The sequence below is a fragment of the Methylomonas rapida genome, assembly GCF_024360925.2.
GTDB classification, from domain to species: domain Bacteria; phylum Pseudomonadota; class Gammaproteobacteria; order Methylococcales; family Methylomonadaceae; genus Methylomonas; species Methylomonas rapida.
Genome location: NZ_CP113517.1, coordinates 4,161,906 through 4,277,248 on the forward strand (window position 1 = coordinate 4,161,906; position 115,343 = coordinate 4,277,248).

At 47.6% G+C, this 115,343-nt stretch carries 92 protein-coding genes, 1 tRNA gene and 1 pseudogene (2 of these 94 cut by a window edge); 47 read left to right on the forward strand and 47 right to left on the reverse strand.

All coding sequences use genetic code 11. From position 1 onward, the window contains the following. The 4 genes in view from NM686_RS19730 to NM686_RS19745 are tightly spaced (at most 55 nt apart) and all read right to left on the reverse strand, a layout consistent with a single transcriptional unit that may run on beyond the window. A protein-coding gene (locus NM686_RS19730) for a complex I subunit 4 family protein (RefSeq protein ID WP_255189527.1) crosses the window boundary here: on the reverse strand, positions 1–212 show its start. 1,321 nt of this gene lie to the left of the window's left edge; the window shows 212 of its 1,533 coding nt (coding positions 1–212); the start codon lies at positions 210–212; its stop codon lies beyond the left edge, outside the window. Further along, positions 209–1,783 (reverse strand): proton-conducting transporter transmembrane domain-containing protein, encoded by a 1,575-nt coding sequence (locus tag NM686_RS19735; protein ID WP_255189528.1) that lies wholly within the window; start codon positions 1,781–1,783, stop codon positions 209–211. Before NM686_RS19735 ends, NM686_RS19730 begins: the two co-directional genes overlap by 4 nt. Then, complete coding sequence (locus NM686_RS19740; protein WP_255189529.1) at positions 1,780–4,992, reverse strand: DUF2309 domain-containing protein; 3,213 nt, start codon at positions 4,990–4,992, stop codon at positions 1,780–1,782. The genes NM686_RS19735 and NM686_RS19740 overlap by 4 nt, the downstream gene beginning before the upstream one ends. Positions 4,993–5,047: 55 nt before the next feature. Beyond that, positions 5,048–6,520: a complex I subunit 4 family protein gene (locus tag NM686_RS19745; RefSeq protein WP_255189530.1), complete on the reverse strand. Its 1,473-nt coding sequence runs from the start codon at positions 6,518–6,520 to the stop codon at positions 5,048–5,050. A 190-nt stretch (positions 6,521–6,710) separates the two neighbouring features. Between NM686_RS19745 and NM686_RS19750 the strand changes: the two genes are divergently transcribed. Genes NM686_RS19750 through NM686_RS19785 form a run of 8 tightly spaced genes read left to right on the forward strand, consistent with a single transcriptional unit; the run spans position 6,711 to position 17,375 of the window. After that, positions 6,711–7,463, forward strand: coding sequence for an oxygen-binding di-iron domain-containing protein (locus NM686_RS19750; RefSeq protein WP_255189531.1), 753 nt, complete (start codon positions 6,711–6,713; stop codon positions 7,461–7,463). Further along, positions 7,464–9,614 (forward strand): putative bifunctional diguanylate cyclase/phosphodiesterase, encoded by a 2,151-nt coding sequence (locus NM686_RS19755; protein ID WP_255189532.1) that lies wholly within the window; start codon positions 7,464–7,466, stop codon positions 9,612–9,614. Between the two features lie 4 nt (positions 9,615–9,618). Further along, complete coding sequence (gene rlmH / locus NM686_RS19760; protein ID WP_255189533.1) at positions 9,619–10,083, forward strand: 23S rRNA (pseudouridine(1915)-N(3))-methyltransferase RlmH; 465 nt, start codon at positions 9,619–9,621, stop codon at positions 10,081–10,083. A 4-nt stretch (positions 10,084–10,087) separates the two neighbouring features. Continuing rightward, positions 10,088–10,663, forward strand: coding sequence for a Maf family protein (locus tag NM686_RS19765; protein ID WP_255189534.1), 576 nt, complete (start codon positions 10,088–10,090; stop codon positions 10,661–10,663). Beyond that, the gene (gene rng, locus NM686_RS19770; protein WP_255189535.1) at positions 10,660–12,114 is read left to right on the forward strand and encodes a ribonuclease G; all 1,455 of its coding nucleotides are present in this window, start codon (positions 10,660–10,662) and stop codon (positions 12,112–12,114) included. The genes NM686_RS19765 and rng overlap by 4 nt, the downstream gene beginning before the upstream one ends. A gap of 12 nt (positions 12,115–12,126) precedes the next feature. After that, positions 12,127–15,921, forward strand: coding sequence for a YhdP family protein (locus tag NM686_RS19775; RefSeq protein WP_255189536.1), 3,795 nt, complete (start codon positions 12,127–12,129; stop codon positions 15,919–15,921). 51 nt (positions 15,922–15,972) lie between these two features. Continuing rightward, positions 15,973–16,791: a carbon-nitrogen hydrolase family protein gene (locus NM686_RS19780; RefSeq protein ID WP_255189537.1), complete on the forward strand. Its 819-nt coding sequence runs from the start codon at positions 15,973–15,975 to the stop codon at positions 16,789–16,791. A gap of 5 nt (positions 16,792–16,796) precedes the next feature. Next, positions 16,797–17,375 (forward strand): hypothetical protein, encoded by a 579-nt coding sequence (locus NM686_RS19785; protein WP_255189538.1) that lies wholly within the window; start codon positions 16,797–16,799, stop codon positions 17,373–17,375. Between the two features lie 10 nt (positions 17,376–17,385). Here the strand turns inward: NM686_RS19785 and moaC are convergent, their stop codons facing one another. Beyond that, positions 17,386–17,868 (reverse strand): cyclic pyranopterin monophosphate synthase MoaC, encoded by a 483-nt coding sequence (gene moaC, locus NM686_RS19790; RefSeq protein ID WP_255189539.1) that lies wholly within the window; start codon positions 17,866–17,868, stop codon positions 17,386–17,388. A gap of 49 nt (positions 17,869–17,917) precedes the next feature. Between moaC and NM686_RS19795 the strand changes: the two genes are divergently transcribed. The 3 genes from NM686_RS19795 to NM686_RS19805 all read left to right on the forward strand — a co-directional run bounded on the left by NM686_RS19795 (position 17,918) and on the right by NM686_RS19805 (position 18,865). After that, positions 17,918–18,151: a MoaD/ThiS family protein gene (locus NM686_RS19795; protein WP_255189540.1), complete on the forward strand. Its 234-nt coding sequence runs from the start codon at positions 17,918–17,920 to the stop codon at positions 18,149–18,151. Position 18,152: 1 nt separating this feature from the next. Then, positions 18,153–18,611 (forward strand): molybdenum cofactor biosynthesis protein MoaE, encoded by a 459-nt coding sequence (locus NM686_RS19800; protein ID WP_255189541.1) that lies wholly within the window; start codon positions 18,153–18,155, stop codon positions 18,609–18,611. A gap of 178 nt (positions 18,612–18,789) precedes the next feature. Continuing rightward, positions 18,790–18,865 (forward strand) — tRNA-Lys (locus tag NM686_RS19805). Positions 18,866–18,922: 57 nt separating this feature from the next. On the opposite strand, the gene NM686_RS19810 is transcribed toward NM686_RS19805, so the two are convergent. From NM686_RS19810 to NM686_RS19860, 11 genes are all read right to left on the reverse strand, one after another. Further along, positions 18,923–20,035: a phage integrase gene (locus tag NM686_RS19810; RefSeq protein WP_255189542.1), complete on the reverse strand. Its 1,113-nt coding sequence runs from the start codon at positions 20,033–20,035 to the stop codon at positions 18,923–18,925. A gap of 18 nt (positions 20,036–20,053) precedes the next feature. Beyond that, positions 20,054–21,367 (reverse strand): hypothetical protein, encoded by a 1,314-nt coding sequence (locus NM686_RS19815; RefSeq protein ID WP_255189543.1) that lies wholly within the window; start codon positions 21,365–21,367, stop codon positions 20,054–20,056. A gap of 482 nt (positions 21,368–21,849) precedes the next feature. After that, positions 21,850–23,223: a zonular occludens toxin domain-containing protein gene (locus tag NM686_RS19820; RefSeq protein ID WP_255189544.1), complete on the reverse strand. Its 1,374-nt coding sequence runs from the start codon at positions 23,221–23,223 to the stop codon at positions 21,850–21,852. Positions 23,224–23,225: 2 nt separating this feature from the next. Further along, on the reverse strand, positions 23,226–23,558 hold the full coding sequence (locus tag NM686_RS19825) for a DUF5455 family protein (RefSeq protein ID WP_255189545.1): 333 nt from the start codon (positions 23,556–23,558) through the stop codon (positions 23,226–23,228). Next, positions 23,558–25,003 carry a hypothetical protein gene (locus NM686_RS19830; protein ID WP_269021958.1) on the reverse strand — a complete coding sequence of 482 codons (1,446 nt, stop codon included), beginning with the start codon at positions 25,001–25,003 and terminating at the stop codon, positions 23,558–23,560. Before NM686_RS19830 ends, NM686_RS19825 begins: the two co-directional genes overlap by 1 nt. 21 nt (positions 25,004–25,024) lie before the next feature. Further along, positions 25,025–25,246, reverse strand: coding sequence for a major coat protein (locus tag NM686_RS19835; protein ID WP_255189547.1), 222 nt, complete (start codon positions 25,244–25,246; stop codon positions 25,025–25,027). A gap of 12 nt (positions 25,247–25,258) precedes the next feature. After that, entirely contained in the window at positions 25,259–25,384 is a 126-nt protein-coding gene (locus NM686_RS19840; RefSeq protein WP_255189548.1) for a hypothetical protein, read from the reverse strand. Between the two features lie 151 nt (positions 25,385–25,535). Then, the gene (locus NM686_RS19845; RefSeq protein WP_255189549.1) at positions 25,536–25,925 is read right to left on the reverse strand and encodes a hypothetical protein; all 390 of its coding nucleotides are present in this window, start codon (positions 25,923–25,925) and stop codon (positions 25,536–25,538) included. 418 nt (positions 25,926–26,343) lie between these two features. Further along, on the reverse strand, positions 26,344–26,646 hold the full coding sequence (locus NM686_RS19850) for a hypothetical protein (protein WP_255189550.1): 303 nt from the start codon (positions 26,644–26,646) through the stop codon (positions 26,344–26,346). 24 nt (positions 26,647–26,670) lie between these two features. Next, positions 26,671–27,321: a hypothetical protein gene (locus NM686_RS19855; RefSeq protein ID WP_255189551.1), complete on the reverse strand. Its 651-nt coding sequence runs from the start codon at positions 27,319–27,321 to the stop codon at positions 26,671–26,673. Positions 27,322–27,331: 10 nt separating this feature from the next. Further along, positions 27,332–27,550: a hypothetical protein gene (locus NM686_RS19860; protein ID WP_255189552.1), complete on the reverse strand. Its 219-nt coding sequence runs from the start codon at positions 27,548–27,550 to the stop codon at positions 27,332–27,334. Between the two features lie 114 nt (positions 27,551–27,664). On the opposite strand from NM686_RS19860, the gene NM686_RS19865 reads away from it, so the two are divergent. Then, a complete protein-coding gene (locus NM686_RS19865) occupies positions 27,665–27,931 on the forward strand; it encodes a helix-turn-helix domain-containing protein (RefSeq protein WP_255189553.1) in 267 nt (88 codons plus the stop codon). A gap of 19 nt (positions 27,932–27,950) precedes the next feature. Beyond that, positions 27,951–28,376 (forward strand): hypothetical protein, encoded by a 426-nt coding sequence (locus NM686_RS19870; RefSeq protein ID WP_255189554.1) that lies wholly within the window; start codon positions 27,951–27,953, stop codon positions 28,374–28,376. A 251-nt stretch (positions 28,377–28,627) separates the two neighbouring features. Here NM686_RS19870 and NM686_RS19875 read toward each other — a convergent pair whose 3' ends face one another. Further along, positions 28,628–29,689 carry a tyrosine-type recombinase/integrase gene (locus tag NM686_RS19875; protein ID WP_255189555.1) on the reverse strand — a complete coding sequence of 354 codons (1,062 nt, stop codon included), beginning with the start codon at positions 29,687–29,689 and terminating at the stop codon, positions 28,628–28,630. Between the two features lie 519 nt (positions 29,690–30,208). Continuing rightward, on the reverse strand, positions 30,209–32,134 hold the full coding sequence (locus NM686_RS19880) for a hypothetical protein (protein ID WP_255189556.1): 1,926 nt from the start codon (positions 32,132–32,134) through the stop codon (positions 30,209–30,211). A 383-nt stretch (positions 32,135–32,517) separates the two neighbouring features. On the opposite strand from NM686_RS19880, the gene NM686_RS19885 reads away from it, so the two are divergent. From NM686_RS19885 to NM686_RS19910, 6 genes are all read left to right on the forward strand, one after another. After that, entirely contained in the window at positions 32,518–32,877 is a 360-nt protein-coding gene (locus tag NM686_RS19885; RefSeq protein ID WP_255189557.1) for a DUF3482 domain-containing protein, read from the forward strand. A gap of 98 nt (positions 32,878–32,975) precedes the next feature. Then, positions 32,976–33,944, forward strand: coding sequence for a DUF932 domain-containing protein (locus NM686_RS19890; RefSeq protein ID WP_255189558.1), 969 nt, complete (start codon positions 32,976–32,978; stop codon positions 33,942–33,944). A 147-nt stretch (positions 33,945–34,091) separates the two neighbouring features. Continuing rightward, complete coding sequence (locus NM686_RS19895) at positions 34,092–35,102, forward strand: YqaJ viral recombinase family nuclease (protein ID WP_255189559.1); 1,011 nt, start codon at positions 34,092–34,094, stop codon at positions 35,100–35,102. A 99-nt stretch (positions 35,103–35,201) separates the two neighbouring features. Next, entirely contained in the window at positions 35,202–36,149 is a 948-nt protein-coding gene (locus tag NM686_RS19900; RefSeq protein WP_255189560.1) for a recombination directionality factor, read from the forward strand. 125 nt (positions 36,150–36,274) lie between these two features. Beyond that, complete coding sequence (radC, locus tag NM686_RS19905; protein WP_255189561.1) at positions 36,275–36,748, forward strand: RadC family protein; 474 nt, start codon at positions 36,275–36,277, stop codon at positions 36,746–36,748. A gap of 388 nt (positions 36,749–37,136) precedes the next feature. Beyond that, positions 37,137–37,490, forward strand: coding sequence for a hypothetical protein (locus NM686_RS19910; protein WP_255189562.1), 354 nt, complete (start codon positions 37,137–37,139; stop codon positions 37,488–37,490). Positions 37,491–37,836: 346 nt separating this feature from the next. Here the strand turns inward: NM686_RS19910 and NM686_RS19915 are convergent, their stop codons facing one another. The 3 genes from NM686_RS19915 to NM686_RS19925 are packed head-to-tail and all read right to left on the reverse strand — an operon-like array spanning position 37,837 to position 39,750. Then, positions 37,837–38,730, reverse strand: coding sequence for an alpha/beta hydrolase family esterase (locus NM686_RS19915; protein ID WP_255189563.1), 894 nt, complete (start codon positions 38,728–38,730; stop codon positions 37,837–37,839). A 45-nt stretch (positions 38,731–38,775) separates the two neighbouring features. Beyond that, positions 38,776–39,381 (reverse strand): hypothetical protein, encoded by a 606-nt coding sequence (locus tag NM686_RS19920; RefSeq protein ID WP_255189564.1) that lies wholly within the window; start codon positions 39,379–39,381, stop codon positions 38,776–38,778. 42 nt (positions 39,382–39,423) lie between these two features. Then, a complete protein-coding gene (locus NM686_RS19925) occupies positions 39,424–39,750 on the reverse strand; it encodes an EthD family reductase (RefSeq protein WP_255189565.1) in 327 nt (108 codons plus the stop codon). 118 nt (positions 39,751–39,868) lie between these two features. On the opposite strand from NM686_RS19925, the gene NM686_RS19930 reads away from it, so the two are divergent. Further along, on the forward strand, positions 39,869–40,744 hold the full coding sequence (locus NM686_RS19930) for a LysR family transcriptional regulator (protein ID WP_269021965.1): 876 nt from the start codon (positions 39,869–39,871) through the stop codon (positions 40,742–40,744). Between the two features lie 351 nt (positions 40,745–41,095). After that, the gene (locus NM686_RS19935) at positions 41,096–42,346 is read left to right on the forward strand and encodes an ISL3 family transposase (protein WP_255187011.1); all 1,251 of its coding nucleotides are present in this window, start codon (positions 41,096–41,098) and stop codon (positions 42,344–42,346) included. A 284-nt stretch (positions 42,347–42,630) separates the two neighbouring features. Here NM686_RS19935 and NM686_RS19940 read toward each other — a convergent pair whose 3' ends face one another. Then, entirely contained in the window at positions 42,631–43,290 is a 660-nt protein-coding gene (locus NM686_RS19940) for an SOS response-associated peptidase (protein ID WP_255189567.1), read from the reverse strand. 56 nt (positions 43,291–43,346) lie between these two features. Then, complete coding sequence (locus NM686_RS19945; protein ID WP_269021967.1) at positions 43,347–43,655, reverse strand: hypothetical protein; 309 nt, start codon at positions 43,653–43,655, stop codon at positions 43,347–43,349. Between the two features lie 293 nt (positions 43,656–43,948). On the opposite strand from NM686_RS19945, the gene NM686_RS19950 reads away from it, so the two are divergent. Next, positions 43,949–44,317: a hypothetical protein gene (locus NM686_RS19950; RefSeq protein ID WP_255189569.1), complete on the forward strand. Its 369-nt coding sequence runs from the start codon at positions 43,949–43,951 to the stop codon at positions 44,315–44,317. Positions 44,318–44,806: 489 nt separating this feature from the next. On the opposite strand, the gene NM686_RS19955 is transcribed toward NM686_RS19950, so the two are convergent. Continuing rightward, positions 44,807–46,395, reverse strand: a protein-coding gene (locus NM686_RS19955) for an IS3 family transposase (RefSeq protein ID WP_168033312.1) whose coding sequence is annotated in 2 segments (ribosomal slippage) — positions 44,807–45,924 and positions 45,924–46,395 — 1,590 coding nt in all. Because the reading frame shifts where the segments join, the coding sequence is not laid out codon by codon here. A 66-nt stretch (positions 46,396–46,461) separates the two neighbouring features. Between NM686_RS19955 and NM686_RS19960 the strand changes: the two genes are divergently transcribed. Together NM686_RS19960 and NM686_RS19965 are read left to right on the forward strand one after the other, a co-directional pair. After that, a complete protein-coding gene (locus NM686_RS19960) occupies positions 46,462–46,713 on the forward strand; it encodes a hypothetical protein (RefSeq protein WP_255189570.1) in 252 nt (83 codons plus the stop codon). Positions 46,714–46,715: 2 nt separating this feature from the next. Then, positions 46,716–47,468 carry a DUF5131 family protein gene (locus NM686_RS19965; RefSeq protein WP_255189571.1) on the forward strand — a complete coding sequence of 251 codons (753 nt, stop codon included), beginning with the start codon at positions 46,716–46,718 and terminating at the stop codon, positions 47,466–47,468. Here NM686_RS19965 and NM686_RS19970 read toward each other — a convergent pair. The 5 genes from NM686_RS19970 to NM686_RS19990 all read right to left on the reverse strand — a co-directional run bounded on the left by NM686_RS19970 (position 47,455) and on the right by NM686_RS19990 (position 55,159). Next, positions 47,455–48,330, reverse strand: coding sequence for a three-Cys-motif partner protein TcmP (locus tag NM686_RS19970; RefSeq protein ID WP_255189572.1), 876 nt, complete (start codon positions 48,328–48,330; stop codon positions 47,455–47,457). The two genes, NM686_RS19965 and NM686_RS19970, sit on opposite strands and share 14 nt — an antisense overlap. A 37-nt stretch (positions 48,331–48,367) precedes the next feature. Then, positions 48,368–49,240, reverse strand: a complete 873-nt coding sequence (locus NM686_RS19975) for a restriction endonuclease (RefSeq protein WP_255189573.1) — start codon at positions 49,238–49,240, stop codon at positions 48,368–48,370. 103 nt (positions 49,241–49,343) lie between these two features. Continuing rightward, positions 49,344–50,396 (reverse strand): virulence RhuM family protein, encoded by a 1,053-nt coding sequence (locus NM686_RS19980; RefSeq protein WP_255189574.1) that lies wholly within the window; start codon positions 50,394–50,396, stop codon positions 49,344–49,346. Next, positions 50,393–52,408: a site-specific DNA-methyltransferase gene (locus NM686_RS19985; RefSeq protein WP_255189575.1), complete on the reverse strand. Its 2,016-nt coding sequence runs from the start codon at positions 52,406–52,408 to the stop codon at positions 50,393–50,395. The genes NM686_RS19980 and NM686_RS19985 overlap by 4 nt, the downstream gene beginning before the upstream one ends. Before the next feature lie 24 nt (positions 52,409–52,432). After that, the gene (locus NM686_RS19990; protein ID WP_255189576.1) at positions 52,433–55,159 is read right to left on the reverse strand and encodes a DEAD/DEAH box helicase family protein; all 2,727 of its coding nucleotides are present in this window, start codon (positions 55,157–55,159) and stop codon (positions 52,433–52,435) included. Between the two features lie 245 nt (positions 55,160–55,404). Here NM686_RS19990 and NM686_RS19995 point away from each other — a divergent pair. Then, positions 55,405–56,993 (forward strand): IS3 family transposase gene (locus NM686_RS19995; RefSeq protein WP_168033312.1). Its coding sequence is split into 2 segments (ribosomal slippage): positions 55,405–55,876 and positions 55,876–56,993, totalling 1,590 coding nucleotides; the frame shifts between segments, so codons are not numbered across the junction. 106 nt (positions 56,994–57,099) lie between these two features. On the opposite strand, the gene NM686_RS20000 is transcribed toward NM686_RS19995, so the two are convergent. The 5 genes from NM686_RS20000 to NM686_RS20020 all read right to left on the reverse strand — a co-directional run bounded on the left by NM686_RS20000 (position 57,100) and on the right by NM686_RS20020 (position 64,686). Beyond that, positions 57,100–58,215 carry a YagK/YfjJ domain-containing protein gene (locus tag NM686_RS20000; RefSeq protein WP_255189578.1) on the reverse strand — a complete coding sequence of 372 codons (1,116 nt, stop codon included), beginning with the start codon at positions 58,213–58,215 and terminating at the stop codon, positions 57,100–57,102. 604 nt (positions 58,216–58,819) lie between these two features. Beyond that, the gene (locus tag NM686_RS20005) at positions 58,820–60,097 is read right to left on the reverse strand and encodes an AAA family ATPase (protein ID WP_255189579.1); all 1,278 of its coding nucleotides are present in this window, start codon (positions 60,095–60,097) and stop codon (positions 58,820–58,822) included. Positions 60,098–60,550: 453 nt separating this feature from the next. Then, the gene (locus tag NM686_RS20010) at positions 60,551–61,756 is read right to left on the reverse strand and encodes a tyrosine-type recombinase/integrase (RefSeq protein ID WP_255189580.1); all 1,206 of its coding nucleotides are present in this window, start codon (positions 61,754–61,756) and stop codon (positions 60,551–60,553) included. A gap of 66 nt (positions 61,757–61,822) precedes the next feature. Continuing rightward, positions 61,823–62,959: a tyrosine-type recombinase/integrase gene (locus NM686_RS20015; protein ID WP_269021972.1), complete on the reverse strand. Its 1,137-nt coding sequence runs from the start codon at positions 62,957–62,959 to the stop codon at positions 61,823–61,825. A gap of 254 nt (positions 62,960–63,213) precedes the next feature. After that, on the reverse strand, positions 63,214–64,686 hold the full coding sequence (locus NM686_RS20020) for an AAA family ATPase (RefSeq protein ID WP_255189582.1): 1,473 nt from the start codon (positions 64,684–64,686) through the stop codon (positions 63,214–63,216). A gap of 1,078 nt (positions 64,687–65,764) precedes the next feature. On the opposite strand from NM686_RS20020, the gene NM686_RS20025 reads away from it, so the two are divergent. Beyond that, positions 65,765–67,009: a hypothetical protein gene (locus NM686_RS20025; protein ID WP_269021974.1), complete on the forward strand. Its 1,245-nt coding sequence runs from the start codon at positions 65,765–65,767 to the stop codon at positions 67,007–67,009. A 201-nt stretch (positions 67,010–67,210) separates the two neighbouring features. On the opposite strand, the gene NM686_RS20030 is transcribed toward NM686_RS20025, so the two are convergent. The 6 genes from NM686_RS20030 to NM686_RS20055 all read right to left on the reverse strand — a co-directional run bounded on the left by NM686_RS20030 (position 67,211) and on the right by NM686_RS20055 (position 72,379). Next, a complete protein-coding gene (locus NM686_RS20030; protein ID WP_255189584.1) occupies positions 67,211–67,888 on the reverse strand; it encodes a hypothetical protein in 678 nt (225 codons plus the stop codon). A 345-nt stretch (positions 67,889–68,233) separates the two neighbouring features. Further along, complete coding sequence (locus NM686_RS20035; RefSeq protein ID WP_269023013.1) at positions 68,234–68,854, reverse strand: metallophosphoesterase family protein; 621 nt, start codon at positions 68,852–68,854, stop codon at positions 68,234–68,236. A gap of 24 nt (positions 68,855–68,878) precedes the next feature. Further along, positions 68,879–69,385, reverse strand: coding sequence for a hypothetical protein (locus NM686_RS20040; RefSeq protein WP_255189586.1), 507 nt, complete (start codon positions 69,383–69,385; stop codon positions 68,879–68,881). A gap of 15 nt (positions 69,386–69,400) precedes the next feature. Continuing rightward, positions 69,401–69,883: a hypothetical protein gene (locus NM686_RS20045; RefSeq protein ID WP_255189587.1), complete on the reverse strand. Its 483-nt coding sequence runs from the start codon at positions 69,881–69,883 to the stop codon at positions 69,401–69,403. Continuing rightward, positions 69,877–70,602 (reverse strand): AAA family ATPase, encoded by a 726-nt coding sequence (locus NM686_RS20050; protein WP_255189588.1) that lies wholly within the window; start codon positions 70,600–70,602, stop codon positions 69,877–69,879. Before NM686_RS20050 ends, NM686_RS20045 begins: the two co-directional genes overlap by 7 nt. A 442-nt stretch (positions 70,603–71,044) precedes the next feature. Further along, positions 71,045–72,379: an IS1380 family transposase gene (locus NM686_RS20055; protein WP_255188233.1), complete on the reverse strand. Its 1,335-nt coding sequence runs from the start codon at positions 72,377–72,379 to the stop codon at positions 71,045–71,047. A 294-nt stretch (positions 72,380–72,673) separates the two neighbouring features. Here NM686_RS20055 and NM686_RS20060 point away from each other — a divergent pair, with 294 nt between their 5' ends. After that, positions 72,674–72,970 carry a hypothetical protein gene (locus NM686_RS20060; protein WP_269021977.1) on the forward strand — a complete coding sequence of 99 codons (297 nt, stop codon included), beginning with the start codon at positions 72,674–72,676 and terminating at the stop codon, positions 72,968–72,970. A gap of 15 nt (positions 72,971–72,985) precedes the next feature. Here NM686_RS20060 and NM686_RS20065 read toward each other — a convergent pair whose 3' ends face one another. After that, the gene (locus NM686_RS20065; protein ID WP_255187011.1) at positions 72,986–74,236 is read right to left on the reverse strand and encodes an ISL3 family transposase; all 1,251 of its coding nucleotides are present in this window, start codon (positions 74,234–74,236) and stop codon (positions 72,986–72,988) included. Between the two features lie 44 nt (positions 74,237–74,280). Here NM686_RS20065 and NM686_RS20070 point away from each other — a divergent pair, with 44 nt between their 5' ends. From NM686_RS20070 to brxL, 18 genes and pseudogenes are all read left to right on the forward strand, one after another. Further along, positions 74,281–74,457: a hypothetical protein gene (locus tag NM686_RS20070; protein WP_255189590.1), complete on the forward strand. Its 177-nt coding sequence runs from the start codon at positions 74,281–74,283 to the stop codon at positions 74,455–74,457. A gap of 92 nt (positions 74,458–74,549) precedes the next feature. Beyond that, positions 74,550–75,884 (forward strand): IS1380 family transposase, encoded by a 1,335-nt coding sequence (locus NM686_RS20075; RefSeq protein ID WP_255188233.1) that lies wholly within the window; start codon positions 74,550–74,552, stop codon positions 75,882–75,884. A 183-nt stretch (positions 75,885–76,067) separates the two neighbouring features. Beyond that, on the forward strand, positions 76,068–76,826 hold the full coding sequence (locus tag NM686_RS20080; RefSeq protein ID WP_255189591.1) for a hypothetical protein: 759 nt from the start codon (positions 76,068–76,070) through the stop codon (positions 76,824–76,826). Positions 76,827–76,951: 125 nt separating this feature from the next. Further along, positions 76,952–77,605, forward strand: a complete 654-nt coding sequence (locus tag NM686_RS20085; RefSeq protein ID WP_255189592.1) for a 3'-5' exonuclease — start codon at positions 76,952–76,954, stop codon at positions 77,603–77,605. A gap of 159 nt (positions 77,606–77,764) precedes the next feature. Further along, positions 77,765–78,667 (forward strand): WYL domain-containing protein, encoded by a 903-nt coding sequence (locus NM686_RS20090; protein ID WP_255189593.1) that lies wholly within the window; start codon positions 77,765–77,767, stop codon positions 78,665–78,667. Continuing rightward, positions 78,664–79,281: pseudogene (locus NM686_RS20095) on the forward strand (DUF1819 family protein). The gene NM686_RS20090 and the pseudogene NM686_RS20095 overlap by 4 nt, the downstream one beginning before the upstream one ends. After that, positions 79,278–79,859 carry a DUF1788 domain-containing protein gene (locus NM686_RS20100; RefSeq protein ID WP_255189594.1) on the forward strand — a complete coding sequence of 194 codons (582 nt, stop codon included), beginning with the start codon at positions 79,278–79,280 and terminating at the stop codon, positions 79,857–79,859. Before NM686_RS20095 ends, NM686_RS20100 begins: the two are co-directional and overlap by 4 nt. 18 nt (positions 79,860–79,877) lie before the next feature. Next, positions 79,878–83,507, forward strand: a complete 3,630-nt coding sequence (gene brxC / locus NM686_RS20105; protein WP_255189595.1) for a BREX system P-loop protein BrxC — start codon at positions 79,878–79,880, stop codon at positions 83,505–83,507. Positions 83,508–83,516: 9 nt separating this feature from the next. Beyond that, positions 83,517–84,662, forward strand: a complete 1,146-nt coding sequence (locus NM686_RS20110; RefSeq protein WP_255189596.1) for an exonuclease SbcCD subunit D — start codon at positions 83,517–83,519, stop codon at positions 84,660–84,662. Next, the gene (locus NM686_RS20115) at positions 84,659–87,721 is read left to right on the forward strand and encodes an AAA family ATPase (protein WP_255189597.1); all 3,063 of its coding nucleotides are present in this window, start codon (positions 84,659–84,661) and stop codon (positions 87,719–87,721) included. Before NM686_RS20110 ends, NM686_RS20115 begins: the two co-directional genes overlap by 4 nt. A gap of 30 nt (positions 87,722–87,751) precedes the next feature. Next, positions 87,752–89,269 (forward strand): BREX-1 system adenine-specific DNA-methyltransferase PglX, encoded by a 1,518-nt coding sequence (gene pglX / locus NM686_RS20120; RefSeq protein WP_255189598.1) that lies wholly within the window; start codon positions 87,752–87,754, stop codon positions 89,267–89,269. A 58-nt stretch (positions 89,270–89,327) separates the two neighbouring features. Continuing rightward, a complete protein-coding gene (locus tag NM686_RS20125; RefSeq protein ID WP_255187011.1) occupies positions 89,328–90,578 on the forward strand; it encodes an ISL3 family transposase in 1,251 nt (416 codons plus the stop codon). Further along, positions 90,571–92,730, forward strand: coding sequence for a BREX-1 system adenine-specific DNA-methyltransferase PglX (gene pglX / locus NM686_RS20130; RefSeq protein ID WP_255189600.1), 2,160 nt, complete (start codon positions 90,571–90,573; stop codon positions 92,728–92,730). The genes NM686_RS20125 and pglX (NM686_RS20130) overlap by 8 nt, the downstream gene beginning before the upstream one ends. Continuing rightward, positions 92,730–93,785, forward strand: coding sequence for an ATP-binding protein (locus NM686_RS20135; RefSeq protein WP_255189601.1), 1,056 nt, complete (start codon positions 92,730–92,732; stop codon positions 93,783–93,785). Before pglX (NM686_RS20130) ends, NM686_RS20135 begins: the two co-directional genes overlap by 1 nt. Beyond that, positions 93,782–94,606: a DUF4435 domain-containing protein gene (locus NM686_RS20140; RefSeq protein WP_255189602.1), complete on the forward strand. Its 825-nt coding sequence runs from the start codon at positions 93,782–93,784 to the stop codon at positions 94,604–94,606. Before NM686_RS20135 ends, NM686_RS20140 begins: the two co-directional genes overlap by 4 nt. Positions 94,607–94,653: 47 nt before the next feature. After that, positions 94,654–95,691 (forward strand): Fic family protein, encoded by a 1,038-nt coding sequence (locus tag NM686_RS20145; RefSeq protein ID WP_255189603.1) that lies wholly within the window; start codon positions 94,654–94,656, stop codon positions 95,689–95,691. Further along, the gene (pglZ, locus tag NM686_RS20150) at positions 95,691–98,303 is read left to right on the forward strand and encodes a BREX-1 system phosphatase PglZ type A (protein ID WP_255189604.1); all 2,613 of its coding nucleotides are present in this window, start codon (positions 95,691–95,693) and stop codon (positions 98,301–98,303) included. Before NM686_RS20145 ends, pglZ begins: the two co-directional genes overlap by 1 nt. A gap of 11 nt (positions 98,304–98,314) precedes the next feature. Further along, positions 98,315–100,408 (forward strand): protease Lon-related BREX system protein BrxL, encoded by a 2,094-nt coding sequence (gene brxL, locus NM686_RS20155; protein WP_255189605.1) that lies wholly within the window; start codon positions 98,315–98,317, stop codon positions 100,406–100,408. 164 nt (positions 100,409–100,572) lie between these two features. On the opposite strand, the gene NM686_RS20160 is transcribed toward brxL, so the two are convergent. Then, a complete protein-coding gene (locus NM686_RS20160; protein WP_255187011.1) occupies positions 100,573–101,823 on the reverse strand; it encodes an ISL3 family transposase in 1,251 nt (416 codons plus the stop codon). 283 nt (positions 101,824–102,106) lie between these two features. On the opposite strand from NM686_RS20160, the gene NM686_RS20165 reads away from it, so the two are divergent. Then, complete coding sequence (locus NM686_RS20165; protein WP_255189606.1) at positions 102,107–104,881, forward strand: hypothetical protein; 2,775 nt, start codon at positions 102,107–102,109, stop codon at positions 104,879–104,881. 223 nt (positions 104,882–105,104) lie between these two features. Here the strand turns inward: NM686_RS20165 and NM686_RS20170 are convergent, their stop codons facing one another. Next, positions 105,105–106,439 carry an IS1380 family transposase gene (locus NM686_RS20170; protein ID WP_255188233.1) on the reverse strand — a complete coding sequence of 445 codons (1,335 nt, stop codon included), beginning with the start codon at positions 106,437–106,439 and terminating at the stop codon, positions 105,105–105,107. Positions 106,440–107,453: 1,014 nt separating this feature from the next. Then, positions 107,454–108,704 (reverse strand): ISL3 family transposase, encoded by a 1,251-nt coding sequence (locus NM686_RS20175; RefSeq protein ID WP_255187011.1) that lies wholly within the window; start codon positions 108,702–108,704, stop codon positions 107,454–107,456. Positions 108,705–108,934: 230 nt separating this feature from the next. On the opposite strand from NM686_RS20175, the gene NM686_RS20180 reads away from it, so the two are divergent. Then, positions 108,935–110,158, forward strand: a complete 1,224-nt coding sequence (locus NM686_RS20180) for a 5'-methylthioadenosine/S-adenosylhomocysteine nucleosidase family protein (protein ID WP_255189610.1) — start codon at positions 108,935–108,937, stop codon at positions 110,156–110,158. A 97-nt stretch (positions 110,159–110,255) separates the two neighbouring features. Here NM686_RS20180 and NM686_RS20185 read toward each other — a convergent pair whose 3' ends face one another. The 3 genes in view from NM686_RS20185 to NM686_RS20195 are tightly spaced (each overlapping or abutting the next) and all read right to left on the reverse strand, a layout consistent with a single transcriptional unit that may run on beyond the window. Next, positions 110,256–111,383, reverse strand: coding sequence for a DUF2220 family protein (locus NM686_RS20185; RefSeq protein WP_255189611.1), 1,128 nt, complete (start codon positions 111,381–111,383; stop codon positions 110,256–110,258). Continuing rightward, positions 111,380–115,000: an ATP-binding protein gene (locus NM686_RS20190; RefSeq protein ID WP_255189612.1), complete on the reverse strand. Its 3,621-nt coding sequence runs from the start codon at positions 114,998–115,000 to the stop codon at positions 111,380–111,382. Before NM686_RS20190 ends, NM686_RS20185 begins: the two co-directional genes overlap by 4 nt. Continuing rightward, on the reverse strand, positions 114,997–115,343 hold the 3' portion of the coding sequence (locus NM686_RS20195) for a DUF4194 domain-containing protein (protein ID WP_255189613.1). The gene runs 337 nt beyond the window's last position; the window shows 347 of its 684 coding nt (coding positions 338–684); its start codon lies beyond the right edge, outside the window; the stop codon is at positions 114,997–114,999. The genes NM686_RS20190 and NM686_RS20195 overlap by 4 nt, the downstream gene beginning before the upstream one ends.

The following is a 115,343-nucleotide window of genomic DNA, read 5'->3' on the forward strand; positions in this document are numbered from 1 at the left end:
TCCGCCAGATGGATGCCAGGGGTTTCCGCATCAAAGATTCGCAGCAAATACAGGCTCAACACCACATTGACCGTGGCACCCCAGACAGCGGTCCGCAACATATACTCGGCACGCACCCACAACACCGCCGCCATCGTCAGCAGCGGCACTACCGTCAGCGCCGTCAGCAACGGGAACAAACTCACCGCCGACCAGGACACGAGATTGGTCATGATGCATACCCCAGCGCCACCATCAGCGTGATCAGCACGAACAAGGCCAGATAGCGCGGACTCAGCAACATGCGCTCAAATCGATTGGCCGCCCGCCCGAGCCGGCGCCCCAAATGTATCGAATGTTTGCCAATACCCCGTAAAATGAAATGGTATTCAAACCAGCTCATCAGCGCGGCACTCCATTGCGCCAGCTTGCCGGCCAGGCCACTGCCCTGGGCAAAACTGTCTTCCTCGCTTTCCAAATTCGCGCCCATGCGTCTTTCTTCCCATTGCGCCAGCGAGGAAATCGCCTTGATCGCCGGTGCCGGCACGCCCAGCAGCGGATCGATGAATTTTTCGTCTATCGTGCGCATGTCGCTGGCCAGGCGCTGGATCGGTTTCAACAATAGCCAGTCCACGGCCGGCTCCAACCAGCCACGCTGCAACGACACTAAAAATGCCCAGCGGCATCGCGCCAGGGCCGGCACGACCGGTTTAACCGGCTCGCCATGGGTCACGTGCAAAATCGACGGTGCCGTCAGCAGCAAATAACAGCGCACTACGGCATGGGCGCACAGATGCCAGGCCGCCAAGGTCCAAAATCCCAGGCCGCATTCGACGAACATCAAGCCCAACTGCGCGGAAATCGCAAAGACATGCGAGCTTTTGATGTCGGTCTGGCTCAACCCGACCCAATGGCTGTAGACCGTCGTCAATGCGCCGATCACGACCAAAACCGTCATCGCCAGCGGCGCCTGTTCGAACAAGGTCTGTAATTGAATCAGCAAAAACACCCCGGCATGTATCATCACGCCGCCGTAAAACACCGCGCTGGACGGCGTCGGCCCTTCCATTGCCCGCGCCAGCCAAGGCGTGAATGGAATTTGCGCCGATTTGGCAAACGCAGCCACGGCAAAACTCAGCGCAAGCAGCGTGGCGTCGCCGCGCGCCAAATCGCCGGCCGTCGCATTGATGAGTTGCCAATCCGAGCTTTCCAGCCAAACCAAGCTCAAGCCCATGCCCAGCAAGAAACCGCCATCGCCGACGCGATTGGTGACAAATGCGCGGGTGGCGTTATGCGCCGCGACGGGCCTGTCATAGGCATAGGCGATCAGGCAATAGGAACAAAGCCCCGCCACTTCCCAACCGACGAAAGTAAACAACGCGTTGCCGGACAGCACCAACAGCAACATCGCCGCGGCAAACAGATTCAAGCAGAAAAAGAAGCGGTGAAACCCGGCTTCACGATGCAAGTAATTGACGGAAAAACTCATCACGATGAATAGCAGCAGCGTAAACAGCGTCGCCAACAACAAATTGAACCCCGCCGCCTTCAGGCTGAATGAAATATGCAAGCCGCCCATACCGAGCCAATCGCCATAATTGAACACCTCGCCGCTCTGGCCAAACTGAGTGCCGATTGATAGCGTCACCGCCGCAAGCGCCGTCAGCGCCATCGAGGTCAGCGTAATGCGCGCCGTGGTTTTCTCGCCGTCGACGCCGTTCGTCACGCCGGCGAAATGGAGCACACCAACCGAGACCGCGGCCAAGAAGGGCAATAAAGGCAACAACACGATCCAGGCATTCATCCGTTCACACCTCCCGCCACGTTGACCTGCTGGATCAGCATCGGCGCTACCGGTCCCGTTTCATCGCGGTAACAATCCTTGGAATTCTCTCGCTCCGGCACGGCTTCTGCCGGCGCATGCCAGGGTACAAAACCGATACCTCGCTCGAACAGGAAAATATCGCCGCTCTCGGGGTCCTGTGCAGAAAGATGCACCCAGCCGCCGCCTATAAGTTCCCGCAGCCCCTCTTGCTTGGCATAAATATTCTCCAAAACCTTGGTTTTGGCTTCGACGACGATTTGCAGCCGCATCGGTTCGTGAATCTCCACCATTTGCAAGGGCAAGCCGGTGCGCAAATCGCTGCCAGCGCCTTCCATCACGCCGAACAGGCCGGTGACGTTATGCGGAATCTTGGTGCCGCAACCCAAGCGTTCGTTGTTGACGCTGGAAAAGTAATATTCCAGATTGATGCCGGCGCCAACCGGGCCAGCGGTCAATAAAATGTTTTCCAAAATCGTGCCGTCGGCGTCCTGAGTTGGATCATAGGAAATCAAAAACAAGCGGCGATCGAAAAACGCGCCTTGCGTCGCCGCGCGCCGACCGATGTACGCTGCCGCATTGGTGGCATGCCCGAATTCCGGCCGTACTTGACTCAAGTCCATTGCCCGATTTTCGACAGCGCGAATCGCGGCCTTACCCGATCTTGGTTTGGAACCGGCGAAACGGCGGCACCGCTCCTGGGCTGCCAGGCCGTCGGCCTCAAGTACACAAGCTTGGACGCGGACAAAGTCGTCCCGCCGAGCAGAAGGAATTTGCTCCGTATCGAACCAGGTCACGATGTCACTGCAGGTATCGTGCTGAGCGCCGACGAACCAAGTGTCGTCTGGAATCGAAATGCCGCGTTCGGCCAGCAACCGCCGTACTTCCGGGCGGTTGGCCATGGCCGCGAAAACCCTGGCATTGGGCCCGCCCTGACGGCCGCCGCAGGCGCCACAATCATGGGCGGCTTCGTGCGGATTGTTCTGGCTGGTAGAGCCATGCCCCATCAGCGCGACGATGGGGGCAAAACCATAGGTCAAACCAGTGGTTCGCAGGAATTGCGCAACCCTATCGGCTTGTTCCTGGTCGGTAAATCCAAGTTTTGGCGCTTGCACCATTGCAGATGTCGCATCGTCCGCGACAAAATGCAATTGCGTCGCCACCTTCGGAACCAATAATCGCTGCCAACCCAATTCCAGATGCCGCTGACCGGTCGGCCACAGCGTTTTTCCGAGCAAACGCAGCAAATTGACCGGCGCGAAGACATACAGCAACGGGTAGGCCAACACCAAACTGGCGCGCAGATTTTGATACAACTGATAGGCCAAGCCGTGAGTCATATGCAAGCCCTTGGCGTGTGCAACCAGCTGCTGTGCTTGCCCTGGTCGGATCACTTCGTCGATCCGATGCGCGGGCTTGACCACCACCGGACACAGCGGTGTCACGTCATGCGCATCCAAAGGCTTATAGTTCATCGCCACCCCAAAGAAACCCGCGGCTCCCAAGGTTTCGATGGCGGGATTCAATTCTTCCAGATGGCGGCGAAAACTTTCTTCGCGCTCGTCCATGCAAAAAAAGATTTGGGCCCGCGGCCGGGTATCGCGCCGAGCCCAGCGCCCGCGCCGGCGATTGGCATGCAAGGTTCGTAATAATACCTGCCGATAATGACGCTCATAAGCTTCCAGCCAGACTTCGCCGCGCTGTCTTTCGTTGAATCCATCGATAAGTCGCAATAGATCGAGCAATTGCGCTTTGCTCAATTGTGCCAGCTCGGCTGTGCTGAGTTGCAGCCAGTCACATACTTTTAATAAGCGCCAGCCCTGATCATAAACGCTGAGTTTGTCGGGTTGAATGGCCAAGGGCGATTGGCGCCAGGTCCAAATGCGCTCGGCCAGCATGGACCAATCTTGGCTCTCCCGGCAGTTACTGCCCAACAAGGTTTGCGCTGCTTGCGCCAAATATTCCGGCAACTCACCGTTGAATAACGCCTGCCTGACCACGAATTCAGCACCGTGTTTGCCGAAATATGCCTGCAGCTTGTCCAAGCGCGGTTCACAATGCCAATGCTTACGGCAAAGGTCGTAGAGATAGGCGCGATCGAGAACGAGGCGTATCGCCAGATAATCCGCCAACTCGGGTTTCGCGGCATTATGCGTTCGATAGTCCGGATGGGTTTGTCGCCAATTGATCAAACCGGACCATCCCGGCAGTTCCAGCGCTAACCGCTGCAAATAACCGGACCAACGATCCTGCGGTATGGCCATGGCCTGCAATTGCTGGAGAATCGCATCGACGGCATTGTCAGGCAATGCCGATACCAGCTCTTCCCAACATGCCAATTCTTGAAAAATCGGCTGCGCATCCTGCGAGGCCTGTTGCCGCCAAACGTGGTACAAGCCTGAATCCTGCTGCGCCAATCGCCAGGCCGCGAGGCCTTCGTCCAGCAAGGAGGCGCAAATCCGGATGAGCTGCGGCCGCACGTTGTCCAGAATATCGATGCCGCACAAAGCCTGCAGCAAGCCGCGCAAGGTCAACTTATCGCCGACCTGGACAAATAATGCCTCGATGTCAGCGTTTATCCGTTGACGCATGAGCCGCGCGTCATCGCCGACCGAGCCCTCGTTTTTGCTCGACAACCAGCGCTCGGCCTGCTCGCCGCTCAAATCCAACAATTGTTCCGGATGCAAATCGGGCGTCTCGAGTTCAAGCTTTTGCAGCAATATGTCCCATAAGGCTCCCCATGTCTCGCCATTGGCCGTGCGTTGCTGCAGAACACCCAACTCGTCCACTTGCCAATGCCACTGCGCCGGACTGATAACGGATAAATTGCCTAACAACCCCAACCGGTAGAGTTGTAACGCCGTGACGCATTTGTCGCCCACTCGACAAACCGGCGGCCTGGCCGACAATTGAAATTGCCGCTCCAGTACGCTGTCGATGTCGTCGTCATCGATGCGACCCTGGCGATAAAGGTCGCGGAATCGCGCGGCCGGCCAGTAACAGTCTATGCCGGTCAATGCGGAAAATTCGGCCAGGGCCTGTTCGAACGGCAAATGCTCAAAACCATGCAAGGTATTGTGATGCACGAAATCGTGAATGGGCGCCTGGCCCGGCAGCACATGATCCAGGTGCCGTATCGCCTCGACGATACCGTGCCGCAACGCGTCGTAAGTCGCTGAAACCGATTGCATACTCAAACCGTCACATCCCGCACGCAGCCAAAAACAACCATGGAGATCACTGGCTTCATGGCAGCCTCTCCCCGATCACGCGCAGCATGCGTCCCACGGTGGACGTCGACAATTCGATCAACGGCGCCGGGATTAAACCGAAAAAAACGATAGCCGTCACCAATACGCCGGAAGCCATCAGCTCGACGGGTTTCAAATCGGCAATGTGCCGCATCTGCGGCTTCACCGGCCCGGTAAACAACAAGCCTATGGTGCGCATCGCGTAGGCGGCGCTGATCAGGATGCTGAGGCTGAAAAACACCATCAAACCGCCCCATTGCTGAAAGCCGCCGATCAGGGTATGCAATTCGGCGATGAACCCCACCGAACCGGGCAAGCCCATGGCCGCCAGCAAGGTCAAGGTGGTAAACGCGGCAAAACGCGGCATCACTTGCACCAGCGAACTGTAATCCTGAATGTTGCGAGTATGGGTGCGTTCGTAAAGCAGACCGACCAGCAAAAACAAGGCGCCGGCGATCAAACCATGCGCGCTCATTTGCAAAATCGCGCCAGTAAATCCTGTCTGGTTCAGCGAGGCGATGCCCAACAGCACCACGCCCATGTGACTCAGGGAGGAATAAGCCACCATGGCCTTCAAATCGCGTTGCCGCCAGGCCAAAAGGCCGCCGTAAATCATGCCGAACAGGGCCAGAAACACCAGAACGGGTTGCAGCATTTGTGCGGCGACCGGCAACATCACCACCGTGCGCAATAAACCATAGGCGCCCATCTTCAACAAAATGCCGGACAGCAGGATACTGATGGGACTGGGCGCTTCCACATGCGCCAGCGGCAACCAGCCATGCAGCGGAAATATCGGCATCTTGACGCCGAAACCCAGCAAAAAGCCCAGCAACACCAGCACCTGTTCCGTTTTGGGCATGTTTTGCGCCACCTGCCCCATCGACACCATCAAGGAGCCTTGGTGCTCCAAATCGTACTGGCTGACCGCCAACAGGCTCAGCAACATGAATACCGAGCCGCCCATCGTGTACAACACGAAATTCAGACTGGCGGCATGACGGCGCTTGCCCCCCCAGCGATCGATCAGAAAGAACAGCGGAATCAGCGTCACTTCCCAGAAGATATAAAACAAGGCCCAATCCTGCGCCATGAACACGCCAAGCATGCCGAATTCCAGCAACAAGATGCAGATGTGATAGCCCTTGGCGCCGTCCGTGACGCTCAATGAAGCCAGCAAGGCAATCGAGGTCAATAAGGTCGCCAACACCAACATCGGCAACGACAAGCCATCGATGCCCAGCGCATAGGCGCTACCCAGCTTGGGGTTGAGCGGAAAGAATTCGCTGAACTGCATCGTGCTATTGCCGGCATCGAAGCCCGCCAACAGTCCACACGCTAGCAAAAACGCGCACAGCGCCGCCAGGTTGCTGATCGCGCGGATCAGCCCCATGCGTTTAGCGGACACCGGAACCAGAAGCAAAGCGCCTAGCGCCGGGGTCCATAGCAGCGAACTCAAAATTGCCATTGCGTATGAAAACTCGTCAAATTAGCGTACATTCTAAAGGCATTTGGTTGAAATAGGCCAATCCGGACAAAAATGGTTTATTTAAACCAAACATCTTGCATTAGCATTTCCGCCACACTGGTGAGTTTGATTTCGCAAAGCCGCTGGCTTCGTGTACCCTAGCCCGCCACAAATTGGAGTAACGCAAAAAATGCGTAATAACATCACTTTATTCAACAGCGATCAGCATCGCTATATCCTGTTAAACGAAAGCGAACCGGGAGAAGAAGACGGCATTCCGTCCAATCAATACCTGATTCTGCACAATGGCAAGGGCACCCTGCTGGACCCAGGCGGCTTCGGCGTGATGCCTCAAGTCTTGAACGAGATGCTGCAATATTTGAATCCCGAGGACATCGAGGCCATCGTCCTGTCGCACCAGGACCCCGACATCGTCGGCGGCCTGAACAGCTGGATGCAGCTGACGCCAGCGCGCATCTACGCGTCGCGCATCTGGCTGCGTTTTTTGCCGCATTACGGCATTTCCGGCATGCAACGCTTCATCGGCGTAGCCGACCAGGGCGAACACATCACGCTGGATTCAGGCCTAAGCCTGCAATTCGTGCCCGCGCATTTTTTGCATTCGCCCGGACAAATCAATGCCTACGACCCCTTGTCGAAAATCTTGTTTAGCGGCGATGTCGGCGCGGCGATGGTACCCACCGACGAGTGCGAGGTGTTCGTCAGTGATTTTCAACGCCACTTGCCGTTTACCGAGGGCTTTCACAAACGCTACATGGCATCGAATCGCGCCTTGCGCTATTGGGTGCAACAGGTCAGAAAGCTGGATGTAGACATCATCGCCCCGCAACATGGACCTCTGTATCGCGGTCAAGCCAAGGAGGATTTCTTGAATTGGCTGTATGACCTTGCCTGCGGCAGTGATTTGCTGGATGTCGAATAAATGAATTATCCGCACAAAAAGCCATCGCAGATCAAGGCACTGTATATTCACAGCATTCGCACCCTGACCGAATTGCTGGAAGCGCAAAATCGTACCCAGAGTTTCGACCGCGGCGTAATCGATCTGGCGATACGCGAAGTGGAGAAGCTGGCCGAGAGCTTGCCGGCTTTATTCGATAACAACGATGCCAAGACCTTGACGGTCCAGCACGCCCAACGCTGCCGGACCGTGGCGGCCAGCCTGTCATTGCTGAATCGGCAGCAAACCAAGGAAGCACAGAAAAATCGCGGCTTGCTGAGTTCGTTGATCATGGAAACGCACGAACTGCTGCAGCGCATGGAATTGACGTTGATCGACAAAAGCCTGTTCGAGCGGCAGTCCGCGGTGCTGGAAAACATCATCCTGTCCCATGAAAAGGTCACACAGTGGAAGGAATTCGTGCAAGACATCCTGCTGGAATTTCATGGTTTTTTTCCCTTCAACTTCTTCACCATCGCGTTTACCGGCGAATCCGGCATCCACATTTATATCTACTATCTGGGCCATTACTGTGAAAACACCAAGGAACGGGTACGCAAGCGCCTGGCGGAAAATTTGCTGGCGGAATTGAGCATATCCCCCGATTCGCTGATCGAACTGGAAGAATTCGTCATAACCGACATCAAGCAGCAACGCGGTTTCGATGAAATCGAAACCATCACCGTCGCGGTACCCGACGAAAAAATAGGCGTCGGCGGGATTCTGGGCGTCAGCTATGCGTCGGGTTATCCCTTGACGGTGCAGGAACAAAGCATCATCCGCTCATTGCTGTCGGTGATGGTAATGGTGGTCGGCTCCAGCAAGACGCTGTCGCGCTCGCTGCAGGAATTGGCCTATTACGCCGAACACGACCCCTTGACCGGTTTGCACAACCGCCGCTATTTCAATGAAATCCTGGAATACGAAATCGAACGCGCGACCCGCCACAACGATCGCTTTTCGCTACTGTCTCTGGATCTGGATAATTTCAAGAGCGTCAACGACAGCTTTGGCCACATGACCGGCGACCAGGTCCTGATGCATCTGGCGCAACTACTGAAAAAACAGCTACGCAAGGGGGACGTCGTCGTTCGCCTTGGCGGCGACGAATTTGCCGTGCTGCTGCCCGGCACGGATAGCGAAAGCGCCCTGCTGGTCGCCGAATCACTACGGGCAGCGGTACACGATTACGATTTCGTTCTGGAAGGACTGCAACACCGCCATATCAATATCACCACCTCGATCGGCGTGGCCACCTTTCCGAACGACGCGCCGGTAATCACCGATTTGCTGAGCGGGGTTGATTTGGCCCTGTATCAGGCCAAGAGCGTCGGCAAAAATTTCGTCTGCCCGCTGCAAACTCTGGAAACATCCCTGGCCCAAAACAAAAAATTGCTGGGCTTGTCCGAAGTACTGAAAAAAGCCCTGAAAGAAGAGCGCATCGTGCCGTATTTTCAACCCATCATGGCTTGTCAAAGCGGCGAATTGCACGCCTATGAGGCACTGGCTCGCCTGACCACCGAAACCGGCGAGATCATTTCCGCGGGCATGTTCATCGATGCGGCCGACAAGTACGGCATCAACCTGAACCTCGACCACATCATGCTGCGCAAGGTCACCGCCTTCATGGCCAATCACCAGGCGGCCACCGGGACGATGCCCACGGTATTCGTGAATTTGACGCCACAGGAAATCCAGCGCCGCGACATTTTGCAATATGCGGAAAACCTTTGCCTGCAATACGGCATTCCGCCGGCCAAATTGGTGTTCGAAGTCACCGAGCGCGAGGCCATCGGCGATTTGTCGAACATGCGCAAATTCTTGAGCAAATTGCGTGAAAAAGGCTTTGCCTTTGCATTGGACGATTTTGGCAGCGGCTACAATTCTTTCCATTATCTGCGTGAATTGCATTTCGAGTACGTCAAAATCGATGGCGCCTTCATTTCCAACATCCTGAATTCCAAGGTCGACAGTATTTTGATCGAAAACCTCAATCACCTTTGCCAGCAACTGGGCATGAAAACATTGGCCGAGTTTGTCGAATCCGAAGAAATCATGCTGAAATTACAGGCAATGGGCATAGACTATGCTCAGGGTTTCCATCTCGGCCTGCCGCGCGCCAATTTTCTTTAGCATCATGCAAATTCATTTGATCGCCGTAGGCAACAAGATGCCGGACTGGGTGCAGCAGGGCTATAATGACTATGCCAAACGCCTGCCGCGCGAATGCGAATTGGTGCTGCGGGAAATCGCCCCCGACAAACGCCGAGGCGGCGACATCGCCCGCATCACCAAGGAAGAAGGCGAGCGCATGCTGGCGGCGCTACCGCCGCGCGCGCATATCGTCACGCTGGACATTCCCGGCAAGCCCTGGACCACCGAGGATTTGGCCAAGGCGCTCAAGCGCTGGCTAGGCAACGGCCAGCCGGTGGCTTTGATGGCCGGCGGCCCGGAAGGTTTGTCGCAGGCGGTCAAAGAAAGCGCGCAAGAATCGTGGAGTCTGTCTCCCCTGACCTTTCCCCATCCCTTGGTGCGCGTGATCGTGGCGGAACAAATCTACCGCGCCTGGAGTCTTTTGAATAATCATCCTTACCACCGTTAGCCGCATGTCCCCACAAATCGTTCTGGCCTCCGCCTCACCCCGCCGCAGTGAATTGCTGAAACAAATCGGCATTCGCCATTTGGTCAAAGCGGTCGATATCGACGAAAGCCCGTGGCCCCACGAATCACCGCTGGCCTATGTGGAGCGTGTCGCGAATGAAAAATCGGCGGCCTGCCGGGCTTTATTGCAAAACGAGTTACCGGTCTTGGCCGCCGACACTAGCGTAGTCTGTGACGGTAACATCCTGGGCAAGCCTGAGAACAAACAGCATGCCATCGACATGCTGAACCAACTTTCCGGCCGGACTCATCAAGTTTATAGCGCGGTGTCGCTGCGTGGCGATCATCACTGGCAGGCCGTCAGCGTCAGCGAAGTCACCTTCAGGCACTTGCGCGACGATGAAATTCTGGCCTACTGGCAGACCGGCGAGCCGCTCGACAAGGCGGGCGCCTATGCCATTCAGGGTTTGGCCAGCATTTTCATCGAATCGATTACCGGCAGTTTTTCCGGGGTAATGGGTTTGCCGCTGTTTGAAACCGCACAACTATTAGCCAAGCAAGGGATTAAAATCATCGCATGAGTGAAGAAATTTTGATTAACGTCACCCCGCCCGAGACACGGGTCGCGGTGATCGAAAACGGCGTGTTGCAGGAACTGATCATCGAGCGCGTGCGGCAAAAGGGCCTGGTGGGCAACATATACAAAGGCGAAGTTTGCCGGGTTTTGCCGGGCATGCAGGCCGCATTCATCGACATCGGGCTGGAAAAAGCCGCGTTTTTGCATTTATCGGACTTCAATAGCCAGGAACTGGAAGGCGGTTCCGACAATATCGAGCATTATCTGAAAGAAGGGCAGAAAATCGTCGTGCAAGTCACAAAGGACCCGCTCGGCAATAAAGGCGCGCGTCTGACCACCGATATTTCGATCCCGTCCCGTTATCAGGTCTACATGCCTTACGCCAGCAACTCCGGGGTATCGCAGCGCATCGAATGCGAGGAAGAACGCATCCGTCTTCGAGCCTGCATCGAAAGCTATCTGCAAAAACACACGGTACCCGGCGGCTTCATCGCCCGCACCGCGGCGGAATGCGTCGAAGAAGTCATTCTGTATTCCGACATGACCTTTTTGCACAAATTGTGGGAATCGATCCTGGAAAAAAGCCGCAAAGCCAAGGTCAAAACCTTGATACACGAGGACTTGCCGCTCAGCATCCGCACCTTGCGCGACTTATACAAGGAAGGCATCGAAAAAGTCCGCGTCGACTCCAAGGAAACCTTTTTGCGCCTGGTCGAGTTTGCCGAGACTTTCGTCCCCGAAGTGGTGCCGGTCATCGAGCATTATTCCGGCGAACGTCCGGTGTTCGACATCTATAACGTCGAGGACGAAATCAGCAAGGCGCTGGACCGCAAAGTGAAACTCAAATCCGGCGGCCACCTGGTATTCGATCAAACCGAATCGATGACGACGGTGGACGTCAACACCGGCGGCTACGTCGGCGGGCGCAATCTGGAAGAGACCATTTTCAAGACCAACCTGGAAGCGGCGCAAACCATATCCCGCCAGCTCAGACTGCGAAACCTTGGCGGCATCATCATCATCGATTTCATCGACATGCAGAGCGATGACCACAAAAAGCAAGTGCTGGCGGCGCTGCAACGCAATCTGGAAAAGGACCACGCCAAAACCAAGATTACCGAAGTTTCCGCGCTGGGCCTGGTGGAAATGACGCGCAAGCGCACCCGCGAGAGCCTGGAACATATTTTGTGCGAACCCTGCTCCACGTGCGGCGGTCGTGGCGTGCTGAAAACCGCGGAATCGATTTGCCTGGAAATCTTCCGCGAAATCATCCGCGTGGTGCGCCAATACAGCGTGCAGCAAATTTTGGTGTTGGCATCGGAACAGGTCGTCGAAATGCTGCTGGATGAAGAAGCCGACATGCTGGCCGAACTGGAAGTTTTTTTGAAAGTAGCCATTAAGATTCGGGCCGAAGCAGAATACAATCAGGAGCATTACGACGTCGTCCTGCTGTAGGTACTGCATTTTGTGATTGGACATATTACCCGGGCTACCCGCCATCTGCTGTTTTGGTCGCTGATTTCGGCCGCCTTTCTGCTGAGCGCTGCGCGGATTTTTTTAGCCGGCTTGGACGAATATCAGCTCGAACTCGAAGATAAAATCCGCCAAGCCACCGACGTTCCCTTTAAGATCGGGCACTTGGAAGCAGGCTTGCGCGGTTTCAACCCCGAGATCATACTGCGCGACATCCGCATCGAAGCCGAAGATCCGCAAAACAAGCCGGATTTGCAACTCCGGGAAATTCGGCTAGGCCTTGATTTCTGGCATTTACTGCTCTCCTGGGACCTGATGTCCGCCAGCCGGGTAACGCTGGTCGGCGCCAATGTCCACCTGACCCGCAAGGAAGACGGCAGTCTGGCGATCAAAGGCCTGCACGCCAGCGACGAGCAACCGCTCTGGTTGTTGCGCGGCCAACAGTACGAGATTCTCGACAGCCAAATTACATGGCAAGACCTCAAGCGCCATGGCCAGAAAGTTCATCTCGACCGCTTCGATGTGGTCCTGAAAAATCATTTTTCCGATCGAAGCCACGAGATACATTTGGTCAGCAGCCTGCCAAAGCAATATGGCGATTCATTTCGTATTTCCGCCCTCGTCAAGGGCGACATATTCAAAGCCGACGATATCGAAGGGCAGTTGTATATCGAAGGCACCGATCTGCAAGCGGCAACGTTGATCACCGGCGACTTGCCCCTGGGCCTGGATTTACGCTCCGGCGCTGGCGACATCAAAGTCTGGAGCGCCTGGAAACATTCCAGCCCCTATCAAATCGACGGCTACATTCAAGCGCAACAAATTGACATCAGCAAAAATCAAGGCAAACCCATCCACATGGATACTTTCCAGGCCAGTTTTGCCTGGAGCGAAGACGATGGCCGCTGGCGCCTTGCCGGTTATGACGTCAATATCTTTACCCAGCGCCAGCGCTGGCCCGATGGCGCCTTTTATCTGCAACAAGATACCGAGGGCAATCTGTCCGCTCTGATCAGGCAACTCGATCTGCCGGCGGCCATGCTCCTGGCACCTCTGATCGTCCCGACCGGACACGATCATGCCGAGTGGTTGAAACTGAATCCCACCGGCCGCCTGCGCGATGTCAGCCTCTTTGTCAGCCATGATCTGCAAAGCTACGCCGTTAGCGGTAGATTTGACGACCTGGGCACCGATCATTATGCCGCCATCCCTAAATTACGCCACTTGAGCGGACAACTCAGTGTCACCGACCAGTACGGCCAGATCATTTTCGACAGCCACGATGTGGCCGCTGACGTCGATGGTCTATTCAGAAACACTGTCAGCATAAAGCTTTTGCAAGGTACGCTTCACTGGTGGCAAGACGCCGAGGCCTGGCAGGTTTATAGCCATAATCTGGCCATAGACAGCCTGGACTTTCAAACCCTCAGCTCGCTGAACCTGCTCATTCCCAAGACCTCAGCCTCACCGGTGCTGGACATGCGTACCCACTTTGGCGGCTTCGAGGACATCAGCCAAGTCAAGAAGTATTTACCGGCCAAACTGATGGATGAGGACGCCGTCGCTTGGCTGGACGATGCCTTCATCAAAGGCAGGATCCGTCAGGGCGAAATGTGCATTCAGGGCGCGCTGGATCAATTTCCGTTTGTCACCGGACAGGGACGTTTCGAAACCGTGTTTACGATCGAAAACGGGGAAGTGCAATTCAACGAAGACTGGCCGCATTTGCATGATTTATATGCCGATGTGCAGTTTCTGGGCGAGGACTTGCAAGTCGCGATTAGCGAAGGCCGCAGCGAAAAGGTCGATATTGATCAAGCCGTGGTGACGATACCGGCGCTGGCCGACAGTGAGCATGTGTATGTGTGGGGGAAAGTGCGGGCCCAGATCATGGATGGCTTGGCATTTTTGCAGCAGTCGCCGCTGCGTCCACAAATAGAACCCGTTGCCAAAGTGCTCGACGGCGATGGCGAAACCCAAATCGACCTGGATCTGAAAATCCCGTACGCGGAAACCGTCCCGGTCAAAGTCAAGGTCGACGCGGAACTGAAGGGTGCGCAATTGACGTTAAAACCCATCAATCTGAAAGTCGACGGCATCAAAGGCATCTTGAACTTCACCGAAGACCGCATTGCCAGCGGCCCGCTCGAAGCACGCACCCTCGGCTACCCCATTCAAGGCAGATTGAGCAGCGATGAGCAGACGACCTACCTCGGCATAAACGGTAGCACCAGCTTTGAACGATTGAAAAAGCAATTTGCCTTTTTGCCGAATGACGTCGCCAGCGGCTCATTTTCGTATCAAGCCAGACTCGCCCTGCCCTACGCGGCGGAACAACCCGGCCAGCTCAACATTACCACCGATTTGAAGGGGGTTGCGATCAAGGCCGAGAACGGCCTGGCAAAAACCAGCGACGAAGAGATGCCGTTAAGACTGAATTTTCAGCTCGACGCTGGCAACCTGCTACCGCTACAGCTGCATTATGGCAAGCAGCTACAGGCGGAATTGCTGATCGACAAAAAGCGTGAAAGCCTGTTCTCAGGGCATCTGGTTTTGGGTCAGGGTCAAGCTTCCCGCTATGGCAAAGAAGGTCTGAAAGTCGACATCAGGCAAGCGACATTCGACCTGTCCCAAGCCCTGAGCAGCTTTGGCAACCCCGAGCAATCCAGATTTCCGCAAATCAGGGAAATCGCCATCGATACGCCGCAGTTGATTTGGCAAGGCCAGTCGCTGGGCGCCTTCACTGGCCGCTTGCAACACCAGGACCAGGCGTGGCAAGGCGAACTCAATAGCGCCATGGCTAAAGGCGCCTTCCATATTCCCAATCAATTAGGTGGCAATAACCGCATCTTGCTGGACATGGATTACTTGAATCTGTCAGAGTTGAGCAACTTCCATCTGGATGCCGCGGAAAACGCCGTTACCGAGTTGCCGCTGATAGACATCAACAGCCGGCAGTTACTATGGCGTACTGTCGACTTAGGTGAGTTGAGACTACAAACCGAACGTCTAGGCAACGGCATACATTTCAAGAAAATCCAATTGCATAACGGCAGCAGTAAAATCGATGTAACGGCCGATTGGCTGAAGCTGGATAGCGGTACCGCCACGCAGGTCAAAGGGAGCCTGGACATGGAGAATTTCGGCAAGTTTCTCTCGCGATTGGGCTATACCGACGACATCAAGGAGACTTCCGCCAACATCAGTTTCAAAGGCGGTTGGCACGGCGGCCCGCATCAGTTCGCGATGGATAGACTAAACGGTTTCCTGCAACTCGATCTGAAAGATGGCCGCATTTCCAGCATAGAACCGGGCTTTGGCCGCTTGCTGGGGTTGATTGCGATGGAACAATGGGTTAAACGCTTGAGCCTGGATTTCAGCGACGTCTATCGTCAAGGTTTGGCTTTTGACGAGATCAAGGGGCATTTCAAAATCAAGAATGGCCTGGCCTTTACCGACGATCTGACGATAGATGCCGTGGCCGCCACCTTCACCATCGCAGGCTTTACCAACCTGGTCGACAAGACCATAGATCAACGGGTCGCGGTAGTACCCAAGAGTTCCGATGCCTTGCCCATTGCTGGTACAATCGTGGATGGTATCGCCAGCATCATCACCCAAGTCGTCACCGATGATTATAAAGAAGGTTACTTTTTCGGCTCCAAATACAAATTATCGGGCAACTGGGGCAATGTCGAAGTCACCCCCCTGCACGACGAAGACGGCTTACTGAACAAAACCTGGCGCGGCCTGACCGATTTCGGCTGGCTGGATTCCATCACCGAGTAAAAACACAGAAATTTTGGCTCTACCTAAAAAATAATAAGCAAAGGACAATCTATGACAATCTGCGCTGCGATTCAAATGGCGTCCGGGCCGCAAGTCAACGCCAATCTGCTCGAAGCCGAAAAGCTCATCGCCGAAGCCGCCAAAGCCGGCGCCAAGCTGGTGGCCCTGCCAGAAAATTTTGCCATCATGGGCATGAACGAATACGACAAAGTCGCTGTGCGGGAGAAGGATGGAGAAGGTCCGATTCAAGACTTTTTGTCCTCATTAGCCAAAAAATATGGCGTTTGGGTCATTGGCGGCACCCTGCCGATGATCGCCACGGCCGACAACAAAGTCCGCGCCAGTTGCCTGGTGTACGACGACCAGGGACAACGCCTGGCGCGCTACGACAAGGTTCATCTATTCGACGTCAGCGTGCCGGATTCGACCGAAGAATACCGCGAGTCCGACTCAGTCGAAGCAGGCTCCAAGCCAGTCGTGATAGACAGCCCCTTTGGCCGCATCGGCATCGCCGTTTGCTATGATTTACGCTTTCCGGAATTCTTCCGCCCCATGGCCCGAAAAGGCCTGGATATCCTGGTCATCCCTTCGGCGTTCACCGCCAAAACCGGCGCCGCGCATTGGGAAGTTTTATTGCGCGCCCGCGCCATCGAAAACCTGTGTTACGTGATAGCTCCCAATCAAGGTGGATTCCATGTCAACGGCCGCCAAACCTATGGCCACAGCATGATTGTCGATCCCTGGGGCGTCGTGCTGGACTGCTATAAGACCGGCCCCGGTTTCGTCAGCGCGGATATCGACAAAGCCCGACTGGAAAAAACCCGCACCGCTTTCCCTGCACTTGAACATCGCCGCATTTTCTGCGAGTAAGCATTATGTTGAAACACATGGTTTATGGTCTGCCCGTGCTGTTGCTTATGGGTTGCGCCGACACCTCCGACCGTTATCGCGATACTCACCAACTGGAATTACCGCCCGAGCTGCCGATCGATCATACCCACTCGCAGGCAGCCGTTGGCATGGACGATCTAAAACCCAAATCATCGGCGCTAGCAAACTTAATCGCTTTCGAGGACGATGGCAGCAAGCCCTTGCTGACACTGAAAACCCGACCCGACCGAGCTTGGGACATGGTGGCTGTAGCACTGAAAATCAGCAACATCGAAGTGCTGGACAAAAACCGCGAAGAAAATCGTATCCAAGTGCGTTACGATCCAGACACCGCCGGCAAGGAAGAAAGCTTGCTCGACATATTCGCCAGCGATAATTACGCCGAAGCCGAATACCTCATCACGCTACAAGAAGATATCCTCGGCATTCGAGTCAATGCGGCGCTCGCCAAACCCGACGAACTCGAATACGGCGACGATGCCTCGGCTGAATTGTTGCGATTTCTGCATAAAGTCATCGATGAAAAAATCATCAATCGAGAACCGAATAAAAGCGAGGAGTAATATCTTCGCTCTAGCCTAGCCGCCAATGGCCCGACTTGCCGCCAGATTTTTCCAGCAACCGCACCCCTTGGATCACCATGCCGCGGTCAACGGCTTTGCACATGTCGTAAATGGTCAGCAACGCGATTTGAGTCGCCATCAAGGCTTCCATCTCGACTCCCGTCTGTCCATTGGTTTTAACAGTAGTCAAGCAATGCACTCGATTAGCCTCTGGCTGCGGTTGCAATTGAATGTCGACATGCGTAATCGGCAACGGATGGCACAATGGAATCAAGTCCGCGGTTTTTTTGCTGGCCATGATGCCGGCAATCCTGGCTATGCCCAACACATCGCCTTTCTTATGATTGCCTGCCATAATCAGGGCCAGTGTATCCGGCAGCATCTCGATAAATCCTTCGCAGATCGCTGCGCGCTGGGTGACCGCTTTGTCGCCGACGTCCACCATATGGGCTTCACCGGCGCTGTTGAAATGACTGAGAGCTGAGTTGGACATATTCCGCACTGTGGGTAGAAATTTTCATTGTATTATCGGGGGAATGATCATGTCGATTAAAGTCCGCTATTTCGCCAGCCTGAAAGAGCTTGTCGGCCGTAGCGAAGACAAGCTACTGGTTTCCGCGCCACTGTCGGCTCGTGCCGCATGGCAACAGCTCAATCCGGAATTGAATATGCCCGATGCGGTATTGGCGGCGGTAAATATGAGCTATATCGAGCTAGATAGCGAAGTCAGGGATGGTGACGAACTAGCGTTTTTCCCGCCAGTCACCGGAGGCTGACATGGATATCAGATTATGCGAAGCGCCTTTTGATCCCTGGCAATCATTACAGGAACATCAAATCAAACAAAAGCCGCTGCAGGGCAAATATGGCGCAACCAGCGTTTTCGTCGGCACCATGCGCGATTTCAACCAAGGCGATGACGTGCGGCGCATGTATCTGGACCATTATCCAGGCATGACCGAAAAACAACTGCAGAAAATTGTAGACCAAACGCAAGCCCAATGGCGCTTACTGGATTACCTGATAATACACCGCGTCGGCGAGGTAAGGCCAAACGAGGCTCTGGTATTGGTAGCCGTTTGGTCTACCCACCGTGGCGACGCCTTCGACGCCAGCCGCTTCATCATGGAAAACCTAAAAAGCCAAGCCCCGTTTTGGAAAAAAGAAATCCTGGCCTCCGGCCAACAACGCTGGGTGGAAAAAAATACCGATGGCTACCAAGTTCATCATGGCTAGCTTGAGCCCTGCTAAAGGCTCAAGCTTCCGCCGCGCATAGCTACAACGTGCCAAAACCTACTTTATTTTTACCCTTTGATCCAACCAAAGTTATCGGCTTTGCAATTGGAGATCAATTCGGCTCAGAAAAAACATTTGCATTTTGCAAAAACTCATATATAATGAGCATTCAATTGACGGGTCGTTAGCTCAGCCGGTAGAGCACCGCACTTTTAATGCGATGGTCGTGCGTTCGAATCGCACACGACCCACCATCAATTAGTTATAAATCAAGCGTTTACGGTTTAACCGTTTACGCTTTTTTTATGTCTTTAGCTTTCCTTTCCTTTTTCTTTCCACTTATTATCTATATCCATTCCCGAAAGGGGATTAAAGGAACGAGCAGATTCAAGAAAATTTGGCGCAAGATGAGCATATCTCATCGTAACATTCAGACTTGAATGACCAAGTAACTGTTGAAGAGTTCGAATATTGCCACCATTCATGATGAAATGAGAGGCAAAGGTATGCCGAAGAACATGAGCAAGCTGTCCAGGTGGACAAGTTAAGGAAGCACGCTTGAAGGCAGACCGGAAAGCACCATAACAAGATGCAATGGTATTAGTGCGAAGGTATCGATAAACACTTTCATAAATTCCCACATCAACAGGAATGAAGCGAAATTGACCATTTTTTGTATCCGGAAAATAAAAGCCTTTGTTTCTAACATGATCAATCTTTAAGCCTTCAGCTTCAGACCAACGCGCCCCAGTGGCCAAAGAAATGGAAACCACGTAAAAAAGGCTTGAATTCTTAGATTGATGAACCGAATCGAAAAGACGAGAAATTTCATCTTTAGTGAGGTAACGTAGTTCAGTTTGCTTTTCCTTGAACTTGCGAACATCCTCAAAAGGACATTCATAACTGATAACAGATAGCCGCTTCAATTCACGATAAAGCGCCTTGAGCGTAGACAATTCCCTGTTAAGAGTGGCCACGTTGATTCCGGATTGAAGGCGATCTTGACGGTATCTTGAGAACAAAGAAACATCAAAATTTCGCGCAATCGGGTCATTAAGAACTTCAGCGATCTTGAGCAATCGATTTTTTGTATCGATGGAGCTTTTTAGCGTTTGGCCATGCAAGTCATACCAAAGATTGACCAGATCGGAAAAACGTCGATTATCGCTTATCGGCTCAAATCGACCTGAAAGAAGATTTTTCTCAAAAAAAGCCGCTTCAGCCTTAGAGTCAAAAAGCCGGATAACTCGACGACCTTTTACACCATCAGGACGAATATCGACTTTCCATTTATTACCGTCTTTTTTTGGCATAGTCATTAATAAATAAATCAAATTGTTTATATTTAGAACTTTTCCAAACACGAACAAAAACACGCCCTTTCCCAGAACAGCGATAGCCAGTCTTTCCAGAACGAAAAGCAAGAAAGTAAGCAACCATAACTAAGCCGCTTTACCAATTATCCGCCGCATAGCAAGGCCCTTTTCGACGTTCTCCCTAAGATCAGACTCAGAAAGACCACGGGAAATGTAATAGCTAACGATTTGAGGGTAAAAATTAAGCCGTTTTAACTGGCCCATGACTTGCTTGGTATCCATTCCGGAACGAGCACAAAGGGTAATCATGTTCCCAATCAAAAGACTGATATTCTTGGCTATCGGATCGATTGATTCCTTTTTTTTTCGGCATATCTGCAAACCATCGGCAGGCACATAAAAAACGGGGTCTTGCATGAATAGTTGCCAAACTGGATGAAGAATTGAATCGCGGGAAAAATGCGAGTCTCTATCTTTACGCCCATTGTCAAGATTGTAACGAGTCAACCTCATGCCATAACGCCAAATATCGGTGAGATGTTCAGCCACGGCTTCCCAAGATTCCAGGGTTTTATCCATACCTTGACCGATTTCACGGATAACTTGATGATGGAAACGGAGTTCAAGACGACGAACGCGCTTGTTTTTATCGTATGTACCCAAAGAAAATACTTCCCATTCTTTTTGAAAGTAATCCTTCTTATCGCGTTTGACGATTTCAAGCGATTTATCGTACATGCAGACTTGAAAAGCAGACGCCCGACCAATCAGATAATTCTTTTCAACACCTGAACCGCCATAAGAAGCAACCGCTTCAGAAATATCACTCAAGTCGATTTCTGATATTGAATCGAATGTTCTAATGGTTCTGGAATAGGTCGATAGATGATCGAGAAAATCAACAGGAAACGTAAACCCCTGATAATCAAGCGCCAAATGGACAGCACAGCCACGAGGCTTGGCATCATGGAGAAAGGCATTAGAAAAACCGTATTGACCGTGCAAACGCTGCCATATTTTTTTGACAGAGCGTTGACTAATGAAATGGGGGGAAAGCTCAATTTTTAGATGCTGGCCAGGAGAATCAAGTTTTTCATAATACGAGCCAAACAGGATAACAACACCCTCTTGATTGTTCTGAAGCTTGTAACGATAACGCGCGGCTTTACCCATTTTGGACAAATGCCAACAAATAGCCCCGGGACCTGGTTGACCCAAATAAATCAAGTCTTCCTTATTTTGAAGGTGAGTTTCTAACTTGTGAATCAAGCCCTCGTCAGGCACACCATGAAAAAGCTGTCTAATCGTATCAACGAAACAACCAACAATCTGGACATCCGAAAGATCAGTAAAGCCCAAATCATTGAAAAAAATTTTGCCTTGCGCGTCTTCGACGCCCTTAGACAAAGAATCAACAGAAAAACGACTAGAAAACTTCATAACAACACCTAACGACCTATTTTTGGATTTTGTCTGTAACGTGATACAAGGACGTTCACGGATTTTTTTAGATTCGCCCTGAACCGTGGCGCTCGGGACTGGCCTGAACGGCCCTACGGGCAATAAAACCCCTGAATGATGCGCTTAGCGCGCCCTTTTTAGATTTGGCTTGTTAATATGTGGAAAATTCAGGCGGGAAAGCGTGGGCATGGATAAGCTATGGACGGCGCGAGAGTCAATGACCACCGGGAAAAAACCCGATACAGGAAAACAAGAAAGCCGCTTGCCAAGACCAACACCGCCGCCCACAGCTTACCCACACCCACCCCGCCAGTTTTTCCACGATATTAACAAGCCGCCATAACAATTTCGCTTAAACGATCATCCGGTTTATTTTGATACGTTCAGGCCAGCCCCGAGCGCCACGGTTCAGGGCGAAATCATGTTTTTAAGTGGAAAGGAACGGAGCTACTTGTAATCGACTACCCCGACGAAACAAAAGAAGGCACAACGGAAGCAGCCGGAGAAGGCGACGTAATAGCAGGAACAGGAGTGGGCTTAGATTGAGGCGGAAAAGGCACAGTTGATTCAACGACCGGCCTTGGCCAAGCGGAAGCGGGATAAGTTCCACCACTGGTTATAATGTCCAGCCCATAAGGCCGCAACGCAAGAGCACAACCAAAAGCCTTTAATTCATCCAGCTTGAAACGCTCGACTAATTGTTGCCCATCATAAAATTCAACCAGGCCTGATATAACAAGATCACCATTACGGTCTTTTCCGGTAATCAAAGCCGCGAGCCTAGGGCGAAAACGAGTTACCAGATTTTCAACGAAAGCAGCACCACCGCCACCCACCGAAACGAAATTCGATTTTTCAGGCGATTTCTTTTCTTCAGGAGGAACCGGAGAAGGTGAAACAGACGCAACGTTTTTAACAACATCTTTCGACCCAGGTAAATTGAAGTCACCAAAGCCAATACGCCAGACCAAGAAACCGACCAAGAATACCGACATCAAAACGATTTTGACCTTTGCACCATCGGCTGTATGTACCTTTTTTCTTGCCATTTCATCATCCTCTTCAGATATAGTTTGAATATTATTTATGTCATCTATTTGCGCCTGCAAACGATCAATATAAACACGTTTGGTTAAATAACATGGCGGCAAATAAGTATAAATAGCCCGCATATCAACAACACGTTTACCTAAGATTTCATTACCATCATTAAAACGCTGGTTAGTATCATACCCATTATAAATATCGGTTCCCCGATAACGCCATTGCTCAACTCTAGAATCATTGAAATTCATCCCATAGTAAACATCGTAAAGATGAAATTTAGGCATATAGCCATCAAGAAATATAAATTCGAGAAAAGGCCCCAAGTAAGGTATCTTGCGACGATCAGAACGCGAAGCCTGTACAAGATAATCACAAAGAGTATTTTTAATTTGCTTATCAATTAACTCATGATCTTGAGTTAAAAGTATTAAATCCCAATGGTCTTTTCTAGATAATAAAAGCCATTCAATAATTTCTTTTCTACCCTTTTCTTTCCAAGATCGACTATTAAGCCATAAGGCCAATTCATCCAAAACAATTAAACCGTTTTTATCCTCATTTTTATATTTCGGGTCATAAGCAGGAGGTAAAGCCAAAAAATCCTCATAACGAGGACGATCAGGAAGACGATAAGCAATTGAGTTATTATCTTCAGGTAAGAGATTTTCTAAATATAAATCGAGATTAGTAGCAACTGGACAACCGCGAGAAAGATATTCCCGCATTTTGGCAACAGCACAAAGGCTTTTACCTTCCCCACGAACACCTTGGATAATCCAGCCCGGCATGATTAAACCGCCTTAGATTTAATTTTCAATACGTCATACCCAATTTTAGTCAACCAAGACCAAACACGAGCCGAAAGAATAGCCAAAAGACAAGGCACAGCATTGGACGGCATGACCCAACCCCAAACATCGAGAGCCAAAGAAGGAATAGTCTGATAAATACCTTGAACTATAGAAAACATAGAGGATAAATAAAGCGTTAATACTGTAATAATTCCCGCAATAATAAAACCTAAAGCAATAATAGCCGGACCATATTTATAGAGTATTTGATAAATAGCCGAACCAATAATACCTTGAAAAAACCAACGTAAAGCATTAAATAAAGCAGGCATTAGAACCTCACAATTGATTTAGAAATCATATTTAAAATAATCCAAGCCGACCAAACAGAAAAAAACCAAGCCAATATTTCACGCAAAGGCGCTAATTTTTCACAAGGCTCGAATATAAATTCTTTACCAAAAATAGTCGTATTGATACCACCAGAACAAGAAGAATCAGAAGGCAACAAAGAAGAAAAAGCAGAACTTAGACTATATTGATTCGCAAGAGAATAAGCAGGATTTGATTGATTAACAAAAGCCTCAAAAGAAGCACGATCTTGATTCAATTTATCATCTAACCCGTCAAATTCTATATCTGATTTATCATAATCAGATTCATCACCTATAAATTCAGAAACTTTATCAAATAATTCATTTAATTTATCTGAAATAGATTTAGTATTATCAGCTGTATCAAGAGTGTTTTTCTCGACTTTTGAAAGATCAATTTTAGGCTGTAGTTTATTTAAAGACATAACCGCAAAAGCATCACCAGGATGATTGCTTTTTATGGTTTGAGAACCATCAGGATTAGTAATAGTTTCACGTGTAACAGGCGGAACCCCATCTATATTCGGCTGAATAATTTCAGTTTCTTTTACAGTTCCATCTTGCTGAGTTTCAATTTGTTTAGTTGTTTCTATTTGAGGCTGATTAGAAACACAAAAATACTTAGTTCCAGAGGTATAGCAAGTTTGACCAGGTTGAGGAGAGTCTTCTTGCCTTAAGCAAACAAACGAACCATTTTCAAAAAGACATTTAAAAGGCTGATCATCAGAAGCACAAAGAGGTTGTGAACCACCAGGCGTCACAGTACAAAACTTATTTTCTTCATCAGATGGAAGAGGTTTAACGCAGGTTTTACCATAGCCTTGACCTATATCAACCAATTCAAAACCTTCAGCACATTGGGAAACTGGACAAGTAGCAGGATAAATTACAGAAGAACCGTCTTCACATTGAATAGACGGACAACCGGCAATAGAAAATTGGCCACCATCCGAATTTAAACAAACAGATGGAGAACCATCAATCATTTCAGAACATTTGGGAATAAAATCATTAACATTTACACCCAAAGAAGTGCAACTAGGAATTGGAACAGAACAAGTACCATCAGAAAGACGTGAAGAACCAGAAGGACAAACATCAACACACTGATTTAAGTAAACTTCTTTACCAGTAGGACATGAACAAATTCCATTTATATCGCGAGTTTGGCCAGAAACAGAACATTGAATATAACCAGCAAGGCAGTAGGCATAATAATTACCACCACATATATAACGATTATACCAACCATTAATACACATGCTTGCGCCGCTAGATTCACCAGTTTTAACAGAGCAACCAGCAGCAGCAAAAGCTTGTGAGTCAGAAGAATACCAAGTTGTACCAGCAAAAGAATTGCCAGCCATGACCAGCAAATAGAAAAATACTAAATACCGAATCATGGCCAGCAAAGCCCCTAGTTATTAAGTGGCAGAAGAAGCAGCACGCTTGAACATGCGCAAGATGATGAAAGCAACCGTGATAGGAATAGCCGCCGTCCAGGCCAAATCAACCAAGTCAAGAGCATCAGCTGAAAGATTGGTAAAGGCAGTTTCAGCCGCAGCTGGCAAAGCAGCAGAAGCAGCACTTACACCAGCCAAAGAACCAGCGACAACCAAGCCGCCATTTTTCAAAGAGTTTTTCATAAAATCACCTTTTTAACGTGGTGGAAAAATTGCCTTGGCAGCCATTTTAAAAGCCGCCAAGAGATAACCGGCTTTAAATCCTGTACTGAAAGCAACAATTAAGTAACCTATCAATTCTTGAAAATCAGATGCAGTCATATCAATAGGGCAAAAGTGATGCTAATTTGATACCCGAGATAAAACCAACAACCCACATGAAGGCATAAGAAAACACCATCATAAAGTTCAGAATGTCAGTTAATAATTGTTCAGTCATAATTTTAAGCCGACTTCACAGCGTGAAGATGTTTTAAGCCAAAGGCTTAGATTCATTTACAGCAGGTTTTTTGTCCGCTGGTTTAGTATTAGTTTCAGGAATGTATTTTCTAATCGATACGGCAGAAAGAACGGCCTTATTTTGACCACCCATATCAACATCACAAAGAATTTCCATTACCTGAGGTAAAGTAATATCGCCTGATTCCTGCATGGCTTGAATTTGAGGAAACATATCGAAAGGCATTTTAACTTTAATAATTTCATTGCCCAAAACATTAGAATTCTTTCCCGTATTAGGTTTAGTAACCCAGATTGCACCGCCTTTAGAATCTGCATCGATAGAATAACGAGTAACAGATTCGACATTACCAATAACGGTAGTTCTCATGGTTTCCATTAAGGCTTGATCATAAGCAGACATAGTAAATACCTTGTTTGAATGTTAAAAAAATGAGCAGATTAGCCAGTTGCTCAGCTGGTTATTTCTTTAAATAATCCCGAATGTTACGAAGAAAAAAATTAATGCCGTCATAAATAAACAAAGCCGCCAAAGTAAGTAAAAATTCCATAGTTATGAATAAGGGTTTAAGTTTAAAAGACCAAGAAGCGTGCCGCTTAACTCCTAGATAGAAGCCCCTCCCGCTCACCATCCAGCATATAAACCGAAAGAATCCGCTGTATGGGGCGCTCGACAGTAGCCGACAACCGCGAAGGCGCAAGGGTAAAGTGAACGCTAAGCGCCCTTGCGCCTTCACGGTATGCCGGCTCAGTCGGCTAAACCCCATACCGCGGCTCCGTCCGGCATTTATAAGCTGGTTAGCAACTTCCATAATCCTTCCCTATAGGTCTTCAGCCAGATTTAAGCGATCGACATTGGAGTAATGCAACGTAATAGCGTCTTGCAGTTCTTTAGGAAGTTCTTTGATGTAGATTAGTTGACGATGAATATAAAGAGTCATCACCGATTTAGTTAAAGTGAAGGGTTTAATGCCACGTTGAGTAGCTTCTTTTTCAAGAAGCATATAATTTGCAGCACTCAAAGCAGTTCGAAAGTTACGTTCCTTGGATAAAGCCGCTTTATTCTCCATCCGTGGAGGTAAAGAAGCTTCGTCTTCAAGGAATTCATTAAAAGGAATGTTCATTATTAAACCTATACAAGAAAGGAATTAACATATAGATAACGTTGGAAAACCACGAAGACTAAGCGAATCATTAATATCAGAAATAGTCCTGTAACAAGCCCGTGAACCAAGCATCAAATCAGACATCAAAACCGCAAAAAGATCACGTTGAGAAAACTGATAAAGCTCATCAAATGAATAAATCTTTAAAGAATGTAATCGATAAACAGTTAAAGCCTTAAAAATATAGCCAGAAACAGGAAAACCACTTAAACCTTCAGGAGCAGAAACTAAAGGATCTGGCTTATTAGGAATGTAATCAGCCGCCCCGTCTTCACGACCTTGAGCAATTTCGCCAGTAGAACAAGGCAGTGGTGTTATTAATGAATCAAGCCAAGAAGCAGTAATAGACTCAATTTTAGATAAAAATAAATCGATATTATTATCGATAAAACAAAATTGACGCGATCTGTTGAATACATCAAACAAGGCATTAAAACGAGCTTTAAAAAAAGGAATCGAATTAAAGACCCGAGAAAAAGAAGAAGATAAATCTATAACGATTTCATAGTTACGTCGTTGATGATTAACATCATTAATAGATAAACCATATGAAATACAAGAAATATGACCTTGTATTTCATAGATGGCATCTTTAAATATCCGTTGTTGTTCAAACGTTATTTGAGTAGACATACCCACCCCCTTACGCAATAGCCAATTTAGCCATTTCAGTTAATGCAACAACATTAACCATTCTCTTTTTGCCGATCTTGATACTTGGCAAATTGCCATTGATGACTTGGCTTTTAACGCTGTCATAAGTCATACCGGCGAGTTCTCCGAACTGGGTCATTGTCATAACAGGAACAAAGCTTTGAACCTGTACCGTGATTTGCTTGACTTCTTTTTCGTGCTGTTCCATTGTTAGCCCCTTAGCCTCATTCGGCTGGTTGTGGGTCGTTGTGGGTTTTCAATTTTTAGAAAATAGTACTAAGTTATTAGTGCTAGGTCAATATTTTTTAGTAATATTTGCATAATGCTAGGCGAAAGAATAGAAAAACTAAGAAAATTCAAGAAGTTAAGCAGAAGGAAGTTAGAAGAACTTACCGGAATAACTGACTACACTTGGCAATCAGTAGAGATAGGAAGGCAAAAAGCAAATGAAGACCACATAGAAGCACTAGCAAAACTATGGCCAGAATACAAATATTGGCTTGTATTCGGTGAAACAATGGCAGAGAGCGGTCAGATCAGCCCAGAGCTTGAAGAAATCAGACGAAATCTAAAAACGGGTACACAATAGCGGAGAGGGTAAGGGGAAAATGGACAGGTACAGAAAAATAGACTGGAACAACGAAAGAAGAACAATAAAAGATAAAAATGAAAAATTCAAAATTCAAGACATACACGAACCGATCAAACCAAGAGAAAAGAGCACACCAAAGAGAAAGGAAAGATACTTTGACGAGAACAAGCTATTTTTACCGATATTTTTAGCAATCGTAACAGCGGCCGCCGTCATTGGAGGCTTTAAGTTATATTGGGACTATCTTGAGCGCCAAGCATTAGAAAGAGATTTGAAAATAGCCAGCGAACAATTCAAGAAAGAAATGGAAAACATACAAAGAGAAAGCACGAGGTATATAAAGAAGACATTTCCAAAACAGCAAAATTCTAAACCGCAAAAACCAGAGCCAGTATGCAAACCGACAAAAATAGACAACGTTTGGCAAATGCACTGCGAATAGATAGCTTTCCTTTTTCTTTCCATCCAGACACACCACAACAACACATAAAGACCTTTTTAATTTAAGAAATTGCTTTAATTTCAGGTCTTTATGTGTTGTTGCGTATTATAGCAACGGTCTTTTAATGCGATGGTCGTGCGTTCGAATCGCACACGACCCACCATCAATTCGATATACGAATCAAGCAGTTAGCTTTCACGGGCGACTGCTTTTTTTGTGCCTGTCATTTTTCATTTCCGATTTTTTGACGATTAAGCCGCCCGAATCAATGTCAGCTCGGGTTGTTGCTTGCCGTCGCAAAGCAATTCAACACACTCAATGAGACGAGCAATTTCCGCCTTACTGTAATGCGTCGTGATATGCCCCGCGTGATGACCCAACAAGTCCTGACGATCTTCAAGGCTCACACCGGCAGCGCGTAACCGCATGCCAAACGTATGCCTCAAATCATGCACCCGTACATCAGCCAGATTAACCGCTTCACGGGCTTTTCGCCAAGCTCTGTTGTTCATCCTTTCTAATCGGTTGCCTTTCAGGTGAAATACGTACTCTGATTGACCCCGATAACGATCCACAATCGATCGTGCTACAGCATTCAGTGGCACGATACGTTCATGGCTATTTTTTGCACGCTCTTCCGTGACGATAAATACTGATTCATCAGTCCCGGAAATCTTAGCTTCGTGCTCCCATTTGAGACCACAGATTTCCTGATCTCTCAAACCGGTATGCAGCGCGAATAACACCATATCCGCCAAATACGGCGGCATGCTCTTAATCAGTCTTTCTTGCTCTGCAACCGATATAGGACGAGGCTTTCGCTTTGCTCCCTGTATGCTTGGTAACAGCGGCGCAGTGTCAAGCCAGGGTCGGCCCTGTTCGTCACGCCACATGGCTACGCAGAGATTGAATACTCTGCGTAGCACCGCCATATCCCGCTTCAAGGTTCCTGCCGAAATTCCGTTTGCTTTTCTGTCTCGAATATACCGATCCAAAGACGCAGAATGGATTTTCTTTAAAGCCAGGTCACCAATATAGGGCATCACCGCCCTTAAAGTATCAATATCCCGGTCTAAAGACCGTTTGTGTTCATTCTCCTCAGTGAAGCGAGCGGCCGCTTCATCAAAGATTCGATCTCGACGTTCACCATAAACCACTACGCTCCGGATCTCTTGTATCCGCTTTGCTAAGTAGCGTTCAGCGGCTTCGAGTTCCGTTTCTCCAGTGCTTTCGCGAAGCTTGATGCCCGCAACGGTTTTGTCGATGTGCCAGATTTGGCCTTTCTTTCTAAGGCCGGGGGTTGATTTTGCCATGTTAATTCCTCCATTGGCTTACCCGGCTCTCCGTTCGCAGCTTTGAATGTATCAGCCCATGCATCTAAGTCAAGTCGATCATAAAAAACAGCTCTACCAACTCTGATTTCAGTTAAGTATGGTCGAACCAATTTATTGAAAACTGGTTCGCTCATACTTAGATATTTGTGTGCGTTCTTTTGTCGAAAAAACCTTGACTGCATCTCTTCCTCATGCCGCATAACTCGGATCTCCGGTTCATTGTTGATTAAGAGCCTACAGGTTAAATCAGCAAAAAAATGGATATTTGGAACATGCCTTATTTGTTTCAAAGAGGCACTGTGGATGGACACTTGAAAGAAGCAGGCACTACGATTGGGTGCCGCGAGCTATATTGAGGATTTTAGCAGCAACTACTTGAACATCTGAACGCGGGCATTCCAGTAGAGTTACTGCCTTGGCCTATTAGAAATAGTTTTATCTGATGAATAGCCGCAAGCCTAAGCCCTCGGTCACTGAGTTATATCTTGCTTCTTTATCTTACGGATTGCGCCACAGGTTTGATAATCCAGGAATATTAACGAAACGTTCAAATGTATTAAATGTATCTATGAAATATTCAATAAAGCCGTTTATATACTCAATGCTGTACAGCTCCATTTTTTCAATAACTTCTTTCCGAAATTCAGCTTTTCTCTTCTTTAGTTGTAATGCATCATTAACTATTATTTGTACTAGACGATGGTCTTCAATGATGGAAACGACTAAATCATGTCGAATGGTTAAAAACTTATACAAACTATCTGGCATACAATACAATAATGCACTCAAACTCTTTTCTTTTTTGATATAACTTTCGTTTATTTTTGACAGCCAATTATAAACATTAATTTGATTATTAGTCCCGCCTTTAATCCGATTAGTATATTCTTTATTGATTTTTGTTCTTGATCGAAGCTTATTATTTTTAATATATCCATTCAGAAGTAGCGCAGCGGAGGCTCCAATATAAGGATAACGAAACATTTTACGTTTAAATTCATATCGTTCGTCAGGTGTTGCTTCAAGATTATAAAATCTTACGTACATTTCAATCACTATCGTTGCGCATTCAAGCAAATCGTCCGGAATTTCATTTTTCTTTATATCAAACATTCCTTGTAGTACATTAATAATTTCAGAAGTAGAGTTAACTAGCTTCATCAAATAAATTCTATCCGGAATTTCATTGCTCAAATCCGGATACATGTCTAGAAAAAAATCATAATCTTGTTTGGCTCTATTTAGAGATGAATGTTTTATTAACGTCAGCATGAGATTATCTTTTTCGATTAAGCCAAACTGAGCACTAAATCGCTTTAAATGCTCATCAACATACTTTTGCACATCTAAATAGGTTTGGTCTAAGGAAGTAGACCAATCTCTATTATGAACACTTGTCCATCTTTCCCAGCACAGATTAAATAGTTTTTGTAGATAATCATCGAATCTTGCGAGTTGTTGATCAAAGTTGGTTGCACATTCATTTTTTGATAGCAGCAGGTGGTTTAAATCAGGGCGTTCATTCAAAACCGACTGTATTAATTCCTGGTAATAAAACCGTAGGATGGCGTCATTGAGACGTTTGTTATCGTTTGTATGAATCGACTCTTGATCTTGGAATCCATCAAACTCGGTTGCCACAGGGTTATTGGACATTGAAGGAAACTTCGTGTCATTCAGCATGAGTTCATGCCAACCGTTTTTAGCGATAGACAAGAAACTAAACAAACTCAATACCTTAAAATAATTAGACTTCTCATTATCAAAAAAGTATTTTTCGAGTTCGTTTCCTATGATTTTAGCTACCGTTTTTCTGTGAAAAAAAGGTTTGTCTTTAATGTCAAATACGGATAAAAAATAGTTCAGTAATTTTTTTCGCGACAAATTAATTTCGTCAATTGCTTTAGGACAAGAAAGCTCATTACGAGATTTAGGAAAAATATCAGCTTTATTTAAAAGTATTTTATGTATCTCATACTGGGTATAACAAAGTCCAACGTACCATGAAAGTAACATTCTAAAATCATTTGTCGTTTTTAGTCTTAGCAACAAAACATTATTATTTATTGGCCGTATAGACGAGAGTTTTCCTAAAAATGGTCCAGAAAATTGACAATGAAAAGTTGTATTACTTCCTTCGGCGTACTTTTTTTCTACCCAAGCTTCATTGTCAAAAAAATCAAAATACGAAAATTTATGTATCGATAATTGGTTGACGTAGACCAAAACTCCTTCTTCATTCTCTAGCTGTACAAGCGCAATATGACGCACTTGATCTTTATGAACTGAGTCGTAAGAAAATTCATATGCACAGAACGTATTAGCGCACATGTCGGCCGACTTAGAATTTTCGGCAACTATTCGCTTGGCATTATTTATTTTATTTAAAATCGACTCAGCACTATCGATAGTTAATAATCCCATCTACTTTCCCTCTTTACCTGAATGCATTTTCTTCGCACACGTTCGCAGGAATAAAGTCATTAGAGTGACTGAAACCCTAGACTAAAATCTTTGGTGATTGTAACTTCAGAAATATATTGTGCGCTAATGTGGAAGATAAAAATTTGTCATCCCGCTTTTAAAAAATCCCAGTCACATATACCTACCCTGAGCTTACTTAATCCGTACTAGACATCACGCCTAATCGCGGATGAGTACGCTTGCTTTTCAATTGTCTTTTAACGCGTGACGCCTGGCGTAGACGTTAGTCTTTGTTCTGCCGGATTGTAATCCTGGATGTTTGATGCACTATGGCGTGTGGAAATCCAAGATTGCATCCGGCATTTTCTTAAGGAGTATCAATAATGAGTATGCAATGTCCCATTTGTCGTTCCCATCAGGTCATCAGCTTGGATCGAGGCAAAAAAATCGGTGGCGTGATCGGTACGGTGGGCGGTGCCGCGAGCGGTGTGGCTGGTGCCATGACCGGTGCGGCTACCGGCGCGGAAGTCGGTTTAACCGTCGGTCTGATAGCCGGGCCAGTTGGTAGCACCATGGGCAGTGTTGCAGGGGCGATTTTCGGTGCACTGATTGGTGCGGCCACGGGTGGCGTCACTGGGGCCAAGCTGGGCGAAGTCATCGATCAGCGTGTGCTGGATAACTACGTCTGCCAAGACTGCGGCTTGTCTTTTAGCCACTATGCCAGACTAGATCAGACTATTTAGTTTTTGTGTGTTCATCGTTTCAACAACCGCGCAAAGGTATCAGCTATCAGCTATCTCGCTGGCTGTTTCCCTGTTTAACTTATCTTTAGGAGTCATTTATGGCACATTTACTCGAACAAATGGCCTATGTTGGCCAAACGCCCTGGCATGGCCTGGGCAATCCACTCGCCCCCAAACAGCCCATAGAAGTCTGGGCCAAACAAGCCGGGATGGATTGGCAGATCCAGGAATCCGAGGTTCGCTTCATGGCCGATCAGGTCGGTCACCTAGGGACAATTCATACCTTTGCGGACCAAAAGGTGTTGTACCGTTCAGACACCAAGCAGGCTTTGTCGGTGGTTTCCCAACGCTATCAAGTCGTGCAACCGCGCGAGGTATTGGAGTTTTATCGCGATCTGACCGAGATTGCCGGCTATGAACTGGAAACCGCCGGTGTCTTGAAAGGCGGCAAAAAGTTCTGGGCCTTGGCGAAAACCGGTCAATCGACGTCGCTAAAGGGCAACGATCTGGTCAATGGCTATCTGCTATTGGCCTCCTCCTGCGACGGCACGTTAGCAACCACGGCAACGCCCACCACGATCCGGGTGGTCTGCAATAACACCCTGACCATTGCCGTCAACGGCGCCACCCAAGCCATCAAGGTGCCGCATAGCACCCGTTTTGATGCGCAGGCGGTCAAGCAACAGCTCGGTGTGGCGGTATCGCAGTGGGATGCCTTCATGTACCGCATGCGCATGTTGTCGGAACGCAAGGTGAAATCGCATGAGGCGATGAACTACTTTCTGCGGGTACTGTGCGACGTGCAGCCAGCCAATGGTGAACCGGTAGCATTGAGCAACGAACGCGCCTTGAAGAAAGTGCAGAGCCTGTATGACGGCCAAGGCCGGGGGGCTGAACTTGATTCGGCGAAAGGCACGGCCTGGGGACTGCTGAACGCTGTCACCGAGTATGTCGATCACGAGAAGCGAGCCCGCAGTACCGAGAGTCGGATGGATTCGGCCTGGTTTGGGCAAGGTGCGACTATCAAACAGCGAGCCTTGGATGCCGCACTGCAACTCGCGGCTTAAACCGGTCATGCCGAGTTTATCTACAACACCCCTTTACTAGCACAACGACACAACACCACAAAACGCCTGGTCAGCTTTGGGCTGACCGGGCGTTTTTGTGTCTGGGGTTTCCTTAATCCCATTTCACTTTATGAATCTCAGGAGGTCATGATGGCCAAAACCGCCTTACAACGATCCACCTCAACCAAGCCCCGTCCCGCCTTACGCTTGGTTGGTACCAAAGACTTGCCGCGCGAAGACTGGCTTGAAGTCAGAAAACGCGGCATTGGCAGTTCGGATGCCGCCGCTGCCGTGGGTTTGAATCCCTATAAATCCCAGTTGGAACTGTGGCTGGAGAAAACCGGTCGTGATGAAAACTTGCCAAAGACCGATCCGCAGGACGAAGACAGTCCAGCTTACTGGGGCAACATTTTGGAACCGATTGTGGCTGCGCATTACAGCCGTCGTACCGGCAACAAGGTGCGGCGCATCAATGCCGTGCTGCAACATCCGCATCCTGGTCTGTCCTGGATGTTGGCTAATATCGACCGGGAAGTCATCGGCGCTGATGATGTGCAGATTCTGGAATGCAAAACCGCCGGTATCAATGGTGCTCGTCTGTGGAAGGAAGGCGTGCCGGAATATGTTCAGTTACAGGTCCAGCATCAGTTAGCGGTCACCGGTAAGGTGGCTGCCGATGTGGCTGTTCTATTGGGTGGTCAGCATCTGGAGATTCATCGAATTTCGCGCGACGAAGCGTTGATTGGTCGCTTGATTCAGCTTGAGCAAGCCTTCTGGCGTTACGTGGAAACGGATACGCCGCCACCGGCAGACGGTTCCGAATCCGCTGAATTGGCTTTGCGCTGTTTGTATCCCGCTGATTGTGGCGAGACCTTGGATTTCAGTCAGGACAGACAGTTATCAGCCACATTCGCCGATCTGGTCAACGTGCGGCAAAGCCTGGCGGATTTGGAAAAACAGGAAGCTCAGTTCAAACAAACGATTCAGCAAGCCATGGGTGATGCCAGCAAAGCCACCTTTGAAACCGGCGAAGTCACCTGGAAGAAAGCCAAGGATAGCGTGGCGCTAGATACCAAGCGTTTACTCCAGGATCAGCCCGATCTGTTACAGCAGTATGCCACCACCAGAACCGGCAGTCGTCGATTCCTGATTCAGTAATTCAAGCCAATCCCCCTAAAGCCCTGCCAGTCAGACGCGCAAACTGGTCAGGGCCGCATGTTTCAACCATTCCCATATTTCAGTTCACAGGAGCACACCATGTTAAAAGGTCTAGCTATCACGCCGCCAGTACTTGGGCGAATTTCTATCGGCAAGGTCGTCGAAAAGAACGGTAAACGCTTACCGGAGAAAGACGACCAATTCACCATCACCAGCCAATTGCAAAACAAGGACGGCTGGTTAGCTCATCCGTATGATGAAGGCTTGCGTAAAGCCCAAAACGGCAAGATTCGCAGTATTCCGATTCGGCTAATGTTCAATGATCCTGATTTAAACTTTCGGGCGGAATACAGCTTGTTCGATCGAAGCACTGGCCGGCCTTTATGTGTCGGCAATGGCGAAAGCTGTAAACGCCGTTCCAAGGACGGTCTAAGCAGCCTGCCGTGTCCAGCACCGGAGGGTTGCACCCTGGCACAGAATGGTGCCTGCAAACCCTATGGCCGCTTAAATGTGCTGATCGGTGACGAAGATCCGCTGGGCAGTTTCATTTTCCGCACCACCGGCTTCAATAGCATTCGAACCTTGGCGGCCCGCCTGGAATACTTTAAGGCCATTTCCGGCAATCGGCTGTCTTGTATGCCGCTGGAACTGAAACTGCGCGGCAAATCCACCCGCCAAAGCCATGGCACGGCGATCTTCTATGTCGATATTACCTTACGGGGCCATCAAAGTATCGAAGAGGCCTTGGCGGAAGCCAAGCGTTTGGATGACGAGCGTCAAGCATCAGGCTTCGATCAAGCCGCGTTGGATCAGGCCGCACGACTGGGATTTGCTAATGGCGCGTTTGAGGACAATGAGGACGACGGCTCGGCGGTGGTGGAAGAGTTTTTTCCGGTGGAACCCACGGAGCCTTCCGCTACCCAGTCAACGCCGCTGGCCCCGTTAACCGCAAAACTGGACGCGAAAACCCGGCAGCTGGATAGCGATGACTCCACTCAGGGTCGGGGTAGCGACAATCCCATGCCGGATGCCATGTTTTCAAATTAACGATGGCTGACTGCTGCGTTGCCTGCAATAGCCGCTGCCACCCTTTTTTAATCACCCTGCCGGGGAAATCCCACCCCGGCAGGGGCTGACGTTTCTCCGGTTTTCATAATCACGGGAGAAAACCCATGTTATTCCTTCGAGGCGCTAATAATCGTTACCGTGTGGCTGATGAAGACGATGTGATCTTCGAGGCCATTCAAATCTACAACCGCTGTTTCAGTCGCGGTGAAGCCTTGACCAGTCCGGACAAAGCGAAGGACTGCATCAAGTTAAAACTGGCGCCGTTCGAATACGAAGTGTTCCTATGTCTGTTTTTGGATAATCAGCATAAGGTCATCGCCTGCGAGGAATTGTTCCGAGGCACGATCGATGGGGCTAGCGTCTATCCGCGCGAAGTGGTCAAAACTGCCCTGCAATACAATGCGTCGGCGCTGATCATGGCGCACAATCATCCGTCCGGTATCAGCGAACCCAGCCAGGCGGACCGCGTGATTACCGACAAACTCAAATCGGCCTTGGCTTTGATTGACATACGCGTGCTCGATCACTTCATCGTCGGTGAAACGGTGTACTCCTTCGCCGAACACGGTTTGTTGTGATAGCCGTTGTGTTTCGTGTATCGATCAATAGGCAACGCCAGTCAACGTCATACGCAGTCTGCCGCTTTGCAACTAACTAAACAAGAAGTTTTTCGTAAAAGCCCTGTTTCGTGTCGGATAACGGCACAAAAACAGGGCAATTTTTTTCTTTAGTTAGTTTGTTGTTGGCAGTCAGTGTGGTTTTCATAGCCAACAACCTGTAGCGATGTTTCCCGAGTCGACACCGTGTATCCAGAACCTTGGGCTTTATGAAAACGGGTTGCATCAGTATGGAGTCTTCGGCGGTCGAAAAAAAGTCCTAATAGTATGGGGAGAGTAATCGTCGTATCCGTATCGAGACTGGGATGTCATTTCGATGCCTGTATTAATATTTTTTGGAGATCTCCAAATGTCTGATAAAAAAGATAAGTTTGCCCACCTTAAAGCCATTGCAGCCGGTGAGTCCGGTGAGTCATCCTTGCCAGAAATATGGAAGCACGAGGTCGATAACCCCTTGATCGGTACCATCAAGGGATTTAGCAACTTCGAACATGATCGCTATGGCCACCAAGAAACTGTCATTGTTGAATTAGAATCCGGGGAGCTCGTATCCGCAATCCTTAACAACTACCTCAGCAACGGGATGCAGATTAAGCATGCTGAGGTAAACGATCTGGTATTGATTCAGTTGCTAGGCAAGGAGAAAAGCCCCAATGGTTCAACGTATAACAAATTCAATCTTGTAGTTGAAAAAGCTCAGTAAAACAAAGGACAGGGCACTGGCTTCGGCTGGTGCCTTGTTTTTTATTTGTCTGAACAATGAACCGCAACGTTGAACGTCGTCAGCGATCGGCCCCTGACGGCCAAAACCCGCCGCTCGGAGTAGCTATCCCATTTTAATAATTAAGGCACCATGTAACCCAATCGGCTGTCCGGTATTCGGCTACGTTTTGGGTCGTCGTTTGATGGCTCTAGGCTCAATACGTCCAGGTCGGTTGTCAACCAACTGTTCAGCCACAAAAAGGAGCTGGCAGACCCGAGAGGAATCCGGGTGACCGTTTGCTTTCGGGTTTACCTTTGCACCCATTACGATTCATATGGAGCCAATTTCACTTTGCCCGTGGGCTAACTTGAGTCGCTGACACAAAAAACTCGACAATATCCTGACTTCGCTCGGGCCAATGTGAATGGATTTGATCACCTTCACAGTACAACGTTTTTACGCCCCCGGCACACCCTGAATAAGAGGAGCAACCATTTGCGATTTTATCCGGAATAGGATCACATTTATTACAAGCTGCCCACCAACCCACCGCTTGCTGACCATAACCAGGAAACAGGCGATCCTTGCTGCTGTGCATGATCATAACCGGCAAGGGCTCGGGGCATTTGCGGTCGCGTAAATCATCATACGCAACCCCTGCTGCGCTCGGCGCAATGGCACGTGGGATGTGTCGTGTGCCAGTCATAAACGCTAATGCCATTGCCGAAGTTCCTCCATCGGAATGTCCCGTAACATAGACCTGTTTTTCATCAATACACCACTTTTTGGCCATTAAACTGGGAATGGTGCCTAATTCTACGGTAGTGCTGGGCGATAATTCCGGGTGATCCGCATAGGCCACGATGAAACCGGCTTGGGTAGCAGGAAAAGTGAACCCAGTTGTTTTTTCGGTTTTAGCCCGATTCGATCCCGCCGGAGAAAATACCAATAATAGTGGGTGGGCAACGGATGCATCATAATTGGCTGGTGTGCGGACATTGTATTTGATGCCGTTTTCGGTTTCTTCGCCATAAGTCTCTCCAGCGTCTCCACTGAGTTGATCAGCTTTGCAAAGACGTTGCCGCATCTCAGGCCGATACACGGCTTGCCCCAATTCTACCGAGTCGCCACTATGATCCATCAAAAGCATGACAACCATCACCAATATCGGTAACCCGAATAGCACTTTCTGCCAAGAATTGGTTCTTAAAAGAAAAACCTTTAATTGAGTCATATTCATAGTCATATTCCCCCTAAGTTCGTTTGACTCGTCTGTACCATTCGATCATGCCTCAGATGAGTGATTGGACGCGTCCTTATTCGCTAACTTCATTACTATATAAGCCAGCAACAACAAGCTTCCGATCATCACAATCTGCGGCATATAGCCTTTTCCCGGAACCGATTCCAGGCCAACAGAGAACGGAATATGAGTATCAAGACGCTTATCCTTGTCGACAATAGCGATGTGTGCCAAATAATTACCAGCACCATATTGACTAAAATCGACCATACTATCGAAAGTGCCGTTTTTAACTTTTTTCGGCTGCTGATAAAAAACCCTTTGCCCTTCAGGTTCTTTGGTGATTTCGAATTCCACGCTGACATTGCGCAGACTTTTACCTTCGTAGTCGAACACCAAATTAGTTGGGCCGATTTCGGGAATGATGCTGCAATATTCCCGATCCCCTGACAGAGTCGGGGTATAGGCCGTGAAATGGACTCGTTCAAAACCAACCCTCGTAAAGCAAGCATCGGCCTCGTCAGGCGCACCGCGATGCGCTTGGACAATAGTCGGCATTAATCCGACCAAAAAGACAACAGGCAGCAGACTCAGCCACCTAATGCGTTTATAAGCCACCTTTTTTAGTGTGTTGATAGAGTTAGACATTGATTTGCTCCCTCTGTGATTATGTTAAATCCGATGGTCGGTTTAGAAATCAAAGGTTTCCACCTCGGAGATCAGAAACAACGGCTCACCACCGCTAGAAATCTCAACGGCATGCTGAGCTGTTTCTTGACCGCCTGGTGAATTCAGACAAGCCTTTAATTCAGCGAGTGATGGAAAATAAACCTCGGCAATCCGATGAAACGGCGCTGCAGATTTATCTGTATTGGAAAGAATCAATGAGGCGACAAATCGTGTTTTGCCGACCAGCTTTTCGACAGCCATCGGCACATGCTCATCAGCATAACGACGTTCAAAAGTTTTTAAATCTATTGGCGTAGGGTACATTACGATTAATTTTGCAGTTTTCATAGGAATATTGAATATTTATGTGATTGGGTGTTTATATTAAATAATGAGTTAGGTCAATTGTAAAATACCATTTTTCTATGGAATAATAGGTTTTACCTATTCAAAAAGGAGGCAAGCAGTGGAAATGCAACAAATACGCTATTTTCTGGCCGTCTGCGATAAAGGTTCGTTTACTCGCGCTGCACAAGCAACCTATGTGGCCCAACCCTCCCTGACGCAAGCAATTAAGAAATTGGAAGATGAACTTGGCGGTGAGCTATTTAGCCGAGACCGCGGCGGATGTCGATTGACGGCTTTAGGACGTTTGATCGAACCTTCTATTCGCGACATAGTGCGCAAGACGCAAGCTATCAAAGCTGAGGCTGTGCGTTTCAGCCGCTTAAATACTGTGCCACTTCGCATCGGAGTGATGACGACAATTGCCGCACACCATTTAAGTCCATTCTTCGCTGACTTTCAGCAAGAACGACCACATGTAGAACTAGAATTAGTCGTCGACAGTGAATGCAATCTATTGAATCAACTTGATGAAGATGGCCTGGATTTAGTTATCAGCGCACCAACATCCTTACCGGCAGGGCATTACCAATCTTTAAAGCTGTACGAAGAACGCTATGTCGTCGTCTTCAACGACAAACACCGTTTCAATCAAATGCAACAAATTGATTTAGCGACCATACAAGCTGAACCTTACTTGGATCGCCTGAACTGTGAATTGCGTGAAACACTGAGGAGTGTGTGCCAGGGGCGGCAGGTCAATCTTTATGCTGCCTATAGAAGTAATAGCGAAGAGTGGATACTGAGTATGGTACGCGCCGGAATCGGTGTTGCGCTAATGCCGGAATTCACCATCACCAAAAATGCAGATAAGATTCAAGTTCGTTATCTGTCAGATCCGGAAATTCGTCGCACAATCTGCGCTATATTCCCACCCACATCGACTGCAAAACCCGAAGTGGCAGAAGTATTGAAAAGTCTGCGGATGGGTTTTTAAAAAATCACAGGTTAGACAAAACTAAATCAAAAGTCCGATTTTGGCATTTAAAAGGGTTAGGGCTTACAACCTCAATTAGGATAACCATTCTCAAACTCCTTGTTCCTTGCCAATATCATTCCCAGCTTAAAAAACTTATAATTTATTGAATTAATTTGTGAATTGCATAAAACAAAATTCTTTATTAAGGGTACAAAGTCGGTGTCAGGTTTTGTGCAGATAACGGGCATTCAATTTCAATCATTATGGCTCTTCCGTATTTTGCGGAGAAACCACTACATGTAGTGCTATAGTCTTTGCCTGCCACAGTGAGTTTTGCTAAGGTCGACAATTTAACGCTGGAGTATCGTGATGACACAGTCGCTACTTCAAATACCGCTGGATATACCTGATGTTTGTATCGAAAAAGTTGAAACCACCGCCAAAGGCGAGTTCATCATCACGGTCAGTAGTACGTTAACCAGTGCAACCTGCCATCAATGCGGCCAGAGGATCGATAAGTTTTATGGCTATGGCAGAGAAATCACCTTGCGTCATTTGTCGATTTTCGATCGGCCGGTTTGGATCAAGCTAACCCCCAAGCGCTATCGATGCCCTGACTGCCCCAAAGGTCCGACGACCACGCAACAATGTGGCTGGTATAACTGGAAAAGCCCCCATACCAAAGCGTATGAGCAGTGGATATTGCGTGAATTGATCAACAGCAGCGTGACCGACATGGACGTGAAGCACGGCATCAGCGCCGAAGCGGCGGAAGGGATTATCAATCGGCACGTGGCCCAACAAGTTGATTGGTCTGCCATCCAAGGCATTCGCTTGCTGGGACTGGATGAAATCGCTTTGAAAAAAGGGCATCAAGATTTTGTGGTCATCGTGTCGGCTATCGATACCGAGGACCATAAGCGGATTCTGGCGGTGCTGCCCGACCGCAAAAAAGAAACGGTTAAAGCCTTTTTGCAGAATATTCCCGAGGCACAGCAACACGCGTTACAACGCGTCTGCGTGGACATGTATGAAGGGTATCGCAACGCCGTCTATGAGACATTGCCCGGCGTCGAGGTGGTGGTTGATCGCTTCCATGTCGCCAAGCATTATCGAGACGGCGCCGACCAGGTCCGCAAGGCGGAAATGAAAAAACTCAAGAATACCCTGTCTGCCGAGGATTATGCCAAGCTGAAAGGCGCGATGTGGGCTTTTCGGAAGCGCTGGATGGAACTCTCTGCCGATCAGCAAACCGTTTTGCTTTTTCTATTCCAGCAAGCCCCCATTTTGCGAGAAGTCTATATCCAACGGGAGCTTTTGACGGGTATTTTTGAGCGCCGACTCAATAAGGCTGAGGCCGAAAAAGCCTTGGATCGCTGGATGGAGCATATCAAAGTCTTGAAGTTGAAGGGCTTTGATGCGTTTGTCAAAACCTATCAAAACTGGCGAAATGAAATCACCAACTATTTCATTCGCCGGGAAACCAGTGGCTTTGTTGAAGGGCTTAACAACAAAATCAAAAGCATCAAACGACGCTGCTTTGGCATTTACAATACCGTCCGCCTGTTTCAGCATATCTGGCTTGATATCGAAGGGAGACGGTTGTTCGGTTATGCATAACCCTATATGTCGGGGCTACTCCGCGAAATACGGAAGAGCCATCATTATTAGGGTATTCAGCGGCAGAAAAGTGGCCGTTTGTGTGAGGTCACCAACGGCTGCTTTGTAGCCCTCCAGTTCGCAGAATCTGAATTTCACTGAATGACCGGTTTGGAGAAGCTCGATAGACGGGTTTGGGTCGTTTGTTCACCGTCGAGTTACTTCGAAATCTAGTTTCTGACAGTCCGCTTATTGCTTGTGTTAGTTGATTTTGTCGAAAATCATTCTTTGATCAAAAAATCTAGCTAAACCGCATGAATGCAACGCTCGTCATCGTGCCTGGGATTATTGACCCAGTCGCTTACTGGTATTGCCATCATCTGCGAATAGGCATGATTATCGAGCAATTCGAATGCTTGATCTGCATCGGTGGTTTTATCCAGCCACTGATGATAATGCTCTAACGGGATGATCACCGGCATTCTGTCGTGAATCGGTTGCATCAGTCCGGCCGCTGCGGTTGTGATGATTGTACACGAGTACAGAGTTTCGGTTTCATGCTGCCACTGCTCCCACAGCCCCGCAAAGGCAAACAATTGGTGGTCAGCATGATGGATGTTAAATGCTTGTTTGCCAGATTCGAGTTTCTGCCATTCATAAAAACTTGAGGCAGGAATTAAGCAGCGCCGATGATTGAACGCTGAGCGAAACGACGGTTTTTCACGAACGGTTTCCATGCGGGCGTTGATTAGATGTGAACTGTTTTTACTGTCCTTAGCCCAAGACGGCACCAAGCCCCAGAACAGATTCACCGCCTTGCGCGACTGATCGTCTAGTTCGACGATGTTGAGAATTTTCTGTGCCGGTGCAATGTTGTAGCTTGGCTGAAAGTGTACTTGGCGCAGAATCTCGAAATGTTCAATAAGGGCCTCCGGTGTTGCTGTCAGAGCGTAACGTCCGCACATAGATATTCACCTTGTTTTAACCCTGTTTTGAAAAGCCTCTCTGTCAAACGACGATGTCAGGCCTCGAATCCGATCTCGAACGAGGAAAGACCAGATTCGTCCCCATAGATCAAAGACAAACAGGAAGGATCTGGTGTATCGATCTGATGCGCTGAATACGCGTCCAATAGGGGCGTGATATGTCGTGCCGATCTAGGCGTGGTATAAACGAAATAGCAAGTTTCATCATCAGTCCAGCAGCCAAACATTGCCATGCCCTCGGGCCCGTTTTTAGCCACATAGGCTGCCCTGAATGCGCCAAAGAGCACGGCCATTTCACCGGATTCGTATTCCTGGCGAGAGAGTGTGATGCGGTGCCAACTCATGGGTTTTATCATCTCATACCTTCTGTCACAAATCCTTAGATTGATCCGTATAGCGCCGGTTGTGCCAGTCATAAGAGCGACAGATCATAGCTTAGCGGCCCAAGAATCTTAACATGCCTGCAATTCCGTACCACCAAGCCATCTTGACAAGACCGAATCGAGTTTAAAGGACGCATTCATGATCGAGACGGGTGTGCAAAACCTTAATCATCTGGAGTGTGCACACTCCGAACTTGGCATCGATGGGCAGCATACAGCGTCGATGTGTTTCAGTTTAATTTTTGGAGCTCCAGATGTTTGATAACTACGAAACCAATAACGCAAATGATAAATTTGCGAAATTAAAAGCGATTGCAGCTGGCGAAGTGTCAGCACAACAGCCAATACCCTGGCAACATGAAGTCAACAAACCCTTGATTGGCACGATCAAGGGCTTTAGTGAATTTCATCATGACCGATTCGGTCCCCAGAAAACGGTCATCGTGGAACGGGAGAACGGCGAGGTCGTCTCGGCTTTCATGAATGCCTACGTGTCCAACGGCATGGAACTTCAAAATGCCCAGCCCGGCGATTTGGTATTGATCCAGTTGATGGGCAAAGCTAAAAGCCAGCATGGCAATCAGTACAACGAATTCCAGCTGTACATTGAGAAACCAACATAACGTCAATTGCAATGCGTTATCACAAGGCACCGGCTTCAGCCGGTGCCTTGTTGTGTTTATTTGTTTGTGCGAATGGCAAATTAGGCTGTTTGCGCCTCCTGTGGGTCCAACATTGGGCGAGCTGAGAACGCCCGCCGTGCCGGGGCGCTGCGTTCGTGAGTTTCGACTACTACGAGCCATCCCGCACGTTGACCGTCAGCTGCGGCATCGCCTGTTTGAATATCTGAACTCATTAATTAGGTGTAATCAAGGAGCCAGACTTTTCTGGAACATAGTTTTTAGTTATAAAAATGCAGCGAGTGCATTTATTTTTGTATAAAATGCATCTAATGCATTAGTGTTGGGCTCCTCGAATGGCAATCACCAGTATCCCTCAATTAGTCAAGATGGCGCGCAATGGACGCAGTCAGTCTGAATTTGCTCTTGAACTTGGTGTGAAGCAGTCTACTTCGGAAAATTTCAAGCTAGTTGTCGCCTCAATGTAAAAACTTATGCGGTTATTTTGTTTTGGTTAGAGGGCTCCTGGTTCGAGTTGTTTTGGGCTTCGGCATGATCGGGATTGAGATGAACGGTATGGATTCTGTTCCAGTTACGAGTATTTTTACTCCAGCGCTGCGGATTTTGGCGGCGGGCGTTTTCATAGAGCGCGGTGCGTTTCGCCAATAGGGCTAAGTCCAAGCCGGCATGGCGTTGCGCCGGGGTCACAAATCCAATGGCGCTATGGCGGTGTTCGTGGTTGTACCACTGCACCAGATCGGCCACCCATTGCCGGGCAACCGTCAGGTCGGCAAACGGTTTCAACGGGTATTGCGGGCGATATTTCAAGGTTTTGAACAGCGATTCCGAATAAGGGTTGTCGTTGCTCACGGCCGGGCGGCTAAACGAAGGGACGACGCCGAGCCGCTGCAAGGTCGCGAGCATGGTAGCCCCCTTCATAGGACTGCCGTTGTCGGAATGCAGGATGATCTGCCCAGGCCGCAGGCCTTCGCGTTGAACAATATCCTGCATCAGTTCGCTGGCCCATTGGCTGCTTTCTTCCTCAAATACCTGCCAACCCACAATTTGACGGCTAAAGATGTCGAGGAACAAGTAGAGATAGTAAAACTGGCCTTTGATCGCCGTCGGCAGATAGGTAATATCCCAACTATAAATCTGGTTCGGCGCGGTAGCAGTCAGCGCGCGGGGTTTGCTGCGCGGCTGACGGGGGCGTTCGCTACGGCGGTGTTTCAGCTGCTGGGCGGCTTTCAGAATGCGATAGATCGTCGATTCGGACGCCAGATAAATGCCTTGATCGGCCAGGCGAGGCACGATCTGGCTGGGCGGACAATCCGCAAATTCATCGGAATTGGCCACACTCAGGATGTGGGCGCGCTCGGCCTCGGTGAGCGCATGCGGCGGCGTGTATTGGCGTTGCGGTCGACGATCGGCTTTCACCGGTTCATCGTCACCGGCTTGCCAGCGCTGCAAGGTGCGCGGGCTCAGACCCAGTACAGCACAGGCTTGGTCTTGGCGGGCACCGGCGGCCATCGCCTCGGCAACGGATTCGATCAGGTTTTGGCGCTGCTGAAGAGACGTCATTCGACCTCGCCCCCCAACAGCGCCCGGACCTTTTTTTGCAGGATCAACAAAGCGGCGGCTTCGGCCAGGGCTTTTTCCTTGCGAGCCAACTCGCGTTCCAGGCGTTGGTTTTCGGCTTTTAGGCTGCGTAGCGTCTGGCTGTCTTTGCGGTCGTTATCGCTGCTACCGGCTGTGCAGAAATCGGTCTTCCATTGTTGCAATTGATGGGCAAATAACCCACGTTCGCGACACCAGGCATTCAAGGCCTCGCCCGACAATGTGTGGGTTTCCTGAAGTGCCTGCAAGCGCTGTTCCGGTGACCAATCTTGAGGGCGTTTTGCTGGGCTTTTTGCCCGGTTCTTATCGTTGAGTGCTGTGTGGCTCATCCAGGTTTTTAAGGTGTGCACGCTGAGATTCAATTCATCAGCGATGGCTTGTATGCTGCGATTGCCTCGGCTATAGACTTTGGCCAAGGCTTGTTCTTTGAATTCATCAGAATAACGGGTTTTTGAATACTTCATGTTTAAATCTCAAATTTCATACAGTCTGAAAATTTGAGGCGACAACTATTCTGACGCAGGGGGACTTTGAGTCGATATGAAAAAGGTGAAGCTAATCCGAAAGCACATATCATCGAGCACTGTATGCATCTCGTGCATTGGGAATGCCAGGATAAAGAATTGTCTGTAGATGAATTGGCGGAAAAGGTGCGCATACAACTCGGGCGTGAAGATCAGGCGCATCTGCGTGTCGCACTTTCCAAGCTTATTGATGGTCTATTGGCCGAGAAAAACATGGCTGGCAATATGAGCCAGCACTCAAACTTCAATGGAGATTGATTATGGCGACCCAATCACAGATTGAATGGACCGAACAAACATGGAACCCTACAACTGGATGCACCAAGATTTCACCGGGTTGTAAACATTGCTATGCTGAAGTGATGGCCGGCCGACTTCATGCCATGGGTGCGCCCGGCTATGAGAATGGTTTCAAACTGGCGATTCTACCAGAACGGTTAGCTCAACCCATGCGACGCAGGAAGCCAACTGTTTATTTTGTAAACTCAATGAGCGACCTCTTTCATGAGGACATACCGGACCAATTTCTTGATCAGGTATTTTCGGTGATTGAGCAAACTCCGCAGCATACTTATCAAATTCTCACCAAGCGCGCCAAACGATTACCAGAATATTTCCAAAATCGTAGCTGCCCAAAAAACGTATGGCTAGGGGTATCGGTCGAAGATCGCGAATATGGTGTGCCTCGCATTGATTACTTACGGCAAATCGATGCGAACATTCGATTCCTGTCAGTGGAGCCATTGTTAGATGATTTAGGCGAAATTGATTTAACTGGAATTCATTGGGTCATTGTGGGCGGTGAATCAGGGCCAAAAGCCCGATTAATGAAACCCGAGTGGGTTGAGAATGTTAAGCAGCAGGCCGATAATGCAGGTGCCGCGTTTTTCTTTAAGCAGTGGGGCGGCTGGGGCGCGGATGGTGTAAAGCGACACAAAAAAGCCAATGGTCGAGTTTTTCGAGGCCGAACCTGGGATGCTTACCCACAGATTGAAGGCGCTATAGCGCGTTGAGCACATCCTTTGCAATTTTTGTTGCCAGTCCGAAAGCTTTAGGGCTGGGATTGGATGCGGCAAAATACAGAGCGAATAGAGGGGCTCCACTCGGTTTTTTTGAATCTCCAGCTTGAAACAGGATTTTCGGCCCAGTTACCGCAGGAAAAAGTCCCTTGAGGCGCTTTGAGACATAATTCAGCATATCATGATGATTAGCCTCTCGTTCGTCGCCGCTTTCATCGCCGAAAAGATCAGCTTGTCGTTGTGGCTTATAGAACTCTTTTCGCCATTCATCGGTGCCCAGGATGCGAGTAATTGAATTCTCTTTGTCGGCATCTAGCGCATTGGCATTCTTAGCGGTTTGTCGGTACAAACCAGAGTAAGGGAAGAGATACCAAACATCGATCGCCTTGGTTGCAGCAATGGCTTCAAGAGTTGACCACTCTACATGCAGTCCATATGGATCAAGGAAAAGTACTGCACGGGTGTTTTTCCAGTTATAGTTTTTACAAATCTCTTTTAGAGCTGCATTGGCATCATCCTGGATGATATCGATAGATTTTTCTGGATATTCGGCCTGAAGAGATTTTAGAGCGGCCATTTTTTTTGCATCTAATTCGATAAAGCAAAATTTATTGAACGGTGGATTAACCGCCAAAGCCCTTCTAGCCGAGCCATCCACGCTAGTTTTCTCGCCATTCATCGTGATATCACAACGTCCAGTACCGGCAAATCCATCGATGTAAATCCGAGTAAAAGATTGCTTACTCAAAGCGGTGTTAAATGCAGCCAGATATTTTTCTAGTGCTTCAAGTTTGATGCATGTCCACGAACCACCGAATGAATGTTGGTCATTTGGTATTTTTCCTTCTTCAAACATTAGCAACCCCTGCTAGCGAAATGTAAATAGCCCTGTTTTACCCGAAATTCCTCACGCCACGACATTTTGGAAACGCTGCACATCCCCAAAATGTGCCGCCAGCATTGGCGCCTTGTTTTGCCGTACGTTTCACCATGGCACCACCACAATTGGGGTAGGACGGGCTAGTTGCAGTGATGTCGGGCTTGGTAACAAATGCTGGCACTGGTGGTGTTTCGGTTTGTGCTCGTATTGATCGCGCCGCTTTCGCGTTATCAATCATCCAGGTAAGTTCTGAGCCATCGATCAACTCGATATTTCGCCCTTTTGCAAAGGATTTGGCATCCGCCGTAAATATCCCCGAAGTTACAACAAATCCCCCCGTTGCACCCTGTGCTGCCATCACGCCAAACAATTCGCGCACAATATTCACTGAGACTTTAAAAGCTCGCCATTGCTTACATTGAACCAGAAAAACTTCCCCACCTTTTTTCAATACCAAGTCGATGCCGCCGTCTGCACCGCCGCCACCCGTTTCGACAACTGAGTAGCCCTTCAATCGAAACGATTCACCTACCAATAATTCAAAATTCTGCCAGCTCAATGTACGCAATGCATTGCCAGAACTTTCATTGCCAACTATCCGGACAAGTTCTTCACGTTTACGCCGTCCAAAAAACGACGCTATTGCGCCGGCTATAAACAGAAATGGGAAAACATACTGCCCGTAACCTGCCAACATTTTTGTCACTTGACCAACAACCATCTGACCGATTTGACCAGGCACCGCACTAGTCTGCACATCTGCAATGGCGTATCGATGCAGAACAACGTAAGCGATGATGGCAAGTATTATTCCCACCCACCAAGGTAGCGCTGCGGTAATTTCGAACAAATCTTCAATTGGACTGGTTTTTTTCCTTCTTGCCATGGATCTCTCTAATTTGGTTGTTCAGTGTGAGGCCTTATAAGTGCGCTTAAAACCACTACGTATTAGTTAGTTTGTGCACCAATACCGAATGCCCAATCACCCCTCAATCTGCCTTTTTATTGGCATTCGGCAGTTCCTTGGCTGCGGCTTCCAGCGTTTTAATGTTGAAGTTTTCACCTTCCGCCTCCAATAGCGCACGGCGTTGAGTTGCGTATCGAGCGTATTCTTCTTCAGCGTGACCATCGGCTTGCTTCTTGGACACACTTCCTGCATTGGGTAGTACATTGCGATCATTGAACTTCAGGAAAGCATTGAGTTTTTCCTCCCAGTCCTTCAGGAAAATTTCCTTACGCCGGCGCGCCTGATCCTCGGCGAAATCCAACCACATCACGACGATACGGTTGAGTTCGTTAATCTCGGATTCGTAAAGATAGTTTTTGGCAATCGTAACATCCGCTTTCTGTACATTGCTCGACTTCCAGGTCGTCAAGCCCATGTTGGGGAGAGTACTATCGGCCCGTTCATGGATCAGTTCGGCTGCCGTTTTGCCAGCCACAGCGAAGTGCAGTTTGTTTTGGATCACTCGGAAAAACTGCGTGGTTTCGGCTAGGGACGGTGAATAATCCGCCGCCATGGCAAAAATCTCACGAACGCGCAGGTACATCCGCCGCTCACTGGCTCGGATGTCGCGGATGCGTTCTAACAGCTCATCAAAACGATCCAGTGCGCCGGCACCGGCAACAGGCGGATTTTTCAGGCGCTCGTCATCAAGTGTAAAGCCCTTGACTAAATACTCACGTAGTCGCTCCGTAGCCCAGCGTCGAAACTGTGTGCCACGGGCTGAACGTACTCGATAACCCACGGCCAGGATGGTATCCAGATTGTAGTGATCAATATTGCGGTTGATTTGGCGACTCCCTTCCTGACGAACTATCCGGAATTTCCGGATAGTTGCCACAGGCTCTAGCTCGCCCTCATCATAGATGTTTCGCAGGTGTTCGTTGATCGTGCGAACATCTTTCTGAAACAACTCCGCCATCAGCGCCTGAGTCAGCCATAGTGTATCGTCAATGAATCGGCATTCAACTCGAGTACGGCCGTCCTCGGTTTCGTAAAGCAGGAATTCTCCTGAAGGCGCTTGGATGGATTCGCTCATACGTCAAAACGCAGTATCAGTTCTTCGCCGAGCATGTCGATCAGCTTCACTGCGACAACGCTTCCGACTGGCGGGGCAGATAGCTCGTAGCGACCGACAACCAAATCTTGCTTGCGCTCCGGTACATCGGACAGCACGACATTGAAAATCTGATCATCGTGTTGAGTATCAATTAGCACGCAATCCACCACTGCCCGCCAATCGGTGATTTGTGCCTTAAATACACCTTGTTCCAGGTTCAATCGATGGATGATGGTGGGCGACAACACATCGTGAATTTCCACCAGCAACTTATCGCCATCACGCGAGACAGACACATCGGCCGTCAACGGTTCGTGTTTGATGATGCCGCCGTATTTGCGATCGGTGCGCAGTTCAATCAGATGTAATCTATTGACTGGCCGATTACGGTTGTAGTCATCCAACCACTGACGGGCATCATGCTGAACGCCGAGGCTGACCATTAGTACGTCGCGTTCTTCATCGGGGCGATTTTTCAGCTCAGTGCGCAGGGCTTCTAAATCCAGCGGCGTTAGTGGATGGTTGAACGGCACGATTTTCACTAGTCGTCCGCCTTGGGTGCCGTCGAAAAAGGCATCGGTACGGCTGCGGGTAACGCCGAGATATTGGCAAGCCAGATCTACGGCTTCGTTGTGCTGGATTTGTAGATCATAGTCGTTGACTCGCCAAGTGGAGAAACCGAGTTGGCAAGGCTGTGGTACTGAATTGTCGTCACTAAACAATTGACCCTGGCGATTGGCAGCTTGCTGTGCTTGCATCAGGGTTTGCAAGCGCTTGGCGGTGGTTTGAATCGCGCCTTTGTTAATGTCACAGCCGATCCATCGGCGGCCTAATGCTTGGGAAACTGCGACAGTTGTTCCTGAACCAACAAAGCAATCAAGAACTAAGTCGCCCGGATTGCTGGACGAAAAGACAATCCTTTCTAATAGCTTTTTGGGCTTTTGCGTTGGATAGTTTTCAGCTTCTTGCGCTCTACCGGCAATATAGGAAATGTCATCCCAAACATCACTCAGCTGAACACCTGGCAATTCATCCATGAATACAATTTTGCACCTCTTTATGGGTTTCCCATTTTTGCCAAGTTTTATCAATCCATGACTATTAGGAACTTCTGCTTGAGGAGCATTCCAAAGAGCCTCCATTTTTTCATGACTTGTTCTCCAACGAGCCTGGGTTCCATGAAAATCAAACATCTGCATTTTCCCCTGCGGATCAAGCATATTCTCACATTTATAGTATCTACCAGAGGCTAGCTCATTCCATTCCGAATCAATGTACTCCTGAGTGTAGGGGAGATATGTGGTATTGAAAGAGGTTTGATCACCCTTTGAATAAAATAAAATTGTATCTTTGACTTTACTGAAACGGTCGGTCGTATCATTGTGAGATGAAGTTCTTTTCCAAGATATTTCATTCCTAAAATTTTCAGGTCCGAATACTTCGTCAGCAACGATTTTTAGGTGGTGCGATTTGCGTTGGTCGCAGTGCAAATAAATACTTCCATCATTTGATAGAAGCTCTTTAAGCATCAACAACCGCTCATACATAAACTGCAAATAGTTGTCGTTTGCCCAGATGTCGCTGTACTGGATCTGCTCGCCTAGCGCGTAATCTTCGCCGTCGATTTTCACCGTGCCCTTAGCGCCGCGCAGTTGCACCTTGCGCACATAGTCGGCGCCGCTATCGAATGGCGGGTCGATGTAGATCAGTTTGACCTTGCCGCGAAAGCCGTTGGCGAGCAAATGCGCCAATACATCCTTGTTGTCCCCATGATAGAGCAGGCCGCCTTGCGGCAAATCTTTCGGCCAGTCACTCCAGTCGGCATTTTGCAACGCAACGTTTTGTTCAGCTGTGGCATCGAAGCGCTCGATGGCTTGCGACGGATAGGCAGTGACCCGTGCCAGCGGCTTTTTACCCACCCAGGTGAGCATGGGCCGGCCTTTGGCTTTGGCGACGGTCACGTCGCGGGGTTTCTTAGTGTTTTCTGCCATGGAGTCGTTTTCGATTCGTTGTCATTAGGTGCCCAAGATAAAGTCGCGGACCTGTTTTTTACCCGCATCGGCTAATTGCGTGTCCGCGAACATCACGTGATAGGCCAGCTTGTCAGGGTTCAAAACCTCCCAGCGTTTTAGCGCTACGGCTTTGCGGCCTTCCAGAGTTTGCGGTTGTTCACCTTTGTTAAAGCGTTGCAAGTCTGCGGCAATATCCGGGCTAAAGGCATCTTTCTTGATTTCTATTACTAAATGTTTGCCGTCGGCTCGACGTAACACAAAGTCGGGGGTATAGCGGTGCCAGCGGCCATCGTCACCCAGATATTCGGCGCAGAGGTCGGTCTTGGCCGGATCGGTCAGGCCGCCGGTAAACCAAAGCCCTTCGATTTGGTGTGTTTCCTTGCCGAGCAATCCTAGCGCCCAGTCCAGAAAGTCTGCTTCCGGGCCTGAATCGAAGTTGTAGCCCTCGTAATGAAAACTACTCTCCAATGCCAGTTTGGCATTCACGGTATCTTGTGCGGTTTTGTAAAGCGCCTCGCGTTGCTTGGCGAAGCTAATTCGCGCCGTGTAAATCACACCACCGTCTGGATCGTTTTTGGTCGCTGGGCGTTTATCGAAACCATCAGCTTTTACTAGCGCCACCGCTACGTCGATTTCTTCGAAGTACTCTTCATATTGAGCGCGTTGCGCTTCGATCTGCCGACCTATAGCGGGCAAATGATAATCGGGAATCTCCGCGTCTGTGCCATACGTCTGGCGTAAAGCCGCTAAAACTTCGCGCATAGGTAAATGATAATTGGCGGCAAGCTCTGCCGCCGCCGCATAGGTGTCCCATTCTGGCGGCGCGTTGGGCAGTAGGTCATCGCCAGCATCGACGCGTTGCAAGGTGGTTTTACCGGATGCCGTTTCCACAATCTCCAGGGTTTGTACCGTCGTTCCTTGTGGTGCAGTCAGGTCGGGAATGGTGAAGGTCAGTGGTATGGCCGTGGCATCGAAAGCTTTGCGGCGGTAACGCAGTACGCGCTTTTTAATCAGCAGTGGCGGCAAATGTGGTTTGCGCAACACGATTTCCTTTTCGACGCGTTCGGACTGCTGGGCGTCCAAGTCTTTTAAACTAGTGCCGTAGGTTTCGGCCAATTGGGCTTCCAGCGTTTTCTTATTGCTGTTGGTCAGATAGACGCGAGCCGGATGGCTGTTACCGGGAACCTGACGTAGACAACGCGTGGCTGCTTGCAGCACGAAGTTATTACTGTTGGCCAGCTTGCGTATCAAAGCAGTGGCAAACAAGCTAGGGCAATTCCAGCCCTCTTGACCCATGTTGACCAGTAACAGGATTCGCTGCGGAGCGCTAGGATCCGAGCCGGTGGCATAAAAGGCTTGCTTGATGGCTTCCGAGGATTTGCCATCAACTGCCAGCAATTGGTCGCTGCCGATGCCGTGCAAGGCCAACGCCGATTCAATCGCACCGCGTAGCTCGTCGCGCGTTTCCAAGTTGGGAAAATACATTGCCAGCCGCGCCGGCGCACCGTTGGGTAGACTGATATGCCAGTAGGCGCGAACAAAATCGTCTACAACAGCTTCCACTAGGGTATCGGCTTCGCCATCGCCAAGGTCGAATACCTTGATATTGTTGGCTAGTTCCTTCAAGACGCCGTCGCGGATGCCTTCGCCCAATCCATACCAGACGACAACATCGCGTAACGGTTGTCGTTCGAAGTACGGCGTTCCAGTGGCATTAATTACCACGATCAGATTGGTTTCTTGTGCCAGATAGTCGATGGTGCGGCGGACTTTCTTGATACCGTCGGCTTTGAACAACAATTCACCGCTTTCCTTGTCTTTTTCCCACTTGCCGAGCAGTTTCTGTCCATAAGTGTGGTGAGCCTCGTCCGAAAACACCGCCAAATGTGGTAGTGACGCAACGGCTTGTAATCGCAGATTGGCTAATTCCGTGGCTTCTTCGGCTTTGGTGCTGGTCAACAATGACAGCTGGTTAGGGTTGCCTCGCGCCGTGGGTTTCTGGATACGAATCTTCTCAGTGTTGGTGACAATGATGTTAAAACTGCTGCCCCAGGTAATGGGGATTTGTTTGTCGCCATCGCGGGTAAAGGTCAATTTCAGGCTGGCTGCAAAGGATTTGTAGAGCCGTGGTGGCAGGATGCGGTCGTAAGGTACGTCAGCCAGTTCGCGCAAGGCGCTGAGTATGGTTTTGCCAGGAGCGAAAATTAGGGCGTTCTCTACAAACGGGCCTTCTGGGTATTCCAGGGCCATGGCAAATTCGGTGGCTACGATGGAGCCCATCAGTATAGTCTTGCCGGCACCCATGGCTAAGGCCAAGATGTAGCTAGCGTAATCGAGTGTTAACGATTCGCGCAGGCTTTCCAACGCATATTTGCGTACAAAGGCATTATCGGTAAGGACTTTATCGAGACAGCCGTCCATGCCTTCGTCGGCGATGATGCCGACAATATCCGGATGGGTAAGTCCCATGGCTTGACGCCGGTCCTTCGGTGACGGGAACAGCTTTTCATAAAGCTCGGGTATTTTTGGTGTGCCGAGTACCAGTCTCAAATACCAGTAAGTTTCCAACGCCCGGAATTGAGCGCGTCTCAGATAGCGAAGCTGGGCGGTTTCCAAGTCTTCTGTAGCAAACTCTAGAATTTCACCGATTGCGGGATAGTCGTTACAGGGGTAATTGGCGGAGCGCCAAGCATCGACTTTGTCAGATAAAGCTTGGTAGAGATAGGTCATGGGGCGTTCACAATTACCTTAATAATCCACATTGTTCAGTTCCGTTGCCCCATCCAGCAATATTAGAATTTGGTGTAATTCAGCTACATGTCACCGTTAGCTTTTCGAACTCCAGCGGGCCAAAATTTTAAGCGTCGCATTTTACTTCGAAGTCGATGAACTGTCCGTTTATTTCGGATAAGCCCCCTGCGTCAGAATAGTTGTCGCCTCAAATTTTCAGACTGTATGAAATTTGAGATTTAAACATGAAGTATTCAAAAACCCGTTATTCTGATGAATTCAAAGAACAAGCCTTGGCCAAAGTCTATAGCCGAGGCAATCGCAGCATACAAGCCATCGCTGATGAATTGAATCTCAGCGTGCACACCTTAAAAACCTGGATGAGCCACACAGCACTCAACGATAAGAACCGGGCAAAAAGCCCAGCAAAACGCCCTCAAGATTGGTCACCGGAACAGCGCTTGCAGGCACTTCAGGAAACCCACACATTGTCGGGCGAGGCCTTGAATGCCTGGTGTCGCGAACGTGGGTTATTTGCCCATCAATTGCAACAATGGAAGACCGATTTCTGCACAGCCGGTAGCAGCGATAACGACCGCAAAGACAGCCAGACGCTACGCAGCCTAAAAGCCGAAAACCAACGCCTGGAACGCGAGTTGGCTCGCAAGGAAAAAGCCCTGGCCGAAGCCGCCGCTTTGTTGATCCTGCAAAAAAAGGTCCGGGCGCTGTTGGGGGGCGAGGTCGAATGACGTCTCTTCAGCAGCGCCAAAACCTGATCGAATCCGTTGCCGAGGCGATGGCCGCCGGTGCCCGCCAAGACCAAGCCTGTGCTGTACTGGGTCTGAGCCCGCGCACCTTGCAGCGCTGGCAAGCCGGTGACGATGAACCGGTGAAAGCCGATCGTCGACCGCAACGCCAATACACGCCGCCGCATGCGCTCACCGAGGCCGAGCGCGCCCACATCCTGAGTGTGGCCAATTCCGATGAATTTGCGGATTGTCCGCCCAGCCAGATCGTGCCTCGCCTGGCCGATCAAGGCATTTATCTGGCGTCCGAATCGACGATCTATCGCATTCTGAAAGCCGCCCAGCAGCTGAAACACCGCCGTAGCGAACGCCCCCGTCAGCCGCGCAGCAAACCCCGCGCGCTGACTGCTACCGCGCCGAACCAGATTTATAGTTGGGATATTACCTATCTGCCGACGGCGATCAAAGGCCAGTTTTACTATCTCTACTTGTTCCTCGACATCTTTAGCCGTCAAATTGTGGGTTGGCAGGTATTTGAGGAAGAAAGCAGCCAATGGGCCAGCGAACTGATGCAGGATATTGTTCAACGCGAAGGCCTGCGGCCTGGGCAGATCATCCTGCATTCCGACAACGGCAGTCCTATGAAGGGGGCTACCATGCTCGCGACCTTGCAGCGGCTCGGCGTCGTCCCTTCGTTTAGCCGCCCGGCCGTGAGCAACGACAACCCTTATTCGGAATCGCTGTTCAAAACCTTGAAATATCGCCCGCAATACCCGTTGAAACCGTTTGCCGACCTGACGGTTGCCCGGCAATGGGTGGCCGATCTGGTGCAGTGGTACAACCACGAACACCGCCATAGCGCCATTGGATTTGTGACCCCGGCGCAACGCCATGCCGGCTTGGACTTAGCCCTATTGGCGAAACGCACCGCGCTCTATGAAAACGCCCGCCGCCAAAATCCGCAGCGCTGGAGTAAAAATACTCGTAACTGGAACAGAATCCATACCGTTCATCTCAATCCCGATCATGCCGAAGCCCAAAACAACTCGAACCAGGAGCCCTCTAACCAAAACAAAATAACCGCATAAGTTTTTACATTGAGGCGACAACTAGCTTGAAATTTTCCGTAAGTAAGGCAAACCATGCATCAGTTATAGCCAGTGCATGGTTTTTTTCTGTCGACTTGCCGTAAGTCTAACGGATATAAAACATCAATTCCGGATCGAACGATCTTGGCCGGCCTGTATTACCCGCTTTGGGTTCGGGCATTTCTTTACGACCGAAGGTTCTGCCATTACCCGGTACTAACGCTCTAGCAATGTGATCAATCTTGGTGAGGTACTTGACCGCACTTTTCAGGGGGTCTATCAGATGTAGGTCATCGTGGTTAATCATGCCGATGCAAACGGTTTCGTATTGAGGTTTGTGAGCATTGCAGTTGAAGTAAAGCCCTCTGTCCAGGGTAAGCTTCTTCCAGTATTCACCGATGCGCATGGCCAGGGTTACATCTTCACGTACCTGTGAGCCGTCGCAAAAGAAGAGTACGTGGTAATGCCAACCCTTATCGGGACCACACTCGAGTTTCCAAACATAACCCACCACATGCTGAAACAGTTTGTTTGAATCCATATTATCTAGGAAGCGTTTAAGATCTCTTTTGGCTTCGTAGTATTTCATCTGCCAATCTTGTTCTAGCCAAACGTCATCCCACTGATAGCTGAAATCCACCCTCAACACCAGTAGTCGAGCGTATCGCTCGAATAAAGCGTTGATGTACTCCAGCAAACGATCATAGTTATCGCTTGATACTCGTTGAGCGTTATAGACCAGCCTTTTAAACCAAGGACTGCGCATCTCATGCCTGATTTGGTTGATAAAATCATCAATGCCCATTGCCATATAGTCGAAGATCTTGTATTCGTGATCGTTTTTATAAGCGCTGTCCTGGATATTTAAGGCTTCGTGACGCCTTACCTTTTCGATCAAGCCACCGTTCTCTGCATTTCTAACAAAGATGTCGATATAAGGGTTAAACGTGTAGATCGGGTAGTAACTGGCGACCTGTTCCATGCAGTGAGCTAAGGTCAGCATCACTGCGTATGCAAGCAGTGTCGGGGTAATTTGTTTAATATCGTCATCACCCGTAGTGTCGACAAACAAACAGTCATCTGTTTGTTGTTGGATGATCGGCATTAGATTCTTGATGTGATTCAAGGCATGGATCGGATGTTGCTGATGCTCCTTTAGCTGGATGCTATTGATGATTTGGTTCAGTAGATAGTTGTTTGCTTTGTATGCATATGCGTTCATAACTGCCTCTTCGTTTTAAGTAAATTGAAAAACATCGATGGAGTTATGGCAGTAACGGATAGTCGTAATAGTATGGAGTACATTACTTACGACTAGGCTGTCTATCGTCGGCAATAGGGGATATGTATTTAAATGATCGTGAGTGATGGTTTATTTGAAGTAAACCATCACACGTCCCTAAGCATCTGTTAGGGTTTGAGGGTTACTAGCAGAGATAGACGGAAGCGGACAGGGCTAGTCTTGTCTTGAATGAGTTATTAATATTAATAATAACATAAACTCCAAAACTACCCTGCCACAAAAGACACTGGGAATCCTGATTCAATAGTTACAGAGTATTCAGGATTTCAAGTAAAAACAAAACTGACGATATATGCCAAGTTAGTGCACAACTCCATACTATCTACATTTTATCGAACGATCCAAAGCCAGAGTTTCTTGTCAGTAGATGTTGGTGCTGCCGTATTTCCATAAAGTTAAGTCAAGTACCACCAAGCATTTAAATTTGGAAAAGATCGTGACTCGTCGTTGGCTTTTTATGACTTTTCGGCCGAATACTGGATGCACATTCGAACCACCAAGTGGAGTCACGGATTCGGTTGCATTATGTGGGTTGCGTCTCATTGTCAGAAACGGGCTCAACAATGGTGTTCTCAATTGGATAATCCGGCAACGACCAAACTGAACGACCATCCCCATCTTGTTTCTTGGTTTTGATCTTCAGATTGGATTTAGCGAGTTTTAATGTGCCAATGGCTACATTTTCTTTCAGAGCCATTTCTTCAATATCAACAAATAGCATCGGGCCATCGTTTAGGATAGTTTGCAAAAACTCCTCTGCCCGTTTAGTTTTCGTCAAAGTTTCGACTGGTTTTGGTCGATCTGCTTCTGCCAGAATCTCTTCCGCAGAACCAGATTTCACATCTGTGATTGTAAATTGCAATCCCTTTCCTAGGGTATTCGGGTTGGCATTTTGATCAGCAAGCTCAACTTCTTTAAGGCAATATTCAAAGCCGCCATCAATAGGACCTAAGCTGTTTTTTGCGTGGACGAGGACATGGGTTCCACCGTTGACTGTTGGTCCACTAGCAATTTTGCTGAGTAGAATAATTACACGGGGTACTTCCCGTAATGCGGGTGTTCCAGCTACTCTGGCGAGAGGTTCTTTGCCAGAAGGATTCCTGACGGTATGGGCAATGCCAAGAATTGCGCATTGCAGTTGTTTTGCTAGCTGCGCTAAACGCTCGAAAGCTTGACGTGCTTTAGAGTTATTCCCGTGGTCACCATCTACGGTAAGGTAAATGGGATCAATGATGATCAACCCAATATTATGGTTCAGTTTTTCATTCAGGCCCAACAGCCGGTTTATATCGCGGTCGTTATTAAACGAAAATGGGGTTTCATTGTTAGTACTTCTCTTGGTGTCAATGATATGAACTCGATCCAAATTCGCGCCCGCTGTAATCAATCTAGGCAGCAGGGTATTGCTCACGCTATCCTCGTTGTTCACGATTATGACGTGGCCAAATCCATTGGCTTTAAAATCGGGATGCAGTTGGTAGCCGTTCCCGTTAGTAATACCCGCCGCTAAAGTACATGCAAAAGCCGTCTTACCCGTATTTGGAGCACCGGCCAGAATAGTCAATTCCCCCTGAGGCAGCCAATTGTCGTATGCCCATATGACTGCTTGGGCATTGATTGATGAGGCTTGCTGCAGCGGCAATTTGTTGGCTTCTCGTGCCCTTTGCAATTTCTCCTGTTGTTCAAGGCGCTTTGGATCTTCCCCGTACCATGATTTGGGTCCATGGATGAAGGCGTTGTATTCTTCAATAGATGTTCCAAGCTTGATAGGATTAGGGTTGATGTCAGTGATTCGTGCCATGTTTGGGTCCTTGTGATTGTAGGTATAGCTCCACATTCAACAAACTACGCAAACCAACCCACTTAAAAATCGCCTACTTATATAGCTATGCAACCCGATAAGAGCATTAAGCTACAACTGTACGATTCACGTATCAGTGAGCTGAGTGCTGGCGATATTTTGACGATTTCAATGTAGGCTCTGTTTGGCTTTATTAGGTTTGCGAACGAAAAGCCTTAAGCTATATTGTTGATAAACAAGGAAATAAAAAACAGCGAAGGCACTTTTAATGCGATGGTCGTGCGTTCGAATCGCACACGACCCACCATCAAACGCTTTATAAATCAACCACTTTACTCTAGCTGGGTAAGTGGTTTTTTTATGTCTGTCAGTTTCTGGGTAATTCTTGTGGTAACTTTTTTCAGTGCCACGCCTGCCCGTTAGAGCTGTTGTGGTAACTTTTCCAAGCCTCACTTAAATCACTCGTCTCAAGATCGACACCGGTTTCAGGTTAACGATCTTTTCAACCGCTTCCAGCAGTTCTACCACGCTCGCTGGTGAATAATGCGTGGTGATATCGCCATTGGTGTGATGCAACAGTTTCTTGCGCGTTTCCAGCGATACCCCGGCAACCCGCAGTCGATGACCAAAAGTATGCTTAAGATTATGCGGACCTCGCGTGTACTCATCACAAACAGGTAGCCCCGCTTTTCGCCACGCTTTTTTCCAAGCCGAGTTATTTAACCGCGTAATCCGTTTGCCACGGTAGGGGAAAACATAAGGGCAACCATTTTGGCGATTTTGGCGTTGCGTCTCGATGATGGCTTTCGCCGTCGAATTCAAAACCACCAATTGATCTTCCTTGTTTTTCTCTCCTGGCCACACGCCATCCGCATATATGCCTTTTCGCCAGGGCGTGATGAAGATGCTGGTACCCAGTTCCGGTACTGCAACTTCCCAATCCCAACGCAGCCAACACACCCCCTGCTCACGCAGACCAGTATTTGCAGCGAAGATAGACATAGCGCGTAAATGCGGCGGTAAAGCCTTAAGCAAACGCTCCATTTCCTCAAAATCCAGCGGATAGGGATTTGCCGCATCTTCCCAATCGGGCATCTCAAACATCGGCGGACAACTAAGATAAGGTTTTCCATCTTGATTGCGCCAAGCCCTTGCAGCCAGCGTTAACACACGTCGAACGATCGTTAGATCACGCGTCACCGTGCTACTGGCTATTCCCGCTTTCCGTCGATCATTTATAAAGCCCTGTAAGGTGCCCATATGGACATTGGCCAGCGGCAAATCACCGATATATGGGGCCACGAACCTTAGAGAGTCGCGATCACGATCCAGGCTACGCTTCTGGGCTTCCTCAAGGTAACGATCTGTAGCTTCCCGAAACGTCATAATGCCTTCTTCGCGGCGATTAACCTCGCCTTGAATTTGGGCAATTGTTTGGAAAAACTGCTTTTCGGCCTCTTCTGGGGTTTTGGCAGCTAATCGCTGCCGTATACGACCGTGTCCTTTGATGCGCTTGTCGATACTCCAAGCGTCGGTCGCTCTATCGTATTGCAGTCCAGGTAAATTTTTAGACATCGAATGCTCCTTTGGTTGGATGATTCGTGTCTTGCTGTTGCAGGTAATATGGTGGAAGATTTTTTGATTGGAATCAAGTGGCATGAATAATGTCCACGATGAATTTCTGGGCATCCTGATTACGACAGAATGCCCATGCCTCGTGATCATTTAACTAGATTTCGACTTGACGCGACGCAACAATATGTAAGCATTGGGTTTGACTACTTTATCGGCACATTCAACCATTTTTTGTATGTCAGCTACAGAGTAAATATCGGTAACATCCTCAATTTTATGATGTAAAAGCTCTCGACGAATATCCTTGGGAACACCTTCTGCAATTAGGCGGCGCCCAAAAGTGTGTTTTAAATTGTGCGGCCCACGAGCGATGTGTTTTTCAACAGGAAGCCCCGCTTTTCTCCAAGCCTTTTGCCAATCGTAAGCCCCCATTTTGGTAAGGGGCTTACCATCCACTGGAAATACCCAAGGACAGCCTGGTTCGCGACGTGCACGCTGAATTTCGATAACTTTTTTTGCCACGCGATTTAATACGACTAGCTGATCTAAGTCATTTTTTTCGCTGGTTTCAACGTTATTAGCACTATCTTCATCCTGAAAAGGAATTTGAAAGACGCTCGTTTTCAATTCAGGGATTTTCTTTTCCCAATCCCAGCGTAATTTACAAACGCTCTGATCACGTAGTCCGGTATTCACCGCAAAAAGAGACATCAATCTGAGATGCTGAGGAAGCAGACGTAATAATTTACGTTGTTCATCCCATTCTAGCGGGTAAGGTTTGCTAGCATCTTTCCAGTTAGGAATTTTCAGCATTGGCGGAGTTAGAAGGTAAGCTTGGCCTGCTTCATTTCGCCACGATTTACAGGCCAAATTCAAAATGCGCCTTACAACCGCAAGGTCGCGCTTGACTGTACCACTTTTGATCCTTCTGGCTTGCTCATGATCAATGAATGGCTTTAACGTGAGATCATGAACATGAGCCAATGGCAGATCGCCAATAAACGGATCAAGCTTTTCCAACGAGGTGATATCGCGCTCTATACTGTCCTTTTCATCTTGATAATTTTGAACATATCTCATCCCCGCTTCCCTAAAAGTCAGCGTACTCGCTTGGTTTTGCTTAATCAAACCAATGAATTGCTCAATGGCCTGACGGAACATCATTTCTGCTTCTTCTTGAGAGCTTGCCGATAGCCGCTGACGGATTCTTTTTCCATTGATGGTTTTATCGATGCTCCATTGACCTGTTTTTTTATCGAATTGCAATCCTGTGTATTTTTTTGACATGGTATTAGTTCCTGTATTTGCTTTAAATTTGTGGTTGCCCCCTTAGATTTTCCGTATTGCCTTTTAAATTCATCAATCGCTTCATCCAAATCCCGTCGGTCATATGCAACAAAATTTTGACCGTACTGGATTTCAACTTCAATGAGTGGACGAATACTGCTGTTAAACAAAGTTTTGCCCATGCCGCAGTATTCAAGCGCATCAGAATATCGGATCACCCTAGGTTGCATCGTCATTCGTTATGATTAAATGATTTACAGCAACTCAACAAATTGACTGTCTAAACTGACAAGGTTTTTTTCCACCAAGCCCTTTTTAGCTTCTTCAAACCGATTAATCGGGAGATCACAGCGCTTTCGCCACAATTCAATAGAAACCTTTGCGTTGTCCGGGTTTTGACCGCCTTCTTGCTTGTAAGGCCGTGCCTCAAAAAATAATTCTTCCAGCCTGTCAAGCGCTAGCTGTTGGTTTTTGCCCATTTTTTTGGGCTTGCTTTCTTCAAACGTTAAGTCATTTTGTTTCTCAAGGACAACGCTGGTTATCAATGAATCATCGTCCGCTTTAAACTCAATCTCTTTGAGGCTGAAGCACAATGGCTGCGGATGAGCGGCATCCTTCATTTTTGTGCAGGAAAACGTGATTTGGTCCCCTTTTTTGTGAACCTTATATTCCGCATCAAGAGCAGCCTTTAACACGCTTGACCCACGGCCTCGTTCCTGATCACCATGTCCGGTGTGATGTACGAGCAAAATGGTGGCACCGTAACGATTCAACAAACGATCCAGGCTGCCAATGAAACGAGTCATATCTTCAGTGCTGTTTTCATTACCTGGACCATAGTTACGAGCTAAGGTATCGATAACAATGAGGACCGGCTTTTGCCCAGTTTTTTCAATACTGGCGTCAATTCCTGCGATTACAGCCGCTAAAGAATCTTCGTTGAGCAATGAAGCCGGTTGGTGACTGATATATAGATCAACCCTGTTGTCGATACCTCGATCAAAGCATAATCCCTTTATTCGACGTGTCAGGCCGTTGTGTCCTTCTCCGTTGATATAGAAGACTGGACCACTTTTCACCGCATATTCGCCACAAAAAGGTGTTCCGCTTGCGCAGCAAAGAGCTATATCCACGGCCAATAAGCTTTTGCCCGCTTCGGGAGCTCCTATGAAGCCAACCAAGGAGCCAATCTCAAGATAATTTTTAATCAGCCAATTGAGTTCTTTGGTTTCCATTTCACCGAATGCTGAAAATGGAAACTTTGAAGTTTTACTTGTACTAGACTGAACGACAGCGGAAAACTCATCTAAATACCGTCGAATGTCATCTAGAACTGGCTCGATTTCTTGCGTCGACCCGCTTTCAATGTCATCCCAACGTTTTTTACTTTTAGCCGCGTAATGAGAAGCCCGTCTGATATTAGAAGCACTCTTAATTTGTTGTGCATAGAACTCTGGATTAGCACAACATGGCATATCAATGATTATCTTGCCGCCTTCGGCGATTGTGGTGTAGCCAAAGGCTTCAAGAACAATTAAATCGGGTTCGAACCCATCTTCGATAATTTTGCGAATTCCCCCAAAAATCTTTCCTCTATTGAAATCAAGAAAGTCTTCTGGCAGCAATGTTTGAATCTCAGGTTGCTCCATAAGATGCCCACGGCCACCTTTCATAAGTTCGCCTATAAGCGTGATTTCAGCCGTTTCAATCAATTTCGAATTTTGCATAAATTTTTCCTTTTAATGGTTAATGGAAAGCCAATGAACTCTTGCTCGCCTGAAAAAATCTTATGAAACAATGATTTATATAGCCATGAAAAAAAAGACAGTCTAAAATTGAAAGTGTGCTTTCGTTTATATGAAAGCACATAGGGATGATTGGAAGGCTTGGCTCATCTAGAAGCAACTAACTAAATTGAGCGATGTCCAAAAAGAGTTTTTTACCGTTACTTCCTTTTATGCGTCTCGCTAACATGAATTTTTATCAATGAAATGCGTGAATCTCGATCTCGAATGTGCCAAAGCTTACGAGCTGATTCACGACTATAGAGAGATACTTGCATGAACAAGAAATTGATGGACAGCTAGTCTTGCTAGACCCGGCTTGCAGTTACTATGCGTGGTTGAAGCAAAAGCACAGTCAACTCTAGCTTGAAGGCGGCCAAGGCACAGACCGCAAATTTAACGCCACGACCAACAGTCCGCATAATTACTGGTATTCGACAATTGACTGCAACAGCCTGCAATGTAAGCAGCGACGACGAGAACCACCCCATCCGAACTGCATGTCGATGGATTATTATTTGCGATATACAGAATTTCCTACTCCAACGCTGGACACCAGATTGCTGTGACAATAGCGGTCCCTCTACTCTGAAGATCAAGAATCTTTAGTTCTTGGTGGCGTGGCTCTAACAAAACAGGAATGGTTTTGGTACGCCTATATTTGCCCAAAGGCATTTATCTTTGATGGCAATACTTTTCCGGCAACACTCAGTAGCAATGGATGCCATTGCCAATGAAATTAATACGCGCGTGGGGTGTGCTGCCCGCTCGCTGTTTATGAAGAATTGCACATGAGCAGCTTGTAGCACTCATTCTTCACCCATTAAAATCGAAATGTAGCACTTCACTTTTGAACCCAACCTTATGCGCAAATTTCTTTCATTCGCTCAATTACAGGCGATCATGATGATGAATTTTCTACGCGAAATTGTCCACCTAATATAAGTGGACACTATCTTGCTCCTTTCGATTGCCGAGAATAGGTGCTGTTAAATGAATTCTTATAACAAATATGGAAAATATGCCTGAAAAACCAAGTGTTCATCCCTTTATCGAGGCAGTGAGAAGTCTAAGAAAAAAATCTGCGACAAAAACTTCAAAGGCAGATGAAGATAAAAATCTAAGACTATGGCTGAGAATTCAAGAATACTGCTTGTTGCTTGGTACAACCGGTCAAAAAATTCGAGCCCGAAAAAGCAATAATGGTCAGAGGTGTGGTGACAATGAAAAATACCCTAAGATTTCTGAAGCGCTTTTTGATAGCAAGATAGCGTATGATCAAATAATCAAAAAAATATATTTGCAAGACTGGGACTACAACGATGTTTTCAAGGCGATTATGTCAGAGTGTGTACCGCCAAATACATCTGGGTATTTGATAGCAAAAACATTTAAGATACCGCGTAGGCGCGATGACGCTTATGCGGTAACTAAAAATAAATCTTCAACAACAGGGCGAACAGTTAATTGCCAGACGGTAATAACTTGGTCATATATAACAGGAAATAAAACATTTCCTATAGGGTATGTCATTGCAGAAAATAGCTCAGGTAATTATGCTTTGTCGAAGGCAGATTTATTTCTCAATTGCGGAATGAAAAAAACCATTGATGTGATCGATAAAAGATCAGTTACTCTTTATATGGATTCTGATTTTGATGTAGACGTTACATTTATTGATAAATTGGCAAAGAAAGAAAATGTCGAGCTTGATTATGTTCTCGAAATAGCCGAATATTTCAAGCTAGCATTGTCAGAAGATTTAAAGGATTCATTGCGTGATGAGAGCAAACAAAGGGCAGTATTAGAGATAGCGACTGAGTTGCTTGTTAATGACGCGCAATTTAAAAATCCAAAGAATAAGAAATTCGAAAAAGTGAGTTGGAGTCAAGATAGCCAAAGCTCGTACTTTTGTATGCAAAAGGTGAGGGTTTGGACTGAAAATAAAATTTTCAGTGAGGACAGATTTTTACTAATCGAGTGGCCATTGACAGAGATTGCACCAACAGGATACTGGCTATCGAATATGGTATACAATTCAAGCCATAACCAAACCACAATAAAAAGCATGGTGGCCTTGGTTAAGGAGTTATCTGGAAAATATAATGTATTCGAAGAGTTAAGATCAGATTATTTTTTATGCGGATATCATGCTAGAAAAAAGGAGTTGTTTGAGCGTCATGCCGCTTTATGTTTTATTGCGTACATTTTGTTTAATGAAGGGAATATTTTGAAATCGGGCCATAAAACCCCGAAACACGGTTAAAAACAACTCCTGATGAAACCTCTAACAACGGTACTCTTTGAGTATGCATTCTCTATAACCAAACAAATCAGGGATTGCTTCGTTTTTTGAATGTATGACGATAATGCCCTCGTATTCTCTTAATCACTAATGCCGTGAATATAAGCCTGCGAAAATAACATGCTACCGTGATAAAAAAGTATCTGTGTATCAGCATAGTGTTCAGTTTGAACGAAAAATGCTAACCCGGTTTTTAAATCCGTCAATAAAAGAATAATCGCGCCCTGTTTCTATCCAACCAAATTCATAATAAAATGGACATAATGGATGTTTTTCATTGATCTTGTATGCTGATTGTTTGTGATTTGAAAAATTTTCCTTGTCCTTGTTAGTTTCTATGGATATTTTTTCATTTAACAAGGCTTCACATTGTGTTGAAATTGTTTTGTAATTGGAGTAACCGTCTAGATTTCTCTCGGAGTTAGATAGCGCAAGGTAGTCTTTTTTTTGGCTGCTATAAAAAGAATGTATTCTGTCTACTTGGGTAGTTTTTATTGAAAATAGACGCCCTGCTTCCTTTATCTTTTTTGCCTTATGTTTGTTCTTTAATAAAAAGTAAATTACCTTTGCTTCTAATGTGTGCCAGTTATGGGGCATTAAACTTGATTTTATATTTTTTCCTTCTTGGCTGAATATATCGAGAAATTGATCATATTTATCAAACAACTCAACCCATTTCGGGTGTCCTATTTCCTTGTGGCAGTGATAAAAACAGTTCCGATTTGAACAGAAAAGACTCAATGGACAGGTATGTAGAACGGCCATCTTTAAGAACCAGATTCTTTCCTCATAATCACGTATAAACTGAGCATCTCTGTCGGAAATTAACAACTTATTCATACGAGACTTGTATATTTTATAAAGAATCAAAGGTATCTACGTAGATGCATACACGGGTATTATAGTGCTAAATAAGGTGTACCTGCTATCAATTATTAGAACGCATTAAGGTCGATATGAATGTAAACTCTGTTCTTTAATGATAAATAGAGAGCTTTGATTCATTATTCAAGGCCAAAATAATCTTGGCGCAAAGCAGGACGCGACCTTATAGGTGAGAACCGGATTTATTTATCGCCTACACATCCGAATTATCCGAAATCTTTAAAGATTTCGGATAATTCGGATGTGTAGGGACACAAAAACAAGACGTTTCTTTTACGCCGCGAACTGCGCCTTCATCAATCAATCGATATCGATAGTCGTGAGCGCGTAAGCTTTGTTGTGATAATGTTTGGCAATAGACGCGTTGACAAAAATACACCCTGACACGCGCTGCTTACCAGCATGCTCATGAATGTGGCCAAAGATGTGGGCTTTAAGGTTGATTGTTTGAACAATCTTTGCTAAATCCCTGCAACCAGCGTGATTGCCACGTCGAGTTTTATCCAAAGTTCCGTACGGCGGAGTGTGGGTAATCAAAACATCTGTGTCCTTGGGAATTTTATTCCATTTTTCAACCAAATCCTGCTGACGATTCAGATCGAAAGCCCCGTCAAAATATTTTCGCTGCCATGGACTTCCCCAAAACTTTACTCCATCAATGGTTACACTGCTATCTTGAAGATAAATGCCATTTCTTAACAAAGAGCTGGCGTTCTCGACGGGTAACTTAGCAAAAGGCCAATCGTGATTCCCCGCTACAACTAGCTTGTGCTCATGAGGCAGATCGGCTAAAAACCGATCAAAGCGCTCAATTTCCTCTAGATTGCCGCGATTGCAAATATCACCAGCGACTACTAACACATTGCCCGACGGTATGGAAAAGCGGATTTTTCTACCGTGAAAATCAGATAAACAGACCACGCGCAAAACCAAACGCCACCTCGGTCAAACGCTAACTAAATAATCTAGGTTTTTGAGTTCATTCATTGCATGACGCCATTTTTTTGCTATCAAGTATTTTCTACTTGGTGCTGAATACATTTCAAGCAATTTCAAATACTTTTTTGCTGAATTTATATCACGTGCAACCTTCAAACTTAACTCGTGTTTATAACAATCCATCAGGCAGCCAGGTATTGATTTAACTAAATCATTTCCATCATTCCGAAGTAGTGTTCTAATTGAATTTACGCAGTACGCATAGTCATCTTTAACACTAATCAGGCGAAATAAATCGCGCTTATTAGAAACATTTAAGGTTTCGACGTTTGCTAACTGACTAACGTAGTTTTCAGTGATAGAAAAAAAATGGCTAATATGGATAGCCATAGCATTCAGCATAAACTCGATTTTTCGGCATAAAATCATTGTGTCATCATCTATGCTGTTATCTCCAAGAGCATTTTGCTGTAGAGGTCGAAAAACGCTACTGTTTAAGTTTTCTACTTTCATCGATTTCATATCCTTTTAATAGCCTTGCAGTTCAAAATCTAAAACGACAAATCTCGACAATTCGTATCGCCATCGCTTAAACACAAAATCACACGTTGCCAATGCCGACATTGCATCAATTAGCATTGTAATGCGTCGAATATCAATCACGATCTGAACGACGAGCTCATGCCGTAACTTTTTATAAAACGCTAAAGGCACTTGATAAGAACATTCATGGCTATTTAATAAGTCATGATATTTATAAATCAGGACTGAGTAATGGTTTATAGATTCAATTAAATCAATAAAGCATTTTTTGTCTTTTGCCGTTGACTTAGCATTTCTTCTGTTCATTTGGCATATGTACAGATTAGTTTTCTCGACTAGAAATTGCGTATGCGTATCCATATTTGCTATAAGAAATTTGGCCTTATCCCAAATCTCACGCATGATTTGAATAAGCATTTCTGCGTGCTGATAATCCGAAAGCTTCGCTGGTTCGCTGTTTTTCACCATAGAAACCCCATTTTACGCCCATGAGTGTCTTGGGCTTGACACTCTGATAAGTGGTCCAGTTGCAGCTCATGCAATTCGCCAGATGTCGGTTTCTGAGCGGAAGCCGCTGCAATAGCTCGCGCAATAATTAAACCGGTTTCACGCGGTGTCTTTTTAGCAAGAAAATCAATAACTGACTCATTTAAATCAGCTTTAAATACTTGTTCAACACCTTCTTCTTTTAATTTAGAACGATACATATTTAATACAATACGTCGCATTTGCTTTGGCGATGGCGGCTGAAGTTCTATTACTCTAAAGCGAGACAAGATGACGCGCGATATCGCTTGAATATTATTGGCTGTTGCAAAAAAACTGACGTATGATGCATCTACCGGCAAATTTTGAGCATAGGCATCGCAATATTGACGCATCTGAGGCCGCTCTAAAAGAGTATGTAATGCGAGGTACGGGTCTAAATTATGGTTAATCAGCCCTTTATCGAGCTCATCCAAATGAATGACGGGATTTGCACATGTTCCATATAACAGTTTTTTAAGCACTAGTCCGATATGACTGCCATTCCAGCCACTGTCTTGGCCACATAGCCCCCAAGAGCTGCTAGCACTACTAAAATCATAAAATCCGTAATCGATATCAAGAGCACGACAGATCGCTTGAATGACTGCCGTCTTGCCGATACCGGCTGGTCCGCTAATTAACACAGCGGGGAAATACATGGGGCGTTGGGTTGATATGCTCCGTAGATGCAGAAAGTCTTGAATATAACTCAGTAGTTCTTCAGCGTTTGGATAATCAAGAAAAAGCTGTTGAAAACGATCAAAAGTAGCTTGTGTGGGCTCGACGAGTGGTTTTGTCGAATGCTCAGGCAGTAGCGAGCCGTAAAATTTGCGCTCATCTTTCCCAATCGATATTCGATCCGCTAACTCATTACCTGAATCCGTGACTCCACATATTGCCAGACCTTTTATTCGTCATACTCTTCCAAAATTCGCTGAATTTAAAAGTGTGGTCCGGGCAATCGAGTTTAACGGCTAGAAATGCAGCGTATTATCTGGAATATTTTCCCTGCATGATTCAATTTGATGGACTTTAGGCGCAGGATTCCCAAGCCACTGTGAATTTGCGGCGTTGTGCTATCGATGGCAGAGCGATCAGTCGCTAGCCGGCGGCGAGTTTGGCGTAGGTGGATTCAAAAGCGATGAAACCGGGACAGCTCTGTGAAAAGCGCAGCTTCAGCCGGTGCCCGCTACGGATGAGTCGCGCGGCCAGATACATCAGTTCCTGGATCACGGTTTTGATACGCCGCCGCTTGGCAGGATGCCTGACCGGGCTTTGTTCGCCCAGCAAGCCGATCAGGCCTATCCAGCGCAGGATGTTGTAGCTATAGGCGCTGAGGCTCATGATCAGGTCGTTGGTGGCAAACTTGCCGGATGGCAGGCGCTCGATATCCAGATCGGTCTTGAATTCGCTGTGGAATTGTTCAGCGGTGGCATGGTCGCGATAGAGGGCAATAACCATGGCATCGTCGTAATCGGCCACCGGCAGACTGGTCCACCAGCCTTCGATTTCGATATCCGGTAGCACGAGGGCTTGGCCTTGAGCCGTGATGGTGCGCTCGGTGATTTGCATGACCCTGCGACAGGTATAGGTTTTACCGTTGCGAGTGTGTTGCTCCATGACACTGAACAAGGCCACGCGTTTGCCTTCGCGCGGTGTGGTCCACTGGCCGTGTTGTTCGGCGTAGGCCAGCCAGGCGTCGGCATCTTGTTTACGCGGGTTCCATTTGATGATGAAATCGACCTGATCGGCTTCGTGTAAGTCGATGCGATTGTCGAGCGCGTCGTGACCGCCATCCAGCCGGACCAACAAAGGCAAAGTCGTCAAACGTTTCGCGGCGGCGAGTCCGCGCTCCAGCGCATAGCGGAATTCGTATTGGCAATGCTGCTTGCCTTCGCGCAGTTCATTACCAATACACCAGCCCTCTTTACCCAGATAGAGGGCAATCGGGGCGTAGCCGTCAAAACCTTTGTAGGTTCGGGAGACGCCTTCTTTGCAGGTTTTTTCGTTGTTCATGGGGTAAACATCGATATCCAACGCGACATGGCCTGTGGCTAACGGCGTTACCGGCACCTGGGCGTGAGCCAGAAAATCGAGGTTGCTTTGATAAATGATCGGTAATAAGGCGTCGGCGTGTTCATCCAGTCGCTGTCTGAGGCGGGCGCTGGAGGGTACTTGATGAATGGCGAGCGCGGCTTTGAAATAGTCGTCGTCGCGATGGTTTTCGATGGCTTCGAAGTCGCTTTTGCCCAGGCTAAGGGTGCCTATATAGCTTTTGATAATATCGGCGTGAGCAATACCGTGCCGTAGCGGAATACCTTTTTCCAGCGCCTGATTGAGCTGGCCATATTGATTCAAACATAAACCGACCAAGGCTAATCCAGAATGGCTGGTATAAAATTCAGTTTCAGATTGCTCCAGGATAAACCGCTTCATGAATCACTCGCCGGGTGAATGGAAGAATAGCGGTATTATCCCAGAATAAGCGTTTTAAATCATTGCGTTGCGGCCGTGGATGGCCTTTTAAGTCACGGATTCAGGTATTATTCTGATTTGTGATCGGAATAATATGTGAGTATGCAATGTAGCGTTAGCGGCATACTCCGTCAGATGGTGAATGCAATGAACCAAAAAATACAGCGCGAATGCGAAGCAGAGCACTAGATTCTATGTTTGCCAAAAATAAAATTCATGTAATACTTATAAAAGGTCAAACAAAAAACAAAAGTCATGGATGACAATAACCTAGATTTAAAGGCACAATACAATATTATTGCAAAAGCCCGTGAATACCATAAATATAATAATTCGCGAAATGTATCTGGCAAAACAAGGCAAACTTATAACAAAATTGCAGAAAGACTTATTTTCCTGGATAAATGTCTGTCGATCAATTGTCAGGTTTCGAAGTCTAGCTATTATGTTTATAAAGCCGCATTTATATCTTTTTTGCTAGATAAGATTAGCGAAGTCGTTCCGGGACTTGATAAGCTAAAAAAATTGGCTCTTCCGTATTTCGCGGAGTAGCCCCGACATATAGGGTTATGCATAACCGAACAACCGTCTCCCTTCGATATCAAGCCAGATATGCTGAAACAGGCGGACGGTATTGTAAATGCCAAAGCAGCGTCGTTTGATGCTTTTGATTTTGTTGTTAAGCCCTTCAACAAAGCCACTGGTTTCCCGGCGAATGAAATAGTTGGTGATTTCATTTCGCCAGTTTTGATAGGTTTTGACAAACGCATCAAAGCCCTTCAACTTCAAGACTTTGATATGCTCCATCCAGCGATCCAAGGCTTTTTCGGCCTCAGCCTTATTGAGTCGGCGCTCAAAAATACCCGTCAAAAGCTCCCGTTGGATATAGACTTCTCGCAAAATGGGGGCTTGCTGGAATAGAAAAAGCAAAACGGTTTGCTGATCGGCAGAGAGTTCCATCCAGCGCTTCCGAAAAGCCCACATCGCGCCTTTCAGCTTGGCATAATCCTCGGCAGACAGGGTATTCTTGAGTTTTTTCATTTCCGCCTTGCGGACCTGGTCGGCGCCGTCTCGATAATGCTTGGCGACATGGAAGCGATCAACCACCACCTCGACGCCGGGCAATGTCTCATAGACGGCGTTGCGATACCCTTCATACATGTCCACGCAGACGCGTTGTAACGCGTGTTGCTGTGCCTCGGGAATATTCTGCAAAAAGGCTTTAACCGTTTCTTTTTTGCGGTCGGGCAGCACCGCCAGAATCCGCTTATGGTCCTCGGTATCGATAGCCGACACGATGACCACAAAATCTTGATGCCCTTTTTTCAAAGCGATTTCATCCAGTCCCAGCAAGCGAATGCCTTGGATGGCAGACCAATCAACTTGTTGGGCCACGTGCCGATTGATAATCCCTTCCGCCGCTTCGGCGCTGATGCCGTGCTTCACGTCCATGTCGGTCACGCTGCTGTTGATCAATTCACGCAATATCCACTGCTCATACGCTTTGGTATGGGGGCTTTTCCAGTTATACCAGCCACATTGTTGCGTGGTCGTCGGACCTTTGGGGCAGTCAGGGCATCGATAGCGCTTGGGGGTTAGCTTGATCCAAACCGGCCGATCGAAAATCGACAAATGACGCAAGGTGATTTCTCTGCCATAGCCATAAAACTTATCGATCCTCTGGCCGCATTGATGGCAGGTTGCACTGGTTAACGTACTACTGACCGTGATGATGAACTCGCCTTTGGCGGTGGTTTCAACTTTTTCGATACAAACATCAGGTATATCCAGCGGTATTTGAAGTAGCGACTGTGTCATCACGATACTCCAGCGTTAAATTGTCGACCTTAGCAAAACTCACTGTGGCAGGCAAAGACTATAGCACTACATGTAGTGGTTTCTCCGCAAAATACGGAAGAGCCAAAAAATTGAACATCGAAGAATGGGTTAGAGAGACCAAAAAACTGGCTCAATATCTTGAGTTGATCGATGCGATTGGAATTGATGTTAACAAATCAAACCTGAACCTGAATCCGTGACTTAAAAGGTCATCCACGGCCGCAACGCAATGATTTAAAACGCTTATTCTGGGATAATACCGCTATTCTTCCATTCACCCGGCGAGTGATTCATGAAGCGGTTTATCCTGGAGCAATCTGAAACTGAATTTTATACCAGCCATTCTGGATTAGCCTTGGTCGGTTTATGTTTGAATCAATATGGCCAGCTCAATCAGGCGCTGGAAAAAGGTATTCCGCTACGGCACGGTATTGCTCACGCCGATATTATCAAAAGCTATATAGGCACCCTTAGCCTGGGCAAAAGCGACTTCGAAGCCATCGAAAACCATCGCGACGACGACTATTTCAAAGCCGCGCTCGCCATTCATCAAGTACCCTCCAGCGCTCGCCTCAGACAGCGGCTGGATGAACACGCTGACGCCTTATTACCGATCATTTATCAAAGCAACCTCGATTTTCTGGCTCACGCCCAGGTGCCGGTAACGCCGTTAGCCACAGGCCATGTCGCGTTGGATATCGATGTTTACCCCATGAACAACGAAAAAACCTGCAAAGAAGGCGTCTCCCGAACCTACAAAGGTTTTGACGGCTACGCCCCGATTGCCCTCTATCTGGGTAAAGAGGGCTGGTGTATTGGTAATGAACTGCGCGAAGGCAAGCAGCATTGCCAATACGAATTCCGCTATGCGCTGGAGCGCGGACTCGCCGCCGCGAAACGTTTGACGACTTTGCCTTTGTTGGTCCGGCTGGATGGCGGTCACGACGCGCTCGACAATCGCATCGACTTACACGAAGCCGATCAGGTCGATTTCATCATCAAATGGAACCCGCGTAAACAAGATGCCGACGCCTGGCTGGCCTACGCCGAACAACACGGCCAGTGGACCACACCGCGCGAAGGCAAACGCGTGGCCTTGTTCAGTGTCATGGAGCAACACACTCGCAACGGTAAAACCTATACCTGTCGCAGGGTCATGCAAATCACCGAGCGCACCATCACGGCTCAAGGCCAAGCCCTCGTGCTACCGGATATCGAAATCGAAGGCTGGTGGACCAGTCTGCCGGTGGCCGATTACGACGATGCCATGGTTATTGCCCTCTATCGCGACCATGCCACCGCTGAACAATTCCACAGCGAATTCAAGACCGATCTGGATATCGAGCGCCTGCCATCCGGCAAGTTTGCCACCAACGACCTGATCATGAGCCTCAGCGCCTATAGCTACAACATCCTGCGCTGGATAGGCCTGATCGGCTTGCTGGGCGAACAAAGCCCGGTCAGGCATCCTGCCAAGCGGCGGCGTATCAAAACCGTGATCCAGGAACTGATGTATCTGGCCGCGCGACTCATCCGTAGCGGGCACCGGCTGAAGCTGCGCTTTTCACAGAGCTGTCCCGGTTTCATCGCTTTTGAATCCACCTACGCCAAACTCGCCGCCGGCTAGCGACTGATCGCTCTGCCATCGATAGCACAACGCCGCAAATTCACAGTGGCTTGGGAATCCTGCGCCTAAAGTCCATCAAATTGAATCATGCAGGGAAAATATTCCAGATAATACGCTGCATTTCTAGCCGTTAAACTCGATTGCCTGGACCACACTTTTAAATTCAGCGAATTTTGGAAGAGTATGACGAATAAAAGGTCTGGCAATATGTGGAGTCACGGATTCAGGCTGAACAAAACGATAAGTGGAAATTACGAATCAACATGGAGTAAAAAAAATCATATATCAGGCAGAAAAAATTCAAAAGCAAAACGCTTAAAAACACTGCCAAAAAATTGGACATCAAGAATTTTTCAAGCGGCTATTGATAGTAATACCCCCTTTACTGATGCTATTGCTTTGATGTCGATTACTGGTTGTCGCCCACAAGAAGTCGGGTTTGGGGTAACTCTCTTACTTACTGAAGATGGATCGATTGAAGCATTAATTAATGGAGCAAAAACTAATGGCGGTGTTTATGGCCAAGAATGGCGTAGATTTTCAGTGTATTCTGATTCCAACGAATTCAAGTATCTAATTGATCGGTTGAAAATGAGCAACGGAAAGATGGTTGTTCAAGCAAATGCAGGGGCTGTTTGCGATAAAGTCACATATCTAAGCAAAAAATGTATGCCTCAGTTGAAAGGTGCGGCAACAGCCTATTGCTTCCGTCATCGATTTTCTGGAACTCTACATAACTTAGGGCTTGACACGGAATCTATTTCGATGGCTTTGGGGCATTGCACTGATGCCTCTCAAAATCACTATTCAAGCGCATATCGCACGAGTGACGGCAGCTTCTTAATAAAGGATATAAAATCAGAAAAAAAAGTCAAAATGAAAAGTAGCACTAAAAAGCCATGGATTCAGCGTTGGCAGGACAATGACTCAACACTCCATTAATTTAATAATATTCAGCAGGATGCTCTATATTTAAATCACACTGTCGACAATAATTGTTTTTAGCATTAACAACTATTAACTTGGTTGTTATAATACTAATATAAATCCATTACTGCCTCAATATAATGAATTATCAATACTATACAAATAGTAGCAATAATCCAAAGAACGATTCTTGCTTAAATACATTAGATAGCTCTTCTTTTTCTGAATATTCTGATGCACAACTATCGCCCATTAGTAAAATAATACGCGAGTTGTTTTCGCATGGTTTTATTATTTTGGACACGGAAACTACGGGGTTAGGCGATAATGATCAATTAATTGAACTTGCCGTCATTGATGAATCTGGAAATGTTTTGCACAATGAAAGATATCAACCTACAGTAGCTATCTCATCAGGTGCCGCTAACGTTCATGGAATAACTGCTGAAGCATTAGTAAATAAACCAACATTTGAACGAGATGCCGAATCGGTTAAGGCTTTACTCGAAAATAAACTAGTAGTTATTTTTAACGCTAAATACGACATCAAAATTTTGCACAGCACATTTAAAGCCTTTGGATTAGATTCAAGGTTTTTAGACAAAATAGAAACACATTGCGCGATGTATTCGGCGGCCAAGGCCTATGGTGCCACCAATAGCTACGGCACGATCTCGCTACTGAATGCCTTCATAGCGGCTGGCGGGAATTCGAAGAATATGAATGCACATTCCGCGTTGGGTGATTGCCTGGCGACTTTACAAGTTATGAAGGATATTGCACAAATCGCATAAAATTAATAAAGGTCTCTGATTTTTCTTTTTGACTCATTACTTCGCATCATTGGAAATTTCTTATCTTCTTTGCATGAACGCTATTGATCTGTTTTGACGGTGGTCATATAATTGATGACCATGTTGCTTGCCGTCTTTTGGCCTCAATTTTAGCGAGTTATGCACAATCAGTTACTAGAAGCCATCAGTCAGACTCAACAAGAGCGTCTGTTCCACATTGACTTTCGTCTGTATTTTTTGGGGGCGGTCAATCGCACTGACTTAGTTGCTCGGTTTGGCATCAAAGAGGCAGCTGCAACTAGAGATATCACGCTCTACAAAGAATTGGCACCCAAAAATCTCGAATACGACACCAAGGCTAAAACCTACATCCAGCGCGAAGGCTTTTCACCATTATTCAGTTATTCCAGTCATCAAGCGTTAGCAGCGTTGCTGCATGGTTACGGCGATGACTTTGTATCCAGCAGTAACACCTTCGACGCTGCTGAAGCCCCAACCCAATTGCATTTTCCGGCATGCGATGTCTTGGCTTTTGTTACTCGTGCCATCTACTGCAAGCAAGCTATCTCGATCAGTTATCGATCACTTTCCAGCGGCTTGACACAACGTGAAATTGTTCCGCACTCATTGATCGATAGCGGCTTGCGTTGGCATGTCAGGGCTTTCGATCGATTGAAGCAGCAATTTTCGGACTTTGTGATTAACCGTATCGAGCAACCTCAGTTGATCGAAAGTCGAGCCATTTTGGATACAGAATCGAAAGCTGCTGATCAGCAATGGAATCAATTCGTCGAGCTTCAGTTGGCACCTCATCCTTCATTGCACTATCCCGAAACCATCGCACATGAATACGGCTTACAGAATGGTGAACTGACGCTTTCGGTTCGTGCCGCTGTTGCTGGATACGTGCTTCGGCGTTGGAATGTCGACTGTTCAGAAAATCATGCGCTCGTAGGGCATGAATACCACCTCTGGCTCAAAAATCGCCAAGCGCTAACCGAAATAGACAATCTGGTTTTGGCACCTGGCTATTCCACAATCAATACGGGCGTAAGGCCTTGAGCAAAACAGAATTCGACAAAGCCAAACACTATATCCGCGACTTAGTCAGCGGCAGTCTGTTTGTTGCTGAAAGCAAAGCTGTTGCCCAAAGCTTATTGCTGGATCACACAGAGGACGAATGGGTACAAATCATTACCCAAGATAACGTGCTACGGAAAAAATCTCCTAACACTGCGATTCGCTATGCGCGCACGATAAAACGACGTTTGGAACCGTTAGGTAAGCCATTCATGCATACCGTTATAGACGCAACCGATCCTCTATACACTTAACTTTTAATGTTGGCCTTACTGACTTATACGCCGGTCGTTGCCGACTTCATGACTCATGTCGTTGCGGAAACCAAGCGCGTCTATAAGCCAAATTTAGCATCGGATGCATGGGATGTATTTCTGCATGACCGCAGCCGCACATTACCAGGGCTTTATGACTTATCCGATTCAACTCTAAAAAAAACCGGCACCAATGTCATTCGAGCTTTAGTTGAAGCCGGTTATCTGGACAACAACAAAAGCCGTCGTTTACAGCCTGTTTATTTGCTCCCAGAGACGAAGTTCTGGTTGCAGCAACTTAATCGCGAAGACCTCGAACCGGTCATGGAATGCACCTTATGAAAGCCCTACAAAACCGCCTTGATCTCATTTTGGATCGTATCGATAACCCACAGTTTCTGAAAAATGACGGGTTGGGCAATGAAATTGGCTTTTGGATTTTCGACTATCCCGCCAAACACGAGCTCATCGTTAGAGACCATGTGACGCACCTGACAGAGAAGTTGGAAAAGCGCGGCTTCAAATTCAAGAACGTCAACATCTTTCAAATTTTGATCGACATGCTCAATTCGCGCGGATTGTTGGAACGTACATTTGCTCGTGAAAAGCAGGTCGGCGTAGAAGCGATAAAAACTACATTGGCTGGCCCCCTCAGCCAGAAGAAAGTGGCCGAATTCATTGCCAGCCAAATTCAACCGGATACTTTGGATTTCGTCTTGTTGACCGGACTGGGTAATGCTTGGCCGTTAGTTCGTGGTCACGAGTTACTGAGCGCGCTTCAAGATGTGATGGGTAAAACCCCACTGGTGTTGTTCTATCCAGGCGAATACAGTGGTCAGGATTTACATCCATTCGGTTTGATCGATTCCAAAAACTACTATCGAGCCTTCAAGCTCGTCCCAGAAACCTTTAAAAAATAAGTCCGCAGGGAGCCACTCGTGAATATCGAGCAGATTTTTTCCAAGCCACTCGTCCGAGACATTAACGGCGTCGTCAAAGCCGAACAGCTCGATAACGAGTGCGTGTTTGTTGAGCTAGACGAATACGTGATCACCAAGGAATTGGATCGGCATTTCCGCCATTTTTTCGAAACCTATGTCCCTGCCATCAAGAACCGCAATCCTGCGGTGGCTGGAAAAATCGGGGTTTGGGTTTCGGGTTTCTTCGGTTCCGGTAAATCGCATTTCATCAAAATTCTGTCATACCTATTGGAAAACCGCTCAGTCGAAAAAGATGGTCAAAGCCGTCTCGCCATCGACTTTTTCAAAGACAAAATCAATGATGCGATGCTGTTCGGCGATATTCATAGCGCGGTTTCCAAACCGACCGATGTCATTCTATTCAACATTGATTCGCGCGCGAACACGGATGACGGCGACAACGCCATCCTGAAAGTTTTCCTAAAAGTGTTTAACGAGCGCGTCGGTTACTGCGCGGACTTTCCGCATATCGCCCATCTTGAGCGCGAACTGGACAAGCGCAACCAATACCAAGCCTTTAAAGACAAGTTTGCTGAACTCACGGGGTCCGATTGGGAATCCCAGCGCGATGCCTACGATTTTTATCGTGACGAACTTTCACAAAGTTTGGCCGCCGCCAGTAATCAAACCTTGGAATCAACCCGCCAATGGGTTGAGCAACTGGAAAACAACTTTCCGCTTGATATTCGCAATTTCTGCAAATGGGTGAATGACTACCTAGAAAGTCACGGCGACCGCAATATTCTGTTCCTCGTCGACGAGGTTGGCCAGTTCATCGGTCAGAACACCCAGATGATGCTCAAGCTGCAAACCATCACGGAAGACTTAGGCACCTTCTGTAATGGACGCGCTTGGGTCATCGTCACTTCTCAAGCCGATATTGAAGCCGCCATAGGCCAACTGAAAAAAACCAGTGGCGATGACTTTTCCAAAATTCAGGGCCGCTTCTACACCCGCCTGCAACTGTCCAGTTCCAACACCTCGGAAGTCATTCAAAAACGGCTATTGGAAAAAACCGAACCGGCTGCCGAAGCCTTAGCCAATGTCTTTGCAGAACAAGGCGACATCCTGCGCAACCAATTAGCCTTCGACAAAACTACCACGGCTGCACTCAATGGCTATAGCGATGCGCCTTCATTTGTCGATAATTATCCTTTTGTTCCTTATCACTACCCACTGGTACAAAAAGTCTTTGAATCGATTCGTACCAAAGGTGCTACCGGCAAACATTTGGCCATGGGCGAACGCTCGCTGCTGGATGCGTTTCAGTCGGCGGCCAAACAAGTCAAGGATGAAGACATTGGTGCCTTAATTCCCTTTTATTGTTTCTACAGCCCGATCGAAAGTTTCCTGGAACCTGCCGTCAAGCGCACGATAGATCAAGCCTGCGAACTCGATGTGCTGACCGCTTTCGATGGCAAACTGCTGAAAACCCTGTTCCTGATCCGTTACGTCGATGTCTTGAAAAGCACGCTCGATAACCTGGTCACGCTCTGCATAGATCAAATCGACGCCGACAAAATCGCCCTGCGTAAACAGATCGAAGAAAGCTTGAACCGTCTGGAACGGCAAATGCTGATTGCCCGTAACGGCGACGAATTTGTATTCCTGACAAATGAAGAAAAGGAAATCGAAAACGAAATCCTGCACACCGATGTCGAGCCATCGGAATTGACCAACAAGCTTTCCAATCTGATCTTCGACGGACTGTTGTCGCGGCAAAACGTCTACCGTTATCCGGTCAACAAGCAAGACTTTAACATCAGTCGTTTCTGCAACGGACATCCCCGCGACGGTTCCTCGCTGGAAGACTTGGTGATCAAAGTGACATCGCCACTCGACAGCCATTACGAAGCCTTTATCCACGAACAACATTGTTTAAACCATACTCTGGAAGGCAATGGTTGCATACTCGTTAAGTTACCGGATCATCAACTACTATTCGGACATAAAGGGCTCGAAGGTGACCTGGCTCGCTTCCTGAAAACTGATCGTTTTCTCAAACAAAACTCCGGTCAGCGTCCCGAACAAGAGCACCTGCTGCGGGAAAAACAGCTTGAAAACATCGAGCGCGAAAAACGCCTGCGTCACGATCTGGAGCAACTGTTCGCCGAAGCCCAACTGTTTGCTATCGGTGCCAAACTAACGCCCAAAACGGCTTCACCCTCAGCAATGCTGGAAGAAGCTTATCGGTATGTCATCGAAAACACCTTTGCCAAGCTCAACATGCTACGCCTCACGCCTGGTGAGGTACTAAGGGAATTGCATTCGATCATGGTTGCTGATGACGTTGTGCAACTGGGCATCGATATGGAAGCCATGGAGTGCAATCCAGAGGCCACGCGCGAAGTTGAGATGTTCATTACCTTAAAAATCGAGCGTAACGAAGCGGTGTACTTGCGCGATCTCGTTAACCGATTTACCCGCCGCCCCTATGGATGGCCGGTTAATGAAATCCTGCTATTGGTCGCAAGACTAGGACTGGCAGGCAAAATCAGCTTTACCATGGGGGCCAGTGAGCTACCGCTGAAAAAGGCTTACGAACCATTTACCAGCGTGCGCAAATATGGCGAAATCCGCATTCAAAAGGTTCGCCAGCACGACGAACGTCAGCTTAAAAACGCCGCAACACTAGTCAAAAACCTGTTCAATAAAACCTTCACCGGCACCAGTGAAAAGGAACTGGCAGAACTGCTGATACAGGAAATCAAAACTTGGCACGAAAACCTGAAGTCCTTCAATAGCAAAGCCCAAACCGGCCATTTCCCTGGTAAGCAAAAAATCGAACAGGGTTTGATTCTGTTGGCTGATGTGCTGCAACAGTCCAACAGCTTCAATTTAATCGAGCGCTGCCTTGAACAAAATAACGCTTTAGAAGATTTTGCCGAGGACTTCGAAGACCTCGACGACTTTTACAACAGTCAATTCCAGACTTGGCAGAACCTAACCAAAGCGCTGAACGACCAATTCAAAGCCAACCGCCCGTTTTTGGAAAAAGACCCAACGGCGAAGCAAGCATTGGATGACCTCGATCGAATCTATGGCATGCCATCGCCGTACGATCAATTACGCCATATCAATCCATTGATTGAAAAACTACACATCATCAATCAGCAGTTGATTCTGGAACGGCGGCAAATCGTCGAAACTGAAGTCGAGCAACGGATTGAACGCGTTCAAGCCGCATTAAAACAAGCGGCGGCGCCCGATGATGTCCAGAACAAAGCATTACGTCCGCTGCAACTCTGTAAGCAACGGATCAGCAGTAACGAGTCGATTCCGCAAATCGTCAGCGATCATACCGAAGCAGCCAATTACGAAGAGGATGCCTACGACCTGATTAATCGACATATTGAAATACTTCGCCAAAAGGATACGCAAAAACCGGTTTCGCCAACTCCAGGCGAAAACAAAGTGGCTGAACCAGCGCCTAAGCGAACCATTACCATCAGCCAAAGCGATATTCTCAATACCGTATCGCCTAAGGGTTTTATTGAAACGGAAAGTGATATTGATCTTTATCTGACTGCCCTTCGAGAGCGCTTGGCCAAAGCGGTTAACGCCGGTGATCGGGTCAGAATAAGGTAAGGACACAGCATGAAGTTCATCCACACCTCGGATTGGCATATCGGGCGGCAATTTCACAATGTTTCTCTGCTGGAAGATCAGCGGCATGTTCTGAATCAGTTGATCGAGCATATTGAACGCGAGGCCGTCGATGCCGTTGTGATTGCCGGTGACATTTACGATCGCTCGGTTCCACCAGCGGCAGCGGTAGAGCTGTTGGATGATGTGCTCAATAAAATCTGTGCCGAGCTTGGCGTCCCCGTATTGCTTATCCCAGGCAACCACGATAGCGCTGAAAGGCTGCGTTTCGCTTCCAGGCAACTACGACAAGCTGGCCTGCATATCATCGGCGAGTTAAGTCAGATTAACCAACCGGTGAAAATTCGCGGAGCTTCAATCGAGGTCTGTTTTTACGGTATTCCGTACAACGATCCCGAATTAGTTCGAAATCATTTTGGTGTCAACGTTTCCACCCACGACGAAGCCCATCGCTATCTGGTCGAACAAATCATCAGTGCCAAACCCGATGAATCGCCCAGTATTTTGATCAGTCATTGCTTTATCGATGGTTGGGACGAATCGGATTCGGAGCGTCCGTTGTCAATTGGTGGCGCCGATAGAATCAATTATGAAGCATTCACGGCATTTGATTATGTCGCTCTGGGCCATCTGCACAGTCCGCAGCATAAAGGCGAATCCCATATTCGTTATTCAGGCTCGATTTTGAAATACAGCTTCTCCGAGCAAAAGCAACGCAAAGGTATCACACTGGTTGAAATGGCTGCCAACGGTATGAAATCCGCCACCCATTTGCCACTGCATCCGCTACGCGACATGCGCATTCTGGAAGGCGAACTGAATACGCTGCTCGAACAAGGCAAAACCGATCCTCATAACGATGATTACCTGCTGGTTCGCCTGACCGATAAACACGCGTTGCTCGATCCCATGGGCAAATTACGTCAGGTCTATCCCAACGTGTTACACATCGAAAAACCAGGCATGCTGGATATGTCTGATCAGGCCATTAATCGGGACAAGTTAAAACGCGGCGAATTGGAGATGTTCCGTGATTTTTTCGAGCAGGTCCATGGGCAAGCCTTATTACCTGAACAAGACGAAGCGATAAAAGAAATCATCTCGCAAATTCAAAAGCTTGAGGGGGAATTGGCATGAAACCATTAAACCTCAGCCTTCAGGCATTCGGCCCATTTTCCGGTCGGGAATCCATAGACTTTACACAACTGGGCTCAAACCCTTTGTTTCTGATTAACGGGCCTACTGGTGCCGGTAAAAGCTCAATCTTGGATGCTATCTGTTTTGCCCTCTATGGACAAACCACCGGTGCAGAACGCGAACCTGCACAAATGCGTTGTGACCACGCCGATCCCAATCTCCTGACGGAAGTCATACTCGACTTTCAATTAGGCGTAACCGGTTATCGTGTGCGTCGTATTCCGACTCAGGAGCGCCCAAAAAGTCGCGGAGAAGGCACCACGACCCAACAAACCGAAGCGCAATTATGGCTGCTCGATGGTACTGAGGACGGCTCATTAATCGTCGCAAAAAACGTCGGCGATGCCACCGATGAAATTCGTAAACGCATAGGTCTGGATGTCGAACAATTCCGCCAGGTCATGGTATTGCCACAAGGTAAGTTTCGCGAACTATTGATGGCGGGCTCCAGCGAACGGGAAAAAATCTTCAGTCAGCTGTTTCAAACTCAAATCTACAAGCGCATCGAAGATCAACTGAAAGCTCAGGCTGCCGGTATTAAACAAGCCGTCGATCAGCATCAAAACCAGATCAAGGGCATCTTGCAAAGTGTGGATGTTCATTCCGAAGCGGACATTGACAATGAGCTGGCCCAGCTTGAGCCAGAGCTGAAAACCGCATCTCAGGATAAAGAGCAAGCCCAGCAAATCCAGTTACAAGCGACTAAAGTCAAAGATCAAGCTATGTCGCTCAAACAGAGATTTGATGCACTGGCTAACAAACAAACCGAGCTCCATCAGAAAAAAGCCCAGCAGCCGCAAATCGATGCCAAACAAATCCAACTGAGTCGAGCACTGAGTGCCCAGAAAATTCAGCCTGTTTACCAGTCGTTCCAGGAAAAATCGTCGGCACTACAAAAGCTGGTTTCCCAAATTGCCAGCAGCGAAAAAATACTGGAACAGGCGACTGACGCAAGGAACACAGCAGAACAGCAATTACAGGCTGCCAAAATTGCATTTGCTGAAGTCGAACAGCTTAATAATCAGCAAGCCGAACTTAACCAATACAAAACAAGGGTTACGGAACTGGTTCAAGCCAAGGTCAGTTTGACGACGGCCGAACAACAACTCAAAACCAGCCAAGGCAATCTGGATAGGCAATTAAAAGCCAGAGACTCCTTATCCAATACGCTGAAAACCAACACTGCCCAAATCGATCAAATCGCTGAGGCCTTGGAAGGCTTGGCATCTAAGCAGATTGAGTTGGAAGCCTATCGGGTGCAGTTCGAACAACGCAAATTGCTCGAACAACAGCGCGGTAAACAAACCGAATTAGAACAGCACGAAGGTCAATTGCTGGCTGCTTCCCAAAGCAAACAAAGCGAATTTGAAACGGCTCAGCAAAAAGCCCGTCAAACTGAATTGGCTTGGCATACCGGCCAAGCCGCATTACTCGCTCAAGAACTCAAGATAGATGAGCCTTGCCCTGTGTGCGGTAGCAAGGAGCATCCAGCACCGGCTCATGCCGTCAACGATGCCGAATTAGTTACCAAGCAGCAAGTGGAAACGGCTAGAGCGCAGGAAGATCAGGCACGCAAAACCATGGATACTGCAAAGGTTAAGTACGACACCGCCCATCTGGAAACGGCTGGTGTTATCAAGGAAGTGAACCAATTGATCGCACAATTGGCAGACATTGCCCAGCAAGCCTTAAGCGAGGTTGAACAAACCTACCAAACCAGGCATTCCGAAGTTCAGTGCTTGCTTCAGCAGCAAACCCAACAAAAACAGCTTACCCAGAGCAATGCCGAATTGAACCAGCAACTGGCTGAACTGGCGGAAACCTTTTCGGCGTTGGAAGTCCAGGCAAAATCCGATAGTGACCAAGTGCTCACAGCCCGTGCCACCAAAGAACAACTGGAAAAACTGGTACCGGAAGCCTATCGCGATGCCCAGATATTAAGCAAAGCCATCAGCGATCTGGCTGCCAAAATCAAAACGCTGACCGATGCCGTCAGCAACGCACAGACCGCCTTTACCGAGAAATCCAACGCACTGGCCAGCGCTCTATCCAGCCTTGAAACATTAGGCCAGCAACACGATGCCGTGCAACGCGAATACAGTCAATCCGAGGAAGCTTGGCAGGATGCGCTAACCCACAGTGCTTTCGAAAACCTTGAAGTTTTCCGACTTGCGTTACTCCGCGACGAGGATCAGCAATCCCTAAAAAATCAAATAGAAATCCACCTAACCGAACTCGCCAATTTGCAAGGCGCGGTCGAGCAACTCCAGGCGGATTTAACCGGCCAGTTGATTCCTGATTTGGAAAAACTCGAATTGGAGCTAACCGACAAAACCAACGCCTTCAATGTCTGTGACGCGACCTGGCGCAAACTGCAAGAACGCCATAACCAATTACAAGGTGTAAAAACCAAGCTCGCCAAAGCCCATGAAAAGAACGCGGAACTGGAAGCACAATACCGGATTTACGGCACCTTAAGCGATGTCGCCAACGGACAAACCGGCAACCGCATCAGCCTGCAACGCTTTGTCCTCAGCGTGTTGTTGGATGACGTACTGATTCAAGCCTCGCAACGGCTACATATTATGAGCAATGGCCGATACCAGTTAGTCCGTAAAGAAGATAGAACCAGAGGCAACAGAGCATCAGGGCTCGATCTGGAAGTCGAGGACGGTTATACCGGCAAAAATCGCCCTGTGGCTACTTTATCCGGCGGCGAATCGTTTATGGCCGCTTTGTCCTTGGCCTTGGGTTTGTCCGATGTCGTCCAGTCTTATGCAGGCGGCATCAAGCTCGATACCCTGTTTATCGATGAAGGTTTCGGCAGTCTCGATCCTGAATCCTTGGACTTGGCCATCCGCACCCTAATCGACCTGCAAGCCAGTGGCCGCATGATCGGCATCATCTCCCACGTCTCCGAACTAAAAGAACAAATGGCCTTGCGGCTCGACGTGATTAGCTCAAAAAATGGCAGCAGCATCCGCACCATTGCGGCTTAACCGAATAAAAATAAACGGCAGCAACAAATAATGAACACCAACAATCTCAAAAAATACGCTCCTCAAGCCCGCCGCGACTTCATGGCCGCCGTCAGCCACCGGCTTAACCAGTTTGGCATTCACGCAGACGGCAAAGGCAAACTCACCATCAGCACGCCGGTTGTTTCCGGTTCGGTGATGCAGATCGAAGGCTTAAGCTTCGATGCAGGATTAGTGCGTGCTCGCGAAAAGCTGGTTCTGCGTGCCGAACAAATGGGCTTTGAAGCTTTGGTGGAACAAATGGCTTACACCTGGTTCAACCGGCTATCAGCCATTCGCTTTATGGAGTTACACGGCTATTTGGATCACAACCTGCGGGTACTGTCGCATCCAGAGAAAGCCAATAGTTTTGAAATTTTGGATCACGCCCAGGATGTCGCCGCCGATCTGGGTCTGGATCGCAACCATATCGTCGAACTCAAACTGGCTGGCAACAAAGACGAAGAACTCTACCGCACCTTGCTGTTGGGCCAATGCCATCAACTGCATCAAGCCATGCCGTTTTTGTTCGAAGCCCTGGACGACGAAACCGAACTGCTGCTGCCCGACAACCTGACTCGCACCGATTCGATCCTGCGCGGCCTGGTGGACAGCATCCCAGAAGACGACTGGCAACAGGTCGAAATCATCGGCTGGCTGTACCAGTTTTATATCTCGGAAAAGAAAGACCAAGTCATTGGCAGCGTGGTCAAAAGCGAAGACATCCCCGCCGCCACCCAGTTATTCACCCCTAACTGGATTGTCAAATACCTGGTGCAAAACTCGGTCGGTCGGCAATGGTTGATGACCTATCCCGATTCCGGTCTGAAAGCGCAGATGGAATACTATATCGAACCCGCCGAACAGGAACCGTCGGTGGTCGATGCACTGGCTGCCATCACCCCGACCTGCATCGACCCCGAAACCCTCAAAGTGCTCGATCCCGCCTGCGGTTCCGGTCATATTCTGGTCGAAGCTTACGACATCCTCAAAGCCATTTACGAAGAACGCGGCTACCGTGTCCGCGACATTCCCAAACTGATTCTGGAAAAGAACCTGTACGGTCTGGACATCGACGACCGCGCAGCACAACTTGCCGGATTTGCCTTAATGATGAAAGCCCTCGAAGACGACCGTCGCATTTTCACTCGCGACATCAAGCTCAACGTGCTGGCGATTCAATCCACCCAAAACCTTGATCTGCCCGACCTGTGGCGCAAACTGGCATTAAACCAGGATGCTAAACGCGGCAGTATGGAATCCATCTTCGACGACGTGCAAAGCAATCTGGCCGATACGGTGGACGACATCGAGTTCAAGCAACTTCGGTCTATCTTGGCCTTGTTCGAGCAGGCGAAAACTTTGGGCTCGTTGATTCAAGTGCCACACGAGCAGGCCGAGTATTTGCGGAATTTGACCAGCCGCTTGCAAGAGTTGAGCGAGCAAGGTGACTCGATGCAGAAACCGGCGGCAATGACATTATTGGCTCTTCCGTATTTTGCGGAGAAACCACTACATGTAGTGCTATAGTCTTTGCCTGCCACAGTGAGTTTTGCTAAGGTCGACAATTTAACGCTGGAGTATCGTGATGACACAGTCGCTACTTCAAATACCGCTGGATATACCTGATGTTTGTATCGAAAAAGTTGAAACCACCGCCAAAGGCGAGTTCATCATCACGGTCAGTAGTACGTTAACCAGTGCAACCTGCCATCAATGCGGCCAGAGGATCGATAAGTTTTATGGCTATGGCAGAGAAATCACCTTGCGTCATTTGTCGATTTTCGATCGGCCGGTTTGGATCAAGCTAACCCCCAAGCGCTATCGATGCCCTGACTGCCCCAAAGGTCCGACGACCACGCAACAATGTGGCTGGTATAACTGGAAAAGCCCCCATACCAAAGCGTATGAGCAGTGGATATTGCGTGAATTGATCAACAGCAGCGTGACCGACATGGACGTGAAGCACGGCATCAGCGCCGAAGCGGCGGAAGGGATTATCAATCGGCACGTGGCCCAACAAGTTGATTGGTCTGCCATCCAAGGCATTCGCTTGCTGGGACTGGATGAAATCGCTTTGAAAAAAGGGCATCAAGATTTTGTGGTCATCGTGTCGGCTATCGATACCGAGGACCATAAGCGGATTCTGGCGGTGCTGCCCGACCGCAAAAAAGAAACGGTTAAAGCCTTTTTGCAGAATATTCCCGAGGCACAGCAACACGCGTTACAACGCGTCTGCGTGGACATGTATGAAGGGTATCGCAACGCCGTCTATGAGACATTGCCCGGCGTCGAGGTGGTGGTTGATCGCTTCCATGTCGCCAAGCATTATCGAGACGGCGCCGACCAGGTCCGCAAGGCGGAAATGAAAAAACTCAAGAATACCCTGTCTGCCGAGGATTATGCCAAGCTGAAAGGCGCGATGTGGGCTTTTCGGAAGCGCTGGATGGAACTCTCTGCCGATCAGCAAACCGTTTTGCTTTTTCTATTCCAGCAAGCCCCCATTTTGCGAGAAGTCTATATCCAACGGGAGCTTTTGACGGGTATTTTTGAGCGCCGACTCAATAAGGCTGAGGCCGAAAAAGCCTTGGATCGCTGGATGGAGCATATCAAAGTCTTGAAGTTGAAGGGCTTTGATGCGTTTGTCAAAACCTATCAAAACTGGCGAAATGAAATCACCAACTATTTCATTCGCCGGGAAACCAGTGGCTTTGTTGAAGGGCTTAACAACAAAATCAAAAGCATCAAACGACGCTGCTTTGGCATTTACAATACCGTCCGCCTGTTTCAGCATATCTGGCTTGATATCGAAGGGAGACGGTTGTTCGGTTATGCATAACCCTATATGTCGGGGCTACTCCGCGAAATACGGAAGAGCCACATTATTACCTTGTGTGCAGCAGGCTTGGTTATTGGCGGAGCAATATGATGCGGTGGTGGCCAATCCGCCTTATATGGGAAATAAATATCTTAATACGCTGGTAAAAGAATATTTAAAAAATAATTATAAAGGATTTGAAAAAGACCTATTTTCAGCTTTTATGATTCGAAATTATTTATTTGCAAAAAAAACTGGACAACTTGGTTTTATGTCGCCATTTGTTTGGATGTTCATTTCGTCGTATGTGAATTTAAGAAATAAATTTATTGATGAGGCAACTATAACATCACTTATACAGCCGGAACTTCATGCTTTTTTTGATTCGGCTTTTGTTTCTATTTGTTGTTTTACAGTAAGCGCAACGCATTTCAAAAATTATGAAAGTTCTTTTATTCGTTTAACTAATTTTTATGGTTCTGATGTACAACCTAAAAAAACATTAGAAGCAGTTAAAAATCCTAATTGCGGCTGGCTATACAATGCCAAGCCGGATGATTTCAAAAAAATTCCAGGTAATCCGTTTGCTTATTGGATAAGCAAAAAAATGAGGTCATTATTTGATAATAAAAAAACTGGTAGTTACCTAAAGTCTGATGGACAAATACTTACTGGTAACAATGAAAGATTTTTACGTCGCATTTGGGAGATAGAGGCTTCAAAAGTTGGTGAAAATAATAACTGGAAATTGCACCACAAAGGCGGTGACTTTCGTCGGTGGTACGGGAACGTAGATTGGGTAGTAGCCTGGAGCAAAGACGATCAAGAATTTTATAGAAAAGATAAAACTGCTCGTGTACCGAAAAAAGAGCTCTGGGACTTAGAAGGCATTACTTGGTCAACAATTACTTCATCGATACCTTCATTTCGAAAAGTAAAATCAGAAGAGAGTTTCAATAAGGCGGCTCCAACATTAATATCAAGCAATGTAGATGATATTAACTTTGGCCTAGCTGTTCTAAACTCAAAGATTTCGTCTTTTCTACTAAATGCAACTAATCCAACTTTAAATTGCTTGGTCGAAGACGTAGAAAATCTACCATTTTTATCCTGTGGTGTTAATAATGAAACAATATTGAAAAATGTTGGTAGATGTCTAAGTATCTCCGAAACAGATTGGAGAAGACACGAAACCTCATGGGGTTTTTTAGGTAACTCTTTTGTAGAGATGAAACACTGCAATTTAGCCGCAGCCTTTAATCAATGGCAAACAGATAGCCAAGTGGCGTTTGCCGAAATGCAACGCCTCGAAGAAGAAAATAACCGACTATTCATCGAAGCCTATGGCCTGCAAGACGAACTCACGCCCGAAGTCCCCGAAGAGCAAATCACGCTAACCCGCGCCGACCAGGAAAAAGACATCCAACGCCTGATTTCCTATGCCATCGGCTGCATGATGGGCCGTTATAGCCTGGATGAGCCTGGCTTGATCTACGCCCATGCCGGTAATGTCGATTTCGATCCGTCCCGTTACCAAACCTTTCCCGCCGACGAGGACGGCATTTTGCCGCTGACCGATCAGGAATGGTTTAAGGATGACGCGACCAACCGCTTCCGCGAGTTCTTGGTAGATGTGTGGGGCGAAGACTCCTTGCAGCAAAACCTAGAGTTCGTCGCCGAAAGCTTGGGCCTAAGCAGCTTCAAACCCAAAAAAGGTGAAACCAGCCTGGATACCGTGCGCCGTTATCTATCCAATCAGTTTTACAAAGACCACCTGCAAACTTATAAAAAGCGTCCGATCTACTGGCTGTTCAGCTCCGGCAAGCAAAAAGCCTTTGAATGTCTGGTCTACCTGCACCGCTACAACGAAAGCACCCTGGCCAGAATGCGTACTGAATACGTCACGCCCTTGCTGGGTAAATACAGCGCCTACGCCGACCAGTTAAACCAACAACTGCAAGACGCCAGCAGCAGCGAGGCCACCCGCATCAAAAAAGACATGCTAGCCCTGGAGAAAAAACAAACCGAACTCCGCCAATTCGATGACAAACTCAAACACTACGCCGATATGCGAATCAAGCTCGATTTGGACGACGGTGTTAAAGTCAACTACGGTAAATTCGGTGATCTGTTGGCTGAGGTAAAACAAATTACAGGCGGAGACGCAGCATAATGAAAATTCAGACCATACATTTTTATGAGGTTGGAGCAATTACCAACTCTGAAATTAATTTAGTTAACGATTGGGATGACACCACAGAAAGCAAAGTATTGCTAAGCGGTACAAATGGCTCAGGAAAATCAACGGTACTACGCGCTATTTCAATGCTTTGGGATGCATTAGGTTATTGGCTTGATCACAGAAAGCCATTACCCAGAAACCATATTGCTAGGGAATGGTTACAACGATGGGGGGGCTGTGCAATTGTATTTAACGAGGCCACCCACTCTGAGCAGTCTATTGGCTTGATTTTTGGCGAAATAGAATGGTGTGAAAAAATCCAAATTAAACACTCCGATGTTGCCTGGATTGGTGAGGGAGTTGCACGAACCGGCAAAGTAGGAAATCCAAAGCGAGAAATGTTTGTTTCTACGTCCGGTTGGGTAGATAAGTGGTCTGAACTGCGAAAGAAACTGATTTTATCTTTTGATAAAGTCGATTTGCCTAATGTTGTTTTTTTGGATGCAGAAGAACGCCGCTGGGTTTCGCCCCGAAGAAATGTAGGGGAACACTTAGCTGAGCAACCCGCTTTACGTTGGTTACCACGTTATATTGCCACTGAAGATTGGCGAGGACAGCTTGAGTCGTCCTTGATTACGTTGAAAACCACACAGTTACATGCGTATCACGATCTAATTCGAGATATGAACGCTTTTTTATCTGGGAAAGAAATTGATCCTGATATTAAGCAAGGAGAAAATCGCTTAAGAGTAAAAATTAAAAACCAGCGAGGTCAGACGCATTCACTGGATGACCTAAGCGCTGGTGAGCATCAGGTTTTAATTTTGATTTATTTGTTGTCTCGTTGGGCGCAACAAGGTGCAATTGTCCTAATAGATGAGCCAGATTTATATTTACATCCCTCTCTGGTTAATGGCTTGCTATCCACACTGGAAAAATTAGTGAGCGATTTTAATGGTCAACTCATTATCACGTCTCATCAGCCAGAAATTTGGCGTCGCTATGAGAACTTTGGAAAACGAATTGAGTTGGGTGCCCGCATATGAGCAAAGCTAGCGAGCGGATTTCGCAAATTCGAACAGAAAAAGTTGGTGATAGTAACAAACGTGTTTTATTGGTTGAAGGAGAATCCGACAAAGATGCGATTTCAATTTTTTTGACAACCAAATATCCTGAATGGGAACAAAAGTGGATTTTAGAAGCCGCAGGCAACAAGAAACAAGTTATTGATCTATTAAGAAGTGAAAATGATTGGGTTGGATTAATTGATAAAGATGAATGGACTGCAAGTGAAATCAAAGAAAAAACAGATGTTTTAAATAATCTACTGGTATTACCTCGGTTTTGCTTGGAAAGTTATTTAGTCGAGCCTAATGAGTTATGGTCTGCCTTGCCTGAGAAGCAACGTATCAAATTCCAAAATGGATTTGCTGAATTTTCAGATATTATTGATGGGAATAAGGATAATTGGTTACGGCATGCCGCGCTATGGCATATTGTCAATCCGCTTTGGCGAGAACTGCGTTCATCGGGATTTGGCATCAAGAAAACATTACTTGATCCTAATAACATACCTAGTAATGAAGATTTTAAAACGAAGTTATCTGAGTGGCATATCACTCTAACGCCGAATCAGAAAGCTCTAGAATTGGATGCGTTAATTAATGAGTTTTATGGGGAAACAAATTTTACTTTCTATACGCAGAGGCTATATGCCAAGGATTTTTATTTATTAGTAATTCACCCAATGTTTGATAGGTTGCTGGGTCAGAAAAAAGCAACAGATAGAAAAATTTCTATTTTTCGACACTTACCTGTTCCAAATGATTTAGATTTGTTATGGCAAAAGATGGGGTTGATCGCCTAATGAATTTAGCTAGCACTATTGGTCGTCATATCTTGATAAGAGATTAAATGCCAAGTTATCAACCCCCATTTAAAATTACTCCCAGCGTATTAGCGCTGGTCGCCGAGATCAGCGAGCAACTGGGCCGCTGGAGTGCAAACCTGGGCGAAGGCGATGAAGGCCTGTCGCCACAACTTCGTCGTGGCAACCGCATTCGTACCATTCAGGCGTCACTGGCGATTGAACACAACAGTTTGACCGTGGAACAGGTTACGGCGGTTCTGGAAGGTAAACGGGTGTTGGGGCTGCCGCGTGAAATTCAGGAAGTCCGCAACGCCTTTGCCGCTTACGAGCAATTACCGCAATGGCAACCACATAACCCCAATCACTTATTGGCCGCGCATGGCTTACTGATGCAGGGTTTGGTCGACGACGCTGGTCGTTGGCGACATTCCGGCGTGGGCATTTATCAGGAACAGCAACTGGTGCTTATGGCACCACCCGCCAGCCAAGTGCAACGCTTGATGGCGGACTTACTGGCCTGGCTGAAACAAAGCACCGTGCATCCCTTGGTTGCCAGTTGTGTGTTTCATTATGAGTTTGAATTCATTCATCCATTTAGCGATGGCAATGGCCGCATGGGACGCTTATGGCAGACCTTGATTCTGTCGACGTGGAAACCGGCATTAGCTTATTTGCCGGTGGAAACGGTGATTCGCAATCAACAATCCGAATACTACGCTGCCCTGAGCGCCGCCGATCAAGCCAGTGATGCCACTGAATTTGTCGAATTCATGTTGCAAGCCTTATTAGCTGCAATGCAGGAAGTGGTCTTGGCAACTCCAGAAAGTGAATCGTCGGCACCAAGTAGGCATCAAGTCGGCACTAAGTTAAAATTGAGTGCGGATCAGTTAGCTGTGTTCGAGCAGATAGAAGGCGAAATGAGTTTGGTCGAGCTGATGGCGTTACTAAACCGCAAAGACCGCACCAAGTTCCGGCAACAAGTTGTGACCCCGTTGATCGATTTAGGCTTGGTGGAAGCCACCATACCCGATAAACCCACCAGTTCACGGCAAAAATACCGGCTAAAAAGAGAAGACGATTAATGGATATAACGCAGTTACAACAAGGCATAGCCGCCAAATTTGGCACCGGCACGGATAAAGCCTGCCGTTTGCTGTTTTGGTATGACCCTGAACAGAGTTTTAAAGAAGCCATCGCCGAACTGGATTTGCCGGATGTCGCTGTACTGGACATGACGGGCGTATCCATTTTCGAAACTAAAAAGCGCATCGAACTGGATGAGCCGCAAACGCGGTTCTTGCTGTATTTCCCTTACGCCGAACCCGCGCCGGATAACGATTGGTTTTTGGATATACGGCTTTATAGCGAACAGTTTTTTGCCGATGCCAGCTCGATGTTGCTGAATGAGTTAGGTATCAACCAAATGGCTTTGCGTGGGCACATCCGTAAGCGGCAAGCGTTCTTTGCCAGCAAGCAGCGGGTGGCGGCTTTAAAACGCTTTGTCACCGAAAACGAGGACGAAACCTCGCTGGATCGCAAACTGCTGGCTATCGTCGTCAAAGCGGATTCTGCGGCATTGACCGATAGCGTACTGAGCTTGCTGAAAGACTATGCGTTGAGCCTGGAAACCGACAGCGGCGAATCGGCACTAATGGAAAGCCTGAACAAATTCGAACTGACTGAAGCCTTGTGGCAAGGCCTAGCTGAAACCTTTAGCTATGACACCCAAGAGCCGAGCTTGGCGGATTTTGTGTTAAAGCTGTTTTGCACCGAGCTTTGGAGCCAGATCGAAGGCGGCGACCGCGACTGGCTGTTGAACAACGTTCTGAAAACACCGTCTGGCCGAGCCACTGCGGTGGCGTTTATGGCGGGTTGGCGGGATAGCCGCAGTTATGCCGACTATCACGACAGCTTGTCCGCGTTATTGGCACAGAAGCTGGAAATCGCCCAGAAGTGCACCAAGCATTTGCCGCAGCAACTGGCCGAATGCAAGGGCTTTGAGGCTGTCGAGCAAGCCATTATTCGCGGCTTGGTCAGCGATTTAACCGGCAATAACAAAGGCGTAGATCGAGCGCAATTCGAGAGCTTATTGTCCCGTCGCTTGCTGGGCCACTGGTGTCTGTCACGCAAGGAATACGCGGCCATCTATGAAGCCTTACGCAATGCAGAATTGCTCATGCACCTGCGGCAGCAATTTGTCGATGGCTTTCATTACGACTCCTGCAAGGCCATGTATCAGGCTTACACTCAAGAGTTGTATCAATTCGACCAAGCGTATCGGCTCTTCAACGAACACGCGTTAACGGTGGCAAGCAAGGGTGCGGAAATTCTCCGGCAGCTCGACGATGCCATCGAGAGCCTGTACACCGATTGGTACTTGTACGAATTGAGCATGGCTTGGGAGAAATTGTTAGTTAATGAACAGCGGTTACAGCAATGGCAAATGCCTGGCATCCGCAATCAATACCGTTTCTACGAAGAACAAGTGCGCGAGCGGCTGAAATCGACTCAAGCCAAACGCATTTTCGTGATTGTCTCCGATGCACTTCGTTATGAGATCGCCGATGAACTGACTGAAGTGATTAATGGCGAAAAGCGTTTCAGCGCCGAGCTGTCGTCCCAATTGGGTGTGTTACCGAGTTATACCCAGTTGGGAATGGCTGCGTTGTTGCCGCATAAATCCTTGGAATATCAAGTTCAATCCGGTAACCCTGTCGTATTGGTAGATGGTCAATCGTCGGCGGGATTGGAGAACCGCAAGACGATTCTGGAGCGGGTGAACGGTCTGGCTGTCAGCGCGAAGGAATTGATGACCTGGAGCAATCAAGATGGACGCGATGCCGTTAAAGATTGCCAAGTAGTCTACATCTACCATGACACCATCGACGCCATTTGCGACAAACAAGCCGGTGAAGATCGCACCCCGCAAGTGTGTCGGGATGCCATCATCGAGTTGAAAGATTTGATCAGTCGCGTGATCAATCGTTTAAATGCCAGCCATGTGTTGGTGACGGCGGATCACGGTTTTCTCTATCAACAAAAGCCATTGGAAAAGCTGGATAAAACCGAGCTAACGATGAAACCCAGCGGCGCGGTTGAAGCCAAGAAACGCTACATCCTCGGCGAGAACTTGCTGAGCGACGACCACTACTGGAAAGGTAAAGTCAGCGATTCGGCCATGGCCAATAGCTCTATGGAGTTCATGTTACCCAAAGGCGTGCAACGCTTTCATTTCGTTGGCGGCGCCAAATTTGTTCATGGCGGCGCAATGCTGCAAGAGATTTGCGTGCCGGTGCTGCACATCAAAGTTCTGCAAAAAGAACAGGCGGCCAAATTGGAAAAACAGCGCGTCGGCGTAGTCGCTGCTGGTTTGCCGATCAAGCTGGTCAACAATATCGATAAGGTTCGCTTTATTCAAACCGATCCAGTTGGCGAACAATTTCTCCCAAGGCAGTTGGATGTCTATATCGTCGATAGCCAAAACCAACTGGCATCCAGCCGCGAAACATTAAATTTTGATAGCAGCTCGACAGTGATGGATCAACGCACGCGGGAAGCCCGCATCAAACTGGTCGGTTCGTCGTTCGATCGGCTGGCAGCGTATTCGCTGATCCTGGAAGACAGCGAAACCAAAACCCAATATCAACAATATGCGGTGACCATCGATCTCGCATTTCAGGATGACTTTTTCTAGCAGAGCCCAGCATGAATGACTTTACCGACATAGACGATAGCGCCGTTGATCCGATTCAGACCGAAGTAAATGAATTGCGTAGCGAAGACTTGGATAGCCTGTTGAACAAGCATTTTGCCGGTCGCGTGGTGCGTAAGGATTTGACCAAGCAACTTAAGGAAGGCGCAAATGTACCGGTTTACGTACTGGAGTATCTACTTGGGATGTATTGTGCGTCCGATGATGATGAAGTGGTCAGCACGGGACTGGAAAACGTCAAACGTATCTTGACCGAGAATTACGTTCGGCCCGACGAATCGGAAAAGATCAAATCCCTGATTCGCGAGCGTGGCAATTATCGGATTATCGATAAAGTTACAGTAAAGTTGAACCAAAAAAAGGACGTATATGAGGCTGTCTTATCCAATTTGGGTATCAAGGATGCCTTGATCTCAACCAATTTAGTCAAGGAAAACGAAAAACTATTGACCGGTGGCATCTGGTGCATCATCACGGTGAATTACTTCTTTGAAGAAGGCCAAAAAACTTCGCCGTTTTCGATCAATACGCTCAAGCCAATTCAAATGCCTTCCATGAACATGGATGAGGTGTTTAGCGCACGGCAGAATTTTAGCGTTGATCAGTGGATGGATGCATTGTTGCGTTCCGTGGGTATGGAACCCACTAATCTGGAAACGCGGGCCAAATGGCACTTGATTAACCGCATGGTCCCGTTTGTGGAGAACAATTACAACGTCTGCGAACTGGGTCCTCGCGGCACTGGTAAAAGCCATGTCTACAAGGAATGCTCGCCAAACAGTTTGCTGGTTTCAGGTGGCCAAACCACGGTTGCCAATCTGTTTTACAACATGAGTTCGCGCCAGGTCGGTCTGGTCGGCATGTGGGATGTGGTGGCGTTTGACGAGGTCGCGGGCATTACCTTCAAGGATAAGGATGGCGTGCAGATCATGAAGGACTATATGGCCTCTGGATCGTTTTCGCGCGGGCGTGATTCGATTGAGGGAAAAGCGTCGATGGTATTTATAGGCAATATCAATCACAGCGTCGAGACCTTGGTCAAAACCAGCCACTTGCTGGCTCCATTCCCAGAAGCCATGATCGACACGGCGTTCTTCGATCGCTTCCACTCCTATATTCCTGGCTGGGAAATCCCGAAGATGCGGCCTGAGTTCTTTACCGATCGCTACGGCTTGATTACCGACTATCTGGCCGAGTTCATGCGGGAAATGCGCAAACGAAATTTTGCGGATGCCATCGACAAATACTTTAAGCTCGGCAATAACCTAAACCAGCGCGATGTGATCGCCGTGCGTCGCACGGTATCCGGCTTGCTGAAATTGCTGTATCCACATGGGCAATACGAAAAAGATCATGTTCGAGCCTGTCTGACCTACGCTTTGGAAGCCCGCCGCCGTATCAAGGAGCAGTTAAAGAAACTGGGCGGCATGGAGTTTTTTGATGTGCATTTCAGCTACATCGATAACGAAACTCTGGAAGAGTTTTTCGTCAATGTACCGGAACAAGGTGGCAGCAATTTGATTCCCGAAGGCTTGCCGAAACCAGGCGTGGTTCATCTGGTTACTAAAGGCGTTACTGGGCAGTTAGGACTTTATCGCTTTGAAACCCAAATGACCGCAGGCAATGGCAAACACTCGGCATCGGGGTTTGGCTCCAACACGTCTGCCAAAGAGTCGGTACGCGTGGGATTTGATTACTTCAAAGGCAACCTCAACCGTATTAGCGCAACCGCTAAGTTCTCCGATCATGAATATCACCTTCATGCCATCGAACTGCACAACACCGGACCAAGCAACAAAATTAGCCTGGCATCATTGATCGCTTTTTGCTCAATCTTGATGAACAAGCCGATCCAGGAACAAATGGTCGTTCTAGGCGATATGACCTTGGGCGGCGTGGTCAATCCGGTTGAGGATTTGGCTGGAAGCCTGCAATTAGCGTTAGATAGCGGCGGCAAGCGAGTGTTGTTACCAATGGCATCGGCATCGGATATTCCGACGGTACCGGCCGAAATATTCTCGAAGTTTCAGATCAGTTTTTTTGCTGATCCGGTGGATGCGGTTTATAAGGCGTTGGGGGTTCAGTAAATTAGACAAGTTTAATTAATCACAACGCTACCCGTTAATTTGGGGAATATGTTTTTTGTGAAGGAGAAAAATCGGAATGGCGTCAAAACAGCTTAGCGATGATTTAAAGCGCGCGAAAAATCTTGGCTCTTCCGTATTTCGCGGAGTAGCCCCGACATATAGGGTTATGCATAACCGAACAACCGTCTCCCTTCGATATCAAGCCAGATATGCTGAAACAGGCGGACGGTATTGTAAATGCCAAAGCAGCGTCGTTTGATGCTTTTGATTTTGTTGTTAAGCCCTTCAACAAAGCCACTGGTTTCCCGGCGAATGAAATAGTTGGTGATTTCATTTCGCCAGTTTTGATAGGTTTTGACAAACGCATCAAAGCCCTTCAACTTCAAGACTTTGATATGCTCCATCCAGCGATCCAAGGCTTTTTCGGCCTCAGCCTTATTGAGTCGGCGCTCAAAAATACCCGTCAAAAGCTCCCGTTGGATATAGACTTCTCGCAAAATGGGGGCTTGCTGGAATAGAAAAAGCAAAACGGTTTGCTGATCGGCAGAGAGTTCCATCCAGCGCTTCCGAAAAGCCCACATCGCGCCTTTCAGCTTGGCATAATCCTCGGCAGACAGGGTATTCTTGAGTTTTTTCATTTCCGCCTTGCGGACCTGGTCGGCGCCGTCTCGATAATGCTTGGCGACATGGAAGCGATCAACCACCACCTCGACGCCGGGCAATGTCTCATAGACGGCGTTGCGATACCCTTCATACATGTCCACGCAGACGCGTTGTAACGCGTGTTGCTGTGCCTCGGGAATATTCTGCAAAAAGGCTTTAACCGTTTCTTTTTTGCGGTCGGGCAGCACCGCCAGAATCCGCTTATGGTCCTCGGTATCGATAGCCGACACGATGACCACAAAATCTTGATGCCCTTTTTTCAAAGCGATTTCATCCAGTCCCAGCAAGCGAATGCCTTGGATGGCAGACCAATCAACTTGTTGGGCCACGTGCCGATTGATAATCCCTTCCGCCGCTTCGGCGCTGATGCCGTGCTTCACGTCCATGTCGGTCACGCTGCTGTTGATCAATTCACGCAATATCCACTGCTCATACGCTTTGGTATGGGGGCTTTTCCAGTTATACCAGCCACATTGTTGCGTGGTCGTCGGACCTTTGGGGCAGTCAGGGCATCGATAGCGCTTGGGGGTTAGCTTGATCCAAACCGGCCGATCGAAAATCGACAAATGACGCAAGGTGATTTCTCTGCCATAGCCATAAAACTTATCGATCCTCTGGCCGCATTGATGGCAGGTTGCACTGGTTAACGTACTACTGACCGTGATGATGAACTCGCCTTTGGCGGTGGTTTCAACTTTTTCGATACAAACATCAGGTATATCCAGCGGTATTTGAAGTAGCGACTGTGTCATCACGATACTCCAGCGTTAAATTGTCGACCTTAGCAAAACTCACTGTGGCAGGCAAAGACTATAGCACTACATGTAGTGGTTTCTCCGCAAAATACGGAAGAGCCAAAATCTTGTCCGTGGAGCTCTCTCTTTATTACGAGCATCCAGTACACCGGATGCTCTTCGGGATTCTTGGAAACAGGAACAACTAGCGCAGCAACAGATTAACCGAGCGCTTGCTATAGCAAAAAAGAAATTAGGTCGCAGACAGCTTGCTGAGTTTGAAAATTGGGTTGCTGACACAGTGCGTGAACAAAACAACTCAGCCCGACTAATCGGCACACATCTCACTTCTCTAGGCTTATTACCTGAAGTTCAACCCCAGGATGTTGTTACTGAGCTTACTTTGAGCGTTGATCGATTGCTGAGACAGCATTCTGAGCTTATGGTTTTTGCCAAGGATGCCAGTAGATTAGCGGCTGCAATCACTAATCAAGAATTTATTTATGGAGCATCCATACTTGAAACTATATACAAACGCCACGGATACTCATATTGGGCCGTGGAGACTGAAATAGCTTTGATGCATGCAAGTTCAGGTTTAGATACTGTCAAATCGAAAATCAACAGAATGTCGATTGGTACAACAGGACTAAATAAGTTTTTTCTTTACTACATCGGAATGCGAAATGAACCTGCTCAGACTACCTCACGATATAAGGCAAACTTAAAGAGAAAAATTGATGAGTCAAATTTTTCTGATCAATTGCGTACATATTCCAAATATAGACTTTATGGAGCTCTTGAGATCGATCAAGTTAAATTAGCACATGTACTTGCATATGATCAACTAACAACAACTGTCGATCTCTTGTTTACCGTAATAAAGGTAACGAGAATAATTCTTGGGCAACAATTTGCATTTTCAAATTACATTATTAATGCAGCAAAAGAAACATTAAATACCTTGGCACCGATAATTTCAGCACTTGGAATTACTGCTTACGGACAGGATGACAGCTGGGAAAGTGAATTGCCGCCAAAAGGTCAAAGTGCTTCATCATTAGCCCATATCGCACACAATTCAATTCAGGCATGTCTTAATTTATATGAAGAACCGCTTTCCACTGAGAATAATTATGAAACTTTAGTCATTAACGGTTTAGCTTCTATCCTATCTACTAGAAGCGATAAAGTAATCGCTGAGGAGCTTGCAAAAACTCTATTAAATTTTAGTTGGCTTCCTTTAGCCATCGAATTAGGCGAAATCACATCTGTGCCGAGCTTACCTGATGTTTTTGTTACAGTCTTCCTAACTCAACATGCTAAAAAGCCAAAAATTTACACTATTTATGATGCGCTAATATCAATAGTTGATTCTCTTTTGACAGGTTCAAGTTTTAATTCTAATAAAGAATTACAGCAGTTAATTATTAGAATACGCGAGCTGCAGTCGACAGATAAAGTCATAACTACAGAACTTCAGTTAGGTCAAGTTGCCAATGACATTCAACAAGTAATTTTGGCTCACTTCTTTTATGAAAATGGAGATATACCGTCATGTCTAAATATATGTGCTGAAGCTGGCATGAACAATGATCAACTTATTCCACTGCTACCGCTAGCGAAATTATTCCAAGGCGTGAAGTGGGCTACTTTACGTCGATGTGCAGACTCAATTGATTTATCAATTGCACTCGATCACTATCTACGTATTATAGATGATCGAAAATCAAAAACGCACAAAAGGTATGCAGTTGAAGAATTATTAAAATTACACAAATGCAAGACCATAGTTGATATGCCAGAAGCATTAGTAAACGCAGGCGTTGAGAAAGATAAGATTGAATTTTTGTGCTATTACGTCTGCGATATTGTGACTTTAGAGCTCCTTCCGGACATGAGCAATTCGAGAACGGTTTTCAATACACGTAGAGAAGTTCTCAGTCAATTAGCTGCACTCCATACCGACCGAGAGTTATCTTATCTTCGTGAGGTTGAACATATTGAGGATGATTTACAAGTTAATGATGGCTTGTCTGTTCTTGACGACAGTAAAGTTTATGTCGATGAACAGGCCGTTCTTAATTTTATTTCCAAAGAAATGTTTGCTGACTTTCAGCGATATCTGAAAATTGTTGAAACAGGTGTTGGAACTTCAGAGTCAATAAACGAATTGTTAAAAAGTTTCAATAATCCTTCAGCCAGAACCTTTCAAATTCCAAAGAATGATGCGGATGATCTGCTAACTGAAATACTTCGGGCTATTCTGGATCGTTTCTTATTCGATCCAGCGTCAGGATTGGATATTATTATTGGTCGACGCATAAGGCACGGCACAATTTCAAGCGAAATACGTGGGGTATTGGAAGCGGCCGATTTGATTGGTCATAAACCTCGCATTGGTGCTGCTTATTTGCCACCAGCTCGTGTGACTGATATATGCGCAAAATTTGATCCTAAACACAGGAGAATAGTAATTGCTGCATTTGGCCGCTTTTCTGAATCCATTGATCAGCTTATTGCTTTACTCCGAGATGAGTATTTTTATGTTCGTTCAAAAGAAAAGACGAGAGGAATTTTTGACCTTCAGTTGACACCCGTTATTTTTGCAATAGCTCGTAGTGTTGCTCAGAAATGTGACTCAATTGACCAGTTTGCAAAGGAATGTTTTGAACTTTTTTGGTACTACTTATCAATTAGATTAGAAACGTTACGTCCAAATATTGAAGTAGAGACAAAAAAAACTTTGAATTCGATATTTCATAAATTAACAAATGAGCTAAGAGCTATAAGTGCTGTTGATGCAGTGTTTTTTGCCCAATTGCAGCAGATTTCTGATGAACTTCAACGACGCGCATCTATGATAGCTGGTTGGATTCGCATTCCGAACGCAAGCATAGAGAGTAATAGCTACACAATGCAACAGGTCATGGATGTTGCAGTTGCAGTAATTGCTGGTCAGCGCCCTGGTTTTAGACCCATTTTTACATCAAATTTACCAGATAGCTTAAAACTTGATACTCATGGTTTCTCCATTGTTTCAGATGCTTTATACATTGCTTTCGATAATACCTGAATCCGTGACTCCACATATTGCCAGACCTTTTATTCGTCATACTCTTCCAAAATTCGCTGAATTTAAAAGTGTGGTCCAGGCAATCGAGTTTAACGGCTAGAAATGCAGCGTATTATCTGGAATATTTTCCCTGCATGATTCAATTTGATGGACTTTAGGCGCAGGATTCCCAAGCCACTGTGAATTTGCGGCGTTGTGCTATCGATGGCAGAGCGATCAGTCGCTAGCCGGCGGCGAGTTTGGCGTAGGTGGATTCAAAAGCGATGAAACCGGGACAGCTCTGTGAAAAGCGCAGCTTCAGCCGGTGCCCGCTACGGATGAGTCGCGCGGCCAGATACATCAGTTCCTGGATCACGGTTTTGATACGCCGCCGCTTGGCAGGATGCCTGACCGGGCTTTGTTCGCCCAGCAAGCCGATCAGGCCTATCCAGCGCAGGATGTTGTAGCTATAGGCGCTGAGGCTCATGATCAGGTCGTTGGTGGCAAACTTGCCGGATGGCAGGCGCTCGATATCCAGATCGGTCTTGAATTCGCTGTGGAATTGTTCAGCGGTGGCATGGTCGCGATAGAGGGCAATAACCATGGCATCGTCGTAATCGGCCACCGGCAGACTGGTCCACCAGCCTTCGATTTCGATATCCGGTAGCACGAGGGCTTGGCCTTGAGCCGTGATGGTGCGCTCGGTGATTTGCATGACCCGGCGACAGGTATAGGTTTTACCGTTGCGAGTGTGTTGCTCCATGACACTGAACAAGGCCACGCGTTTGCCTTCGCGCGGTGTGGTCCACTGGCCGTGTTGTTCGGCGTAGGCCAGCCAGGCGTCGGCATCTTGTTTACGCGGGTTCCATTTGATGATGAAATCGACCTGATCGGCTTCGTGTAAGTCGATGCGATTGTCGAGCGCGTCGTGACCGCCATCCAGCCGGACCAACAAAGGCAAAGTCGTCAAACGTTTCGCGGCGGCGAGTCCGCGCTCCAGCGCATAGCGGAATTCGTATTGGCAATGCTGCTTGCCTTCGCGCAGTTCATTACCAATACACCAGCCCTCTTTACCCAGATAGAGGGCAATCGGGGCGTAGCCGTCAAAACCTTTGTAGGTTCGGGAGACGCCTTCTTTGCAGGTTTTTTCGTTGTTCATGGGGTAAACATCGATATCCAACGCGACATGGCCTGTGGCTAACGGCGTTACCGGCACCTGGGCGTGAGCCAGAAAATCGAGGTTGCTTTGATAAATGATCGGTAATAAGGCGTCGGCGTGTTCATCCAGCCGCTGTCTGAGGCGGGCGCTGGAGGGTACTTGATGAATGGCGAGTGCGGCTTTGAAATAGTCGTCGTCGCGATGGTTTTCGATGGCTTCGAAGTCGCTTTTGCCCAGGCTAAGGGTGCCTATATAGCTTTTGATAATATCGGCGTGAGCAATACCGTGCCGTAGCGGAATACCTTTTTCCAGCGCCTGATTGAGCTGGCCATATTGATTCAAACATAAACCGACCAAGGCTAATCCAGAATGGCTGGTATAAAATTCAGTTTCAGATTGCTCCAGGATAAACCGCTTCATGAATCACTCGCCGGGTGAATGGAAGAATAGCGGTATTATCCCAGAATAAGCGTTTTAAATCATTGCGTTGCGGCCGTGGATGACCTTTTAAGTCACGGATTCAGGTAATATTTATCAACATTCAGGAAAAAAAATAAATAATAACGTCAAAGTTGATATTGAGTTTAATAAGCAGCGATCGATTTTATCATTCACTATTACAAATGAGATTGCTAATAACCACCGTAGCCTTGAAAAAGATACTAAGATTTCTGCTATTCTTTCGGATATACAGAAAAGAGTATATGGAGAGCGCGCGCGTCTTAACAGAGGCTCTGGATTATACAAACTCGCAGCCATTGTTATGCAATCTGAGGAGACTGGTATTAGTTTTGGATATATCGCACAAAACCTTTTTCAGTTAAAATTTGACCTAATTTACATACCATTACCTGCAACTGATAAGCAGTCAATTTCTGTTAATGATTTAACTGCCATTAATTCTAAAGAAGCTGCATCCATTTAAGTAAATAATGTATTCATACATTGCTGATACAGGATATGACAACTCTTAACTACAACAAAAATAATACTTATGATATTTTATTTTAAAGTCAAATTATTATATTTACTAGCCTAATTAAGAAAAAATGCCTTTAACAGTTTTGATTATTGAGGATAGTGAAACGAAACTAAATAGCATTCAACTCGTTTTAGAACGCGAATTGCCATTGGTTTGTATCAGAAAAGCCCTTTCCGTAAGATCGGCAGTAGATAGCGTATTAGATATTTTGCCAGACTTGATAATAGCTGATATGTCGCTCCCCACCTATGATATTGAGGCGCGAGAACGTGGTGGCACTCCAAGACCCTTTGGTGGAATAGAGGTTTTTGAAACACTTGAGCGATATGAAATTGTAGTACCTATAATAGTCGTAACTTCGTATCCAGCTATCACTGAAGGAAATCAATCCATAGGTCTTACAGAATTATCAGGCTCTTCCGTATTTCGCGGAGTAGCCCCGACATATAGGGTTATGCATAACCGAACAACCGTCTCCCTTCGATATCAAGCCAGATATGCTGAAACAGGCGGACGGTATTGTAAATGCCAAAGCAGCGTCGTTTGATGCTTTTGATTTTGTTGTTAAGCCCTTCAACAAAGCCACTGGTTTCCCGGCGAATGAAATAGTTGGTGATTTCATTTCGCCAGTTTTGATAGGTTTTGACAAACGCATCAAAGCCCTTCAACTTCAAGACTTTGATATGCTCCATCCAGCGATCCAAGGCTTTTTCGGCCTCAGCCTTATTGAGTCGGCGCTCAAAAATACCCGTCAAAAGCTCCCGTTGGATATAGACTTCTCGCAAAATGGGGGCTTGCTGGAATAGAAAAAGCAAAACGGTTTGCTGATCGGCAGAGAGTTCCATCCAGCGCTTCCGAAAAGCCCACATCGCGCCTTTCAGCTTGGCATAATCCTCGGCAGACAGGGTATTCTTGAGTTTTTTCATTTCCGCCTTGCGGACCTGGTCGGCGCCGTCTCGATAATGCTTGGCGACATGGAAGCGATCAACCACCACCTCGACGCCGGGCAATGTCTCATAGACGGCGTTGCGATACCCTTCATACATGTCCACGCAGACGCGTTGTAACGCGTGTTGCTGTGCCTCGGGAATATTCTGCAAAAAGGCTTTAACCGTTTCTTTTTTGCGGTCGGGCAGCACCGCCAGAATCCGCTTATGGTCCTCGGTATCGATAGCCGACACGATGACCACAAAATCTTGATGCCCTTTTTTCAAAGCGATTTCATCCAGTCCCAGCAAGCGAATGCCTTGGATGGCAGACCAATCAACTTGTTGGGCCACGTGCCGATTGATAATCCCTTCCGCCGCTTCGGCGCTGATGCCGTGCTTCACGTCCATGTCGGTCACGCTGCTGTTGATCAATTCACGCAATATCCACTGCTCATACGCTTTGGTATGGGGGCTTTTCCAGTTATACCAGCCACATTGTTGCGTGGTCGTCGGACCTTTGGGGCAGTCAGGGCATCGATAGCGCTTGGGGGTTAGCTTGATCCAAACCGGCCGATCGAAAATCGACAAATGACGCAAGGTGATTTCTCTGCCATAGCCATAAAACTTATCGATCCTCTGGCCGCATTGATGGCAGGTTGCACTGGTTAACGTACTACTGACCGTGATGATGAACTCGCCTTTGGCGGTGGTTTCAACTTTTTCGATACAAACATCAGGTATATCCAGCGGTATTTGAAGTAGCGACTGTGTCATCACGATACTCCAGCGTTAAATTGTCGACCTTAGCAAAACTCACTGTGGCAGGCAAAGACTATAGCACTACATGTAGTGGTTTCTCCGCAAAATACGGAAGAGCCAATTATCAAAGCGTCTACAGGACGATTTTCCTGATTATTTTCTCGGTACAGTATATTTTGATTCCACATACTCTGATTGGGATAGAGAAATTACTGTTTTTATTCATAAAGTATTGGACGCTAAACATGGCACTTGAAATATTGCTACTCGAAGATGATCCTTCAAAAAAGAACCGACTATTGAGCTTGTTAAATTCTAGAAAAGAGTTGTTTGGTCAAATTGATACAGCACTTTGTACTTCAGACGCAAAACGTATGCTAAAGTCAAAATATTACGACCTATTTATTGCAGATGTTGTAGTACCTAGTGATCTTGGCGGGGAAAAAAGCGAAGAAAACTGCATTGCTCTTTTTGAGGAGCTAGATGATGGTTTTGACGGAATTACATGTCCAAACTTTTCACTTCCAATGAGTTCTTCTAATGAATTAAGCGCAACTGCCCATGAGTTCTTTAAAGGGCGCCCCTGGGGTATTTTGCCTTACACCGATACAAGCGATGAGTGCTTAGACACAATCGAGAAGGTAGCTAGATTTGTGTTGGCAGATAAAGAAAGAGATTTAGATAATTCATCCTGTGACATTTTCATTATAACGGCACTTATGGAGCCGGAATTTGCCGCAATTGAATCACTCGGTCTAGAGTGGGGTGCATTTGAACCTCTCGATAGTTCGCAATTGCTTCGTTTTGGAGAAATTCGTATTGGAGATAAAGACTATAAAATTGCCGCTGGGTTTAGCACCAGGATGGGGCCTGTCGCATCAGCTATATTAACTGTTAAAGCGCTATTAAAATTGAAGCCTAAATTAGTAATCATGGCTGGTATTTGTGCAGGGATTCCTGGAAAAGCAGAAATTGGAGATGTTATCGCAGCAGATATATCTTGGGATTGGCAAAGTGGCAAATACATTGATAAGTCAGGTCAAGAAGCATTTGAAATTGCGCCACACCAGCTGGGTTTGGATGATCAATGTCGCAATCAACTTCTGCTACTCAAGCGTGATAAAGATTTTTGGAATTCACTTGCCCCTATGGCAGTTCGAACAAAGGTAGATATACCAAAACTTATCCTTGGACCGATGGCAACTGGATCATCAGTGTTGGCTGATGCACGTGTAACCGAGCGAATCAAAGCAAGTCAACATAAAAACGTGGCTGGGCTTGACATGGAGACTTACGCGGTGTTCGCGGCAGCGAACGCCTGTAATCCAAAAGTCAAAGTCATGTCCCTTAAATCAGTTTGTGACAAAGGCGATGTTAAAAAGAACGACGAATACCAAGAATACGCTGCCAACGTATCAGCAGCCACAGTATTTCAGTTCCTCAAAAATTATGTTGCACCTTTACTGTAGCCCTTAACAGGCTCTTGAAATTTGAAAATCTTTTCCACTTTGGGCGGTATATATACAATTTTCACAACACACTTGCATGTAAGCAATTGATTGTTATCTAAAATTCTTGATCTAAAAACTTATCGGTAGCGGCCAGCACAGGAATAAGCGTGGTATCCACATACTGGGCACCAGTTGCATCAATGGGCTTTTGATTGCTCTTTTTAGCGGCGAGAGCTTCATGGCCATTGCCAGCTAGTAACTCATCCAGCATGGGTTGGTAGCCGGGTTGCCAAGCATCGAGGCCTTCAAACGAGTGGCGTAACGATTTTATAATCTGCATGCCGGAATAATCTAAATCCCCCCAGAACCAAACCGGCAATGCTTCGGCATCACGGATTAGCCAATGACAAAAGCGCTGGCAATCTTGATGCGTTAAGTTGCCATGAGCCGCAAAATACACCGATACACCCGATTCAGTGCGCAAACGCTTGGCACTGCCTTTGAACCCGGAAGCAAATACTAAAGCCAAGCTATCAAATCGCCCTGTCGTTTCGCGGCTGGCTTTTTCAAACGTAGCTAGATTCTCGACGAACAATACGCCGCTGAAGGTTGTTGCAGGTAAATAGACCTGTAATTGAATCGGCGACTCTGGAAACGGGCATTCTTCCAAATCAAGCAAAGTGGCGACCAAAGCTTGCCGATTATCCAACACCTTGGACTGGCCCCAGAATAGACGGGCCGAGACTTCGCGTAGCAGCAAAGGCTCATCGATTAAGTTTGGTAGCAGGTTAAGCCGTTCGACGATATCTTCAGCCGATTTACCTGGGATTTCTAGTTTCTGTCCTGCAACTTGCTCTCGAATGGTTTCATCCACATGCAATTTTGCATACACTGCATCCCGCCATTGCTGGGCTGAGCTTCTAATCGGTTGTGGGCGATCTGTAATTTGGCGTAACAATGCTGGATCAACGATCTCAATGCGCGGATTTAATTCATATTGCGCTTTGCCGGGTTGCGCTTTATCGGTTTTGATCGCTAGCCAGCCCCATTGCTGTATTTGTAATAAGTAAGACCAATAAGTCTCTTTGTCGGCTTCAAACTCGGCATCAAACAACGCAGGCATTATTTTGCGATCGAGTTTCACTGGCCGTAACGGTTTGTCATCGGCTTTATCGAGTTTATCGACTAGCCGATGCAGCAGGGTTTGAACGTATGACTGATTGAGCCAGTGTGGTCTATTCATGCGTTCGAATGTTCATCGGCCTCAAACGCCAACAGAGTTTGCTGGCGAACTTGTTGGCGGCGTGACGCCCACAGCTCACGCAGTTTGTCGGGATTGAGGTCTCGCTCGTCAGCTTCGGAAATGAAATCTACCTCACCGTTGCCTTCAGCCTCGGTGCGCGTGAAACTCCATTCCTTGGTAAATTCCGTTTTGATGGCACCGGCATGTTTGGTGGGCATGGCGCAGATCAGCTGCATGTCGAGACTGTCGCGAATAAAACGAATCACGTCATGGGCGCGGCGTTCGTCCATTTTGGCAAATGATTCGTCGTTGACCAGTAATTTCAGATTCATGCCCTTATCGAAATGCTTGAGGCGATTGGTGACGACGGCGGCGCGAATGATGTAAGCCGGTGTTTCCAGCTGACCGCCAGACCCCGTACCCCATTCAGACAGTGCCACTCGCGAACCGCTGTCCGAGTCTTTCCAAATTTCATAACGGCGATAATTGCGATAATCGGCCACCCGCTGTAACTCCTTCAAGGCCTGTTCCTGATCATCGGCCAGCAACAGTCCGACCAAGCGATCACGGATTAGGCACTGTTCTTGACTGAGTTCCTGATTGTCGAACAAATCCCCGGCATCCTGCGATTCCGACAAATCGTAGGCCGCACAGAAGAAGTCGTAATACTCCTTGAATTCTGGCACCCACACCGACCAGTCCAGCTTGAATTGATCAGTGCCGAATTTCAGTCTGCCGAGCTCGGTATTCAGGATTTTCAGTGTTTTGACGCCTTGATCGACACTATTCCTGATCTCATAGCAAAATTGTTTGGTGAACACGTCTTTGAAGGACGATTCGGCTGTACGCAATTTATCCAGATTTTTGACGAAGCCAATCTCGCGCTGCTCCTGCAATTGCTGACGCAAGCCTTCCAATAATTGAATTAGCTGGCGATATTGCGCCGCAAAGTCACTGTCACGCATCTGATGATCGTGCGGTAAATGCAGTTGCTCATGACCACGTGCATGCAAGTTGTAATCGCCGATGCTTTCGTGAATGCGACCATAGACTGCGGTGGCCTCAATCAGTTGTGTGCGGTGTTTATCCTGCAATTCATGATTGGATAAAGCACTCACCATCAGTTCATCCACTTGTTGTTGGATGTTGGTTAACGATAATGCTTGGTTGACCATGCTCAGCCATTGAATCGGTTGTAAATCATCTTCAATTTTCTGCTGTTTGGCGGCTAGACCACGCTGCAAAAGGCTCAGGGTGTTTTGTTGCTGCTCCTTGTCATGCAAGAATTTTCCGGCTTTCAGCGTGTGCTGTTGCACCTGTTGTTCCAAGGCGGACATCTGTTGATCTAGCGTATCTTTCTCGGCTTCCAGCAGTTGCACTTCCGTTAAATCCAGACGTGCCATATCGGCCTGTGCTGCCTCGTGATCGCGTAAAGCCTGCTCTAGCTTGGCAGCCTCGCTAAAGCTGGGGGTCTGTAAATTCACTAACAAGCCCAGTAAGGCGTTGAGCTGTGTACCTTCGGTTTTTAAGGTTTGTAACTCCTGCTCGGCCCTTATGTAGTCTTCCATGGCCTTCTGCCGGGCCTGAAACTGCGCTTCTTTACCAAAGACTAAATTGTCGGTTTCAGAGGTAAACATGGTGCGAGAGCCAGAGGCATTGCCATCCCTCATCAATCCCCGTGGGGTATAGCGTAATTGTTCAACCGTATCGACTTTAACTACCGGACCGAATTGATCCACCAAATAGGCATAGGCAATGGGATGCTCGGCATGCAGCTCATGCACAATCGAGTCTTTTGATAACAACTCCGGCTTGGCTTTTTGTTTACATAAAGCTCCTTGAACGATTTTGGCATTCAGATGCTTTTGCTTGACGAACTCGATACTGCGCGCTTCCCAGGCTTCATCGACCACAAAGTTGAAGCGGGCTCCGGCCAGATAGCCTTCAATCGCCGGTTGCCATTGCTGACCTTTGGGCTCGATCAAGTCACACAATACTTGCGCACGCGCAGCGGGTAGCTCAGTACGAAAGGCCTTCAGCGCACGGGCGATGTGATGAGGATAATCCGCGCCACCTTCGGCAAGGTTGGCTTTGCGATCGGCCAATTGTCGTTCTTGCGTTTTGGCTTTTTCCTGGCGACTCTGTAACTGCCCCAGTTGACTATGCACTGCGGCTTGAAAGCTGTTTTGGGTACCGGCCAGCACTTGATGCAGTTGCTGGAACCGTGCTTCCATGCCGTCCAATGTCCGCACCACCTGCAACAGTAGATGCGCGTCGGCTAGTGGTTGCTGACAAAGCTGTGTCACTTGTTGTGTCAGTTCATTTAACGGTGCTTGCTCAATCGCTGCCAGCATATCTGCCAGGGTTTGTGCGGCCTCGGCTAATTCTCGCTTGGCAGGCGGAAAAGCCATGCCAATAATGCTCAAAGCCGTGCTGTGCAATTGGCTGGCCTGCTGCAATGCCGTGTTTAGACTCTGAACGGCGGCATTGGCTTGGGCCAATACAGCGCTAAGCCGGTCTTCAATGTGCCGTTTTTGATTGGATGCCTCAATGCCGCTTAAACGTGCGGCCAACCGTACTTGACTATCGTACAGGCTTTTTTTGTCACGGTTTAAACTCTCAATTTGGGTCTGTGAGCTGTGAATGTTTTTTTCCAGTTCGACGATAGCCCTGGTTGCCTGATCGATCTGCCCCTGGTCATGTAGCAAATCACGCTGCGATAAAGCCAGCTGATACTGCAAGGCAGATTCATACGCCGTATTGGCCTGATCGATCAGCTTTTCCATCCGCTCCAGACGCAGTACATTGTCCTTCAGACGATCACCTTCCTGGCGAAGATTATGGACCTGTCGCATCAGCTCACTGATTTGTCCAATACGTTGTGGCAATTGCTGGGTATCGTTTTCCAGAATCTGGGTTTTGACCAACTCGTCGACGCTGCCAATGGGTTTATGGGCAATCGATTGGCTCCATGCTTTAGCTGCCAGTTCGGCTTCCTGAAACGAGACATTGCGTTGACCGCGAAACCGGCCATAGAGCTGACATAGGTATTCGCGCTTGGCATCACGTAAATTCAATACCTGCGGATACTTGGCTTTCAAATGGTTTTCGATTTTCTCAACCTCAACCACGCAGAGCTGCTCGCCGCGGTCTGTACTGACTAAATCCGGTAAGCTTAATACCGCATCGTCAATGAGCAACAAGGCCAAACGTTCCTGTACCGCCTGACGACGTTCGCCCGAACCATCGACCCGCGCCGCCGCCGCAATCAAGGCGGTAAATGGCTTACCGTCTTCACCCGCATCGGGCTTGAACACGCCAGCCACATAGCCATGAGCGCCGTTGGGACGGGCAAACAGATTGTCCTCGGCACCAACGATATACGACCATAAGGTGCGCTTACTCTTGCTGCTGCGCGAGGTTTGGGTGGTTTCGTCTTGGCCGGGATTGTAGCTGTAAATATTTTGGTGGGCGGCGGTCATCACCGTTTGCAAGGCATCCAGCAAGGTGGATTTGCCGGAGCCAGTAGGGCCGGTCAACAAGGTCATATTGCCCATCGGATATTCATCGCTGCGCAATGAACCCCAGTTAACCAAAATTAATTTATCCAGCTTCATGCCTGCTCTCCGCTGCCATCCGGCTCACTGGTGACTTCAATCTGACCTTCGGCTTCCAGAGCGGCTGCTAGCACGTCCTCACTGATAATACCCAGTATGGTCGGCCTAATGGCGATCAATGCATCTTCATCGTGCATCGAGAACAAGGCGTTGTACTGAATCAAACGGTGTCGTTTCAAGTCTTTTAGCAAGCGCTCGCGGTCGCCCAAATTGTCGGGCAATGTCCGTTTGATCTGAGTTTGCAAAGTGGTGGCCAACTCGTCAAAACGAATCAGAATCTCACCCGCATCGCTGAGGCGGCTACCGCCTTCCACTAAACCCTGCTGATATAAAAACCGTAATG

What these genes read in the sequence shown, in the direction of transcription:
- NM686_RS19865 (WP_255189553.1), top strand. Translation starts at nt 27,665, where the DNA reads ATGCTAGGCGAAAGAATAGAAAAACTAAGAAAATTCAAGAAGTTAAGC.
- NM686_RS19890 (WP_255189558.1), top strand. Translation starts at nt 32,976, where the DNA reads ATGGCACATTTACTCGAACAAATGGCCTATGTTGGCCAAACGCCCTGG.
- NM686_RS19750 (WP_255189531.1), top strand. Translation starts at nt 6,711, where the DNA reads ATGCGTAATAACATCACTTTATTCAACAGCGATCAGCATCGCTATATC.
- NM686_RS19900 (WP_255189560.1), top strand. Translation starts at nt 35,202, where the DNA reads ATGTTAAAAGGTCTAGCTATCACGCCGCCAGTACTTGGGCGAATTTCT.
- NM686_RS20115 (WP_255189597.1), top strand. Translation starts at nt 84,659, where the DNA reads ATGAAACCATTAAACCTCAGCCTTCAGGCATTCGGCCCATTTTCCGGT.
- pglX (WP_255189598.1), top strand. Translation starts at nt 87,752, where the DNA reads ATGAACACCAACAATCTCAAAAAATACGCTCCTCAAGCCCGCCGCGAC.
- NM686_RS20030 (WP_255189584.1), bottom strand. Translation starts at nt 67,888, where the DNA reads ATGAATAAGTTGTTAATTTCCGACAGAGATGCTCAGTTTATACGTGAT.
- NM686_RS19835 (WP_255189547.1), bottom strand. Translation starts at nt 25,246, where the DNA reads ATGAAAAACTCTTTGAAAAATGGCGGCTTGGTTGTCGCTGGTTCTTTG.
- NM686_RS19875 (WP_255189555.1), bottom strand. Translation starts at nt 29,689, where the DNA reads ATGGCAAAATCAACCCCCGGCCTTAGAAAGAAAGGCCAAATCTGGCAC.
- NM686_RS20180 (WP_255189610.1), top strand. Translation starts at nt 108,935, where the DNA reads ATGGCACTTGAAATATTGCTACTCGAAGATGATCCTTCAAAAAAGAAC.
- NM686_RS20065 (WP_255187011.1), bottom strand. Translation starts at nt 74,236, where the DNA reads ATGACACAGTCGCTACTTCAAATACCGCTGGATATACCTGATGTTTGT.
- NM686_RS19925 (WP_255189565.1), bottom strand. Translation starts at nt 39,750, where the DNA reads ATGAAAACTGCAAAATTAATCGTAATGTACCCTACGCCAATAGATTTA.
- NM686_RS20135 (WP_255189601.1), top strand. Translation starts at nt 92,730, where the DNA reads ATGAAAATTCAGACCATACATTTTTATGAGGTTGGAGCAATTACCAAC.
- NM686_RS19980 (WP_255189574.1), bottom strand. Translation starts at nt 50,396, where the DNA reads ATGAGCGAATCCATCCAAGCGCCTTCAGGAGAATTCCTGCTTTACGAA.
- NM686_RS19815 (WP_255189543.1), bottom strand. Translation starts at nt 21,367, where the DNA reads ATGAAGTTTTCTAGTCGTTTTTCTGTTGATTCTTTGTCTAAGGGCGTC.
- NM686_RS20085 (WP_255189592.1), top strand. Translation starts at nt 76,952, where the DNA reads ATGAATTATCAATACTATACAAATAGTAGCAATAATCCAAAGAACGAT.
- NM686_RS20015 (WP_269021972.1), bottom strand. Translation starts at nt 62,959, where the DNA reads ATGTCAAAAAAATACACAGGATTGCAATTCGATAAAAAAACAGGTCAA.
- NM686_RS20010 (WP_255189580.1), bottom strand. Translation starts at nt 61,756, where the DNA reads ATGCCACTTGATTCCAATCAAAAAATCTTCCACCATATTACCTGCAAC.
- NM686_RS20050 (WP_255189588.1), bottom strand. Translation starts at nt 70,602, where the DNA reads ATGTATTTCCCCGCTGTGTTAATTAGCGGACCAGCCGGTATCGGCAAG.
- NM686_RS19885 (WP_255189557.1), top strand. Translation starts at nt 32,518, where the DNA reads ATGAGTATGCAATGTCCCATTTGTCGTTCCCATCAGGTCATCAGCTTG.
- NM686_RS19940 (WP_255189567.1), bottom strand. Translation starts at nt 43,290, where the DNA reads ATGTGCGGACGTTACGCTCTGACAGCAACACCGGAGGCCCTTATTGAA.
- NM686_RS20170 (WP_255188233.1), bottom strand. Translation starts at nt 106,439, where the DNA reads ATGAAGCGGTTTATCCTGGAGCAATCTGAAACTGAATTTTATACCAGC.
- moaC (WP_255189539.1), bottom strand. Translation starts at nt 17,868, where the DNA reads ATGTCCAACTCAGCTCTCAGTCATTTCAACAGCGCCGGTGAAGCCCAT.
- NM686_RS20020 (WP_255189582.1), bottom strand. Translation starts at nt 64,686, where the DNA reads ATGCAAAATTCGAAATTGATTGAAACGGCTGAAATCACGCTTATAGGC.
- NM686_RS20075 (WP_255188233.1), top strand. Translation starts at nt 74,550, where the DNA reads ATGAAGCGGTTTATCCTGGAGCAATCTGAAACTGAATTTTATACCAGC.
- NM686_RS20160 (WP_255187011.1), bottom strand. Translation starts at nt 101,823, where the DNA reads ATGACACAGTCGCTACTTCAAATACCGCTGGATATACCTGATGTTTGT.
- NM686_RS19765 (WP_255189534.1), top strand. Translation starts at nt 10,088, where the DNA reads ATGTCCCCACAAATCGTTCTGGCCTCCGCCTCACCCCGCCGCAGTGAA.
- NM686_RS20140 (WP_255189602.1), top strand. Translation starts at nt 93,782, where the DNA reads ATGAGCAAAGCTAGCGAGCGGATTTCGCAAATTCGAACAGAAAAAGTT.
- NM686_RS20190 (WP_255189612.1), bottom strand. Translation starts at nt 115,000, where the DNA reads ATGAAGCTGGATAAATTAATTTTGGTTAACTGGGGTTCATTGCGCAGC.
- NM686_RS19880 (WP_255189556.1), bottom strand. Translation starts at nt 32,134, where the DNA reads ATGGGATTATTAACTATCGATAGTGCTGAGTCGATTTTAAATAAAATA.
- NM686_RS19780 (WP_255189537.1), top strand. Translation starts at nt 15,973, where the DNA reads ATGACAATCTGCGCTGCGATTCAAATGGCGTCCGGGCCGCAAGTCAAC.
- NM686_RS20000 (WP_255189578.1), bottom strand. Translation starts at nt 58,215, where the DNA reads ATGAACGCATATGCATACAAAGCAAACAACTATCTACTGAACCAAATC.
- NM686_RS19965 (WP_255189571.1), top strand. Translation starts at nt 46,716, where the DNA reads ATGGCGACCCAATCACAGATTGAATGGACCGAACAAACATGGAACCCT.
- NM686_RS19845 (WP_255189549.1), bottom strand. Translation starts at nt 25,925, where the DNA reads ATGTCTGCTTATGATCAAGCCTTAATGGAAACCATGAGAACTACCGTT.
- NM686_RS19850 (WP_255189550.1), bottom strand. Translation starts at nt 26,646, where the DNA reads ATGAACATTCCTTTTAATGAATTCCTTGAAGACGAAGCTTCTTTACCT.
- NM686_RS19755 (WP_255189532.1), top strand. Translation starts at nt 7,464, where the DNA reads ATGAATTATCCGCACAAAAAGCCATCGCAGATCAAGGCACTGTATATT.
- NM686_RS20025 (WP_269021974.1), top strand. Translation starts at nt 65,765, where the DNA reads ATGCCTGAAAAACCAAGTGTTCATCCCTTTATCGAGGCAGTGAGAAGT.
- NM686_RS20045 (WP_255189587.1), bottom strand. Translation starts at nt 69,883, where the DNA reads ATGGTGAAAAACAGCGAACCAGCGAAGCTTTCGGATTATCAGCACGCA.
- NM686_RS19745 (WP_255189530.1), bottom strand. Translation starts at nt 6,520, where the DNA reads ATGGCAATTTTGAGTTCGCTGCTATGGACCCCGGCGCTAGGCGCTTTG.
- NM686_RS19860 (WP_255189552.1), bottom strand. Translation starts at nt 27,550, where the DNA reads ATGGAACAGCACGAAAAAGAAGTCAAGCAAATCACGGTACAGGTTCAA.
- NM686_RS19735 (WP_255189528.1), bottom strand. Translation starts at nt 1,783, where the DNA reads ATGAATGCCTGGATCGTGTTGTTGCCTTTATTGCCCTTCTTGGCCGCG.
- NM686_RS19945 (WP_269021967.1), bottom strand. Translation starts at nt 43,655, where the DNA reads ATGAGTTGGCACCGCATCACACTCTCTCGCCAGGAATACGAATCCGGT.
- NM686_RS19825 (WP_255189545.1), bottom strand. Translation starts at nt 23,558, where the DNA reads ATGCCTGCTTTATTTAATGCTTTACGTTGGTTTTTTCAAGGTATTATT.
- NM686_RS19910 (WP_255189562.1), top strand. Translation starts at nt 37,137, where the DNA reads ATGTCTGATAAAAAAGATAAGTTTGCCCACCTTAAAGCCATTGCAGCC.
- NM686_RS20185 (WP_255189611.1), bottom strand. Translation starts at nt 111,383, where the DNA reads ATGAATAGACCACACTGGCTCAATCAGTCATACGTTCAAACCCTGCTG.
- NM686_RS19950 (WP_255189569.1), top strand. Translation starts at nt 43,949, where the DNA reads ATGTTTGATAACTACGAAACCAATAACGCAAATGATAAATTTGCGAAA.
- NM686_RS19840 (WP_255189548.1), bottom strand. Translation starts at nt 25,384, where the DNA reads ATGACTGCATCTGATTTTCAAGAATTGATAGGTTACTTAATTGTTGCT.
- rlmH (WP_255189533.1), top strand. Translation starts at nt 9,619, where the DNA reads ATGCAAATTCATTTGATCGCCGTAGGCAACAAGATGCCGGACTGGGTG.
- pglX (WP_255189600.1), top strand. Translation starts at nt 90,571, where the DNA reads ATGCATAACCCTATATGTCGGGGCTACTCCGCGAAATACGGAAGAGCC.
- NM686_RS20175 (WP_255187011.1), bottom strand. Translation starts at nt 108,704, where the DNA reads ATGACACAGTCGCTACTTCAAATACCGCTGGATATACCTGATGTTTGT.
- NM686_RS20090 (WP_255189593.1), top strand. Translation starts at nt 77,765, where the DNA reads ATGCACAATCAGTTACTAGAAGCCATCAGTCAGACTCAACAAGAGCGT.
- rng (WP_255189535.1), top strand. Translation starts at nt 10,660, where the DNA reads ATGAGTGAAGAAATTTTGATTAACGTCACCCCGCCCGAGACACGGGTC.
- NM686_RS20055 (WP_255188233.1), bottom strand. Translation starts at nt 72,379, where the DNA reads ATGAAGCGGTTTATCCTGGAGCAATCTGAAACTGAATTTTATACCAGC.
- NM686_RS20005 (WP_255189579.1), bottom strand. Translation starts at nt 60,097, where the DNA reads ATGGCACGAATCACTGACATCAACCCTAATCCTATCAAGCTTGGAACA.
- NM686_RS19935 (WP_255187011.1), top strand. Translation starts at nt 41,096, where the DNA reads ATGACACAGTCGCTACTTCAAATACCGCTGGATATACCTGATGTTTGT.
- pglZ (WP_255189604.1), top strand. Translation starts at nt 95,691, where the DNA reads ATGGATATAACGCAGTTACAACAAGGCATAGCCGCCAAATTTGGCACC.
- NM686_RS19915 (WP_255189563.1), bottom strand. Translation starts at nt 38,730, where the DNA reads ATGAATATGACTCAATTAAAGGTTTTTCTTTTAAGAACCAATTCTTGG.
- radC (WP_255189561.1), top strand. Translation starts at nt 36,275, where the DNA reads ATGTTATTCCTTCGAGGCGCTAATAATCGTTACCGTGTGGCTGATGAA.
- NM686_RS19800 (WP_255189541.1), top strand. Translation starts at nt 18,153, where the DNA reads ATGGATATCAGATTATGCGAAGCGCCTTTTGATCCCTGGCAATCATTA.
- NM686_RS19985 (WP_255189575.1), bottom strand. Translation starts at nt 52,408, where the DNA reads ATGGCAGAAAACACTAAGAAACCCCGCGACGTGACCGTCGCCAAAGCC.
- NM686_RS19990 (WP_255189576.1), bottom strand. Translation starts at nt 55,159, where the DNA reads ATGACCTATCTCTACCAAGCTTTATCTGACAAAGTCGATGCTTGGCGC.
- NM686_RS19920 (WP_255189564.1), bottom strand. Translation starts at nt 39,381, where the DNA reads ATGTCTAACTCTATCAACACACTAAAAAAGGTGGCTTATAAACGCATT.
- NM686_RS20145 (WP_255189603.1), top strand. Translation starts at nt 94,654, where the DNA reads ATGCCAAGTTATCAACCCCCATTTAAAATTACTCCCAGCGTATTAGCG.
- NM686_RS20060 (WP_269021977.1), top strand. Translation starts at nt 72,674, where the DNA reads ATGGATGACAATAACCTAGATTTAAAGGCACAATACAATATTATTGCA.
- NM686_RS20040 (WP_255189586.1), bottom strand. Translation starts at nt 69,385, where the DNA reads ATGAAAGTAGAAAACTTAAACAGTAGCGTTTTTCGACCTCTACAGCAA.
- NM686_RS19895 (WP_255189559.1), top strand. Translation starts at nt 34,092, where the DNA reads ATGATGGCCAAAACCGCCTTACAACGATCCACCTCAACCAAGCCCCGT.
- NM686_RS19855 (WP_255189551.1), bottom strand. Translation starts at nt 27,321, where the DNA reads ATGTCTACTCAAATAACGTTTGAACAACAACGGATATTTAAAGATGCC.
- NM686_RS19795 (WP_255189540.1), top strand. Translation starts at nt 17,918, where the DNA reads ATGTCGATTAAAGTCCGCTATTTCGCCAGCCTGAAAGAGCTTGTCGGC.
- NM686_RS20110 (WP_255189596.1), top strand. Translation starts at nt 83,517, where the DNA reads ATGAAGTTCATCCACACCTCGGATTGGCATATCGGGCGGCAATTTCAC.
- NM686_RS20080 (WP_255189591.1), top strand. Translation starts at nt 76,068, where the DNA reads ATGACGAATAAAAGGTCTGGCAATATGTGGAGTCACGGATTCAGGCTG.
- NM686_RS19970 (WP_255189572.1), bottom strand. Translation starts at nt 48,330, where the DNA reads ATGTTTGAAGAAGGAAAAATACCAAATGACCAACATTCATTCGGTGGT.
- NM686_RS19975 (WP_255189573.1), bottom strand. Translation starts at nt 49,240, where the DNA reads ATGGCAAGAAGGAAAAAAACCAGTCCAATTGAAGATTTGTTCGAAATT.
- NM686_RS19820 (WP_255189544.1), bottom strand. Translation starts at nt 23,223, where the DNA reads ATGCCGGGCTGGATTATCCAAGGTGTTCGTGGGGAAGGTAAAAGCCTT.
- NM686_RS19870 (WP_255189554.1), top strand. Translation starts at nt 27,951, where the DNA reads ATGGACAGGTACAGAAAAATAGACTGGAACAACGAAAGAAGAACAATA.
- NM686_RS19785 (WP_255189538.1), top strand. Translation starts at nt 16,797, where the DNA reads ATGTTGAAACACATGGTTTATGGTCTGCCCGTGCTGTTGCTTATGGGT.
- NM686_RS20100 (WP_255189594.1), top strand. Translation starts at nt 79,278, where the DNA reads ATGAAAGCCCTACAAAACCGCCTTGATCTCATTTTGGATCGTATCGAT.
- NM686_RS19830 (WP_269021958.1), bottom strand. Translation starts at nt 25,003, where the DNA reads ATGATTCGGTATTTAGTATTTTTCTATTTGCTGGTCATGGCTGGCAAT.
- brxL (WP_255189605.1), top strand. Translation starts at nt 98,315, where the DNA reads ATGAATGACTTTACCGACATAGACGATAGCGCCGTTGATCCGATTCAG.
- NM686_RS19740 (WP_255189529.1), bottom strand. Translation starts at nt 4,992, where the DNA reads ATGCAATCGGTTTCAGCGACTTACGACGCGTTGCGGCACGGTATCGTC.
- NM686_RS20125 (WP_255187011.1), top strand. Translation starts at nt 89,328, where the DNA reads ATGACACAGTCGCTACTTCAAATACCGCTGGATATACCTGATGTTTGT.